The sequence below is a fragment of the Pseudomonas sp. ASL9 genome (assembly GCF_056680335.1).
On record NZ_CM155277.1, the window covers coordinates 1,384,122 to 1,499,464 of the forward strand.

Sequence of the window (115,343 nt, forward strand, 5' to 3'; positions counted from 1 at the left end):
CGTGCTTGAGCATTTAAACAGCGGCGCGCTAATTTCTCTGCTGGACGCTCATCAGCCCCCTAACACTGCGGTGTGGGCGCTCTACCCGCAACAACGACACCTGTCGCCCAAGGTACGCAAATTGGTCGAGCATCTGAAAGCGGGGTTGGCACTGCGCAAGGAATATTGCGAGTGAAGCGACTTCAGCGCCTGAACCCAGGGCATTGACGCAGCCATTCGAGGTCTTCTGGCCGGGTCACCTTGATGTTGTCTGAACGGCCCTCGATCAGTCGGGGAGACTGACCTGCCCATTCGATGGCAGAGGCCTCATCGGTGATGCTGACGTCCGATACCAGGCTGTCAGCCAAGGCCCGGTGCAGGGCGCCAAGGCGGAACATCTGCGGCGTATAGGCCTGCCAGATCAAGCTGCGATCAACCGTTTCAATCACGCGCCCGCTGCTGTCCGCACGCTTGAGTGTGTCGCGAGCCGGGACGGCCAGTAGACCGCCAACCGGGTCGTCAGCCAATTCGTGCAGCAGTTTATCCAGGTCACCACGCGATAGATTCGGACGAGCGGCATCGTGAACCAGCACCCAGTCCTCATCATGGGCGCCCTGCGCGTGGAGGTGCAGCAGCGCATTGAGTACGGAGTCTGCCCGCTCCTGCCCGCCCGCCACACGCTGAATCCGCGAATCAGCAGCACATGCCAGGGTCGGCCAGTAAGGATCATCCACAGCCAGACTGATCACCAGGCCCTTGAGTCGGGGGTGATCCAGAAAGCAATTGAGGCTGTGTTCGAGAATAGTGTGCCCGCCCAGTTGCAGGTACTGCTTGGGCCGGTTAGCTGCCATGCGAGCGCCAACGCCCGCAGCAGGAATCACTGCCCAGAAGGCAGGTAGAGCACGTGTCATTGGGCCAACTGATAAAGGGTTTCGCCGTCCTTGACCATGCCCAACTCGTGGCGCGCCCGTTCTTCAACGGTTTCCATGCCTTTTTTCAGCTCCAGGACTTCCGCATCGAGAATCCGGTTACGCTCCAGGAGCGTATCGTTTTCAGCATGCTGGTCTGCGATTTGCTGGGTCAGACTGGCCACTTGCGCCAGACTTCCGTTGCCCACCCATAGACGATACTGCAGGCCAGCCAGCAGCAGAAGCAAGATGAGGAACAACCAGTTAGGACTGCGCATTGAATATCAGGTACTCAGTGGAAAAAGACAGCGGTGCAGACACATTGAAAAGCGAGTGAGGGAATCAAGCCTGGCAGGACCAGGCTCAATCACTCATACGCTGGCAGAATCATCAGCTATACCGACTTTTCTGACAGCGCCCGTTGTCTTTTTACCATCTCCAGCTCAGCCGCGAAACTCACCGCGACCGTTGTATACAGCCTTGGCACCCAATTGCTCTTCGATACGCAGCAGTTGGTTGTACTTGGCGATGCGATCGGAACGGCTCAGAGAACCGGTTTTGATCTGACCGGCAGCGGTACCCACGGCCAGATCGGCAATGGTCGAGTCTTCGGTTTCGCCGGAGCGGTGCGAGATAATGACCGTGTAACCTGCCGCCTTGGCCATCTGGATGGCTTCGAGGGTCTCGGTCAGGGTACCGATCTGGTTGAACTTGATCAGGATCGAGTTGGCGATCTTTTTATCGATGCCTTCTTTGAGGATTTTAGTGTTAGTCACAAACAGGTCGTCGCCGACCAGTTGCACCTTGTCGCCGATCTTGTCGGTCAGCACTTTCCAGCCGGCCCAGTCAGACTCGTCCATGCCGTCTTCGACGGAGATGATCGGGTAACGCTGGGTCAGACCTGCCAGGTAGTCAGCGAAACCAGCCGAATCGAACACCTGGTTTTCGCCAGCCAGATTGTATTTGCCATCTTCGTAGAATTCGCTGGCCGCGCAGTCCAGTGCCAGCGTCACATCAGTGCCCAGCGTGTAACCGGCGTTGGCCACCGCTTCGGCGATAGCGCCCAGGGCGTCTTCGTTGGAAGCCAGGTCTGGTGCGAAACCACCTTCATCGCCAACAGAAGTGCTCAAGCCACGGGCTTTGAGCACTGCTTTGAGGTGATGAAAAATTTCGGTGCCCATGCGCAGCGCATCGGAGAAGGTCTTGGCGCCAACCGGCTGCACCATGAACTCCTGAATATCGATGTTGTTATCAGCATGCTCGCCACCGTTGATGATGTTCATCATTGGCACCGGCATCGAGTACACACCCGGCGTACCGTTGAGGTTGGCGATGTGCGCGTACAACGGCAGATCCTGATCCTGAGCAGCGGCTTTGGCGGCGGCCAGGGACACAGCGAGGATCGCGTTGGCGCCCAGGCTGGCTTTGTTTTCAGTGGCATCCAGGGCGATCATGGCGCGATCCAGCGCTTGCTGGTCTACTGGATCCTTGCCCAGCAAAAGGCTGCGGATCGGACCATTGATGTTGGCCACGGCCTTGAGAACACCCTTGCCCAGGTAACGGCTCTTGTCGCCATCACGCAGCTCAAGCGCTTCACGAGAGCCGGTAGAAGCACCGGACGGCGCGCAAGCACTGCCGATGATGCCGTTGTCGAGGAGCACATCGGCTTCCACGGTGGGATTGCCACGGGAGTCGAGAACTTCACGACCTTTGATGTCGACGATTTTTGCCATTGTTGTAAACACTCCAAGATTGACGAAAACGACGCAGCTGAGGGAATCAATTATCGCCGTCAGGCTTTGTGCAGCGGGCAGGTCTGACGACGATAAGCCTCTGACCCGAAGGCCAGAGAAATACCGAGCGGCACTGTACCGGAGAAAACGTTTTTACGCGGTCTCTACCGTAGGAAAACTTTTCACAAGTTCATCCAGTGCCTTGAGCTGAGCCAGGAATGGCTCAAGCTTGTCCAGACGCAAGGCGCAAGGACCATCGCATTTTGCGTTATCCGGATCCGGATGCGCTTCGAGGAACAACCCCGCCAGACTCTGGCTGAGGCCGGCCTTGGCCAGATCGAGGACCTGAGCCCGACGACCACCGGCAGAATCGGAACGACCGCCTGGCATTTGCAAGGCATGAGTCACATCGAAGAATACCGGATACTCGAACTGCTTCATGATGCCGAAGCCGAGCATGTCCACTACCAGGTTGTTGTAACCGAAGCTGGAACCACGCTCACACAGAATCAACTGATCATTTCCGGCCTCTTCGCATTTTGCCAGGATGTGTTTCATTTCCTGCGGGGCGAGAAACTGGGCCTTCTTGATGTTGATGACCGCACCGGTCTTGGCCATTGCCACGACCAGATCCGTCTGCCGCGAGAGAAACGCTGGCAGTTGGATGATGTCGCAGACTTCAGCCACAACCGCAGCTTGCTCAGGCTCGTGTACATCCGTGATCAGCGGCACGCCAAAGGTCTTTTTGATCTCTTCGAAAATCCGCATGCCCTCTTCCAGGCCAGGGCCACGGTAAGAGGTCACGGACGAGCGATTGGCTTTGTCGAAGCTGGCCTTGAACACGTAAGGGATACCGAGCTTTTCGGTAACCCGTACGTACTCTTCGCAGACCTGCATGGCCATGTCCCGCGATTCCAGCACGTTCATGCCGCCGAACAAGACGAAAGGCTTGTCGTTGGCAATCTCGATCGCGCCTACACGGATGATCTTTTGTGCCATAAGGTCAGGCCTTCTTCTGGTGTTGCGTCAAAGCCGCCTTGACGAAACCACTGAACAACGGATGACCGTCGCGCGGTGTCGAGGTGAACTCAGGGTGGAACTGGCAGGCGACGAACCATGGATGATCCGGCGCTTCAATCACCTCAACCAACGCACCATCCCCGGAACGACCGGTGACTTTCAGACCGGCTTCGATCAGGCTTGGCAGCAGCGTGTTGTTGACTTCATAACGATGGCGATGACGCTCGACGATCACGTCTTTGGCATAGCAATCATGCACCAGCGAACCCCGTTCCAATTGGCAATCCTGCGCACCAAGACGCATGGTGCCGCCCAGATCCGAGGTTTCGTTGCGGGTTTTGACGGCACCGGTGGCATCTTCCCACTCGGTGATCAAACCTACGACCGGATGGCCACTGGCACGATCGAACTCGGTGGAGTTGGCGTCTTTCCAGCCCAACACGTTACGCGCGAACTCGATGACCGCTACTTGCATGCCCAGGCAGATACCCAGATAAGGAATCTTGTTCTCGCGAGCGAATTTCACCGCTGTGATCTTGCCTTCGACGCCACGCAAGCCAAAGCCGCCCGGGACCAGAATCGCGTCGACGCCTTCGAGCAAGGCAGTGCCCTGGTTCTCGATGTCTTCGGAATCGATATAGCGCAGGTTGACCTTGGTGCGATTGGAAATACCGGCGTGGCTCATCGCCTCGATCAACGATTTGTAGGCATCGAGCAGTTCCATGTACTTGCCGACCATGGCGATGGTGACTTCATGCTCAGGGTTGAGCTTGGCGTCGACCACTTTTTCCCACTCGGACAAATCAGCACCGCCACATTCCAGGCCAAAGCGCTCGACAACGAAATCATCGAGCCCCTGAGCGTGGAGCATGCCCGGAATCTTGTAGATGGTATCGGCGTCTTCCAGCGAGATCACTGCGCGCTCTTCAACGTTGGTGAACAACGCGATCTTGCGCCGTGAAGAAATATCCACGTGATGATCGGAGCGACAGATCAATACGTCTGGCTGCAAACCGATGGAGCGCAGCTCTTTGACCGAATGCTGAGTCGGCTTGGTCTTGGTTTCGCCAGCAGTGGCGATATAAGGCACCAGCGTCAGGTGCATCAACATCGCGCGCTTGGCGCCGACCTCGATGCGTAACTGACGGATGGCCTCAAGAAATGGTTGCGATTCGATGTCACCGACGGTGCCACCAATCTCGACCATGGCGACGTCAGCATCGCCCGCGCCCTTGATGATCCGGCGTTTGATCTCGTCGGTGATGTGCGGAATCACCTGGATGGTCGCGCCCAGATAATCACCACGGCGCTCTTTGCGCAGGACGTGTTCGTACACACGTCCCGTGGTGAAGTTGTTGTTCTGGGTCATGGTGGTGCGGATGAACCGCTCATAGTGGCCCAGGTCCAGGTCGGTTTCGGCGCCGTCGTGAGTGACGAACACTTCACCGTGCTGGAATGGGCTCATGGTGCCCGGGTCCACGTTGATATAGGGGTCAAGCTTGAGCATGGTGACTTTAAGTCCCCGCGCCTCCAGGATGGCCGCCAGTGAAGCCGAAGCAATGCCTTTCCCCAATGAAGAAACAACACCGCCCGTGACGAAGATGTAGCGCGTCATGAAAAACCCTAGAAGTCTGCGTTAAAGCGGTCAGAGCCGCCGGGGAAAGCGAAGGAAGGCCGAAGCCCCCAATTACCAATTATTTTCACAGTGCACTCCTGAAAATTGCTGCGTTGAGACCGGCAGACTGAAAAAACCTGCCTGTTGCTCGCTACATTTTTGAGAATCGCCCAGCAAAAACTGCCTGGTAATCGGCAACTTCTGTCAATTCAGAAGAATCCACAGAAGCTGTATCAAGAAGGGAGCGTAGTCTACCGGAAACGGCCTTTCAGCTCAAACTTTGGTCGTTCGTCGGTGCGTGCCAGCGCAATCGCCAGTCGCCATGGGCTGTTCCGTCCAATTCTGGCAGGTTGGCAACCGCCAATAACTGCTCACCGCGGTACACCAGCGGCAATCGGCCACGGGCAAACACTGGCAGGCCACTCTCGTTGAGCAGGCGCTTGAGGTCACGATGCCCGCGTCCCGGCAGATGCATGACCTCACCTCCTTGGCGATAACGCACCTGTAGCTCGCCGGCCGGAGCATCACCGACAACGTCAAGCCAGCCATTGCCCGGCAAACTCAACGCTTGTTGGGGGTCTGCCCAGGTGATCGGGGCAACCGGCAGCTGCAACCAGGCACCCGACAACCACCAGATACAGCCCTCGGCACGGTGCAGTTCACCGTCGGCCAGACGCCAGATCGGCCGAGCCTCGCGGCCTGCGTCACGCAAACTGTCCCAACCGGCCCAATGTTCGCTGTCCGGCAGACGCGTCAAGGACGATAGCCAATGACGCAGCGCGTTGCGTTGGCGGGCAGGAGAAAGGTTTTTTAGGGGTGCGAGCGCCAACGACGGCAATCCCAGCCAGGAGAAGGATGCAAGCGAACCCGCCTGCGCCAGATCCTCCTCGGCCAGCTCGTCGAGCAACCCTTGCGCCTCAGACAGATGCGCGGCGGTTCGTGCCATGTTCGCGGAGGCTTGAGGCCAGCGCGCGGTCAGTGACGGCAGAATGAGCTCGCGCAGGTAATTTCGGGAAAACCGGCTGTCTTTATTGCTGGGGTCTTCCACCCAGCTCAACCCCTGCTCGCGGGCATAAGCCTCCAGCGTTGCGCGCGAGACGTCGAGCAAAGGCCGCACCAACACACCCTCTCCCAGCGAGCGCTGTCGAGGCATCGCCGCAAGACCACGGACACCCGCGCCGCGCAGCAGACGAAACAGCAGGGTCTCGGCCTGATCATCGCGATGTTGAGCCGTCAACAGTACCTCGTCTGGCGCCAGCACCCGACTGAACGCCCTATAACGCGCTTCACGGGCAGCACGCTCGACGCTGGCGCCAGGCATCACCTGCACCGCCACTACCTGCAGCGGCACTCCCAAGGCCCGACACACCTGAGCACAATGCCCGGGCCATGCGTCTGCCGCAGCCTGAAGGCCGTGATGGATGTGAATCGCAGATAAGGGCGGCAAGGCTTCGCGGGAGGCGAGATCAGACAGAAGGTGCAGCAGAACGGTGGAGTCCAGACCACCAGAGAACGCGATACGCCAGGCCGGGGCGTTGCGCCAGGGTTCCAGGACGTTGAGGAGCCGTGCATTCAAACTCATGAGTCAACCGCTTCGCAGGCAAGCCTGCTCTTATCAAACAACCTGTAAGTTATTGAAAAATAAAGTATAAATTTCACAAACTTTTCAGCCAAACACCGATCCTTTGTAGGCGCGTGGGGGACGCCCAGTCCTTGCCCGCGATCGGCCCGGGGTCGCGCCCGACCGAAGCAGTCGCAAAATGTGGATTCACTATCGCAGAAAGGTCCTTCGGACCTTATCGCGGGCAAGCGCGCTCCTACAGTTTGCTGCGCGACAGCGCAGCGTCGAAGACGCGGCGAAGCCTCCCACACTAGATTACATATCCTCTGTGGGAGCAGGCTTGCCTGCGAATAGCGCGCAGCGCTCCGCTTCAATCAGAGGCCGTAGCTCATCAGACGCTCGTAACGGCGCGCCAGCAACTCTTCGGTATCGAACTTCTTGAGCATTGCCAATTGACTGCTCAATTCCAGACGGATCGAGGCGGCAGCAGTTGCCGGGTCACGATGGGCGCCGCCCAAAGGTTCACCGATGACTTTATCGACAATACCCAAACCTTTGAGACGGTCAGCCGTAATGCCCATGGCTTCAGCGGCATCAGGTGCTTTTTCGGCAGTTTTCCACAGAATCGATGCGCAGCCTTCTGGAGAAATAACCGCGTAGGTCGAATATTGCAGCATGTTCAATTGATCGCAAACGCCGATGGCCAACGCACCACCGGAACCACCCTCGCCGATAACAGTGGCAATGATCGGGGTTTTCAAACGGGACATGACACGCAGGTTCCAGGCAATGGCTTCGCTCTGGTTGCGTTCTTCGGCGTCGATACCCGGGTAGGCGCCCGGGGTGTCGATAAAGGTCAGGATCGGCATTTTGAAGCGCTCGGCCATTTCCATCAGGCGGCAGGCTTTTCGATAGCCTTCAGGACGTGGCATGCCGAAGTTGCGGCGAACCTTTTCGCGCACTTCACGGCCTTTCTGGTGACCGATCACCATCACTGGCTGGTCGTCCAGACGCGCAATACCGCCGACAATGGCAGCGTCATCGGAAAAGTGCCGATCACCGTGCAATTCGTCGAACTCGGTGAAGATGTGCGAGATGTAATCCAGGGTATAGGGGCGACGCGGATGACGCGCCATGCGCGCAATCTGCCAACTGGTCAGGTTGCCGAAAATGCTTTCGGTGAGCGTATTGCTCTTTTCTTGCAGACGAGAGATTTCGTCGCCGATATTCAGCGAGTTGTCATTACCGACCAAGCGCAGCTCTTCGATTTTGGCTTGCAGGTCAGCGATCGGCTGTTCGAAATCAAGAAAATTCGGGTTCATAGGCATCCGTCTTGGGTCGACGGCCAAGAGGCCGGCCGGTTGATCCGTTAGCGCCTTACCTTACGGGAACAGGCGCATTCAGGTCGAGATTAAAAATTATGGTTGAGCGCACGCTGTATTAACAGGGTCTGCGCTATCAACGGTATTGCAGGAAGACGTTCTCACGCCCGAACTGGTCACGCAGCGCTTGAATCAAGCTGTCCGCCGGATCAATTCGCCAGGTCTCGCCAAACTGCAGCAAAGCCTTGGCATCCACCCCTGTGTAGTCCACGGTAATCGGACAGGCACCGCGATGGCGTTTGCACAAATCGCCCAACCACCGCAGGCGATCGCCCTTAAGCGCATCCGCATGCACCTTCAGGCGCAGGCTTTCAGCGAGATTGGTTCGGGCATCTTCCAGGCTCATCACCCGCTTGGCACGTAATCGTAACCCGCCGGAGAAGTCGTCATTGCTCACCTCCCCTTCGACCACCACCATCGCATCGGTCTGCAGCAGCGACTGCGCCGAATGAAAGGCTTCGGCAAACAGCGACGCTTCTATTCGTCCAGAGCGGTCATCAAGGGTGATAAAGCCCATCTTGTCGCCCTTTTTGTTCTTCATGACGCGCAGCGCAATGATCATACCGGCAACCGTCTGCGTGTCTCGCGCCGGCTTCAGGTCGATGATGCGCTGACGAGCGAAACGGCGAATTTCGCCTTCGTATTCGTCGATAGGATGCCCGGTAAGGTACAGGCCCAGGGTTTCTTTCTCACCACGTAACCGCTCTTTAAGGCTCAGCTCTTTGGCCTTGCGATGGTTGGCGTAGACATCGGCATCCTCTTCGACGAACAAGCCGCCAAACAGATCAGAGTGACCGCTGTCACGACTGCGAGCGGTCTGCTCTGCGGCCTGAATCGCTTCTTCCAGCGCAGCCAGCAGTACCGAGCGATTGCGGTCGATATTGGCTTGATAGGCTTTCGGCTCGATTTCGAAATACGGCCCCAAACGATCCAGCGCACCGCTGCGGATCAAGCCGTCGAGGGTCCGCTTGTTGATGCGCTTGAGGTCCACGCGCGCGCAGAAATCGAACAGGTCCTTGAACGGCCCGGCCAAACGCGACTCGGTAATGGCTTCTACCGGGCCTTCGCCGACACCTTTGATGGCACCGAGGCCATAAAGAATCCGGCCGTCTTCGCTTACGGTAAATTTGTATTCGGAGGTGTTCACGTCCGGCGCATCAAGGCGCAACTTCATGTTGCGCACTTCTTCGATCAAGGTCACAACCTTGTCGGTGTTGTGCATGTCCGCAGACAGTACCGCAGCCATGAAAGGCGCCGGGTAGTGGGTTTTCAGCCAGGCGGTCTGGTACGACACCAGGCCATAAGCAGCCGAGTGGGACTTGTTGAAGCCATAACCGGCGAATTTTTCCACCAGATCGAAAATATTACCGGCCAGCTCCGGCTCGATATTGTTGTTCGTACAGCCTTCGATGAAGCCGCCACGCTGCTTGGCCATTTCTTCGGGTTTTTTCTTACCCATGGCCCGACGCAGCATGTCCGCACCGCCGAGGGTGTAACCGGCCATGACCTGAGCAATCTGCATCACCTGTTCTTGATACAGGATGATGCCGTAGGTAGGTGCCAATACCGGCTTGAGTCCTTCGTACTGGTAATCAACGTGAGGATAGGACAGCTCGGCACGGCCATGCTTACGGTTGATGAAGTCGTCCACCATGCCCGATTGCAGCGGGCCTGGGCGGAACAATGCCACCAATGCGATCAAATCTTCCAGGCAGTCGGGCTTGAGCTTTTTGATCAGCTCTTTCATGCCGCGCGACTCAAGCTGGAACACGGCGGTGGTTTCGGCTTTTTGCAGCAGGGTATAAGTCGCCTTGTCGTCCAGCGGAATAAAGGCGATGTCCAGCGGTGCTTCATCAACCTTGGCGCGCTCACGGTTGATGGTCTTGAGCGCCCAATCGATGATGGTGAGTGTCCGCAGGCCGAGGAAGTCGAACTTCACCAGCCCTGCCGCCTCGACGTCATCCTTGTCGAACTGGGTCACCAGGCCATCGCCCGCTTCATCGCAATAAATGGGCGAGAAGTCGGTCAGCTTGGTCGGCGCGATCACCACGCCACCGGCGTGCTTGCCGACGTTACGCACGATGCCTTCGAGCTTGCGGGCCATCTCCCAGATTTCTGCCGCCTCCTCGTCGACCTTGAGGAAGTCGCGCAGGATTTCTTCCTGTTCGTAGGCTTTTTCCAACGTCATGCCGACTTCGAACGGAATCATTTTCGACAGTCGATCAGCCAGGCCATAGGACTTGCCCTGAACCCGGGCGACGTCCCGCACTACGGCCTTGGCCGCCATCGAACCAAAGGTAATGATCTGGCTGACCGCGTTACGACCATATTTCTCGGCCACGTACTCGATAACGCGGTCGCGGCCATCCATGCAGAAGTCGACGTCGAAGTCGGGCATCGAAACCCGTTCCGGGTTGAGGAACCGTTCGAATAGCAGGTCATATTCCAGCGGGTCGAGATCGGTGATCTTCTGCACATAAGCCACCAGCGAACCGGCACCCGACCCACGGCCGGGGCCCACCGGGACACCGTTACTTTTGGCCCACTGGATGAAGTCCATCACGATCAGGAAGTAACCGGGGAACCCCATCTGGATGATGATATCCAGCTCGAAATTCAGCCGATCGACATAGACCTGACGCTTGGCCTCGTAATCCTCAGTCGTATCCCTGGGCATCAGGACCGAGAGGCGGTCCTCCAGGCCATCGAAAGATACTTTGCGGAAATATTCATCGATGGTCAGGCCATCGGGAATCGGGAAGTTGGGCAAAAAGTGAGTACCCAGCTTCACATCGATATTGCAGCGCTTGGCAATTTCGACCGTGTTTTCCAGCGCCTCGGGCAGGTCGCTGAACAACTCGGCCATTTGCGCAGCGCTTTTCAGGTACTGCTGATTGCTGTAGTTGTGCGAACGGCGCGGGTCATCCAGCGCCCGGCCTTCGCCGATGCAAACCCGCGTTTCATGAGCCTCGTAGTCTTCCTGCTTGATAAAGCGTACATCGTTGGTCGCCACCAGCGGTGCGCCATGACGGTCAGCCAAGGCAACGGCAGCGTGCAGGTGCTCTTCGTCATTGGGGCGGTTGGTGCGCTGTACTTCCAGGTAGAAGCGGTCTGGAAATACGGCCATCCATTCACGCAGCAACTGATCCGCCTCGCCCGGATTACCTCCGAGCAGCGCCATGCCGATTTCGCCCTCTTTAGCCGCCGACAGCGCGATCAACCCTTCGCTGGCCTCGGCGACCCATTCCCGCTCGACGATCACCTGGCCATTGCGCTGGCCTTCGATGAAGCCACGGGAAATCAGCTCGGTCAGATTGCGATAGCCCTTGGCGTTCATCACCAACAGGCTGATCCGACTCAGCACAGCATCTTCGTCCTTGTTCGACAACCACAGGTCTGCACCACAAATAGGCTTGATACCCCCGCCCATGGCGGCCTTGTAGAACTTGACCAGCGAACACATGTTGTTCTGATCGGTCACGGCCACAGCCGGCATACCCATGCTCGCCAAGGTCTTGACCAACGGTTTGACCCGGACCAGACCATCGACCAGAGAGTATTCAGTGTGCAGGCGTAGATGAACGAAAGAAGCCGGCATGTTGATCCTATAGCGCGAAATACAAAAAACGAAGGCCCGGATTGTACCGGGCCTTGGTCAAAACATCAGCCCGGCGACACCATCGTGAGCCGACTTTGCACAAGCAACTCGCGGGCTTCATACGCCGCCCGCACCGGCGCGAACGAGCGCCGATGTATCGGAGTCGGCCCAAGGCGAGCCAGCGCTTCAAGATGAACAGGGGTCGGATAGCCTTTGTGACCACCGATGCCATAGCCCGGATAAATCAGCTCGAAAGCCGCCATTTCGCGGTCACGGCTGACTTTCGCCAGAATCGACGCAGCTGCGATTGCCGGAACTTTGCTATCACCTTGAATCACCGGTGCGCTGGGCACGGACAATTGCGGGCAGCGATTGCCGTCGATCAGCGCCAGCTTCGGGGTAATGCTCAGCCCCTCGACAGCGCGTTTCATGGCCAGCATGGTCGCGTGAAGAATATTCAGCTCATCGATTTCTTCCACTTCAGCCCGGGCGATGTACCAGCACAGGGCCTTTTCGCAGATTTCGTCGTAGAGTTTCTCGCGGCGAGCCGGGGTGAGCTTTTTTGAATCGTTGAGGCCGAGGATCGGGCGGCGTGGATCGAGGATGACAGCAGCAGTCACCACCGCGCCACACAGCGGGCCGCGACCGACTTCATCGACACCGGCAACCAAGTCTTCCACCAGATTGAAGTCCAAACCCATTTGCATTTATTGCGAACTCACTGTGAGGGCGACTGACCCAACAGGCCAAGCACCGCATCGGCGGCCTGATTGGAGGCGTCGCGGCGTAAGATCCGGTGAATGGCATCGAAGCCTGCAGTCTGCGCATCGCCGCCATCGAGCAGCGGCAATAGCGTTTGCGCGAGGGTCTCGGCGGTTGCTGCGTCCTGCAACAATTCCGGGACCAGCAAACGCTGGGCGAGCAGATTAGGCAAAGAAACGTAAGGGCTTTTCACCAGACGCTTGAGTATCCAGAAGGTAATCGGTGCCAAGCGATAGGCAACGACCATGGGTCGCTTGTACAGCAGCGCTTCAAGTGTCGCCGTGCCGGATGCGATCAACACCGCATCGCACGCCGCAAGCGCCAGGTGCGAGCGGCCGTCGAGTAGCAGCACCGGCAAGTCGCGCCCCTGCAGAAGGTGCTCGACCTGGGCGCGTCGTTCGGGGCTTGCGCACGGCAGAACAAATCGAATACCCGGACGTAAGGCCATCAGGCGTTCCGCTGCGTCGAAGAACAGGCCGCCGAGGCGCCCGACTTCACCACCCCGACTCCCGGGCATTAGCGCAACCAGCGGTCCGTCAGCCAAACCCAACTCCGCTCGCGCTGCGGCGCGGTCAGACTCAAGGGGGATAGTATCAGCCAAGGGATGACCGACAAACCGCACCGGCACGCCTTTCTCTTCATAGAAACGGGCCTCGAAGGGCAGAAGCGTCAGCATCAGATCGCAGCCTTCGCGAATCTTCAATACGCGCTTTTGCCGCCAGGCCCAGACCGACGGGCTGACGTAATGCACGGTCTTGATACCGGCACGCCGTAACTTGAGTTCGATATTGAGCGTGAAGTCTGGGGCATCGATACCGATGAAGACGTCCGGTTTTTCGCCGATCAACGTCTGAATAAGCTGCTTGCGCTTGGCCAACAGCTCTTTGAGTCGGCCCAGCACCTCGACCAGCCCCATGACCGCCAGGCGTTCCATCGGGAAGTAGGAGACCATGCCTTCGGCCTGCATCAGCGGACCACCGACACCGATAAACTCGACAGACGGATGACGAACCTTGATCGCGCGCATCAAACCCGCACCCAGGATATCGCCCGACGCTTCGCCTGCTACCAGCGCGATTCGCAGTGCCTTGTTCATTATCGAGTAATGCCGCGGGTCGACGTCTGAATCGACTCAAGGAACACTGCGACTTCAGGGAACAACGCCGCAGGCTCGGCGAGCTCGGCGATGGCCTGGTCGACAGTCAGCCCCTGGCGATAAACCACCTTATAGGCTCGGCGTAGCGCGTGAATGGTCTCTTCGCTGAACCCACGACGGCGCATGCCTTCGAAGTTCATGCTACGTGCTTCAGCCGGGTTACCGAACACAGTAACGAACGCAGGCACATCCTTGCCAATCGCGGTGCCCATGCCTGAAAAGCTGTGGGCGCCGATATGACAGAACTGATGCACCAGCGTAAAACCGGAGAGGATCGCCCAATCATCGACGTGTACATGCCCGGCCAACGCGGTGTTGTTGACCAGGATGCAGTGATTGCCGATGACGCTGTCGTGACCAATGTGTGCATAGGCCATGACCAGGTTGTGATCACCCAAGGTCGTTTCCGCACGATCCTGAATGGTCCCGCGATGGATAGTCACACCTTCGCGAATGACGTTGTGATCACCAATGACCAAACGCGTCTCTTCGCCTTTGTACTTGAGATCGGGCGTGTCCTCGCCTACCGATGAAAACTGGTAGATGCGGTTGTGCTTACCGATCTTCGTTGGGCCCCTGAGAATCACATGCGGCCCAACGACTGTACCCTCGCCGATTTCCACACCAGGTCCGACGATCGACCATGGGCCGACCTCAACATTGTCGGCCAGAATGGCCGTCGGATCGATGATTGCGCGAGGGTCAATCAAACTCATAGTTTACGTTCCGCGCAGATAATTTCTGCGGAACAAACCGGTTTGCCGTCGACCGAAGCCTGGCATTCAAATTTCCAGATCTGACGCTTGCAGCTAATGAATTTGGCTTCAAGAATCAGCTGATCGCCAGGCAGCACCGGCTGACGAAAGCGCAGTTTGTCGGAGCCTACGAAGTAATATAGCGTGCCTTCGGATGGCTTCACGTCCAGCATTTTAAAGCCCAGGATACCAGCGGCCTGGGCCATCGCTTCAATGATCAGAACGCCCGGCATGATTGGATGCTGAGGAAAGTGACCGTTGAAGAAAGGCTCATTGATGCTGACATTCTTATAGGCTCGAATGCTTTTGCTCTCGACATTCAGCTCCACCACACGATCCACCAACAGGAATGGGTAGCGGTGAGGCAGGTATTCGCGAATCTCGTTGATGTCCATCATTTCGTGGGGGAAGCCTGTAGTAAAGATTGGGAGTGCGCGACTGACGCGCAGCACTCCTGTAGCAAATCAAGGAGGCAGTCTATCGGCTGTGCACGCTTGATATAAAAAGGGTATCAGCCATCAGATGAATCATTACCGCCCGAGGTCACGGCCTCGACAATCTTTTCCAGTTGCTGCAGGCGCCGCGCCATGTCATCCAACTGACGAATACGCGCCGCGCTCTTGCGCCATTCCGCAGCAGGCTGCATCGCAGTCCCCGAAGAATAGGCCCCCCGCTCGGTAATCGAGCGGGTCACCATGGTCATACCTGTGACGAAAACACCATCGCACACTTCGATATGCCCAACCATGCCGACACCGCCAGCGATGGTGCAATGCTTGCCAATCTTGGTACTGCCCGAGATACCGACACACGCCGCCATAGCGGTGTGATCGCCGATCTGCACGTTGTGTGCGATCTGAATCTGGTTATCCAGCTTGACGCCGTTGCCGATCAATGTGTCGGCTAACGCGCCGCGATCGACAGCCGTATTGACGCCGATTTCCACATCGTCACCGACCAGAACACCGCCGATCTGCGCAATTTTCTGCCAGACGCCCTGTTCATTGGCGAAACCAAAACCTTCACCGCCGAGCACTGCTCCCGACTGAATCACCACACGCTTACCAATGCGTACATCGTGATAAAGCGTGACCCGCGGCGCCAACCAACCTCCTTCGCCAATTTCACAACGAGCACCGATAAAACAGTGAGCGCCCACGGTGACTCCGGCAGCGATACGAGCGCCGCTTTCGATAACGGCAAACGCACCCACGCTGGCAGCAGCATCGACCTGCGCATCAGCCGCAATCACTGCAGACGGATGCACCCCAGGCAATGCCTTGGGCTTGGGGTCGAAAAAATGGGAAATCTTTGCGTAGGCTAGATAAGGGTCAGGCACCAACAGCGCATCACCGGTAAAGTTCTCTGCATCTGCCGGCTTAAGCAGCACGGCAGCGGCATGACAATCAGCAAGAAATTTACGGTAGTGAGGATTGGCCAGGAAAGTTACCTGACCAGGACCGGCCTCTTGCAAAGTGGCCAGCCCGGTAATCTCTTTATCCGCCGCGCCACGTAATGTGGCGCCGAGGAACTCAGCCAGTTGGCCAAGTTTAATGGTCACGGCCATGATTACTTCAGCTGATTCATGCGCTCGATCACCTGGCGAGTGACGTCATACTGAGGCTTGACATCAATCACAGCGCCACGCTCGAACACCAAGTCAAACGCGCCTTTTTTGATCACTTCTTCTACTGCCTGATCAAGTTTCGGCTTGAGTTGCTTCAGCATTTCACGGTCAGCAACCGCTTTGGCCTCGTTCAGTTCCTTGGATTGGAACTGGAAATCGCGGGCCTTTTGCTTGAATTCAAGCTCAAGGCGCTCACGTTCAGGCTGCGCCATCTTATCGCCACCGCTAACCAGACGATCCTGAATACCCTTTGCACTGCTTTCAAGGGCTTTCAGCTTGGTCAATTGTGGGCCGAATTTCTTTTCAGCATCCACGGCATATTTCTTTGCCGCGTCTGATTCGAGCAGGGCCATTTGATAGTTCAGCACTGCAATTTTCATTTCAGCAAACGCTGGAGTCGCTATCAAGGCAGTGGCCAGGATAATCAGCTGAGTCAACTTACGCACGATGCACTCCTACAAAATCCGTTGTCGTTATCGATGATCAGAAGGTCTGACCGAGAGAGAATTGGAATATTTGTGTTTCTGCGTTCTCCGGCTTTTTGACCGGCATAGCCACGGCAAAACTCAACGGACCCAATGCAGTAACCCATGTCACGCCCACACCCACAGAGCTTGCCAATTGGTTGAGTTCCACACCGTTACATATAACTTTCTGGCCGGTTGTCGTGACAGTTGCAGGCCCACAATTGGTGTCGAATACATTACCTACGTCCCAGAATACAGAGGTCCGCAAAGAGCGCTGATCCTTGACGAATGGCAACGGGAACATAAGCTCTACGCCACCCTGAATCAGTACGTTACCACCGAACGGTAGTGGGCTCTGATCTGGATCTGCCGATGTGCCTGGGTTATGGCCATTACTCGGGGTACTTTGAGGGCCCAAGGTACTGTCCTTGAAGCCACGAACCGAGTTGAAACCACCCGCGTAGTAGTTCTCATAGAACGGCAAGCCAGAGGTCTTACCAAAACCATCGCCATAACCTAGCTCGGTGTGCAGACGCAGGGTGTAATTGTCGGTCAGCGGGTGGAAGTACTGGCCACGGTAATCAAGCTTGAAGAACGACAAATCACTGCCTGGCGTGGTGGTTTCAAATACCAGACTCTGGGAATGCCCACGCGTGGCCAGCACACCTTTGTTCAAGGTTGACTCGGACCAGCCGGCCGACGCCTTGAAGTTGAGGTATTTATCGCCTTCCCTATTAACGAAGTTGAAAATTTCGTCGACGGTGTACACGCCCGTCTTGATTTGATCCTGCTGCGCTGTCAGGCCGAAGGTAAGGCGCGAGGTTTCATTGATTGGGTAACCGACGCTCACGCCTGCACCCAAGCTGTCTACAGCATAGCTGGCTACAGAAACGTTAAGGTTTTTGTAGTCGGTGGTACGGTAGAACGCGTTGTAACCCAAGCTCACGCCATCTGCGGTCCAGTAGGGGTCGACATAACCGAAGTTGTAGCGAGTCTGGTATTCGCTTTTCGTCAGACCAATACTGACCTTGTTACCTGTACCCAGGAAGTTGTTCTGGCTGATCGAACCCCCGAGGATCAAACCCGCACTCTGGGCGAAACCTACGCTGGCGGTGATCGAACCGGACGCTTGTTCTTCAACGGCGTAGTTGACATCAACCTGATCGTCGGTGCCCGGCACCGCAGGCGTTTCGACGTTCACTTCTTTAAAGAAGCCAAGACGCTCAAGACGGGTTTTCGATTGGTCGATCAGGTAGGTCGACGCCCAGCCCCCTTCCATCTGACGCATTTCACGACGTAACACGTCATCTGCGGACTTGGTGTTACCACGGAAGTTGATGCGGTTGACGTAAGCACGCTTGCCCGGGTCCACCACAAAGGTGATATCAACCGTGTGATCTTCATTGTTCGGCGTCGGTACGCCGTTGACGTTGGCGAAGGTATAGCCTTCGTTACCCAGACGACGGGTGATCAGCTCAGACGTCGTGGTCATGACCTTGCGCGAGAATACCTGACCGGGCTTGACCAGTAACAAGGCTTTGACCTGATCTTCGGGCACTTTCAAATCGCCGCTCAGCTTGACCGACTTGACGCTGTATTTTTCGCCTTCATTCACGTTGACCGTGATGTAGACGCTTTTCTTGTCAGGCGTGATCGACACCTGAGTCGAAGCGATATCCATGTTGATATAGCCGCGATCAAGGTAGTAAGAACGCAGACGCTCCAGGTCGCCGGAGAGTTTTTCCCGAGCGTACTTGTCGTCGTTCTTGAAGAACGACAGCCAGTTGGTGGTCTTGAGCTCGAACAGACCGATCAGGTCCTCATCCGGGAAGACGCTGTTACCCACCACGTTGATGTGCTGGATAGCCGCGACCGTACCTTCATTGATATTGATCTTCAGGCCCACGCGGTTACGTGGTTGAGGCACGACTTCGGTGGCGACGTCAGCCGAATAGCGACCCTGCGCGACGTACTGACGTTGCAGCTCGTTGCGCACGCCTTCAAGGGTCGCACGCTGAAAGATCTCACCTTCAGCCAGACCTGATTGCTTGAGCCCCTTCATCAGGTCTTCGGTGGAAATCGCCTTGTTGCCATCGATTTCGATGCTCGAAACGGAAGGCCGCTCGACCACAGTGATGACCAGGACATTGCCATCGCGGCCTAGTTGGATATCTTGAAAGAACCCGGTTTTGAACAGCGCGCGAGTGGCATCCACCAGACGACGATCATCCGCAGACTCGCCGACATTCAACGGCAAGGCGCCAAAGACGCTGCCAGCGGATACCCGCTGGAGGCCATTGACACGGATATCGGAGATAGTGAAGGACTCGGCGTGAACTTCGGCGATCATCAGTACGGCGAGAACCGCAGTTAGCAGCAGACGTTTCATGAAGTCCTTTCTTATTCCAACTGGCAATAAACAAACTGCCGCAAAATGCGGCAGATTCGCAATTCAGCGAAGCTTTACAGTCGACCCAGATCGTTGACCAAGGCAAGCAACATCACCCCGACCACTAAGCTAATACCGATCTGAATCCCCCAACCTTGCACCCGATCCGAGAGCGGACGACCCCGCGCCCACTCGATCAGGTAAAACAACAAATGCCCCCCATCCAACACTGGAATGGGCAACAAATTGAGAACGCCCAGGCTAATACTCAGATAAGCGAGGAAATTCAGGAAATCACCTATCCCCGACTGGGCCGAAGCGCCCGCCACTTTAGCAATGGTTATCGGTCCGCTCAAGTTTTTTACAGAGAGCTCGCCGAACAACATTTTCTTGAGCGAATCAAGAGTCAGCACACTCATGGTCCAAGTGCGCCTCGCGCCCTCCCCCACAGCGGCCAGAGGTCCGAAGCTAACCTCTCTTAACATCTCAGGTGGCCAGTCGACACCTTTTACCCCTGCCCCCAGATAACCGGTCGCAGCTTTCCCCTCACCTCGCACCGCGAGCGTCAACGGCACATCAAGCTGCGCACCCTCACGCTCGATACGCAGAGAAACTTTTGCATCTGGCCGCAGACGGACCCAATCGACGACCTGTTGCCAATCGCTCAACGTTTGACCGTCGAGTGCTACAAGTCGATCACCTGCCTTCAAGCCAGCAGCTTGCGCGGGCCCCTTAGGATCGAGTTCGGCCAGCACCGGCGCCAAGGCCGGATGCCATGGGCGAATACCCAGCGAGCGGATCGGATCTGGCTCGTCAGCACCTTTGAGCCATTTATCCAACGCCAGCTCACGGGGAGAGTCGACCGTCGAGCCCTGATCACGTACGTTCAGAACGACGGTACCGCTCTCGCCCAGACGTCGCACCAGCTGCAGATTCACCGCAGCCCAGCCCGACGTCGGCTCGCCATCAACCGAGATAATTTCTTGCCCGGTGCTCAAGCCACCCTTGTCCGCGATACTGCCCGATTCGACCGTACCAATGACAGGACGCACCTGTTGACTGCCTAGCATTGCCAGGAACCAGAAAAATATGATGGCCAGCAAGAAGTTGGCAATCGGACCGGCGATGACAATTGCAATACGCTGATACACGGTTTTACGGTTGAAGGACTGATCAACCTGATCCGGTGGCACTTCACCCTCGCGCTCGTCGAGCATTTTCACGTAGCCACCCAACGGGATGGCTGCGATCACGTATTCAGTGCCCTGCCGATCGTGCCAGCGAAGCAGCGGCATGCCGAAACCCACCGAGAAACGCAAAACCTTGACGCCACAACGCCGGGCCACCCAGAAGTGGCCAAATTCGTGAAAGGTCACCAGCACACCCAATGCCACCAGGGTGCCGACAATCATATAGAGCGCGCTCATCAATCTCTCTCCGGGGACCTGCCTTGTACAGTGTGAAAGCGCCTTCTGCACCTCACACCACCACAATCGCCTGCGCCGTCTAATCTACTGCCATTACCGCCCGTGGCGACCGAGCCATTGCTCAGCCAGAACGCGCGCTTTTGAATCGATCTCGAATACTGCATCGAGTTCCTGCACTTCGACGACGGGTTCCAGATTCAAAACCTCATCAATGATACTCGCGATCTCTGGATAGCGTATGCGCCGATCAAGAAACGCTGCAACTGCCACCTCATTAGCGGCGTTGAGCAGCGCTGGCGCGCTATTTCCCGCCTCCGCAGCCTGACGCGCCAGACGCAAACACGGAAACCGCTCTTCGTCCGGTGCCTGGAAGTCCAGGCGCGCAATACTGAACAGGTCCAGCGGCGCGACACCCGAGTCAATCCGCTTTGGCCAGGCAAGCGCATGAGCGATCGGCGTACGCATGTCTGGATTACCCAGTTGGGCCAATACCGAACCGTCCACGTAATCAACCATGGAATGGATCACGCTCTGCGGATGAATGACCACTTCAATCTGATCGGGCCGAGCATCGAATAGCCAACACGCCTCGATCAATTCGAGTCCTTTATTCATCATGCTGGCCGAGTCTACAGAAATCTTGCGCCCCATCGACCAATTAGGATGTGCACACGCCTGTTCAGGGGAAACGCCCATCAAATCGGCCAACGGGGTTTCACGAAACGGGCCACCCGAAGCGGTCAATAGAATACGGCGCACGCCAACCGCACCCAGGCCACGGGCATAGTCATTGGGCAAGCACTGGAAGATTGCATTGTGTTCGCTGTCAATCGGCAACAGCACAGCACCGCTGCGCTGCACAGCCTGCATAAACAAGGCCCCGGACATGACCAAGGCTTCTTTATTGGCCAGCAACACCTTTTTGCCCGCCTCAACGGCTGCCAGGGTGGGACGCAGCCCAGCCGCGCCGACGATCGCCGCCAATACGGTATCGACCTGAGGATGAGCCGACACTTCGCACAACCCCCTCTCGCCCACCAACACACGGGTATCAAGGCCGGCAACCGCCAGGTCATCCTGCAGCCTGCGCGCAAGATCGATTTCGGGCACCACGGCAAAACGTGGCGAGTGACGCACGCACAGCGCCAGCAGCTCTTTCAAGCGACTGAACCCCGTCAGCGCGAAGACCTGATACAGCCCAGGGTGACGAGCGATGACGTCAAGGGTACTCAAACCGACGGAGCCCGTAGCACCCAAGACGGTTATTTGTTGAGGTTTACTCACAGGGCACCCCAATTGGCAGCCCACAACAGCACTGCAAAGACAGGGATGGCAGCAGTCAAACTGTCGATACGATCCAGCACCCCGCCATGTCCGGGCAGCAAATTACTGCTGTCTTTGATGCCAGACTCTCGTTTGAACATACTTTCAGTCAAATCACCGACAACCGAGATCAACACCACGATGGCGGCACCCAGCAAGCCGAGGAAGAGTTGCGAACCCGACCAGCCGCGGGCAACACCAACGACGACAGTGATCAGCAGGCTGGCGACCAGACCGCCGAACAGCCCTTCCCAGCTCTTGCCCGGGCTGACCTTGGGCGCGAGCTTGCGCTTACCAAACGCCTTGCCAGAGAAATAGGCCCCGATATCGGCGCCCCAGACCAGAACCATGACCGCAAGGATCAACCAGTTACCCAACTGCCATTGCTTGATCAGGACCAGCCCCTGCCACGCAGGCAACAGAACCAACAGACCAATCACCAGCTTGCAGGCAGTGCCTGTCCAATGTGCGCTGGTGTCTGCATAGGTCAGCACCAGGAAAGTCGCCAGCAACCACCACAGTACCGCTGCGCCCAGAACCCAGGGCGCCAGAGCCGGTTGCAGATACATCAGCAGCAGCAAGATCGCGACCACCACAGCATAGGCAACCCGCACCGACTGAGCAGCGAAACCTGCCAGACGCGCCCACTCCCAGGCACCCAGGGTCACCACCGCGCCAATGAACAGCGCGAAGCTTGCACCTGCGAGCAAAAAAAACCCGCACAAGGCAATAGGCATCAAGATCAGTGCAGTGATGATTCGTTGTTTCAGCATTAAGCCCGGGCTCCAGCTTCGACCTGTTCACTCGTTTTACCGAAGCGACGTTGGCGGGAAGCAAAATCTGCCAGCGCAGTGCGCATGGCGTCGTGTTTGAAGTCCGGCCAAAAAAGGTCGGAGAAGTACAATTCGGAATAGGCGAGCTGCCAAAGTAAAAAATTACTGATGCGATGTTCGCCGCCAGTACGAATGCACAGGTCCGGCAATGGCAGATCGCCAGTTGCGAGGCACGCCTGCAACAGCTCAGGCGTAATCTCCTCAGGACGCAAACGCCCGGCCTGAACCTCCCGCGCCAGATGCTGGGCAGCCTGGGCGATATCCCATTGCCCCCCATAATTGGCAGCGATCTGCAACACGAAACGATCACTGCCAGCAGTCCGCGCTTCAGCCTCGCGCATCGCAGCCTGCAGCTCGGGATGAAACCGCGAACGATCACCAATGATTCGCAAGCTGATGGCGTTATCGTTCATACGCCGGGTTTCACGGCGCAAAGCGGTGAAAAACAACTCCATCAAGGCGCCGACTTCCGCCGCCGGGCGCTGCCAGTTTTCACTGGAAAAAGCGAAAAGGGTCAACACTTCGACCTTCGCTTCGGCGCACACCTCAATAACCGCACGGACAGCATCCACGCCTGCTTTATGCCCGGCGACACCGGGCAAAAGGCGCTTTTTCGCCCAGCGATTATTACCATCCATGATGATTGCGACATGGCGCGGCACCGATGACGGTACCGCTTGCTTGGTCTTATCCATAAACGCCCAGGCCCTTTATACAGCCATCAGATCCGCTTCTTTTTGCTTCACAGCCGTTTCGATATCCGCCACGAACTTATCTGTCAGCTTCTGGATATCATCGGCAGCGCGACGCTCTTCATCTTCGCTGATTTCTTTCTCTTTGATCAGATCCTTGAACTGGCTCAACGCATCGCGACGGATGTTACGAACAGCCACTCGAGCATCTTCCGCTGCGTCACGAGCTTGCTTGGTGAAGCCCTTGCGAGTCTCTTCAGTCAAAGCAGGCATCGAGATAAGCAGCAGCTCGCCCAGGTTCGTTGGGTTGAACCCCAGCCCGGCACTCTGAATCGCCTTGTCGACAGCACCCAGCATGTTGCGCTCGAAAGCCACGACCTGCAGGGTCCGCGAGTCTTTGACGGTCACGTTCGCAACCTGATTCAAAGGTGTATCGGAACCATAATAAGGCACCATCACACCACCCAGAATGCTGGGGTGGGCCTGGCCAGTACGGATTCGGCTGAATGCGTGAGCCAGAGACTCCAGGGTTTTCTGCATACGCGTTTGGGCGTCTTTCTTGATTTCGTTGATCATTGTTCGCCTTCCTCGATCAGGGTTCCTTCAGCGCCGCCATGTACGATATTCAGCAGGGCGCCGGGCTTGTTCATGTTAAAGACGCGCAGCGGCATTTTATGATCGCGGCACAGACAGATAGCGGTCAGATCCATCACACCCAACTTGCGATCCAGGACTTCATCGTATGTCAGATGATCGAACTTCTCGGCATGCGGGTCTTTGAATGGGTCTGCGGTGTACACACCGTCGACCTTGGTCGCTTTGAGCACTACGTCGGCATTGATTTCGATGCCTCGCAAGCAAGCGGCAGAATCGGTGGTGAAGAACGGGTTGCCAGTGCCGGCGGCGAAAATCACCACATCCTTGGCATTGAGGTGACGCATGGCTTTGCGACGATCGTAATGATCGGTCACGCCCACCATGGAAATGGCCGACATCACGATAGCCGAAATGTTAGCCCGCTCCAGCGCATCACGCATGGCCAAGGCGTTCATGACAGTGGCCAGCATCCCCATATGATCGCCTGTCACCCGATCCATGCCAGCAGCACTCAAGGCCGCCCCACGAAACAGGTTGCCACCACCGATAACCAGACCGACCTGAACCCCGATACCGACCAACTGGCCGACTTCAAGGGCCATGCGATCCAGGACTTTGGGGTCAATGCCGAACTCTTCCGAGCCCATCAAGGCCTCGCCGCTAAGCTTGAGTAGAATGCGTTTATAGCGAGCCTGATAACCACTGCCCTGCTGAGCCATTGCGAATCTCTCCTGCGGCGTTTTAAAAAATTCTGTGCGGGCTGTTTTCAGCCTGCAATTACTCTAGCTGACGCTGCTACAGCATCAGGAGAATGCAGCCTTGCAAGCCACTTCCCCAAGGAAAACAAATTCCTTTTACCTATTTGACGAAGAGGCCGCTCGCGTAAGCGGGCAGCCTCTTCGGGGCGACAGGGTGAAAACTGTCTTATTGCTTGCTTGCGGCCACTTGTGCGGCAACTTCTTCTGCGAAGTTGTCGACTGGCTTCTCGATGCCTTCGCCTACCTGGAAGCGCGTGAAGGAAACGATTTCAGCGCCGGCTTTCTTGGCCAGTTCACCGACCTTGATTTCCGGGTTCTTGACGAACGCCTGCTCGACCAGACTTGCTTCAGCCAGGAACTTTTGAATGCGACCGGCAACCATTTTTTCAACGATTTCGGCTGGCTTGCCCTTGATTTTGTCTTCGTTGAGGCTCATGAACACGGCTTTTTCGCGCTCTACGGCTTCTGCGGAAACTTCCGAAGGCAGCAGGAACTCAGGGTTGCTGGCAGCAACGTGCATCGCGATGTCTTTGGCCAGGTCAGCGTCACCGCCTTTCAGGACAACGACAACACCGATCTTGTTACCGTGCAGGTAAGCGTTGACCACGTCACCTTCAACGCGGGCCAGACGACGGATGTTGACGTTTTCGCCAACTTTCGCGATCAGAGCTTCACGGGCCAATTCCTGAGCGGCGATCAGCGGAGCTGCGTCGGTCAGTTTTTCAGCAAAGGCTTTTTCAAGGCTGTTGTTCACGAATTCCTTGAAGTCGTCCTGCAGAGCCAGGAAGTCGGTCTGCGAGTTGACTTCAAGGATGACGGCACTTTTGCCATCTTCGGCAATCTTGACAGCAATGGCGCCTTCAGCAGCAATGTTGCCTGCTTTCTTGGCGGCTTTGATGGCACCCGAGGCGCGCATATCGTCGATTGCTTTTTCGATGTCGCCGTCAGCCTTGGTCAAGGCCTTTTTGCAATCCATCATGCCTTCGCCAGTGCGCTCACGCAGTTCTTTGACCAACGCTGCAGTAATTTCTGCCATTTCAAATTCCTCTTGGATAGGTCTTAAACCATTCCACCCGATCGAACGGGCGTTCAAATTCTTGAGAACCACTACTGGCTGCGGCACATGACTGCATGGCGGCGTCAATATATGGTTTTCGAGGGGGCAAAAAGGGGGCCAGGCCCCCTTTTTGCGTACTGAGTAAACGCTAGGCGTTTGCTACTCAGCCTTCAACGACTGCGGCTGCTGGAGCCTCTTCGACAAACACGTCGGTGCCGCCATTAGCGTTGTTGCGACCACGGATAACAGCGTCAGCCATCGAACCCATGTACAGCTGGATGGCGCGAATGGCGTCATCGTTGCCTGGGATGATGTAGTCAACGCCTTCCGGGCTGCTGTTGGTATCGACGACGCCGATAACCGGGATACCCAGTTTGTTGGCTTCGGTGATCGCGATGCGCTCGTGATCAACGTCGATAACGAACAGTGCGTCTGGCAGACCGCCCATGTCCTTGATACCACCCAGGCTACGATCCAGCTTTTCCAGATCGCGAGTACGCATCAGCGCCTCTTTCTTGGTCAGCTTGGTGAACGTGCCGTCTTCTGCCTGGATTTCAAGATCACGCAGACGCTTGATGGAAGCACGGATGGTTTTGAAGTTGGTCAGCATGCCGCCCAACCAGCGGTGATCGACGTAAGGCGAGCCGCAACGTGCAGCTTCTTCAGCGACGATTTTGCCAGCGGAACGCTTGGTGCCAACAAACAGAATCTTGTTTTTGCCCGAAGCCAGTTTCTCAACGAAAGCCAGAGCTTCGTTGAACATAGGCAAGGTTTTTTCAAGGTTGATAATGTGGATCTTGTTACGTGCGCCGAAAATGTATTTACCCATTTTCGGGTTCCAGTAACGGGTTTGGTGACCGAAGTGGACACCGGCCTTCAGCATATCGCGCATATTGACTTGGGACATGATAGTTCCTTGATAAGTCGGGTTAGGCCTCCACGTATCCCAATGACCAACCAACAGCTTCAAGCTGAGGGCACCCAGGTCATCGTGTCGACACGTGTGTGGGTTTGAGCTTCTGGGCATACCCAGGAAAGCGGCGCATTTTATACCACAAAAGACCAGATAACGAAACCAAAAATAGGAGCTAACGCAAATGCGCTCTCGCCCCTTGTACGCGCGCCCCGAGCCCCTTATATAAAGATGCGATGATCACCCGTAACCTAACGGTCTGTTAGAATCGCGTTTTCAGTGTTTAGCCGCGCTTCGCCGCGCCGAGAGAATCTTATGACTGTCACCATCAAAACCCCCGAGGATATCGAGAAGATGCGCATCGCCGGCCGTCTGGCTGCCGATGTACTGGAAATGATCGGTGCTTATGTCAAGCCGGGTGTGACCACGGACGAGCTGGACCGGATCTGCCATGACTTCATCGTCAATGAGCAAAAAGCGATTCCCGCCCCGCTGAACTACAAGGGCTTCCCCAAGTCGATCTGCACCTCGATCAATCACGTGGTGTGCCACGGCATTCCAAACGAGAAGCCGCTCAAGGATGGCGACGTACTGAACATCGACGTCACGGTGATCAAGGACGGCTTCCACGGCGACACCAGCAAGATGTTCCATGTTGGCAAAGTGCCAGAATGGGCTGAGCGGCTGTCGAAGATCACGCAAGAGTGCATGTACAAAGGCATCGAACTGGTTCGCCCAGGCGCGCGCCTTGGCGACATCGGCGAAGTGATCCAGAAACACGCCGAAAAGAATGGTTTTTCCGTGGTGCGCGAATACTGCGGCCACGGCATTGGCAAGGTCTTCCACGAAGAGCCGCAAGTGCTGCACTATGGCCGCGCCGGCACAGGTATGGAACTCAAGGAAGGCATGACCTTCACCATCGAACCCATGATCAACCAAGGCCGTGCCGAAACCCGTCTGCTGGGCGATGGCTGGACCGCGATCACCAAGGATCGCAAGCTGTCCGCACAATGGGAACACACGATTCTGGTCACCGCAGACGGGTATGAAATTTTTACCCTGCGCAGCGATGACACCATCGCCCGGACATCAGCAATGAGCGCGTCGGTATAAACCTCGTCGCTAAAGAAAGTCAGGCCCGATAGACAGAAGGAAAGTTGCTCGATGCCGCAGGTGGATCCAGAATTATTCGACCGCGGCCAGTTCCAGGCCGAACTGGCCTTGAAAGCGAGCCCCATTGCCGCCTTCAAGAAAGCCATTCGTCAGGCCCGCGAAGTGCTCGACGGACGCTTCCGTTCGGGTCGGGATATTCGGCGCCTGATCGAAGATCGTGCCTGGTTTGTCGATCACATCCTGCAGCAGGCCTGGGAACAGTTCGACTGGAGCGAAGAGGCTGACATCGCACTGTTGGCGGTTGGCGGCTATGGTCGCGGCGAGTTGCATCCCTATTCGGACATCGACCTGCTGATCCTCCTGGACAGCGCCGACCATGAGGTTTTTCGCGAGCCCATCGAGCGTTTCCTGACGCTGCTGTGGGATATTGGCCTGGAAGTCGGCCAGAGCGTGCGCTCGGTTGACGAGTGCGCCCAGGAAGCCCGAGCCGACCTGACCGTTATCACCAACTTGATGGAAAGTCGCACCATTGCCGGTCCAGAGCGTTTGCGCCAACGCATGCTAGACGTCACCAGCACCGACAAGATGTGGCCAAGCAAAGAATTTTTCCTGGCAAAACGCGCCGAGCAGAAAACGCGCCATCACAAGTACAACGACACCGAATACAACCTGGAACCCAACGTAAAAGGCTCCCCCGGTGGTTTGCGCGATATCCAGACCATTCTCTGGGTCGCCCGTCGCCAGTACGGAACCTTGAATCTGCACGCACTGGCGGGCGAGGGCTTTCTGCTGGAAAGCGAAAACAACCTGCTCGCCTCGTCCCAGGAGTTTCTGTGGAAAGTACGCTACGCCTTGCACATGCTCGCCGGACGCTCGGAAGATCGTTTGCTGTTCGACCATCAAAGCAGCATCGCCGGTCTACTGGGTTATAAAGACAGCGATGCAAAACTGGCCATCGAACGCTTCATGCAGAAGTATTACCGCGCAGTGATGAGGATCGCCGAACTCAGCGACCTGATCATCCAGCACTTTGAAGAAGTGATCCTTTCAGCGGATGAAAGCGGCAATGTCCAGCCGATCAACTCTCGCTTCCAGTTGCACGATGGCTACATTGAGGCGACTCACCACAACGTTTTCAAACGCACCCCCTTCGCGATGCTGGAAATTTTCGTGCTGATGGCTCAGCACCCGGAAATCAAAGGCGTTCGTGCCGACACCATTCGCCTGTTGCGCGAACATCGGCACCTGATCGACGACGATTTCCGTAACGACATTCGCAACACCAGCCTTTTTATCGAACTATTCAAGTGCGAGTTCGGCATCCATCGCAATCTTCGACGGATGAACCGTTATGGGATTCTGGGCCTGTACCTGCCCGAGTTCGGCCATATTGTCGGTCAGATGCAACACGACCTGTTCCACATCTATACGGTCGATGCGCACACCCTGAACCTGATCAAGCACCTGCGTAAGCTGCAATACACTCAGACTTCAGACAAGTTTCCGCTGGCCAGCAAGATTATGGGCAAGCTGCCCAAACCCGAACTGATCTATCTGGCGGGCCTGTATCACGACATTGGCAAAGGTCGCGGTGGCGATCACTCGGAACTGGGCGCCGTAGATGCCGAAGTCTTCTGCCAACGCCACCAACTGCCGACCTGGGATACCCGCCTGATCGTGTGGCTGGTGCAGAACCATTTGGTCATGTCGACCACCGCCCAGCGCAAGGACTTGTCCGACCCACAGGTCATCCATGATTTCGCCCAACTCGTTGAGGATGAAATCCATCTGGATTATCTCTATGTACTGACCGTGGCCGACATCAACGCGACCAATCCGACACTGTGGAACTCCTGGCGCGCCAGCCTGTTGCGCCAGCTGTACACCGAGACCAAACGCGCCCTGCGTCGCGGCCTGGAAAACCCGGTCGATCGCGAAGAGCAGATCCGTCGCACGCAAAGTGCTGCACTGGACATTCTCGTCCGCAGCGGCAACGACCCGGATGATGTCGAGCAACTCTGGGCACAACTTGGGGATGATTATTTCCTGCGCCACACTGCTGGCGATGTGGCCTGGCACAGCGACGCGATCCTGCAGCAGCCTGTCGATGGCGGCCCGCTGGTGCTGATCAAGGAAACCACTCAGCGCGAGTTCGAGGGAGGGACGCAAATCTTCATCTACGCCCCCGACCAACACGATTTCTTTGCCGTGACCGTGGCCGCCATGGATCAGCTCAACCTGAACATTCATGACGCCCGCGTCATCACCTCCAGCAGCCAGTTCACCCTCGACACCTATATTGTGCTCGACAACGATGGCGGCTCGATTGGCGATAACCCTGTGCGGATCAAGCAAATCCGTGAAGGCCTGGCCGAGGCCCTGCGCAACCCGGATGACTACCCAGCCATCATCCAGCGCCGGGTGCCGCGCCAGCTCAAGCATTTTGCTTTTGCACCACAAGTCACGATCCACACCGACGCCCAACGCCCCGTCACCATCCTGGAGCTGAGCGCACCCGATCGTCCCGGCTTGCTGGCGCGGATCGGCAAAATCTTCCTGGAGTTCGACCTGTCGTTGCAAAACGCGAAAATTGCCACGCTCGGCGAGCGAGTGGAGGACGTGTTCTTCATCACCGACGCACACAATCAGCCGCTGTCCGATCCGCAACTGTGCAGCCGGCTTCAAGACGCTATCGTCGAGCAATTGAGCGTCAACCATGAGCCCCACGGCGAGATGCGACTCAGTATCTGAAAGACGTCATCGCATGCTCACCCTTACGTTTCGACTCAACGGCGCCCGACCACTCCCGGGCGCCACGTTCATTGAGACCCATCACCCATGAATAACGCCCTGCAACAGCTCCAGCCCTACCCGTTCGAAAAACTCCGCGCCTTACTCGGCAGCGTGACGCCCAATGCCGACAAACGCCCTGTCGCACTGTCCATTGGCGAACCGAAACACCGCTCACCAGCCTTCGTCGCCGAAGCGCTGGCGGCCAATCTCGATCAGATGGCGGTCTATCCGTCCACGCTCGGCATCCCGGCACTGCGCGAAGCTATTACCGCCTGGTGTGAGCGCCGCTTTGGCGTGCCCTCCGGCTGGCTGGACCCAGCGCGTCACGTGCTGCCGGTCAACGGTACTCGCGAAGCCTTGTTCGCCTTCACCCAGACAGTGGTCAACCGCAGCGACGACGCACTGGTGGTCAGCCCTAACCCATTCTATCAAATCTATGAAGGCGCAGCCTTGCTCGCCGGCGCACAGCCGCATTATCTGCCGTGCCTGGCGGAAAATGGCTTTAACCCGGATTTCGACGCGGTGTCCGCAGACGTCTGGAAGCGCTGCCAGATCCTGTTCCTGTGTTCGCCCGGCAACCCGACTGGCGCACTGGTACCGATGGAAACCCTGAAAAAGCTGATCGCACTGGCTGACGAATACGATTTCGTGATCGCCGCCGACGAATGCTACAGCGAGCTGTACTTCGACGAGGAGACACCACCTCCAGGCCTGCTGAGTGCATGCGTGGCACTTGGCCGCAAAGACTTCAAACGTTGCGTCGTGTTCCACAGCCTGTCCAAACGCTCGAATCTGCCAGGACTGCGTTCAGGTTTCGTGGCCGGCGATGCCGACATACTTAAAGCCTTCTTGCTTTATCGCACCTACCACGGTTGCGCCATGCCGGTTCAAACCCAGCTGGCAAGTATCGCCGCATGGAATGACGAAGAGCATGTACGTGCCAACCGCACGCTGTATCGGGAGAAGTTTGACGCCGTACTGGAGATCCTCGCCCCAGTGCTCGACGTGCAGCGCCCCGACGGTGGTTTTTACCTGTGGCCCAATGTCGGGACCGATGACACTGCGTTCTGCCGTGACCTGTATGTCACCGAGCATGTCACCGTGGTACCAGGCTCTTATCTGTCCCGCGAAGTCGACGGTTTCAACCCAGGTGCCGGGCGGATACGCATGGCGCTGGTTGCACCATTGGCCGAATGTGTTGAAGCCGCCAAACGTATTCGGGATTTCATCACACGTTGATGAATTCGCGCCACAGCCAATCGCTGTGGCGCGCCGTATGCTGCCAGATGCCGAAAGCACCTTTGCAGTAGATATGTATAGACACTGCGGTGTTTTTTTGGAAAACAATGAAACCTCATCAACAAGGAGGTTTCATCATGAACGACATGCTGTGCGCCATGAGGCACTTGAAGGATCAGCAGGCCTCATACGAGACCGCTATCGCAGAAAACCCGACCAATGCGCAAGCATCTGCTCCCGGCAGCCGCAAGAAGCGCGCCGTCGGGCATTTTTCCAGGTTCTGGGCCAATGGCCGCACCCTGAAAATCGGCTTTACCGATAACGACCTGTCCGAACACCACAAACAAGCCATTATTGCCGCTATCAACCAGTGGCAACCCTTTGTAAACCTGACGTTCGAGTTTATCGATGGCCGGGAAGACACACCGGGCTATGGTAAAGGTGACATCCGAATCACGACTGACTCCAGCGCGAACTACACCCTGATCGGGACCGATGCCAAGGCCAACGACCCGTGGACTCCTACGATGGTGCTGGGTGTCAAACCATCGGACCCGAAGTTCCAATACACCGCCATGCACGAGTTTGGCCATGCACTGGGGGCCGAGCATGAACATCAGCACCCGGAAGCCGATATTCCCTGGGACGTGCCGAAGGTGTACGACCACTACGCGAAGGCCGGTCATTCAGCCGAAGACGTCGATGAATCGGTGCTCCACAAATTCGAATCGAACAAAACGACCTACACCGCTTACGACAAGCAGTCGATCATGCATTATCCGGTGCCCAACACCATTACGATCGGTGACTGGGAAGTGGGCCTCAATTCGATGATCAGCGATAAAGACAAAGCCTTCATGCGCAAGGCTTATCCAAAAAGATAAGTGGGTGGCTATTTAACCGGCCCCAGATTTGCCTCACTCAAGTCCAACTCGCCTAATATCTGACGCAACGCGTCATCGCCTATCCGGTGATGGCGGCGCAGGCTGTACAGCTCCAACCGCTGCGCACGCAACGCGTGTAGACGCAGGCGCCTTTCCAACTGATCCATTTGCCAGGCCAGCGCCTGCGCTTCGGAGGTGTCATTGAACACCTCGAGATGATGGCGGTATTCAGACATGATCCGCGCTTTGACTTCCATCGCCATTGCGGCTTGCGCTGCGTCGAGGGTGACACTCGTATCGGCCAGTTCTTCAGCTTCCAGGGCGTGAATCGCCGCTTCAGCGGTGCGCCTCCAGGCGTCTCGAACCTCACGCTTCATGGCGTGGTCCGGGCTTTTAGCGACGCCGCGCAGCAACAATGGCAAGGCGATGCAGGCCGCAATCAATGACAGCAGAATGACGCCCGCCGCGATAAAGATCAGCAGATCACGCTCAGGAAAATCTGCCCCGACACCGATCAGCAGCGGCACTGACATCACACCCGCCAGTGTCACAGCACCTCGCACGCCGCCTACAGTCAGCAACCATGAAGAACGCGCCGTCAGCTCAAGCGCTGACTCGCCGCGATCCCCCCAACGCCTCAAGCCGATCATCAGCCGCCAAATGCTCTGCACCCATACATACCGTAACGCCAACAGCACCAGAAAAATCGCCAGCACATCCAGACAACGCCACAACAGGGTTGGCCAGAGCGACACTTCATGGCTAGCGACGGCCTTGATGATGTCTGGAAACTGCAGGCCCAGCAGCAGGAAAATCAAGCCGTTGAAGGCAAATTCCAACAGCGCCCAGACGCTGCGATTGAGCAGCCGCGTACTGGTCTGTCTCGGCAACAGGTCAAGCCAGCTTTGCATCATCCCGGCCGCCACGGCCGACAGAATCCCCGAAGCACCTAAGCGTTCAGCCAGGACATAGGCGGCGAACGGCAGCAGCAACATGAACACTACGTGGGTCGCTGGGTCATCCCAGCCACGAGCGATCATCCAGCCACGCAAACGCCCCACCAGCCAGCTCAATGCCACACCGATAGCCAAACCACCACAGGCGACCAAGACAAATGTCAGGCTGGCATTGGCAAGCGAGAACACGCCCGTCACCGCCGCCGCCAACGCAAACTTGAAGGTCACCAGGCCAGAGGCATCATTCATCAAGGCCTCGCCCTGAAGCATATGCATTATCGGTGCGGGCAGCCGATCCTGGGCAATCGCCGACACCGCCACGGCATCGGTCGGCGACAGCACAGCCGCCAGGGCGAAAGCTACTGGTAAGGGGATGGTTGGTATCAGCCAATGGATAAAGAAACCGGCGCCCACCACCGTAAACAGGACCAGCCCGACCGCCAGGGTAAAAATCGGCCCGCGAAAACGCCACAACTCGCGCTTGGGCATGCGCCAGCCATCGGAGAACAACAGCGGAGGCAAGAACAGGAACAAAAACAGCTCAGGGTCGAGCGCAACATGCAGACCCAGTGTCGGCCACGCCAACAGTGCCCCGGCAGCAATCTGTAACAAAGGCAATGGCAATGGAATCAACCGCGCCACTAGCCGCGAGACACCCACCAGCATCAGCAAAATGAGGACGGTATAGGCTGTTTGCATAAAACGGAGTTCCTCGTCGTTCAACAACCGGCGAACGCATGCACACAAGCAACCGCACACCCTCGAAGCGCTATACTACCGCCTTAAACTGGCATCACACTGCGGCAAAAAAGTAGTAACCTTGACACTCCTTACTGGAAGAACAGGGTAACAATCGACGTCTGCATTCAGTTGAAAAGCAAACCGCTTAACGAGAACGATTATTTTTTAATGCTTTACACGCGCTACAATATTCGTCATTTTGCAGACAGTATTTGTTCAGGTTCGGCCGGTTATTATTGAGTCAGTCTGCCAGTAAGGTCCGAGCGCAAGTGTAGGAAATTCTTCGGAATTACCTTACCGCGCGCGTTACTTCGGTAAATTTTCGCCTTCCACTGTCCAGCTCTTGACTCGCGAAGTGAAGCCACACCCGAACCACCGCAAAACCGCCATCTACAGAGCGTACAGAATCGTGCGGAAGGTGAACGTAATTTTCACTATCGCTGAACTATGCTTAACAGGGATTTCATAATGGGGCGCCTTTACCGATTTGGTCAGTACGGCCCCACGTACTTTCAAAGTAAACAGTCTGGATGAACATTGCAGACGGCTCGCTGCTAAAGCCGTGGTGCTTTCCTGCGCTAGAGGATCGTATGACTCAAAGCTTCCTTCCCTTCTCCCGTCCGAGTATCGGTGACGAGGAAATTGCCGCCGTCGAGCAGGTTTTACGCTCCGGTTGGATCACCACCGGCCCGAAAAACCAGGAGCTTGAACAGCAATTTGCCGAGCACGTGGGCGCTCGTCACGCCGTGGCCCTTTCGTCTGCCACGGGCGCGATGCATGTCACGTTGCTCGCCTTGGGCATTGGCCCGGGCGATGAGGTGATTACCCCCTCGCAAACCTGGGTGTCCACCGCGAACATGATCTGTTTGCTCGGCGCGACCCCGGTATTCGTCGACGTGGACCGCGATACCCTGATGAGCGACCTGGCCGCCATTGAAGCCGCCATCACCCCGCGCACCAAAGCCATCATCCCGGTGCATTACGCCGGGGCCTCCTTTGATCTCGATCCCCTCTACGCGTTGGCTGAGCGTCACGGCATCCCGGTGATCGAAGATGCCGCGCACGCGGCGGGCACGCTTTACCGCGGACGCGCGATCGGCGCCCAAGGCACCGCGATTTTTTCGTTCCACGCGATCAAGAACATGACCTGCGCCGAAGGCGCGATGTTCGTCAGCGATGACGAGAACCTCGCCAACCGGGTCCGCATGCTCAAGTTTCACGGGCTGGGCGTAGACGCCTACGACCGCATGACCCATGGCCGCAAACCGCAGGCGATGGTCATTGAGCCCGGCTTCAAATACAACCTGGCCGACATGAACGCCGCCATCGCCCTGGTGCAGCTCAAGCGCCTCGGCGAGATCAATGCCAAGCGCGAGGTCCTGGCCCAGGCCTACCTCAAGCGTCTGGCAGGCTTGCCGATCCAGCCGCTTCTGCTGCCAAGCTATCCGCAGCAGCATGCCTGGCACCTGTTCATCCTGCGCATCGATGCCGAGCGCTGTGGCCTGGACCGCGAGGCCTTCATGAAAGGCTTGCAGGAGCAGAATATTGGCACGGGCATTCATTTTATCGCCACCCACCTGCACACCTATTACCGCAACCGCTTCCCGTCGGTCCAGTTGCCCAACACCGAATGGAACTCCGCGCGCCTGTGCTCGATCCCGCTGTTTCCCGACATGACCCTCGACGACGTCGAGCGCGTCGCGTGCGCCATTGAAACCACTCTGGAACGAAGCCTGTGAGACCTTATCCGATTAAGTGCGTTTCGATCGTCATCCCGGTCTACAACGAAGAGCAGAGCCTGCCCGAGTTGTTGCGCCGCACCGAAGCGGCCTGCGCCCAGTTGCACCATGAATTTGAAATCGTGCTCGTCGACGACGGCAGCCGCGACGACTCCGCGCAAATCCTCCAGGACGCCGCCGAGCGTGAAGGCAGCTCGATTGTCGCGGTGATCCTCAACCGGAACTACGGTCAGCATGCGGCCATCATGGCCGGCTTCGAGCAGTGCAAGGGCGATGTGGTCATCACCCTGGACGCCGACCTGCAAAACCCGCCGGAAGAAATTCCGCGCCTGGTCGCCCAGGCCGAGCTCGGCTACGACGTGGTCGGCACCGTGCGCAGCAACCGCCAGGATTCCGCCTGGCGCCGCTGGCCGTCACGCTTGATCAATCTGGCCGTGCAACGCTCCACCGGCGTGGCCATGAGTGACTATGGCTGCATGCTGCGGGCGTATCGACGCACGATCGTCGACGCCATGCTGGCCTGCCGCGAGCGCAGTACGTTCATCCCGATTCTGGCCAACAGCTTTGCCCGCCACACCACCGAAGTGCTCGTCCCGCACGCCGAGCGTGAACACGGCGATTCGAAATACAGCACCATGCGCCTGATCAACCTGATGTTCGATTTGATCACCTGCATGACCACCACGCCCTTGCGCCTGCTGAGCATCCTGGGCTTCAGCATGGCCATTCTCGGCGTGCTGTTCGCCGTATTGCTGATCGGTTTGCGCCTGATATTCGGCGCCATCTGGGCCGGCCAAGGCACCTTCGTATTGTTTGCCGTGCTGTTCGTGTTCACCGGTGGCCAGTTCATCGGCATGGGCCTGCTGGGCGAATACCTGGGCCGCATGTACAGCGATGTCCGCGCCCGCCCGCGTTTTTTCATCGAAAAAGTGCTGCGCAGCCCGCCCGCGACGTCCGCTGTAACTGGTAACAGCTCACACCCGTCTTCATCTTCCACTCAGGTCACGTTATGAATCCTAAAGCTGTCGTCTTTGCCTATCACGATATTGGCTGTGCTGGCATCGAAGCCTTGCTCACCGCAGGCTATGAAATCGCTGCCGTGTTTACCCATGCCGATGACCCGAAGGAAAACACCTTCTACGGTTCAGTCGCGCAATTGTGTGCACGCAAAGGCATTCCGGTGCACGCGCCGGAAGATGCCAACCACCCTCTGTGGATTGAGCGGATCAGCAAACTCAACGTTGACTACCTGTTCTCCTTTTACTATCGCCACCTGCTGGGTGAGCAACTGCTGGCCTGCGCGAACAAGGGCGCCTTCAACCTGCACGGCTCCCTGCTCCCGCACTATCGCGGCCGCGCCCCGGCCAACTGGGTCCTGGTGAACGGCGAGACCGAAACCGGCGTGACCCTGCACCGCATGGTCAAGCGCGCCGATGCCGGCGCGATCCTGGCCCAACAGCGCGTGGCCATCGAACGCGCCGACACCGCCCTGACCCTGCACGGCAAGCTGCGCGAGGCCGCTGTCAGCCTGTTGCGCGACGCGTTGCCGCTGCTGGCCCAAGGCAAGTTGAGCGAAACCGCCCAGGACGATACCCAGGCGTCTTACTTCGGTCGCCGCACCCCGGCTGACGGCCTGCTGGACTGGAAGCGCCCGGCCGAACAGTTGTTCAACCTGGTGCGCGCCGTAACCCAACCCTACCCGGGGGCGTTCTGCCCGGTGGGCGAACACAAACTGATCGTCTGGAGTGCCGACGTCGTTGCCGGCAATGAAGGCATCGCCCCAGGCCGGGTGATCAGTTCCGATCCCCTGCGCATCGCCTGTGGCGAAGATTCCTTGGTGATCACCGCCGGTCAGCGCGGCGATGCCGGGCTCTACCTCAGCGGCCCGCAACTGGCCCGCGAACTGGGTCTGGTCGAAGGCTCGCGCATGGTCGGCAGCGAGTCGGCACGTGCCGTGCGTCGCACCCGCGTCCTGATCCTGGGCGTCAACGGCTTTATCGGCAACCACCTGTCCGAGCGCCTGCTGCAAGACGACCGCTATGAAATCTATGGCATGGACATCGGTTCCGACGCCATCGACCGCCTGCGCAGCCACCCGAACTTCCATTTCGTCGAAGGCGACATCAGCATCCACTCCGAGTGGATCGAATACCACATCAAAAAATGTGATGTCGTGCTGCCGCTGGTGGCCATCGCCACGCCGATCGAATACACCCGCAACCCGCTGCGCGTCTTCGAACTCGACTTCGAAGAAAACCTGAAGACCGTGCGTTACTGCGTGAAATACGACAAGCGCGTGATCTTCCCGTCGACCTCCGAAGTGTACGGGATGTGCACCGACCCGAATTTCGACGAAGACACCTCGAACCTGATCGTCGGCCCGATCAACAAGCAACGCTGGATCTACTCGGTCTCCAAGCAATTGCTCGACCGGGTGATCTGGGCTTATGGCCAGAAAGGCCTGCGCTTCACCCTGTTCCGTCCGTTCAACTGGATGGGCCCACGCCTGGACCGTCTGGACTCGGCGCGGATCGGCAGCTCGCGAGCCATCACCCAACTGATCCTGCACCTGGTGGAAGGCACCCCGATTCGTCTGGTCGACGGCGGCGCACAAAAACGCTGCTTCACCGACGTGGCTGACGGCATCGAAGCCCTGGCACGCATCATCGAAAACCGTGATGACAAGTGCAACGGCCAGATCATCAACATCGGCAACCCGGACAACGAAGCCAGCATCCGTCAGTTGGGCGAAGAACTACTGCGTCAGTTCGAAGCTCACCCACTGCGCTCGAACTTCCCGCCGTTCGCCGGCTTCCGTGACGTCGAAAGCCAGTCTTTCTATGGCACCGGCTACCAGGACGTGACCCACCGCAAGCCAAGCATCGACAACGCTCGCCGTCTGATCGACTGGGCCCCTACCATCGAACTGAGCGAAACCATCGGCAAAACCCTGGACTTCTTCCTGCAAGAAGCGATGCTCGAAATCGCGGATAAGCGCTGATGCAGGCAGGATTGCGCATTGATGTGGACACCTATCGCGGCACCCGGGAGGGGGTGCCGCGGTTACTGGAAATGCTCGATGAGGCGCAGGTAAAAGCGACCTTTTTTTTCAGCGTGGGTCCGGACAATATGGGGCGCCATTTATGGCGTCTCTTCCGCCCTCAGTTTCTCTGGAAAATGCTGCGCTCACGGGCGGCCAGCCTGTATGGCTGGGACATTCTCGTGGCCGGCACTGCATGGCCGGGTAAACCCATCGGGCGTGATCTTGGCCATTTGATGCGTCAAACCCTGGATGCGGGTCATGAAGTCGGCCTGCATGCCTGGGATCATCATGGCTGGCAAGCCAATGCCGGGCGCTGGAGCGACGCTGAGTTGATCGAGCAGATTCGCCGGGGAGTGGACTGTCTCAGCGACATTACCGGCCAGGCCGTCGAATGTTCTGCTGCCGCCGGTTGGCGGGCTGATGAACGCGTTGTTCAAGCCAAGGAGTCATTTGATTTTCGCTACAACAGCGATTGTCGCGGGCACAGTCTGTTTCGGCCAAGGTTGGCCGATGGCAGTCTGGGCACACCCCAAATTCCGGTGGACTTACCCACCTTCGACGAGGTCGTCGGCCCTGATCTGAGTGCCAGCGATTTCAACACATTCATTCTCGACCGATTCAAACCGACCGGGCTGAATGTCTACACCATTCACGCAGAAGTAGAAGGGATTCTGATGGCTAACGACTTCCGTCAACTGCTGGCCCAGGCGCGCTTGCAAAACATCGTGTTCCAACCCCTTGGCAACTTGCTGCCAGGCCAGGTCTCAAGCCTGCCAGAAGGGCAATTGGTACGTGGCGCACTCGGCGGCCGCGAGGGTTGGCTGGGAGTACAGCACGCATGACCCGGCGCTGGGCGCTTCCCTTGCTGCTGCTTGCGTTTTGTCTGGCTTTTCTACTCCCGCTGACCTCTCACGGCCTGTGGATTCCGGACGAGAGCCGCTACGCACAAATCAGCCAAGAGATACTTCTCAGCGGCGATTGGATTTCACCTCATTTCATGGGGTTGCGTTACTTTGAAAAACCCATCGCCGGCTACTGGCTGATTGCAATCGGTCAGGCAGTATTTGGTGAGAATTTATTCGGCGTGCGCATTGCCTCTGTGCTCAGCACTGGGCTCAGCGTTGTGCTGACTTATCTGATTGCAAGGCGCTTATGGAGCGATCCACGCAAGAGCTTTGCCTGCGCCCTGCTCTACATGAGCTTCGGTTTGATCGCCAGCCAAGCGGGCTACGCCAATCTCGATCCGCAATTCACCCTATGGGTGAACCTGAGCATGGTTGCGCTCTGGTTCGCAGTCCACAGCACCGGTCGGGAACGGCTGACCAGTTGGGCGTTGCTGGGCTTGGCGTGCGGCATGGGTTTCATGACCAAAGGCTTCCTCGCCTGGCTACTGCCTGTCCTGATCGCACTGCCCTACATGCTCTGGCAAAAGCGCTTGCGCGAGCTGCTGATATACGGGCCGCTGGCTGTCGTCGTAGCGGTTGTGGTGTGCCTGCCCTGGGTACTGGCGGTACAAGCACGCGAACCGGACTTCTGGAGCTTTTTCTTCTGGCACGAGCACATCCGCCGCTTCACTGCGGACGACGCGCAGCACACTCAGCCGTGGTGGTTCTACCTGCCGATACTGGTCGTTTCCAGCCTGCCATGGGTGGCACTGCTGCCAACAACGCTCATAGAGGGATGGCGAGCCAGGCATCAGGCGAATACCGGCTTTTTATTGCTCTGGATGTTGCTGCCGCTGGCCTTTTTAAGCATGAGCAGAGGCAAGCTGCCCACCTACCTAATGCCGTGCCTGTTACCGCTGGCCCTGCTCATGGGTTACACGCTGATAGACCAGGTGGAGAAAGCCAAAAGCAGGATAATGCGTATCAATGGCCTGCTCAATGTGATGCTCGGCGTGATCGGTTTGCTCGCATTGGTCTATGTGCAGCTCAAACAACCGGTCTATGAAAACGAACCGCTGCATGTGTTCCTGGCGGCGATTGCCCTGACTGGTTGGATCGGTGCCAATGCCCTGCCAGCAATTAACCCCCGACTCTGGTGGGCCGCGCCCGCGCTCGGCATTTGGCTGCTAGTCGCTCTGCTGCCAGCGGCCCTGCCCAACAGCCTGGTCTTCAACAAAACGCCCGACCTGTTCATTGCCCGACATGCGCAGGAACTCAGCCAGACACGGCAGTTGCTCAGTAACGATCTCGGCGCTGCTTCTGCCCTGGCGTGGCGTGTGCAACGACCTGAAGTGGTGCTGTACAACACAATCGGCGAGGTCAAATACGGCCTATCCTACCCAGACGCCTCCGGTCGCACGGTCGGGCTTGAAGATGTCCAGCAATGGATGACTCAGGCTCGGCGCGAGGGCTCCGTGGGGGTAGTGATGCGGGTGAAAAGCGACGACGAAGTGCATGAGGTCGACTTACTGCCCAAGGACGGCAAGCGTTATGAAGAAGGTAATATCGTGATCCTGATCTTTGCGCAGTCGCAACCATGACCTTGTTTCTCTTGTTCGCGGCTTGCCTGCTGAGCTGTTTCGGCCAGATCGCGCAAAAGTTTGCCGTGGAGAGTTGGCGCGGGCAAAGCCCCGGCATTCTTCTCGCTGCGCGCTCTCTATGGCTATGGCTGGCGCTTGCCTGTCTCGGCTTCGGATTGTTGTTGTGGTTGCTGGTTCTGCAGCGGCTGGAAGTGGGCATTGCCTACCCGATGCTGAGTTTGAACTTCGTGCTGATTACCTTGGTGGCCCGGTTCTTGTTCCATGAGCACATCGATGGCCGGCATTGGCTAGGCGTTGCGTTGGTCATTGCGGGCGTTGTTCTGCTGGGACGGCAAACATGAGGCTGCAACGCGGTATCGCCCTTGCCATGGGCAGTGTGTTGTTGGTCAGCAGTGCACAACTCGGCATGCGCTGGAGCATGACACGCCTCCCCTCCCCCACCCAGTGGGTCGATGCGCTGGGCAATGGCACTATTGATCCACTGGCTGCGGGCATTGTCATTGCCTCGATCCTTGCCTATGCCCTTTCCATGCTTTGCTGGCTTCTCGCCTTGCGAGACCTGCCGCTGGGCCGCGCCTATTCCCTGCTCAGTATCAGTTACGCGCTGGTCTATCTGCTGGCGGCCAGCCTGCCGTTTTTCAACGAACACTTTAGCGTGTCAAAAACACTGGGGGTGACCCTGATCATCCTGGGCGTCATTACGATTAACTCGCAACGCAATTCAGTGACAAATTCTAGGAACTCCGTATGAAAATCAGCGTATTCGGTAGTGGTTATGTGGGCCTCGTACAAGCGACAGTTCTGGCTGAAGTCGGTCATGATGTCATCTGCATGGACATCGACGAGAACAAGGTCAAGCAACTTCAACAGGGCCATGTCAGCATCTTCGAGCCAGGCCTTGCAGCCCTTGTAAGGGAAAACCTGGAAAGCAAGCGCCTGCATTTCACCAGCGATGAAAAGCTGGCCATCGAACACGGTCAAGTGTTGTTCATCGCTGTCGGCACGCCTTCAAGCGATGACGGCTCAGCAGATCTCAGCGCTGTTTTCGCCGTCGGTGAAGCGGTTGCGCGTCATCGCGTGGAACCGCTGATCCTCGTCGAGAAGTCCACCGTGCCCGTGGGCACCGGCGACGCCCTGCGCATTCATACGGAAAAAGCATTGGCTGGCCGAGCATTGGAGTTCGATATCGTCTCCAACCCCGAATTCCTTAAAGAAGGCTCGGCCGTTACCGATTGCCGTAAACCAGACCGCATCGTGATCGGTTGCGAACGTGAAGAAGTGCGTGAGGTCATGCGCGATCTCTATGCACCGTTCAACCGCAACCACGACCGCATCATTTTCATGGATCTGCGCAGCGCCGAGCTGACCAAATACGCCGCCAACTGCATGCTGGCGACCAAGATCAGCTTCATCAACCAGATCGCCGAACTGGCCGAGCACCTCGGCGCCGATATCGAAGCCGTGCGTCTGGGGATCGGTGCAGACTCCCGCATTGGTTATCACTTCATCTACCCTGGCGCCGGCTATGGCGGGTCGTGCTTCCCTAAAGATATGCGTGCCTTGATTCACAGTGCTCAAGAGGCACGTTGCTCAAGCGATCTGCTGGAGGCCGTGGAAGCCATCAACCAACGGCAGAAAACCAAGCTGTTCGAGCGTGTAAACGCCTTCTTTAAAGGTGACCTGAAGGGCAAGACTTTCGCGATCTGGGGCCTGGCATTCAAACCCAATACCGACGACATGCGCGATGCCCCTAGTCGCGTATTGATGGAAGCATTGTGGGAAGCTGGCGCGGATGTACGTGCCTATGACCCCGAAGCCATGCAGGAAACACAACGTATCTATGGCGATCACCCTCGCTTGGCCCTGATGGGTACACCAGAGTCAGTACTGAGCGGCGCCGATGCCTTGATCATCTGCACTGAATGGCAACAGTTCAAGGCCCCAGACTTCAAACTTATCCAGGAGCGCCTCAAAACACCGGTCATTTTTGACGGACGCAACCTCTACGACACCGAGCGAATGGCACGCAAGGGTTTCCACTACTTCCCAATGGGACGTGGCGATTCTCGCAACCTGCCGATCCCCCAGCAACAATGGAACGCCGATAGCAACACGCCCGAGTGACCTGGCGATCAGAGCCTGCCTTTAGCGGGCTCTGATCCCATGCGCGACGGGAGTTTGTGAGCGCTTCTTTCGGGGCGCTCTGATGGTCTTATCTTTGCTTGGAGTTACACATTGGCATCGCTACCTTTGATAAGGCCCTCATCGGGCTCTTTGGTGACCCTGCGCCAGCAATCTCTCGGCTTGGGAATTCTCGCACTGCTGCTGTTCATTGCAGGAAACTACCAACAGGCCGCGATCGGTTTCGATTCACGCTTCGTACTATTTGCTGAAGAAATGTTGCGCCATGGCCCAGTTTTTTTCCCCACGACCTATGGCCAGCCTTACGCAGACTACTCTGCGACCTCTACATTTTTTATCTATCTGCTTTCGTTGCCTTTTGGGCGAGTAATCAGCCTGACGGCCTGGTTGCCTACCGCCATCGCTTCAGCGGTGATGGTGTCGCTGATCTACCGCCTGATCGCCCCGTACTCACGTCAGTGGGCGTTGCTGAGTATTGCCCTGCTCTTGCTGAGCAATAATTTTATTACTGAAACACGGGCGGTGTCGCTGGACCAGATGCTCGCGACAGTGGCCTTCGCAGTCTTCTATCTGGGCTACGCAACAGACCATTTCGAAGCGCCCAGGCGCATGGGCTGGATCCTCGCGTTACTGGTGCTGGGGTTCGCCATTCGCGGACCGATAGGGTTGGTGGTACCAACGGGAATGTTGTGTAGCTATTACGTGTTGAATGGCCAGTGGCGGCGTTTTTTCACGTTTGGGTTACTGGCACTGGCAATATTGGTGACGTGTATCGGGGTACTGTTGCTGCTTGCCAACATTAGTGGTGGCTCGGCATTTATGCATGAAGTCGTGCGCATGCAATTCAGTTCACGCATGGATGGCTCTGAAGGATCGAGCAGCCCGCTGTACTACTTCAGCAGTTCGGTTGGCAACTACGCACTGGCATACCCCCTGGCCATTCTGGTGCTGGCCGTAACAGTGCTGGTCGGGCGCAAGCACAAGACCCCGGCACTTCGGCTGTTGCAGTTTTGCACCGTCGCGGGGCTGATCATAATGATCGGGCTATCCATACCTCAGGCTAAAAAAGCACGCTACATGCTGCCGATGATACCGATGGCGGCGATTATCGCGGCCTATCCTTTTCAGGCAGTCGAGGGGCGTTTATTTGCCTGGTTACGTGGTTTGATGCTGGGGATTTGGTTGCTGCTGCCGGGTTTGTTGATCGCTGGATTGCTGGTGGCACGTCAGCGCTTTCCCGAACAGTTGACGTCGATAAGCGTGGTATTGACTGTACTGGTAGTGTTGCAGCTTGTCGCATTGGCCCTACTGTTCAAGCAGCAATGGCGGACTGTCGGCCTGGCATTCTGTGCAGTGCTGGCCGTGTGGTCGAGCTACATACTGGTCTTCGAACCCGTAGAGCGTCAGCTTTACGACACCCGTACCTTTACCCTGGCCGCACGTGACTTGATCCAGCGTGACCCTGCACCTGTGGTTCTGCATCGCTTGGGGAAAGACGCGAAGGCCATCAAGTTCATGGTCAACATTCCCGAGGACCTGAAGCCCATGTTCACCGAGTCGCCTGCCGAACTCGATGCTGTGCAGGGGCCCGCATGGCTGGTAATGGACCAGACGGATTACCAGACGTTGCACGGCACCCGATTGGCTGCGCTGCAGCCTCTGCTAAGTGGTCGGTTCGATAAGAATGACTACGTGCTGCTGCACCTGCCGTAGGCTTTATCGAATGCGCCGTAGCGCATTCGATAAACCCGCTTATTGCCCGACGAAATAATAGTCGCGCTGGCCGACAGTGATTTTTTCCACCACCTTCAAGGGTGCCGCAGGCTCGCTGCGGTTTTCCATGATTGCAACGTTGCCGGGCGCTGCGCGGAGAAACTGAGCCAGCTCATCCTCGGACCGCAAGGCCTCAAGCCTGCTCTGGCTGTAGAACACAGTGGCGCCAGCCAGCCGTTCGCTGGGGTTGAACAATACAACATGCTGCCCCTTGGCTTGCATCGCCTTGATCTGTGCAGTCAATGGCAGGAAGGACTCGTTGCGATCCGCACGTGGCGCCAGCCACAAGGCGGCGGCCAAGTAACCTAAAATCACTGCACCCAGCACCCCAAACACCAACGCGCGCCGATGGCGTAACAGCCTGCCTGCGAAGGGCGAAGACGGGGCACGTTCTTGCAACCCCTTAAACAGCACCGCAGCATACTCGGCGGCAAGCACTGCCGCTGCGGGAGTAAGTGACATCAGATAGACCATGCGCTTGCTGGAGGCAAGGGTCAGCAAGGCGAACTGTGCCAACAGCCATAGACTGAAGAACAAGAGGTAGCGATTACTCACCAAGGCTTTGCGGAAGTGCCAAAGCCCGAAATAGACCAGCAGGTTCCATGGCAGAAACGCTTGCGGCAGCTTGACCAAATAGTAATAAAACGGCTCAAAGTGGCCGGCGCTTTCAAACGAGCCACTGAAACGACCGACACTGTTGGCCCAGAGCACATCACCCAGCATCTGCAGGCCGCCGCGCTGATACAAAAAACCCAGCCATACCAACAGCGGTATCAGACCGAGCAGGGTAAACAGCGCTGGACGCAACCAGTTCGAAACAGTGAGTCGCTTTTCGAGCACGCTCTCGCCGACCAGATAAGCAAAGATCACTACACCCGGCAGCGCAAGACCTAACACCCCCTTGCTCAACGTAGAGATCATGATCCCCGACGCGAACAGTAACCAGGTGCGCAGCGCAAAATGCCTTTGCTCAGTCTGTTGACGGCTGGCATGAAAAAACGCCAGCAGTGCCAGCGTGACACCAAGGCTGAGCAGCGCATCCTCACCGACCTGCCTGGCATTACTCAAGTAACTGGCCGTGGTAGCCATCAAGATCGCGGCGGTCCAGGCGATTGTCGCTGGCCGTCCGAGCTTGCGCAACATGGCGTAAAGCAGCATCAGACTGAACAGACCCGCGAATGCTGAAGCCAGTCGCACCGCCAGCGGTGTCGCACCAAATAGGCGAATGGCACCGGCATCGAGCCACAGACTCAGCGGTGGCTTTTCCAGAAAAGGTTGTCCGTTGAGCTGGGGCACTACCCAGTCGCTATCGAGATGCATCTCCATAGCTATGCCCGCTACGCGGGGTTCAGCCGAGCCTTGCAATTGGTGGTTACCCAATGCAAAGAAAAACAACAGACACCCCAGCACAAATAAAATAAAAGTAGGTAAAGGAGTACGCATCAAGTCACCAAAGAGAAAGGTAAGGCCCCAAAAAAAAGCGGAGTTGTGTGCCACAATCGAGATGCCTGCAAGTGAATCAATTGCAGGTCCGACGCGAAGGGACGGGAGTTTATCCGATCGGATATTGAAATTTCGTTAAGATCGCCAACCGACCCCAAAAGAGACAGCCGGAGCGTCAAATACATGGACGTGGCATAATCACTCGCTGAATTTTTCGGACAAAAATGGGGAGTTTCGGGGATGGAAAATTCCTCCAGTAAAAACAAGGGCTTACGCCTTTTCGGGATCAAAGCCTGCGACACCATGAAAAAAGCTCGCACCTGGCTCGATGAAAAAAAACTGACCTATGATTTTCATGATTACAAAATGTTAGGCATCGACCGTGAGCACCTGACTCAGTGGTGCGACGAGCATGGCTGGCAGATCGTTTTAAACCGGGCAGGGACTACCTTTCGCAAACTCGACGACGGACAAAAAGCCGATCTCGATCAAGCCAAGGCGATAGAACTGATGCTCGTGCAACCGTCGATGATCAAGCGCCCAGTGTTTGATCTCGGTGATAGAACCCTGATTGGCTTCAAGCCCGATCTGTATGCGGCGGCATTCAAGTAAGCCAGAGCGCTGCTCAATCCGCCCTTTAATCAGTTAGAGAATTCAGTAAGAGGTATTTGCATGTCCACTACCCTGTTCAGCCTGGCGTTTGGTATCGGTACTCAAAACCGTCAAGGCGCATGGCTGGAAGTCTTCTATGCCCAACCCTTGATCAACCCGTCGGCAGAAATGATTGCAGCCATCGCACCCGCACTGGGTTACACCGGCGGCAACCAGGCCATCGCGTTCAATACCGATCAGGCTTCAAAGCTGGCTGACGCACTGAAATCCATCGACGCGGGCCAAGCGGCCTTGCTGACCCGTCTGGCAGAAAGTCATAAGCCGCTGGTCGCCACCTTGCTCGCCGAAGACGCAGCGCTGACCTCAACCCCTGAGGCCTACCTGAAACTGCACCTGTTGTCGCATCGTCTGGTCAAGCCACACGGCTTGAGCCTGGCGGGGATTTTCCCTCTTTTGCCTAACGTCGCCTGGACCAGCCAAGGCGCTGTGGACCTAAGCGAACTGGCTGAGCGCCAACTGGAATCGCGCCTGAAGGGCGAGTTCCTGGAAGTATTCTCCGTCGACAAGTTCCCGAAAATGACCGACTACGTGGTCCCGAGCGGTGTTCGCATCGCTGACAGCGCACGTGTACGTCTGGGCGCTTACATCGGCGAAGGCACCACGGTAATGCACGAAGGTTTCGTCAACTTCAACGGCGGCACTGAAGGCCCAGGCATGATCGAAGGTCGCGTCTCGGCTGGCGTGTTTGTCGGCAAGGGTTCGGACCTGGGCGGCGGTTGCTCGACCATGGGCACCTTGTCGGGCGGCGGCAACATCGTCATCAAGGTCGGCGAAGGCTGCCTGATCGGCGCCAACGCGGGTATCGGCATTCCATTAGGTGATCGCAATACGGTGGAATCCGGTCTGTACGTCACTGCCGGGACCAAAGTCGCGCTGCTCGACGAGAAAAATGCATTGGTGAAAGTGGTCAAGGCCCGCGACCTGGCCGGCCTTCCAGACTTGCTGTTCCGTCGTAACTCGCAAACCGGCGCTGTGGAATGCAAAACCCACCAGTCGGCCATCGAATTGAACGAAACGCTGCACGCTCACAACTGATTGATCCCGCGTCTGCTTTTAGCGCTGCATACGTAGCGTTAAAAGCGGGCTATTGAGCTGAATGACATGCCCCTGCCCTCCCCCTGGCGCGCTGATTTTCCAGCCGTCGCCGCACTGCAATGGCAAGGCCAGACTTATCTGGACAATGCCGCAACGACCCAAAAACCCCAGGCATTGCTCGACGCGCTTAACCATTACTACGTCAATGGCGCGGCCAATGTGCACCGGGCGCAACATCTGCCGGGCGCTAACGCGACTCAGGCGTTCGAGAACAGCCGCAGCAAGGTTGCCCACTGGCTGAACGCGGGCGAGTCTGCGCAGATCGTCTTCACCCATGGCGCAACTTCGGCCCTGAACCTGTTGGCGTATGGCCTGGAGCACGAGTGTGTTGCCGGTGACGAAATTGTCATCAGCGCCCTGGAGCATCACGCCAATCTGTTGCCTTGGCAGCAATTGGCGCACCGCCGCGATCTGAAACTGATCATTCTGCCGCTCGACGCCAACGGCCTGATAGATCTTGAGGCCGCCGCTACACTGATCGGCCCTCGTACCCGTTTGCTGGCTGTCAGCCAGTTATCCAACGTGCTGGGTGCCTGGCTGCCGCTGCCTGAATTACTGAGCATGGCCAAGTCCCACGGGGCACTGACGGTTGTGGACGGCGCCCAAGGCGTGGTCCATGGTCGACATGACGTGCAAGCGTTGGGCTGCGACTTCTATGTATTTTCCAGTCATAAACTGTACGGCCCCGAGGGTCTCGGCGTGTTGTATGGCCGCAATGAAGCGCTGACGCGGCTGCGTCATTGGCAGTTCGGTGGCGAGATGGTGCTGACGACCGACTACCATAACGCCAAGTTTCGCCCCGCGCCCTTGGGTTTTGAAGCAGGCACACCACCAATAGCCAGCGTGATTGGTCTCGGCGCAACCCTCGATTATCTGGCGAGCCTCGATCACGCGGCCGTGGTTGCGCATGAAGCGGCACTGCATCGGTTGTTGCTGGACGGTTTGAACAGGCGTGAAGGCATCCGCGTGTTGGGTGCTCCGCAATTGGCGCTGGTGAGCTTCGTCGTCGAAGGCGTGCATAACGCCGACCTGGCGCACTTGTTGACCGAGCAAGGCATCGCCGTTCGCGCCGGGCATCATTGCGCCATGCCGTTGTTCAAAAGCCTTGGTCTACCCGGCGCGATCCGGGTTTCCCTGGCGTTGTACAACGACTCCGACGATCTCGAACGTTTTTTCAGCGCACTGGATCAGGCCTTGGAGCTCCTACGATGAGCCTGCCTGTCGATGCACAAACAGCCCTTGAAACCTTCAACCAATCCCACAGTTGGGAACAGCGCGCACGCCTGCTGATGCAATGGGGCGAACGCCTGCCAGCGCTGAGTGAAGACGAAAAAAACGAGGAACATCGAGTGCATGGCTGTGAAAGCCAGGTCTGGTTACTCGGCAGCGTGACAGACGGCCACTGGCAGTTTCGCGCGGCCAGTGACGCGCGCTTGATTCGGGGTCTGGTAGCGTTACTGTTGGCGCGGGTCAACGGCTTATCGGCTGAAGACTTGCAACAGGTTGACCTGCCCGACTGGTTCAATCAGTTGGGCCTGAACCGACACCTCTCGCCGTCACGCAGTAATGGCTTGAACGCGGTGCTGCAACGGATGCGTCAACTGGCTTCTGGCAGCGCCTGAGCAGGCTTGAGCCTATCCGCCGGGCGTCTCACGCCCGCGACAATTTTGTCCACCGCCTTGGTCGCAGCGACCATACCGAAGGTCGCGGTCACCATCATGACCGCGCCGAATCCACCCGCGCAGTCCAGCTTGACCCCATCGCCGACGAAGCTTTTTTGCAGGCAAATGCTGCCGTCTGGCTTGGGATACCGCAGTTGTTCGGTGGAAAACACACAGGGCACGCTGTAGTGGCGGGTCACCGTGCGCGAGAACCCGTAGTCGCGGCGCAAGGTCGAGCGGACCTTGGAGGCCAGCGGATCGTTGAAGGTGCGGTTGAGGTCGCAGACCTGGATCAGCGTCGGGTCGATTTGCCCGCCAGCGCCACCGGTGGTGATGATCTGGATTTTGCGCCGCTTGCACCAGGAGATCAGCGCGGCCTTGGCGTTGACACTGTCGATGCAGTCGAGCACGCAGTCGATATCAGGGGTGATGTATTGAGCCATGGTCTCGCGGGTAACGAAGTCGGCCACTGCGTGTACTGTGCAATCCGGGTTGATGGCGCGCAGGCGCTCAGCCATTACCTCGACCTTGGCCCGACCAATGGTGCCTTCCAGCGCATGCAACTGACGGTTGCTGTTGCTGACGCAGACGTCATCCAGATCGAACAGGGAGATTTCACCGACACCGCAACGGGCAATCGCTTCCGCAGCCCACGAGCCCACGCCGCCGATACCGATGACCGCCACATGGGCCGCGCGCAACCGCTCCAGGCCCTCGATGCCATACAAACGGGCGACGCCAGCAAACCGCGGATCTTCTGTGCTCATGACCATTACCCCAAAAACCGGCGCGCATTATAGGACGCTATAGAGTTCAGAGTATCTTTATCCTGATAAACCGCTATTCGCAGGCAAGCCTGCTCCCACAGGGCCTGCGAAGAATCCAACCCGGTGCTTAAATTCGACCACAGGACATGTTGTTACAGAACTTAGTTGCATCGTTGTTGACCAATAGCCCATCGGCTGGTCTGTACAGCCATACAAAGGCCAGAGTAGGATGCGCGCCGACCGGCGTTCGTCGGCTAAATTACGTTCCACCCTTTTGGAACCAGAAGCATTTATGTCATCGCGTAAATTTGGACTCAATTTGGTGGTAGTCGTGGCGATCGCTGCGCTGTTCACCGGTTTCTGGGCGCTGATCAATCGTCCCGTTACAGCACCCGACTGGCCTGAACAGATCTCCGGCTTTTCTTACTCACCTTTCCGTTTGGGACAGAACCCACAGGAAGGCATCTACCCGTCCGACGATGAAATGCGTCAGGACCTGGAGTTGATAAGCAAGCAGACCGACAGTATTCGGACTTACTCTGTCGACGGTACGCTGGGAGACATCCCAAAGCTCGCGGAAGAGTTCGGCCTGCGGGTGACCCTGGGTATCTGGATCAGCCCCGACGAAGCGCGAAACGAGCGTGAGATTACCCGTGCCATCGAACTTGCCAACTCATCGCGCAGCGTCGTTCGCGTGGTAGTGGGCAACGAAGCACTGTTCCGTCGCGAAATCACGGTCAAGCAGCTCAGCGTGCTGCTGGACCGGGTGCGCGCGGCGGTGAAAGTGCCGGTGACGACCTCCGAGCAATGGCACATCTGGGAGAAATACCCGCAATTGGGCAAGCACGTTGACTTGGTCGCTGCGCACATCCTGCCTTATTGGGAATTCATTCCAGTCGACAAGGCCGGTCAGTTCGTACTCGATCGCGCCCGCGAACTGAAAAAAATGTTCCCGAAAAAACCGCTGCTGCTTTCGGAGGTTGGCTGGCCGAGCAATGGCCGCATGCGTGGCGGTGCTGATGCGACTCAGTCGGATCAAGCTATCTACCTGCGTACGCTGGTCAACAAGCTCAACCGTCAGGGCTACAACTACTTCGTGATCGAAGCCTTCGATCAGCCGTGGAAAGCGAGTGATGAAGGCTCGGTGGGCGCTTACTGGGGCGTTTATAACGCTGCGCGCCAACAGAAGTTCAACTTCGAAGGGCCGGTTGTCGCGATTCCGCAATGGCGAGTATTGGCCATTGGTTCTGTCGTGTTGGCGCTGCTGTCCCTGGCATTGTTGCTGATCGACGGCTCGGCGCTGCGCCAACGGGGCCGCACCTTCCTGACGTTTACCGCGTTCCTGTGTGGTTCGGTGCTGGTCTGGATCGGTTACGACTACAGTCAGCAATACAGCACCTGGTTCAGCCTGACCGTAGGCTTCTTGCTGGCACTCGGCGCCATGGGCGTGTTCATCGTATTGTTGACCGAAGCTCACGAACTGGCTGAAGCGGTCTGGACCCACAAGCGACGCCGCGAATTCCTGCCCGTGGATACCGACAACGCGTATCGACCGAAAGTCTCGGTACACGTGCCCTGCTACAACGAGCCACCCGAGATGGTCAAACAGACCCTCAATGCTCTGGCTGCTCTCGACTATCCAGACTTCGAAGTTCTGATCATCGATAACAACACCAAAGACCCGGCAGTCTGGGAACCGATCAAGGCCCATTGTGAAATGCTCGGCCCGCGCTTCAAGTTCTTCCACGTCTCGCCACTGGCCGGTTTCAAGGGTGGTGCACTGAACTACCTGATTCCGCACACGGCACCAGACGCTGAAGTGATTGCAGTGATCGACTCGGATTACTGCGTCGACCGCAACTGGCTCAAACACATGGTGCCGCACTTCGCCGACCCGAAAATCGCCGTGGTGCAGTCGCCGCAGGATTACCGCGACCAGAACGAAAGCACCTTCAAGAAGCTCTGCTACTCCGAATACAAAGGCTTCTTCTACATCGGTATGGTCACCCGCAACGACCGTGACGCGATCATTCAGCACGGCACCATGACCATGACCCGCCGTTCAGTGCTCGAAGAGCTGGGCTGGGCGGACTGGTGTATCTGTGAAGACGCCGAGCTGGGGCTGCGCGTATTCGAAAAAGGTTATTCCGCTGCCTATTCGCATAACAGCTACGGCAAGGGTTTGATGCCGGACACCTTTATCGACTTCAAAAAGCAGCGTTTCCGTTGGGCGTATGGCGCGATTCAAATTATCAAGCGCCACACGTCGAGCCTGCTGCGCGGTAAAGACACCGAGTTGACACGTGGGCAGCGCTATCACTTCCTCGCGGGCTGGCTGCCGTGGGTCGCCGATGGCATGAACATCTTCTTCACCGTCGGCGCATTGCTATGGTCGGCAGCGATGATCATCGTGCCAAACCGCGTCGATCCGCCGCTGTTGATTTTCGCGATCCCGCCATTGGCCCTGTTCGTGTTCAAGGTCGGCAAGATCATCTTCCTGTACCGTCGTGCAGTGGGGGTCAATCTCACGGATGCATTCTTTGCGGCGCTGGCCGGGCTCGCCTTGTCCCACACCATCGCCAAAGCAGTGCTCTATGGCTTCTTCACCACCAGCATCCCGTTCTTCCGTACACCGAAAAATGCAGCCAGTCATGGCCTCTTGGTGGCCATTTCGGAAGCCCGGGAAGAGGTGTTCATCATGTTGCTGCTGTGGGGCGCGGCCGTTGGTATCTGTCTGGTACAGGGCCTGCCGAGCGCCGATATGCGCTTCTGGGTGACCATGCTGCTGGTGCAATCGCTGCCGTACCTAGCGGCGTTGATCATGGCCTTCCTGTCATCGTTGCCAAAGCCAGCACCCCTGGTAGAACCCGCAACTGTTTGACCTGTTACTGCATAACGTTAAACGGCGGCCTTTGGGTCGCCGTTTTGCTTTAAGATAAGCGCCTTTTCCGCGCCTAGAACCTTGTTACCGGAGTCCTTACATGACGGCCCCAGCCGACCTTTCGCCCACTCTCCAACTTGCCTGCGACCTGATCCGTCGTCCATCGGTCACGCCGATCGACGCCGACTGTCAGGCGATGATGATGCAACGCCTGGGCGATGCCGGTTTTAAACTGGAGCCGATGCGTATCGAGGATGTGGACAACTTCTGGGCCACCCACGGCAACCACGAAGGCCCCGTGCTGTGCTTTGCCGGGCACACTGACGTGGTGCCAACTGGCCCGCTTCAAGCCTGGCAGAACGATCCGTTCGCCGCATTGATCGATGAACACGGCATGCTTTGCGGGCGTGGCGCAGCTGACATGAAAGGCAGCCTTGCCGCGATGCTGGTGGCCGCCGAGCGTTTTGTTGGCGATCACCCGAACCATAAAGGCTCGGTAGCGTTCCTGATCACCAGCGACGAAGAAGGTCCGGCACACCACGGCACCAAGGCGGTGATCGAGCGTCTGGCGGCGCGTAAAGAACGTCTGGACTGGTGCATTGTCGGCGAACCGTCGAGTACCACGCTGGTAGGCGACGTGGTGAAAAACGGTCGCCGTGGTTCATTGGGCGCCAAACTCACCGTGCGCGGGGTCCAGGGCCACGTGGCCTACCCGCACCTGGCGAAGAATCCAATCCATCTGGCCGCGCCCGCGTTGGCCGAACTGGCCGCCGAGCACTGGGATAATGGCAACGCCTTCTTCCCGCCGACCAGCTTTCAGATCTCCAACCTCAACTCAGGCACGGGCACGACCAACGTCATCCCCGGCGAGTTGTCAGCGATGTTCAACTTCCGCTTCTCCACCGAGTCCACCGTTGAAGCCCTGCAACAACGGGTCGCCACCCTCCTCGACAAACATGGCCTGGATTGGCATGTGGAATGGGCCTTGTCTGGCCTGCCGTTTCTCACCGAACCCGGCGCGCTCTTGGACGCGGTGTCTGCGAGCATCAAGGCCGTCACCGGTCGCGAAACCAAAGCATCGACCAGCGGCGGCACCTCAGACGGACGGTTTATCGCCACGATGGGGACGCAAGTCGTCGAACTGGGCCCGGTCAACGCCACGATCCATCAGGTCAATGAACGCGTCCTGGCCAGCGACCTCGATGTTCTGACCGAAATCTACTATCAGACTCTGGTCAAATTGCTCGCATGATGCTGACCTGCCCGATTTGCACAGCAGCCCTCAGCGCGGTTGATAACGGTGTGGTCTGCCCCGTTGGCCACCGCTTCGACCGTGCGCGCCAAGGCTATTTGAACCTGCTGCCGGTACAACACAAAAACAGCCGCGACCCTGGTGATAATCAGGCCATGGTCGAAGCCCGACGCGACTTTCTCAATGCAGGCCATTACGCGCCGGTCTCCAAGCGCCTGGCGGAACTGGCCGCCGAACGCTCGCCCGCCCGTTGGTTGGACATCGGTTGTGGCGAGGGTTACTACACCGCGCAAATCGCTGCGGCCCTGCCGAATGCTGATGGCTACGCGCTGGATATTTCCCGCGAAGCGGTCAAGCGCGCGTGCCGGCGTGACCCAGACATCACCTGGTTGATCGCCAGCATGGCCCGCGTGCCGCTGCCTGACGACAGCTGCCAATTCCTTGCCAGCGTGTTCAGCCCGCTGGACTGGCACGAAGCCAAACGCCTACTGAGCACCGGCGGCGGCTTGATGCGTGTCGGTCCCACCAGCGAACACCTGATGGAGCTGCGTGAGCGGCTCTATGACGAAGTGCGTGAATACGTCGATGACAAACACTTGATGCAGGTGCCCGCTGATATGCAGTTGCAGCACAGCGAGACCTTGCGTTTCACCCTGAGCCTGGTCGATGCTCAAGCCCGCGCCAATCTGCTGGCCATGACGCCCCACGGCTGGCGCGCCAGTGCCGAACGCCGGGCCAATGTCATTGAGCAGCCGGAGCCGTTCGAAGTGACGGTCTCCATGCGTTACGATTATTTCGTGCTTCAATAATCTACGAATCTACACACCCTGAATCGACGCTGCCTTGCCTGTGCGGGGCCGCCGAATGAATCCGCGAATGGATTTTCAATCAATCACGAGGCATCCATGCGCCAACCCGATATCGAGATTTACCTAAAAGACGCTGACGTCGACTACATGGCCATCGCCGCCTGGCTCAGCGCTGCGCTGGGCTCCTGCTCCGCGTGGGTCAAGAAAGGTCAGACGTACAAATGCACGGCCGGTGACGTTACCGTGACCTGGCTGCCCAAGGCTGTCGGCAAATGGAACAGCTTGTTTCTGGAAAGCGACAAGACCCCATGGGACGACGACATCGCCTGCGCCCGCGCCGCCTTCGCCGCGCTGAACGTTGAAGTTCGCTGCGCACCGGGCACATGGATCGAGGAAGAAAGCGACGACGCCGCCGACCGCTGGATTCGCATCAGCAGCGACGGCGAAGAAGAGATCGTCTGGCACACGACCTGAGCCTGACACCGCACAATGCAGGAGCTGGGGACGCCTGGTTCTTGCCCACGAAGGCCGCAACTCGGTGTACCTGACAGACCGAGTTGCCTGGTTCGCAGACAAGTCAGCTCCTTGTAAATCTGTGTACGGCCTGCTTATTTCATAGCCCCACGACGTCCTCTGCCTGCCAGCCTTTCTGGCCTTCGACCAGGCCGTATTCGACCTGCTGGCCCTCAGCCAGTGAACGGTGTCCTTCCCCACGGATGGCACGGTAATGCACGAACACGTCCGCGCCATCTCCACGCTGGATGAAGCCATAGCCCTTGGCATCGTTGAACCACTTCACACTGCCTGTTTCACGTGCTGACATTGGATCGTTGCCCCTGTTTTTTATTATTGAACGTCCGAGTATAGGGCAGCATTAAAAACGGCGAAATCCACATAAACGGCGTCGTTTTTTGCCGATCTTCAGCAGATGCGGCACACTGTCGCCCCCGAGCAGCTGCTCGTTTTCCCCTCATTCAGCAGAAGCCGTATGACCCGCTCCCCGTTCCGCCGTCTTGTGTTTGGCACCTTGCGCCGACTGTTGTACCTCTGGGTTCGCTCGGAAACCATCAACCAGTCGTCCTTCACCCTCAACCTCGACCGCAGCCGCCCGGTGTTCTATGCCCTGCAATCACCTTCATTAAGCGACCTTGCGGTGGTCGATACCGAGTGCCGTAAAGCCGGGTTGCCGCGACCGATTCTGCCGGTAGCCGTGGGAAACCTGCTGGAGCCCGCCGCATTCTTCTACCTGACACCCGAGCCCGACTGGCTGGGCCGCCAGGACAAACGCGGCGCGCCACCCACGCTGGAACGGCTGGTCAGCGCCATCAGTCAGAACGCCTCCGAAGATGCACAGATCATCCCGGTCAGCGTGTTCTGGGGCCAGTCGCCAGACAGCGAATCCAGTCCCTGGAAGCTGTTGTTCGCGGACAGTTGGGCGGTGACCGGGCGCTTGCGTCGATTGGTCAGCATTCTGATTCTGGGCCGCAAGACCCGCGTGCAGTTTTCCGCACCGATCCATCTGCGGGGACTGATCGAAGAAAACAAAGGCCACGAACGCACCCTGCGCATGACCCAACGCATCTTGCGGGTGCATTTTCGCAACTTGAAGGCCGCCGTCATCGGCCCCGACCTGTCGCACCGACGTACTCTGGTCAAGGGTCTGCTGGACGAGCCGCTGGTCAAGCAGGCCATTCTCGAAGAGGCTGAACGCGAGAGAATCCCCGAGAGCAAAGCCCAGGCGCTGGCCCTGCGTTACGGCAATGAAATCGCGTCGGACTACACCTACTCGGCGATTCGCTTTCTCGAAGTGGTGTTGAGCTGGTTCTGGAACAAGATTTACGACGGTATCAAGGTCAGCCATATCGAAGGCGTTCAAAATGTCGCCCAAGGTCACGAAGTGATCTATGTCCCGTGCCACCGCAGCCATATCGATTACCTGCTGCTGTCCTACCTGCTGTTTCGCAATGGCCTGACACCGCCCCACGTCGCCGCGGGTATCAACCTGAACATGCCGGTGATCGGCAGCCTGCTGCGCCGTGGTGGCGCGTTCTTCATGCGCCGCACGTTCAAAGGCAACCCGCTGTACAGCGCCGTATTCAATGAATACCTGCACACGCTGTTCACCAAGGGTTTCCCGGTCGAATACTTCGTTGAAGGTGGCCGCTCCCGCACCGGGCGCATGTTGCAACCCAAGACCGGCATGCTGGCAATCACCCTGCGCAGCTTTTTGCGCAACTCGCGGATGCCCATCGTGTTCGTGCCGGTGTACATCGGTTATGAGCGCGTACTCGAAGGTCGGACCTACCTGGGCGAACTGCGCGGCGCGACCAAAAAGAAAGAGTCGATCTTCGATATTTTCAAAGTCATTGGTGCACTCAAGCAGCGCTTCGGGCAGGTGTCAGTCAACTTCGGCGAGCCGATCAAACTGGCTGCGTTCCTCGACCATGAACAACCCAATTGGCGCGAGCAGGAGCTGGGCCCTCACTATCGCCCAGGCTGGCTGAACGAGACCACCCACCGCCTCGGCGAGCGCGTGGCTCAGGGCCTGAACGAAGCGGCGGCGATCAACCCGGTCAATCTGGTGGCGCTGGCCTTGCTGTCCACCAACAAGCTGGCGCTCGACGATCAAGCCATGGCGCGGATTCTCGACCTGTACCTGACCCTGCTGCGTCGGGTGCCTTACTCACCACACACCACGCTGCCTGAAGGTGATGGCAAGGCGCTGATCGAGTACGTGAAGGGCATGAACCTGCTGTCCGAGCAAAAGGACGCGTTAGGCAAAATCCTCTACCTGGATGAGCAGAACGCGGTCTTGATGACCTACTACCGCAACAACGTGTTGCACATTGTCGCCCTGCCCTCGCTGCTGGCGAGTTTCTTCCAGAGTTCGTCACGGATGACCCGTGAACAGATTCTGCGCTACGCCCGAGCGCTGTACCCCTACCTGCAATCGGAGCTGTTCATTCGCTGGCCGCTGGACGAGCTGGATGCCGTGATCGACCAGTGGCTTGAAGCCTTCGTCGAGCAAGGCCTGCTGCGCGTTGAAAATAACGTCTACCTGCGCCCGGCCCCGAGTTCACGTCACTTCGTCCTGCTGACCCTGTTGTCACGGGCCATCGCCCAGACGCTGCAACGCTTCTATATGGCGACCTCGCTATTGCTCAACAGTGGCCAGAACAGCATCAGCGCCGAAGAACTGGAAGATTTGTGTACGGTCATGGCTCAGCGATTGTCGATTTTGCATGGCCTCAATGCGCCGGAATTTTTCGACAAGAGCCTGTTCCGCCACTTTATCCAGACGTTGCTCGACCTCGGCGTACTGTGCAAAGACCCAGCGGGCAAGCTCAGCTACCACCCGCTGCTGGGTGAGCTGGCCGAGGGTGCAGCGAAGCGAGTATTGCCAGCCGAAATACGCTTGTCAATTCGCCAAGTGGCCCTGCATCGCGATGGAGAAACCCCTGATAGTTGAGAAAAAAACAAGATAGATATCATGAACTTGTGGGAAATATCCGGAATGATATGGCGATTGGTCTCTGGTTGATTTGGTGCTCCAAATCTCGGCTAGCATGGTTCTTGCGCCAACTCTCTGGCGCCTATCAATAGGGATGTTGTTATGACTAGCGAACCACGTTTGACCGTCCAGGGCGAAGTCTTCTACCTGCCAAAAATCATGTTGCCGACTGCCTGCACATTGACTGTCAGCCTGGAAGAGGTTTCCTTCGCGGATGCTGCCGCCAGGAACGTCGCGATCAGCAAAACCAAAATCACGCAGCAAGTGCCACTGGCGTTCGAGCTGAGTTACGTCCCGAATCAGCCAGCTGGCAGCTACTCAGTCAGTGCTCATATCGAATGTGAAGGCCGCCTGATCTGGGTTAGCGATACAACGAACATGGTTGAGCTAAACGAAGAAAACATCGTCGGCCTGCGAGTCCAGGTCGTTCAGGTCAACGCCTGATACAAGGTGATAACCGGCCAGTCAGGACTTGATTTGGAGGGGGTTGGTCGTTGTCATCAGCAGCAAAGATGTAACAGAGGCTGACCCAGCGGGCTAAATCCGTTAAGTTCTCCTTCGATGGCGTCAGGCTTCTTCTGGCGCCACCGATACGGAGATTCCAATGAAAAACCTAGCACTTATCCTTCTGACCAGTCTGCTCGGCGCGTGCAGTACCTCGCACCACTCCTCTCAAGCCAGCCTCGATGGGGAAGTTTTTTACCTGCAACGCATTGCCCTGCCTCCCGCCGCGACCTTGAATGTCAGCCTGCACGACGTGTCCAAAGCCGATGCACCGGTGGTCGTACTGGCCAGACAAAGCGGCCCGATCAAAGGCCAGGTGCCTTTGCCTTTCAATCTGGAATACGATCCAAAACAAGTAGAGGCTGGCCATCGCTATTCGGTCAGCGCGCGCATTGAGCTGGAGGGCAAACTCTTGTTCATCAGCACTGGGCAGTACCTCGTACAGTTAGGCGATCAGGATCAGAAACCACTGCGCATTCGCCTGGACTCTGTTCAATAATCCCCCGCGTAAGCCTGAAAACCCGGCTACCGTTTTCTCAATTCGATCCCATTGAAAAGGATGCTGCCATGCTCCGACCCTCCATTACTTTCACTGGCCTGTGCGCGGGTCTGTTGTTGTCGGCCAACGTGTTCGCCCTGTCCCTGAGCGATCTTTCCCAGTCGGACGCCACGGGCGGCCTCAAGGATGCGCTGACCCAAGGCGCGCAGATTGCCGTCAAGCAACTGGGCACCCCTGGCGGCTTCAGCAATAACAAGGATGTGCGCATCGAACTGCCAAGCAGTCTCGGTAAAATTGCGAAGAAGATGAAACAGTTCGGCATGGGCGCGCAGGTCGATCAACTGGAAGCCAGCATGAACCAGGCCGCTGAAGCCGCTGTACCGCAAGCCCAGGCGCTGCTGGTGGATGCCGTGAAGAAGATGAGCGTGGCGGATGCCAAGGGCATCCTCAGCGGCGGTAATGACTCGGCCACCCAATACCTGAGCAAGACCAGTCGCGAGCAGATCCGCGTCAAATTCCTGCCCATCGTCAAACAAGCCACCGACAAAGTCGGCGTCGCGCAAAAATACAACGCGTTCGCCGGCCAGGCCGCGAGCTTGGGGGTCGTCGACACCAAAGACGCCAACATCGAAGGTTATGTGACCGAGCAAGCCCTCAACGGCCTGTTTGAAATGATCGGCAAACAAGAAGCCGCCATCCGCCAAAACCCGGCAGCCGCAGCGACCAGTCTGGCGAAAAAAGTATTTGGCGCGCTGTAATCAACGCCAATGCCGGATATACACATCACAACCAATGCCAATACATTGTTTTTAAAGGATTAAAAATCAGTTTGATAGGAGGCCTCGCCGCGTCTTCGCCGCCGCGCTGTCGCGCAGCAAACGGGGTCCCTGTAGGAGCTGCCGAAGGCTGCGAAAGGCCGGGGTCGCGGGCGACCGGCACGACCTTCAGCGGTCTCAAGAAAGCGACCGGTTCCGTCGGACGCGACCCCGGGGTGATCGCAGCCTTCGGCAGCTCCTACGAATCTGCGTTTTGCTGAAAATATAATGACATTTATGCTTTATTTTTCAATAACTTAAAGGTTGTTTGATAGGAGCGCGCTTGCCCGCGATGGAGGTATGCCTGACACTCCGCTATCGCGAACAAGTTCGCTCCTACACAGGCTGTGTGAAAACCCTCGCCAGAAAATGAACTGCGCGCTCTCACGTGAATTCTGAAAAAGCTCGTCTGGTATACAGACCTAGAATTCACGTAGGGGCGCGATTCTTAGTACGTTTTTTAGCCAACCACTCGGTCTCCGAGGTTTTCACACAGCCTGTACAGATGGTTTGCGCCTGACGTAAATTCAGAGCATGACTCGATACTGTAGGAGCAACCGGGACGCGCAGTCTTGTTGGCGAATAACCAACGCGGAGCGCCTGATACACCGCTTCACCCCCCCACCTTCTTCACCCGGAACCACGCCGCATACAGGGCTGGCAGGAACAAGAGCGTCAGTGCAGTCGCCACGATCAAGCCGCCCATGATCGCGACCGCCATCGGGCCGAAGAATACGCTGCGTGACAGCGGGATCATCGCCAGCACTGCCGCCAGTGCCGTGAGGACGATGGGGCGGAAGCGGCGTACGGTGGCTTCGATGATCGCTTGCCATTGATCCAGCCCGGCAGCGATATCCTGTTCGATCTGGTCCACCAGAATCACCGAGTTGCGCATGATCATCCCTGACAAGGCGATAGTGCCGAGCATTGCGACAAAACCGAACGGTTGATTAAAGACGATCAGAAACAAGGTCACGCCAATCAAACCCAGCGGCGCGGTGAGAAAGACCATGGCGGTGCGCGAGAAACTGCGCAGTTGCAACATCAGCAAGGTCAGGACCACCACGATGAACAGCGGGACACCGGCCTTGACCGAATCCTGCCCCCGCGCCGAGTCTTCGACCGTGCCACCGACTTCCAGCAGGTAGCCATCCGGCAACTCGGCACGTACGCCCTCCAGTGTCGGCATGATTTGCTGAACCAGGGTTGCCGGTTGCTCTTTGCCATAAATATCGGCGCGAACAGTGACGTTCGGCAGACGGTTGCGGTGCCAGATGATGCCCTCCTCGAAGCCGTACTCCAGGGTCGCGACCTGGGATAGGGCGACGCTGGTGCCGTTACTGGTAGGAATCGCCAGGCTCGGAAGCGAGGCGAGGTCCGTGCGTTCATGAGGGGTCCCCCGCAACAGAATCTCGATCAGTTCGTCGTCTTCGCGGTATTGGCTGACGCTGGAACCGGTCAACGAGCTTTGCAGGAATCGCGACAGATCGGCAGTGCTCACGCCTAATGCGCGCGCCCGATCCTGATCAACGTTGAGGCTCACGACCTTGCTTGGCTCTTCCCAATCCAGATGGACGTTAACCACATGCGGATTTTCGCTTACCTTGGCCGCGACTTTACGCGCCAGGGCGCGGACCTCCTCGATGTGCTCACCGGTCACGCGGAACTGCACCGGATAGCCCACAGGCGGACCGTTCTCCAGACGCGTCACTCGGGAACGCAGGGTCGGAAACTGCTGGTTGAGGCTTTCGATCAACCAGGTGCGCAGGACCTCGCGGTCTTCGATGCTTTTTGCCAACACCACGAACTGCGCGAAGCTGGCGGCGGGCAACTGTTGATCCAGCGGCAGGTAGAAACGCGGTGAACCGGTACCGACATAGGCCACGTAGTTATCGATGCCTGGATGATCCTTGAGCATCTGTTCCAGCCGTTTGACCTGCTCGGCGGTATTGCTTAAGGAGGCACCTTCGGCCAGTTTCAAATCGACCATCAGTTCCAGTCGTCCGGAAGCCGGAAAAAACTGCTGCGGGACGAAACGGAACATCACCACTGACAGCACAAACAGGCCAACGGTGAGCACCAGCACCGTTTTACGCCGCCGTACACACCAGCCAACCATGTGCCGAACGCGTTGATAGAAGGGCGTGCCGTAAGGGTCCGCCGCGCCCGTGCCATGTTTGGCTGCGTGGATTTTCGCCAGGTCCGGCAGCAGCCGCTCCCCCAGATAGGGCACAAACACCACGGCGGCAACCCAGGACGCCAACAAGGCGATGGTCACTACCTGGAAGATCGAGCGGGTGTATTCCCCCGTGCTCGATTGCGCTGTGGCAATCGGCAAGAAGCCCGCAGCGGTAATCAATGTGCCGGTGAGCATCGGAAAAGCGGTGCTGGTCCAGGCGAAACTGGCGGCTTTGAGCCGGTCGTAACCCTGCTCCATCTTGATCGCCATCATCTCCACAGCAATGATCGCGTCATCCACCAACAAGCCCAACGCCAGCACCAGCGCGCCAAGGGAGATTTTGTGCAAGCCAATCCCCAGGTAATACATGCAGGTGAAGGTCATGGCCAACACCAGCGGAATTGCCAAGGCGACGACCATGCCGGTGCGCATGCCCAAGGAGAAGAAGCTCACCAGCAGTACAATGCCGAGCGCCTCGGCCAGCACCTGAACGAACTCACCGACCCCGGTTTTCACTGCCGCCGGCTGATCCGAGACTTTGCTCAGCTGCATGCCTGCGGGCAGGCTTTTCTGTACGCGGGCGAACTCAGCCTCCAGCGCATGACCCAGCACCAGAATATCGCCACCGTCCTTCATGGCCACGGCCAGACCAATGGCGTCTTCGCTCATGAAGCGCATGCGCGGCGCGGGAGGGTCGTTGAAGCCGCGAAAGACCTCGGCCACGTCGCTGATACGGAACGTGCGATCACCCACGCGAATCGGGAAATTCTTGATCTCGTCCACCGTCTGGAAACGGCCGGTTACCCGTAGCTGAATGCGCTCACTGGGGGTCTCGAAAAAACCCGCTGCCGACACCGCGTTCTGGTCTTCCAGGGCTTGCTGCACCGTTTCCAATCGCAGCCCAAGGGTCGCCAGCTTCACGTTCGAGAGCTCGATCCAGATCTTCTCGTCCTGCAAACCCAGCAGTTCGATCTTGCCGACGTCCTTGACCCGCTGCAGCTGTATCTGCACGCGGTCGGCGTAGTCCTTGAGCACGGCGTAGTCAAAACCCTTGCCCGTCAGCGCGTAGATATTGCCGAACGTAGTGCCAAATTCATCATTAAAAAACGGCCCCTGTATGCCCGGTGGCAAGGTGTGGCGAATATCACTGATTTTTTTCCGTACCTGATACCAAAGATCGGGAATCTGCGCCGAGTGCATGGCGTCACGCGCCATGAACGTCACTTGGGATTCACCTGAGCGTGAGAACGAGACGATGCGCTCGTACTCACCGGTTTCCATCAGCTTCTTCTCAATGCGGTCGGTGACCTGAAGCGCGACTTCCTCGGCACTGGCGCCGGGCCAGTTGGTGCGGATGACCATCGCCTTGAAGGTAAATGGCGGGTCTTCACTCTGGCCAAGCTTGGTGTAGGAAACCGCACCAACAATCGCCAGCAGTAGCATCAGAAACAGGACAATCTGGCGGTTGCGCAGTGCCCATTCGGAGAGATTGAAACGCATCCGTGCTTACTCCTTCACCGCCAGTTTCACTTCGCGATTACTGCGATCCACCGGGCGTATCTGCTCGCCCTCGTGCAGCACATGCACACCGGCGGCCACAACCCAGTCCGTGGCCTTGAGGCCTTCGAGAATGGGCACGCTGTCCTGACCGTAGGCACCGATTCGCGCGGGAATACGCTTGAGGATGTTATTGGCGTCGACCCGCCAAACGTAATTGACCCCGTTCTCGGCAGTCAACGCTGACAGCGGCACCGACAGGGCCACCGTTTGTTCGGTCTGGATGAACACGCGTGCGCTCTGACCCAGCTCGGCGGGCACTTTGCCCTCGGCAAAGGCGATGCGAGCGGCAAAGGTCCGTGAGCGTGGATCGGCAGCAGGCGATAACTCACGGATGCGACCTGAGAAACGTTGACCCGGTTGCGTCCACAACTCGACAGCGACCGCCTGACCGGTCTTGAAACGCCCGAAATTCTGTTCCGGCAAGCTGATCAAGACTTCGCGCTCGCCGTCGGCGGCCAGATTAAACACGGTCTGCCCCGCCGCCACGACTTGCCCGACTTCCACCAGACGCCTGGCGATCACGCCGTCTTGCGGAGCGCGCAACACCGCATAGCCGGCCTGATTATCGGCAACACTGAATTCGGCCTTGATCTGTTTGAGGCGCGCCTCGCCGGAACGGAACAGGTTTTCGGCGTTGTCGAACTGGGACCGGCTAACCAGTTGCCGATCCATCAACGTCTTGTAGCGATCACGTTCGGAACGGACCATTTGCAGATTGGCTTCGGCGGCGGCCACTTGGGCGCGGGTTGCTTCCAGTTGCAGGCGCACATCTTGCGGGTCCAACTCGGCCAGCGGCTGATTGGCCCTGACCCGTTCGCCCTCGTCCACCAGACGTTTGCTCACCTTACCTGCGATACGGAATGCCAGTTCCGGCTCGAACCGTGCGCGAACTTCACCGGGAAAACTGTCCATTGACTGCGATGAAGGCTGCGGCTGAACCACCATGGCCGGACGCACGGTGGGCTGGATAGGCTCTTCATGACCACAGGCAGCCAGTAAAATCACTAGACTGATCGGTAGAATAAAGGACAAGGCATCGCGACACATGGTGATGGACCTTTGGCAAAGGATGCTTTAATTATTGTACTGAAGCGCATAGTAAGAAATACCAAACTCACCAGTCCACTATTAAAACGAAGATGCCTGATAATTCATTACCCCGCCCCTCATTAAGTGCTTCGGGCCCCGGCCGCCCCAAAGACCTGGTCAAACGCCAAGCGATCCTCAATGCCGCGAAAAACCTGTTCGTGCGCAACGGTTATGCCAGCACCAGTATGGACGCCGTGGCCGCAGAAGCCGGTGTGTCGAAACTCACGGTCTACAGCCATTTCACCGACAAAGAAACGTTGTTTTCCGCCGCAGTGGTGGCGCGCTGTGAGGAGCAACTGCCTGAGCTGTTTTTCGAAATCCCCCACGGCATGCCTTTAGAGGCATTGCTGTTAAAGATTGGCCGGGGGTTTTATGCGTTGATCAACAGTCCCGACTCATTGGCGTTGCATCGGCTAATGGTCGCGCTCGGCAGTCAAGACCCGAAGCTGTCGCAGATTTTTTTCGAGGCGGGGCCTCAGCGAATTCTGCTGGAGATGGAACGCTTTCTGACCCAGATAGATAAGGCCGGCAGCCTGAGCATCGACAAACCACACCTCGCTGCCGAGCATTTTCTGTGTCTGCTCAAGGGCGCCTGCAATTTTCGCCTGCTGATCGGCTGCGGGGAGCTGCCGGATGAACAGGAGGCCGAAGCCCATGTTCAGGAAGTGGTGAGTCTGTTTATGCGGGCTTATCGGCCTTGATACGGCCATTCGCAGCCTTCGGCCACACAGGCTGCACAGGATCTGCCGAAGGTTGCAAAGGCTATATCAGCCCTTCAGTGCCTTCTTCGGGTAGATGTCGTAACGGCTGGATTTACCATCCAGTGCATAACTCGGTTTCGGCCCGTCGATGCAAGGGGCCTTGCGGGGTCGTTTGACCACGACGCGGTGAGTGGCGAGCGCCAGCGCGGCTTCCAGCAATGCCGGCGCGTCCATGTCATCGCCCACCAATGGGCGGAACAGGCGCATTTCTTTTTTCACCAACGCGGTTTTTTCCCGATGCGGGAACATCGGATCGAGGTAGATCACTTGCGGTGGCTCGCCTTCCCAGGCGCGGATCAAGTCGATGGCGTTGCCGGTCAGCAAGCGCATCTGGGCGATGATCTGCCCGACCTCGCGATCCCGCAGGCCCCGAGCCAGTCCGTCCTCAAGCAAGGCGGCAATGATGGGCTGACGCTCGATCAGGCTCATGTCGCACCCCAGACTCGCCAACACGAACGCGTCCTTACCCAATCCCGCCGTCGCATCCAGTACCCGGGGGCGCACGCCCGGCTGAATACCGACCGCTTTGGCGATCATCTGCCCACTGCCGCCACCGAACAAGCGTCGGTGGGCAACAGCGCCTTCGACAAAGTCCACCCGTACCGGACCCGAGGAGTCGGCACCCAATTGCTGTAACTGCAAACCGTCGTCCGTCACTTGCAGGGCGAAGTCTGCTTCGGCGTCCTCTAACGGCAGGCCAAGACGCTGTGCCCAGGCCAACGCCTGCGTCTGTCCGTTGTTTGTCAGGGCTTCGACCCGAATGCGGCTGCCCGTGTGTTGCTCACTCATGTGCCCATACGCTCAACTAATTTGTTAATGATCGGCAACATTGGCCGATAACAGGAATATCCGGCATTTTGCCAGAGCCGGACGGTCAACTGAGCGCTATGTCTGATATTCAACCCTCACCGATAGGCTATTTGTCGTACGCAGGCGACTATAGCCTCAGCAACTCCCGAACCTTGAGCGGCGTGACCCAGCTCTGGCAGGATGCGTTTGCCCGTGCGATGGCCGAGCAAGTCGGTGACGGCACGGGTGTTTCGACTGAGCTCAGCGCAGTTACCCCAAGCGCCAGCGGCGAACCGCTGGGTGGCACCAACACCCTGGGGCAGATTGTCGGTCAGCGTGACTGCGCGGTTGCCGACGTGCCGCGTACCCCACCTGAACATTTGCACCTGCCCATTGCCGAATTCGAACTCGACCTGCTGGACAAACCGGCCGAACCGTTCACTGTCGCAGACATGATCGCGCAACAGCGGCAGCTGAATTTCGAAAGCGGCTGGGTCCGCCCACTGGTGCTCAACCCTCCCCAGGCGGATACAAACCCTGGCCCCGGCCCGCAGCCGCGTCCGCTGCACTTGCCCATCGCCGAGCTCGAATGGGACCTGGCAGTCAAGCCTGCCCTGCCCCTCGAACCCGCCACTGTCGTCGCTCAGCAACGGCAACTGGATTACGAAAACGGCTGGGCTCGGCCTATCATTCTGCAAAACCTGCGCATGGCTGCATAAGCACCACACCCAGCGTTATGCCCTGAACAGCGTGTTCAATTGAGCGAACGGCAGCGCCTGTTCGCTATAGGTGAAGGTGCCTTGCTGGCTGATCTCTTGAGCTGCGCGATAAAAACCGCCCAAGGCCGCCCTTGCCAGAGAGGAGCCGACGCTGATCCGCTTGACCCCGCAAGCGCTCAAGTCAGCGACCGAGAGCGTCACACCGCTCAGCCCCATTACTACGTTGACCGGCCTCGGTGCTACGGCGCGCACCACAGCGATGACTTCTTCGCGCGTACGCAGCCCCGGCGCGAATAACACGTCCGCGCCCGCCTCGGCGTAGGCTTCGATGCGGCGCAAGGTGTCAGCGAAGTCCAGACGGCCGTGTAGCAGGTTCTCGGCGCGGGCGGTCAGCATGAAGGGGAAAGGTAAGCTGCGCGCTGCGGCAACAGCAGCCTTGACCCGCTCCACCGACAATTCGAAGGCGTAGATCGGGTTGTCCGCGTGGCCGCTGGCATCTTCAATCGAGCCGCCAACGATACCTAATGCAGCGGCTTTCAGAATCGTATCTGCGCAGCCTTCGGGGCTGTGAGCAAAGCAGTTTTCCAGGTCCGCGGCCACTGGCAATGCCGTGGCGTTGACGATTGCAGCGACATTATCCAATGTTTCCTGGCGGCTGATCGCACCTTCTGCGTCGGCACGCCCCAGTGCGAAGGCAAGGCCGGCGCTGGTTGTGGCTAAGGCCTCGAAACCCAGAGAGGCGAGTAATTTGGCCGAGCCTGCGTCCCACGGATTAGGGATGACAAAAGCCCCCTCTCGTTCATGCAGGGACTTGAAAGCCTGAGCGCGTAGTAACTGCGAATCCATTTGCACACTCCTTGGAGACTGACGGTTGATCGTTGGAGCTATCGACCTTACAGCAAGCCCAGTTGCTGCGCGACAGGCGCCCTTTCCAGTACCGCCAGCGGCGCCAACCCCGGCAGGCGAACCATCAGTTGTTGGTGAAAGCGTCTAGCAAGGTCGGGCGCCTGGAGGTTGTCGGGCGTGTGCAGGAACACATAAGGCGTGCGCCCCTCCTCAATCCAGCCCGCTACTTTCTCCACCCATGGCACAAGAAACGGGTCGTTGGCCTGGAGCAATGGATGGCCAATAAAGCGCACCTGAGGAAATTGCGTCAGGGCGGCAGGGCGTGGAGGGACTTTGGGCTTTTTCGATTGCGCATGCAGCACGGCGGGATCGGTCGACACACAGCTGAATAGCGCCCGAGGATCGAGGCAGATACGCTCCACACCCCGGTCCAGCAGCATTCGATTGAGCATCCGCTCTTCATCACCCTTGGCAAAAAACGCTGGGTGGCGGACTTCAACTGCCAACGGCCGCTCAAGGGCATCGATAAAGCTCGTCAGCTCGGCCAAACGCACGGGCCCGAAGCTGGCGGGCAGCTGCAACCACATTGGTGCGACCCTTTGCCCCAATGGCGCGAGCAACTGGATGAAGTCTTCAGCAGCGTGCAGTTGTTGGCGAAGGTCGCCACCGTGACTGATATCGCGATGAAATTTGGCGGTAAAGCGAAAGTGTTCAGGCAGGCTCTGCGCCCAGCGCTGGACAATGACCGGAGAGGGCCGTGCATAAAATGTGGTGTTTCCTTCAACGGCGTTGAACACCTGCGCGTACAGACTCAGGAATTCGTTGGGCCGGGCAGTTTCGGGGTATAAAGACTCACGCCAGGCATTTTCACTCCAGGACGGGCAACCGAGGTAATACGGGAGGTCGGGAGAATTCAAACGTGAAGATCGAGGCCCAACACTTCCAGATCCCACTCGACAAAACTGGCCGTGCTGAGATAACTGGCCAGCGCATAGGCGACGCGATTGCTGACGGAACGAGGGAATATCATGTCCTGCTGGCGGGCCGGGACGTTGGCCGTGGCTGAAGCTTGAGACCCTTGCGCGTGAGAGGCAATGGCAGGCATTTGGGACGGGACTTCGATCTCGCTGTCCACTTCTTCGAAGGAACCCTCAACTGTCGCCGGGCCTTTGCGAGGCTTGCGCTTTATGGGGTAGGAGCGTGATGAGGATCCGTCTATGCGCATTGATGCGTACTCGGCGTCTTATAGTGGCAATTTAGCTGCACGGACGATACTTGGCAAATGCCCGAACAGTTACTAGACCACATAATGTGTCTAAAGGTTCTAAAACGCCGATGGAATGTCGCTTTTGCAGCAGGCACAGACGGTATAGGGGGTCAGAGTGGCCGGGCTTTGGGGGTCGCTACTTTGTCACGCAGGTAAACCGGTTGCGCGTCGTCAGCAACAATCGCTTCACCACGCTGCCAGGCGAAGGTGGCCAGCGTCAGCAAATCCTGCGCATGAGGCAGCATACCCGCGTCCTGCCCTGCCAGCTTGACGGCGATCCGATCAGCGTAGCCCCAGCCGGTACCAGCGCCAAACCAGTCGCCCGTGGCATCGACAGGCAAACTGGCGTGTTCCGGTGGCAGCACGGCTTCGGCACCGATCAGACGCATTTCACCGGCGGTTTCGCGGTAGCAACCCCAATAGACTTCATCCATGCGCGCATCGATGGCGGCAGCGACCTGTCGGGCACCGTGTTCACGAAAAGCACGTTGCGCCAGCACCGCCAGGTTCGACACCGGCAATACGGGGCGCTCCAGTGCAAAGGCCAGCCCCTGAACCACACCAATCGCGATCCGCACGCCAGTAAACGCGCCGGGGCCACGGCCGAAGGCAATGGCGTCGATAGCGGACAACGCAATCCCCGCCTCGGCCAGCAAGTCCTTGATCATCGGCAGCAGGCGCTGGGCATGCAGACGCGGAATCACCTCGTAGTGACTCAGTACCTTGCCATCGTGCAGCAGGGCGACAGAGCAGGCTTCAGTGGCGGTATCCAGGGCCAGCAAGGTGGTCATCGGCATTTCCGTGAGGGTGAAAAAAGTGCCGCATTATAAACAACAACGGCCCGCAAGCGGGCCGTTGTTCATCATTGAAAGCCGAATCAGCTCAATGCAGCCAGCACCTTGGCGGTGATGTCTTCAACTGAACCAACACCCTCGATATGGCTGCACTTGGGCTTGCCGTTCGCGGTGCTTAGATTCTGGTAGAAGGCTACCAGCGGCTTGGTCTGAGCGTGGTAGACCTCGAGACGATGACGCACAGTAGCTTCGACGTCGTCCTTGCGCTGAGTCAGGGGTTCGCCAGTAACGTCGTCCACACCTTCAACCTTTGGCGGGTTGTAGATCACGTGGTAGACGCGACCGGAGCCATCATGCACACGACGACCGGAAATGCGCTTGACGATTTCTTCGTCGTCGACCGCGATTTCGACCACATTGTCGATTTCAACACCAGCTTCTACCAAGGCCTCGGCCTGAGGAATAGTGCGCGGGAAGCCGTCGAACAGGACGCCATTGGCACAATCAGGCTGAGCAAGGCGGTCTTTGATCAGGCCGATGATCAAGTCATCGGAGACCAGGCCACCGCTGTCCATGACGCTCTTGGCTTTCAAGCCTAATTCGGTACCGGCCTTGACCGCTGCGCGCAGCATGTCGCCAGTGGAAATTTGCGGGATACCGAATTTTTCGGTAATAAATTGTGCCTGAGTACCTTTACCGGCACCGGGAGCTCCCAGCAGAATCACGCGCATCGATGTGCTCCTCAATTTTTATATAGATATCGTCAGACTCGCCTCATGGGGCCAATCTCAAAAAAAGATTCAGCCGAAGATTGGCTAAAGGCTGATCAAGATACACAGCAGGCTATCCCCACACAAGCTACCAAAAGTCGCAGCAACTCGTACCGAACCGGCATCCAAAAGTACACCATCCTAAAGGTGCGACTGGGTGCAACCCTATAAGAATGCGTCGTCAATAGTCACTATGTTGCCACGTTATGACAGGCGCCGCCCACTTGGGGCAGCGCCCGACACCCTCAACCCGTGTTGCGTAATCCTGCAGCGATGCCCGCCACAGACACCAGTAGCGCTTGTTCCAGGGGGCTCTCCAAAGTCGCCTCACGTTTGCGCGAGCGAGCCAGAAGTTCGGCTTGAAGCAAATGCAGCGGGTCCAGGTACGTATTGCGCAGACTGATGAACTCCAGCGTCTCCGGGCTATGGGCCAGCAGTTGAGACTGGCCCGTCAGCCCCAGAACCACAGTGCATGCCTGCGACAATAAGTCGCGTAAATGCGCACCCAAATGTTGCAGACGAGGCTCCACCAACCGCTCGTCATACATTCGGGCAATATCGCTGTCGGCCTTGGCCAGGACCATCTCCAGCATATCGATGCGGGTACGGAAAAACGGCCACTGCTCACGCATCTGCGCCAACAGGTCGCTCTCGCCGCGCTCCAGCGCCTTGCCCAGCGCCGCTTCCCAGCCAAGCCAGGCGGGCAGCATCAGACGCGTCTGGGTCCAGGCGAAGATCCATGGGATCGCACGCAGACTTTCCACGCCACCTGCGCGACGCTTGGCTGGACGGCTGCCCAACGGCAAACGACCCAACTCCTGCTCCGGCGTTGCCTGGCGGAAATACTCAACAAACTCCGGATTCTCGCGCACCACCGCGCGGTAAGCGCTGACACCATCAGCCGACAAGTGATCCATCATCTGCCGCCACGCCGGTTCCGGCATGGGCGGTGGTTGCAAGGTCGCTTCGAGCACCGCAGCCAGGTACAGATTGAGATTTTGCTCGGCGATGTCCGGCAAACCAAACTTGAAGCGAATCATCTCGCCCTGCTCGGTGGTACGGAAACGCCCAGCCACCGATCCCGGCGGCTGCGACAGAATCGCCGCATGCGCAGGACCGCCACCGCGCCCGACAGTACCGCCGCGACCATGGAACAACAGCAATTCAACTTGCTGCTCGCGACAGATTTCCACCAGTTTTTCCTGCGCCCGGTACTGCGCCCAGGCTGCCGCCGTGGTGCCAGCATCTTTGGCCGAGTCGGAATACCCGATCATCACTTCCTGCGGGCCCTGCAGGCGCGAGCGATAACCCGGCAGACTGAGCAACTGCTCGATCGCCGGGCCGGCGTTATCCAGGTCGGCCAGGGTTTCGAACAAGGGCGCCACGCGCATTGGCCGTTGCAGCCCAGCCTCTTTGAGCAGCAGTTGAACCGCCAACACGTCGGAGGCCGAGCCCGCCATCGAGATCACGTAAGAGCCCAACGACGCGGCGGGTGCCGCCGCCACTTCCCGGCAGGTGGCAAGGACTTCGGCGGTATCGGCTGCCGGTTTGAAGTGACTCGGCAACAAAGGCCGGCGATTGTTCAGCTCACGCAGGAGGAAAGCGATGCGGGTTTCTTCATCCCATTCCTCATAACGACCCAAGCCCAGATAATCGGTGATTTCGGTCATTGCCGCGCTGTGGCGGCTGGCGTCCTGGCGTACATCCAGACGTACCAGAAACAGACCAAACGTGACTGCGCGCCGCAGGCTGTCCAGCAATGGACCGTCCGCGATCACGCCCATGCCGCATTCATGCAGCGACTGAAAACACAGTTGCAGCGGCCCCAGCAGGTCACGGTTGTTTTGCAAAACGCTATCGGGCGCCGGTTGCGTGACCGCCAACGAAGACTGCGCCCAATTGCGGGTCGCTCGGAGGCGGTCACGCAGTTGTTTGAGCACCGTTCGGTAGGGTTCGGCGCTGTCACCCGCCGCTGCACGCAACTCGGCGCTGGCCTGTTGCATGGAGAGCTCGGAGGCCAGTTGTTCGATATCACGCAGGTAAAGGTCAGCGGCCATCCAACGCGCTAACAACAAAACCTCACGGGTGACCGCAGCGGTGACATTCGGGTTGCCATCCCGGTCCCCGCCCATCCATGAGGCAAAGCGGATCGGCGCAGCCTCTAGCGGCAAGTGCAACCCGGTCGCGGCATGCAAGGCGTGATCAGCCTTGCGCAGGTAGCTGGGGATCGCGTGCCACAACGAATGCTCAATCACGGCAAAGCCCCATTTCGCCTCATCGATTGGCGTCGGGCGTGTGCGGCGGATTTCTTCGGTGTACCAGGCTTCGGCGATCAGTCGTTGCAAGCGCACAGTAATTTGTTCGCGCTCAGCGGCATTCAAATCGCGATGGTCCAGCGCAGCCAGCTGTGCGGCGATGGCGTCGTACTTTTGAATCAGGGTGCGCCGCGCCACTTCGGTGGGGTGAGCGGTCAACACCAGTTCGATTTCCAGCTTGCCCAACTGTCGGGCCAAGGCCTCGGGGCTGTGGCCAGCGCTTTTCAGACGCTCAAGCAATTCAGGCAATACACGGGACTCAAAGGGCTTGGGCCTGGGATCTTCGCGACGGCGGATGAGCTGGTACTGCTCAGCGATATTGGCCAGGTTCAAAAACTGGTTGAACGCCCGAGCCACCGGCAGAAGCTCGTCTTCACTCAGTTCGTCCAGACTTGAACTCAACTGCTCGGTGCCCGCCGCCGAATCACGGCGCCCCGCTTTGGCAGCCTTGCGAATGCGCTCGATCTTGTCGAGAAATTCGGCCCCATGTTGCTCACGAATGGTATTGCCCAACAGCTCACCCAGCAGGTGAACGTCCTCACGCAAACGTACATCGATATCGGTCATAAGCCCTTTTCTCCAGCGTTTCTGGACCGGTGCCCGCTCAGCCATAAAAGAAACCCGACTGAACAAGCGCGCAAAAATCTGATCTACCAAGAGTGCACAGCGCGGCAAGTTCTGACAAGCACGCAACCGTTTGCCGTTGCTCTGTAGCTTACATTCTACGGAGATGGGGCTAATCTCAACGATAAGCCCCACAACGGCTTGCTACCCCGATTGCACTCGCCATGAGCGGGCTAATAACCCTGAGGTCCATATGAAAATCCGTGAACTCGCCAAACACTGGGAACAGAATGCCAAGGGACGCCTGACCAAAACCGGCTATGCGATTCATTTGGACGTCGAATCGGCCGCACGCCTGGCCGCCATTTCCGAGATGTACCCCAAACGTCTTCCCGAAGAACTGCTAGGCGAACTGATTGGTGCTGCACTCGAGGAGCTCGAAACCAGCTTCCCGTATGTCAAAGGCAACCATGTCGTGGCCACCGATGAAGAGGGCGATCCACTCTACGAAGATATCGGCCCAACCCCACGTTTCCTCGCCCTGTCGCGGCGTTATCTGCATGATCTGACCGAACAGGCTGACACGCAAAAACACTGATTACAACGTCGCTCCCGGTCTTTCCTGATCCCGTATGCCCGGCTGCTTTTTGCAGCAGGCATGCGCGTGCACGCCCCAAAAACCACACGCCAGAGCCTCCGCAGAATGGATCCAAAACAGTCAGCCATTTGAAAACCTGACTGAACTATTCAAAAAACCGACAGGTCACAGCCTATAGCCATTACAGGAAAAGCCCTGATAGTCGCTGGCGTAGACCCTGTTGTCTCACCCGCGCCAGGTACATGACTGCCATGGAAAACCAAGCCTTCTGAGGAGTTACCCAATGGAGTTGAACACCATGAAGATCAGTACTGCCAAAACCTCGTTTAGCACACTGCGCGGATTGAAACTTGCTGCGTTGGCCCTTGGTAGCAGCCTGGTACTGGCCGGCTGTGCTGGCCGTCCACCGACCGAGCAGTACGCGGTGACTCAATCGGCCGTGAACAGCGCCGTAAGCGCTGGCGGCACCGAGTTTGCCGCCGTTGAAATGAAGTCGGCGCAGGACAAACTCAAGCAAGCTGAAATGGCCATGCACGACAAAAAATATGACGAAGCCAAACGTCTGGCCGAACAGGCTGAATGGGACGCCCGCGTAGCCGAACGCACGGCTCAGGCGGCTAAAGCCGAGCGAGCGGTGAAGGATGCCCGTCAAGGCGTTGATGAAATACGTGAGGACAGCGTGCGTACCTCGCAATAAGCGCGGCCTCGCCCAATCCCTAGTGCATTCGTAATCGCGTGCTTCGCAATTGATTTAAAGGACGAAAATATTATGCGTAAACAATTGATGATCCCTGCCCTACTCGCGCTGAGCGTTGGCCTGGCAGCCTGTTCTTCACAGCCTAATGTGAATCTTGAACAAGCACGGACCAACTTCTCGGGCCTGCAAGCCAATCCGCAAGCCAACAAAGTGGCTGCGCTGGAAACTAAAGACGCCAGCGATTGGCTGGACAAAGCCAACAAGGCCTACCAGAGCAAGGAAGACCAGAAGATGGTCGATCAACTGGCTTACCTGACCAATCAGCGCATCGAAGTGGCCAAGCAAACGATTAACCTGCGCACGGCTGAAGCCGAGCTCAAAGACGCTGCCGGTCAACGTGCGCAGGCTCGCCTGGATGCGCGTGACGCACAGATCAAGCAACTGCAAGCCAGCCTGAACGCGAAACAGACCGAACGCGGAACCTTGGTGACATTCGGCGACGTGCTATTCGATCTGAACAAGGCTGATTTGAAACCAGGCGGTCTGGTCAACGTCAACAAGCTTGCCCAGTTCCTCCAGGAAAGCCCGGATCGCAAAGTGATTATCGAAGGCTACACCGACAGCAGCGGTTCGGCCTCGTACAACCAGTCGTTGTCCGAGCGCCGTGCCAATTCAGTACGGATGGCACTGGTGAAGATGGGGGTGGGTCCTGAGCGCATCGTGGCCCAGGGTTATGGCAAGGAGTACCCGGTCGCCGATAACACCAGCAACTCGGGCCGTGCCCAGAATCGTCGCGTAGAAGTCACCATCTCCAACGATAACCAGCCTGTAGCGCCGCGTTCTTCGATGCAATAATCGACTGCCACACCCAAAAAAACCCCGTCTGCGTTCATTCAGCAAGCGGGGCTTTTGGTGATTTAGGCCAGATACTGAGGTAAACCTCGATCTGTACGGGCCGTTTTGGACGGTAGCGTTACGGCTGCAATTGCTGCGGCGTCTCTTCGCCGGCGCAACGCACGGCTTGTTTCTTGTCGTTGACCAGCACACCGCTGAGGTCTTTCTGCTCGGTATTGAACAGCACCAGAACGCCGTCGATGCACTGCGCCACTTCGACGGCAGGTTCAAGAGCAATCTTGTATTCCTCACCGGCAGGCGCCATGAGCATCGTAAACTGGTTGAGCAACAGCGCGTCCTCAGGCTTGGCGAAATGCAGGTAGCCGTAGTACCAGAGGATGCCGACGGTGCCGAGGATGCTGCAGATACCGGTGATAATCAGGGGGATTGCGTTACGTTCTTCGCTCATTGCGGACTCTCTGAATGTTCAACTTCTGAATGCTGTTGTGCCGGCTGCGCAGCCGGGACACTAGGGTAATTCGGCACTTCGGCCAAACGTCGCAGGCCATTGAAATGCTGTGGATCCTCAAGGTAGCGCAGCATCACCTGACGCCAGGTAGGGTCGGAGAATGTCTGCACATGCCCGCCACGCGTCAATTGCAGCACTCGCGGAGGGGGCGCAGCTTGATACAGACTGATGCCGTTGGAAAGAGGCACCAGCGAATCATCCAGGCTCTGGAAAATCAGCATCGGCGTTCCGGCCAGATTTGGCAGGCCCTTGATCGCGCTGTCCGCGTCCGGAATCAGCCACGACAGCGGCGTCTGCAACGGCCAGGTCAACCACGACGTACTGAGGGTATACCGGGCGACATCGCGGTAGCTGGCCGGCGTTCCGTCAAGTACCAACGCCTTGATCCGGGCGCGCTGTTGCGGATGCTCGGCCAGATAATGCACCGCTATCGCACCACCGAGACTTTGCCCGAGAACCACCATGGGCTTGCCCTGGACCTCGGGTGCTTTATCGAGCCAGGCGAACGCAGCGTCGACATCCTGATAGATCGCCGGCAGGCTAGGCTCGCCTTGCGACAGGCCATAACCGCGGTAGTCCAGCAACAGCACCTGATAACCCTGCTCCGGCAACCACCAACTGCCACCCAGATGCCAGGCCAGGTTGCCGCCATTGCCATGCAAGTGCAGCACCGTGCCCTTGACCGGGACCCCAGCCTTGGCCAGCAACCACCAGCCATGCAATTGGGTGCCATCGGCAGCCGTCAGGGTCACATCACGATAGGCCAGATGAGCTTTCTCGGGGGTGAACGGCAGGCCTGGCTCCGGGTAAAACAGCAGCGAGCTGCAACCGGTGAGGATCAACATCAGGGCCAGCGCGCCGAAAATCTTCAAAGATGCTTTCCCTTCCAATCAGCGGTGAATTCTTCGCAGGCAAGCCTGCTCCCACAGAGGATTACTTGATCCTGTGCAGACTGTGTGGAAACCCCTGCTCCATTTTTTAACGCCCGGGCAGATCAAAAGGGCTTTCACACAGCCTGCACAGAAGATTGCGTGATTCTGTGGGAGCAGGCTTGCCTGCGAACTGGGCCTACAAGATATTCGAATAATCCGCTTCGATCCGGTCCAGGCTCAAATGGTTGAGGAAGTTGGAAAAGCACATCCATGCGGACAGCGCATTCATGTCACGGAACTGTTCGGGCAGGTATTTCGGTGGCACCACCAGCCCTTCATCGACCAACTGACGCAAGGTGCGCATGTCTTCCAGGGTAGTTTTGCCACAGAACAACAACGGTATCTGCTCAAGCTTGCCTTTGCGCACGGCCAACTGAATGTAGTTGTAAACCATGATAAAGCCCTTGAGGTAGGACAAGTCTTTAGTGAATGGCAGACCATCGGGCACCGAACCACGGAATACGCGACTCGCGTTGCCGTAGCTTTCGGACATTCCGAAGCCTTGCTCACGATAGAACTCGAAAACCTGCAAGAAATCAGCGCCCTCTTCGGCCATGTGGATGGCGCGAGTACGATTGGTCAGCTTGCGCAAGCGGCTTGGATACGAGGCAAACGCGATCACTTCCATTAGAATCGCCAGGCCTTCCTGGGTCACGGTGGACGACGGCGGCCCCTTGGACAGGAAGGTGCAGATCGGCTGATTCTGGCCATTGAGGGTCGTGCCGACATGCACCAGCCCTTCGTGCACCTCCAGCGCCCGCACGTCGCGCTCGTTGAACATCGCATCCGTGCGAATCTTGATGTAGTCGGCACCTGCCGCCGCGTCGGCGACGATGCCGTCGGACTCGAACACACGGATGGTCTCTTCCGCTTCACCAAATACCTTGTTCAACCGGGTTTGCAGCATATTCACCGCATCTTTGGCGGTGAGCATTTTCGGCTCGTCCTTGAGGTCCCCGCGCCCGGCGATGTTGTTCAGGTAATCGGAAAGCATCAGGCCCAGGTCGGCCAGGGTCGGGTCGCCCGCATGGAAGGCATCGGACGCAGCGCCATAAAGCTCTTGGGAGATCAGGCCAAAATCCGCCGTCCCCCGCGCTTCAAGCATACGGATGACCATCCGGTACTCCTTGCACATGCGCCGCATGATCTGCCCGACCGGGTTGAACTGGCCCAACTGGCGGGTAATGTCACGCTCGATGTTCTGGAATTCCAGCTTCACTGCGTTGGAGTCGAAAGTCAGCGGCCGACTCTCGTAGTAAGCGCGGTCCACAACGGGCATCTTCTTGCCCTTGGCGTCGAGGAAGCCATGGCGAATACTCTCGTCCCACTTCACCGCATCGAGGACACGAATCGGTGTCTGAGCCACGACAATGCGGTCCGACAAGGCTCGAATAGTCTGCTGGTAATCGTCCACCCTGAACTCCTTGATTGGTTAGCCGTGTCGCCCTACTTGGGCAAGCGCTGATACCGCGCCACCTCGAGAAAAACATCGGAGTTGGCCGGATCATCTAGATAGGCAAACACCTGATCGAGAGGACTGGTGATAAGCACACCGTTACCCTTCTCGGTTTCCAGCGTCTCGCCAGCCAGGGTTTTCTGCTCGATCAACTGATCGATCCGATCGACATCAAGGTTGTAGACAACCAGTTCGTGACTTTCGGTCAACTCAAAGCCAGCCATGACAAAATTATCCCCGTATTTGTGCGGCAAGCTCGCCGACAGATACCAGCGACTGCCATGCCGAGACACGGTAAACGGGTACTCGTCGCGGTGTTTTCGGTCACCCTTGCGGTAGCTGACAGCCTTGTACTGGTGGGCAGCCGTGCGCGTGACTTCAAGCTCGAGCGCTTCACCCCAGGCATTTTTGCTGGTCCATGTGCCGAGCATGGCTTTGGGTGCCGCGTCGTTGGCGGGAATCGGATCCTTGAACGTCACCAGACAGCCGCTCAGTAATACGAACGACAAGGCGACGACCGCACGCCATGCTTTCATTGGGCTCTCCTGAAAATACGCATATTCACTCGCAAACGGGTGTCGTGGTCCCCAACACCAGGTGCAGGTGGCGGGTTAGGATACCGAGCATTTCTTCGTCTGCGTGGGGCTGCGGGCCGTCGAGCAGGCCTTGATATTCCATCCGGCTGATAATCCCCGTCAACACTTGAGCATCCTGTTGCGGCTGTGAAGAACCCATTACCTGAAAAAACTGACAGGTACCTTGCAGCAAGATCTGCTGATGCGCACTCACCAATCGTGCCAGCCGTGGGTTGAGCAAGGCCTCATGATGGAAGGCATGTTCGGCAATCAGTTGCTCACGGCGCGTCATCAATTGGCGACGCACGTACTCCATGGTCATATGCGCGATTTCATCGGCCAGCCGGGCTCGGGCGCCGGGGCTACCATCGCTGCGAGCGACCATTTCGCGCAGGATCACTTCGGTGTTTTCCCACAGCTTGGCCATGTAAGCCGCGCTGCGTTCGACGTATTGGGCGAAGGCATCGGTGAGCAAGTCATCAATGTCTTTGAAGTAATAGGTGGTGGCTGACAGCGGCACACTGGCTTCGGTGGCCACCGCACGATGGCGCACGGCCCGTACGCCATCACGGACGACGATGCGCATGACCGCGTCAAGGATATCCTGCCGACGCTGTTCACTGCCCTGTCGGCTGGCTTTGCGGCCTTGATACTGAACACTCTGCGCTACCGCTGTGGCAACGCCAGCAGCACCCTTTTGAGCGATCACACGGTTCACGACAGGTTTTCCTTTTGAATGGTTGTTGTCTCGACTGGCCTCTTCGCAGGCGAGCCTGCTCCCACAGGATTGTTTAGTCTGTGGAGGCACATGCGGTTTGCCTGACAGGTATAAAAAAGCCGCCCTTGCGAGGCGGCTTCTTCACATTTTTACGCTTGTGGGCGCATGTGCGGGAACAGGATCACGTCGCGAATCGACGGTGCATCGGTGAGCAGCATCACCAGCCGGTCGATGCCGATACCTTCACCGGCCGTTGGCGGCATGCCGTATTCCAGTGCACGCACGAAGTCAGCATCGTAATGCATGGCCTCATCGTCACCTGAGTCCTTGTCGCGAACCTGAGCCTGGAAGCGCTCGGCCTGGTCTTCCGCATCGTTCAACTCGGAGTAGGCGTTGGCAATTTCGCGGCCACCGATGAACAGCTCGAAGCGGTCGGTAACGTTCGGGTTGTTGTTGTTGCGACGTGCCAATGGCGACACTTCGAACGGGTATTCGGTGATGAAGGTCGGCTGCTCCAGTTGGTGTTCGACCAGTTCTTCGAAAATCATGGTCTGCAACTTGCCCAGACCTTCGAAGCCTTTAACGGCAGCACCGGCTTTCTTGGCGATAGCACGCGCCTTGTCGATGTCTTCAAGATCGGCCGCAGTGATGTCCGGGTTGTACTTGAGGATCGACGCGAACACGGAAATGCGCTGGAACGGTTCGCCGAAATGGAACACTTTGCCTTGATAAGGCACGTCGGTGCTGTTCAGAACCAGCTGTGCCAGCTCGCGGAACAACTCCTCGGTGAGGTCCATGTTGTCTTCGTAATCAGCGTAGGCCTGATAGAACTCAAGCATGGTGAACTCAGGGTTGTGCCGAGTCGAAACGCCTTCGTTGCGGAAGTTGCGGTTGATCTCGAACACACGCTCGAAACCGCCTACCACCAGACGCTTGAGGAACAGCTCTGGCGCGATGCGCAGGAACATGTCCAGGTCGAGTGCATTGTGGTGCGTCTCGAAAGGCTTGGCTGCGGCACCACCAGGGATGGTCTGCAACATCGGCGTTTCCACTTCAAGGAAATCGCGTTGCATGAAGAAGGCGCGAATGTGCGCGATGACTTGCGAGCGAACACGGAACGTGTGGCGTACTTCTTCGTTGACGATCAGGTCGACGTAGCGCTGACGATAGCGGGTTTCTGTATCGGTCAGGCCATGGTGCTTATCCGGCAGCGGGCGCAGGGACTTGGTCAGCAGGCGCACGGTGGTCATTTCAACGTACAGGTCGCCCTTGCCGGAACGCGCCAGGGTGCCTTCGGCAGCGATGATGTCACCGAGGTCCCAGGTTTTGACCGCAGCCAGGGTTTCTTCGGTCAGTGTCTTGCGGTTGACGTAGACCTGGATACGACCGGTCATGTCCTGGATCACCATGAACGAGCCACGGTTGAGCATGAGGCGACCCGCGACCTTGACCGGAATCGCTGCAGCCAACAGCTCTTCCTTGGTCTTGTCGACATACTGCTTCTGCAAATCATTGCAGTAGCTGTCGCGGCGGAAGTCGTTGGGGAAGGCCTGGCCCTTGGCGCGCTCGGCAGCAAGTTTTTCCTTGCGCAGAGCGATCAGGCTGTTTTCTTCCTGTTGCAGGTCTTGCGGGTCGAGTTGTTGGTCGCTCATGTCTTTAAATTTTCCATCGCAGGTTCGTTGCCCTCGCCATCAGGACGAGGGACTTGAATCGGGGCTGCTTTATCAGGGCTTGGGATTACAGCCCTTGTTTGAGGCTGGCCACAAGGTACTCATCGATATCGCCGTCGAGCACGTTGACGCAGTCGCTTCGCTCGATATTGGTGCGCAAATCCTTGATACGCGACTGGTCGAGCACATACGAGCGAATCTGATGACCCCAGCCGATATCCGACTTGGTGTCTTCCAGGGCCTGCGAAGCAGCGTTGCGCTTCTGCACTTCCTGCTCGTACAAGCGTGCCCGCAACATTTTCATCGCGGTGTCTTTGTTCGCGTGCTGGGAACGTTCGTTCTGGCAGCAGACCACGGTGTTGGACGGTATGTGCGTAATCCGTACCGCCGAGTCGGTGGTGTTAACGTGCTGACCACCGGCACCGGAGGAGCGGTAGGTGTCGATTCGCAGGTCCGACGGGTTGATGTCGATTTCGATGTTGTCATCGATTTCCGGCGACACGAACACGGCCGAGAACGAGGTGTGACGACGGTTGCCAGAGTCGAATGGGCTTTTACGCACCAGACGGTGCACGCCGATTTCGGTGCGCAGCCAGCCAAAGGCGTATTCACCCTTGATGTGGATAGTCGCGCCCTTGATCCCGGCGACTTCGCCAGCGGACAGTTCCATGATAGTGGCGTCGAAACCGCGTTTATCCGCCCAGCGCAGGTACATGCGCAGCAGGATGTTGGCCCAGTCCTGAGCCTCCGTACCGCCGGAGCCGGCCTGGATATCCAGATAAGCGTTGTTGGCGTCCATCTCGCCGCTGAACATCCGGCGGAATTCCAGCTTCTCCAGCGACTCGCGCAGGCGCTCGACTTCGGCGGACACGTCATCCACAGCGGCTTGATCTTCTTCTTCGGCGGACATCAACAACAGGTCTTTGGCGTCGACCAGGCCTGAGGACATTTCGTCCAGCGTGTCGACGATCTGTGCCAGCAAGGAACGCTCGCGGCCCAGGTTCTGTGCATACTCGGGGTTGTTCCAGACAGCAGGATCTTCAAGCTCGCGATTGACTTCAGTCAGACGCTCATGCTTTTGATCGTAGTCAAAGATACCCCCGAATGGTTTCAGAACGCTCGGACAGGTCCTTGATGCTGTTTAGGATCGGGTTGATTTCCATGGTGGGCAGCACTCGTAGGCGAACTTTTGAAAGCCGACGAGTATAACTCACCGCAGACAGCTAAGGCAGTCCGTTAGGCAGGCCTTACGGGAGTTTCTGCGCTACACCCTCCCCTCACTACCTCATTGCGCCCGTTGTTCCGTTCGAGTTCAAGCCTCTTTTGGGTGCCGAGAATCAGGTGCCGGCTGGTTCCTGTTGTGGTCAGGGACATGGGTAGCTTCATGCGCTGCGCTGCGCTTCCCTTCCTTCTCGACACGGTAAACCTCGGCAAAAATCTCCGTGATGGTGCGTTGCGGGTTGCGTTTGTGCAGCGTTTTTACCTGAGCGCTCATGCGCAATAGCTCGACGCTGGGTTTGGCCCATTGGTCTTTGCGCAGTGGTTCGGACCATGTGCGCATAGATTCAGGCAAGGCTTGGCGGGCCATGCGTTTGACTCGACCGACCTCCCATTCGGTCAGGCGATGGGGCAAGGTCCAGAAGGTCATGATGTGGAACAGGTACCAGAAAAAGCCGTAAATCCAGCCGCGCTCCTTGTCATTAATTTGCTGATGCAGGCGAGCGCGGGCGTTGCGGAAGGTGTGCAGGCCTTCGTGAGGTGGATCGCCGAGGCCTTGCAGGTCCAGCGGGTCGGTGATGTCTTTGAGGCTGTGGACTTCGTATTCCATGTAGGCCCGGATGGCTTCCCAATGGCTGATGGCGAGCGGTAAGCCGCCGCAAACGAATTCGACTGTAAAACGTTCGTCGCTGGGCTCATGGTAAAAGCCCAACCCCATGCTGTATTGACGCTGCACGCCATATTGATTGGCGCCTTGAGCCTGAATCACCCAGGCCGTCAAGGACTCCCAACGCACGATCAACGCCTCGGTTTCGGCGCGGGGAACGAAGCACACTTCGCGGCGTTGGCGGTTGAAGCGGGTGGGAATGATGTCCTCGTATTTGTTGTGAACGTAGAACCAGATGAGGATAGCCACGGCAAAAACAAAAAGGCCCAACCAAATAGCACCCTTGTAACTTGCAAGGAAAATACCCGTGACGGCACCCGTTACATCATCCAGACCATATCCAAAAATCACTCCCAATACACCGCCAACAAATGGCACTAGTAAAGCAATCAAGACGAAGCAATTGAGCGGCAAACCGAGGGTGACTTGCCAAGAAAAAACCTGTGGCGAACCTAACCCTAAGTCCATATAGACATCATTCAGTTCACCGACATAAGGGCAATAAGGCGGTAATTGTGTGGGCAATGGCAATGGGGCTAGGTAAGTAACGCGTCCACTGGGAAACGGGTCTACATCACCCGCCTGTTTGGGCTGTTGAAGTTGCGGCTCCGGCAGGATTATTTCAGGAGTCTTACTCATGAGCCCCGTCCAGCGTCAGCGGGTCGATCATCAGCAATTCGGCCTCTCGGTACGGTGGTTAAAAGGGCGCCACAGGAAAGATCCCCTCGCCTTTGGGGTCCAGCCGCAGGTGATAGCGCTGGCTATGCGCCTCACCTTCGGAATCATAGGTTTGTACAGCAACTGCCAGGATCAAGGCCGCCCGAACCACGGTCGAGGGCCGTTCGCGCTCATCCGGGTAGTCCAGCCCAAGAATCAGCGGCGCGGACTGGACCACGCGCAGGCTACTGACCACATCATCACTGACGATTGCCCACTGATCTCGATCGAAACCGCGCTCCCATTGGGCTCTGATGACGCGGTAGGCGCCGAGACTCAACTGGTGAGAGGGCTTGCCCATCAGTGGCTCTTGCAGGTTGGCGAGGCTCAGACCGGGCAGGATCAAATGGATCCTGCCCGGTTTGGCCTGGAGTAGCATGTCTTGCCACCAATCGCCGTGGAACTTGCGACCGACCTGAACCTGCGGCGCCTGCAACAGGCCCGTCAGTTTCCGCTGGTAATCGCCAAGGCTTAACGCTTTGCGCTTGTCATCATCCAGGCTCCATGGGGTGCTTTCCAACCACTGATCATGGGGAGAAGTGTTGTAGCGGTTATAGAGCCAGGTGCCGCCCAGTTCCAGCAGAGTAAACATCGCACCGGCCAGGTTGACGCGAAAGAATACCGAGGAAAACCGTGCTCCGGATGCGGCCCACGCAGCAGCTCGCGCCGCACGATCCGGCGCTAACAAAACTTTGTAGGCTGAATACAACACATTTCCCAAATCATAGGAATGACTGGCAAGCTGTCCGCCCGCACCCACCATGGCCAGCGTTGCGCTGTTTTGAAGTTCATGGTTTCCGCTAAGCACGGCCTGCTGCCAATTGGTGTGGTGTGCATTGAGGCTAGCGATTGAGGTAATAATCCCGGCCGCAGAACCCAATCCCCCTAACCCAATATGTAGCTTTCCCAACTGCACATGCACACTGTTCAACGCGTGTTGGTTAAATACCTGCATTAGAGTGGCAGCCCGTGCAGTCAATGCCGTGTCAGTGATGCCTCGAACGACAGTAAAGCCAGCAGCGGCGGTTGCCGCCCCTGCATTAGCGAACGCAGTCCACTCTTGCCTATGCCGCGGGGTTGATAATGTCTCTTTGAACACCACCACCAAATTCACCACCTGCGCCACAAACACCAATAACCCAACCCCATCCCCCAACACATTTAACTTCGGCGCGGCACTCATCCCCTGACGCACATTCCCCATCAATCGTCCGATTTCCTGTTGTTGTGCAGGCGGGAACAATAACGTCACCCCCGCCCTGCCCTGCTTGGCGCCAAAGAGCCTGAGGGATTCATCGGGCAGTTCGGCGATAGGGCTGATGGCGTGAGCCAAGCGCGCCTCAAGCGAGCTCAGTACCCAGCGAACCCGGTGTATTTCCACCTGCAGCTCTTGCGCACGCGGCTCTTTGTGGCTCCAGTGACGCATGATTTCGTTTCGCTCACGATCAAGCTCCTTGAGGTATCGACGTTGTTCAAGAACCTCCTTGAGGTCCCGTTGCAAGGCGCCTTGTTCGTCCGGTGTGGCAAAGGTAAAGGTCACGCCTTCGGTCTTCGCCGCCTCGATGATCCGTGCTGACAATGCCTTGGGCAGGTTTCGGAACAGCTCGTCCATGTTCGGCATCTGCTCGCGCTGCATGGCCCGGCTGAATTCGGTTTGCATGCGCTCCATGCCGAGGCGCAGGGCGGGGGCCAAGGTGTCTCGAGCACCTTCGGCCACCACACGGACGTTGTGAGGCAGCTCATCGAGGGCCGGGATTTTTCCCTGTCCGATGTCGCGAGACACACTGATCCAGTGCGGCAGGTTATTGAGCAGCGCATAACCCGCGTTGAACAGCGCTGCGTACTGGGTTGCCAGCTGGGTTTGCTCACTCAACGTCAAGGTGTGGAACAGCGGCAGGCTGAACTGTGGCTTGTCCTCCAGCCAATCAAGGATAGTCTGGCTGGCGGTGTCGCTGCGGCAGATGTCTTTCAAGCAGGCATATTCGGCGCTGAAGGCCGCCATCTGCTGTTCGGCCTGGTGTGCGTCGAAATACCAGGCGGCGCGATGGAAACGGTCGGCGGTGATCAGGGCCACGCGGTCGGCGGTGATCAAGTCGAGCAGCGCATTCCAGCGCATCAATCCTGCCCGATGCTCGGCCAGCGCCTGGTCCATGGCGGCGCGATCAATCAGCTCGTCGACGCCGCGCTGCCCCATTTTGGCACCGCTGAGGATGTCCTCAATGCGTTGGTTCTGTTGTTTACCCACCTTGAGCAGCGCGTTGAGGTGACGCTCCACAAAATCGTCAGGTGCCGAGCGCATATGTTGGCGCGTGTAATAGCGCCAGTCGGCGTCCTGAATGATCCCTTCTCGGGCGGGCCCATTGCCGACTGCGCCCCAAAAACCGACCGCCTGACGAAACTCCTCCAGCGCCTGCTGGCGCAGCACCGCCAGATCCTCGGGTGGTTCGCCCTGGCGCCTGGAAACGGCCTGACCGCTCTTGTTCAAGTGATCGAGCAATGCCCGACCGGTGTGGCTGCGCTGGGGTTGCGGCAGGTTTTCCAGCGCTTCGAGCATGGCTTTGATGGCCGGGTCGTCGCTGGCTTCGGCCAGACCGGTCAAATTGCTTTCATTGAGCAGCGTCAGCGATTCGATGTAACAAGCCAGCAGGTAGTCGCGCTCGTTGGCGCCTTTTTGTTGACCGCCGTTGGCCCAGGCGTCGATCCAGCCAACCACGACGTCTTGATAGTTGGCCAGATCCGTCAGTACGCCGATATCGTCCTGAACCAACAGGCACAGCGTGTCGTGTTGATACTGCGGCAGGACGCGTGTCAGCAACTCACCCACGTGCGCCTCACGGAAGCGCTTGGGGCGTTCCCACAGATACGGGGCACGCTCTTGTTCAGGCACGGTTGCATCAGGCCGTGGCACGTCATCTTCGGCCAATTCAGCCAACCAGCGCTCCGTCTGTTGCAGGGTGAGCAAGTCCTTGCCACCCGTTTCACAGTTCACGTTAGCCAGCGGAATGGACTGCATGAAATGCGCACGCTCCTCAGCACTTTTCAGCATCCGGTTACACTTGGCGGCGGTCCACTGCACCTCGGCGTAAGCCACCTGCAAGGTGCTGCTTCTGGCGAACACCAGCGTGGGCTGCGTACTTTGCTCGCCACGCTGGTCGGTGGCGACCTCGGTGCCTTGCCAGAGCAGCGCGCTGACCACGCCATCAGCTGTCTTGTATTCGTGAAGATGGCCGGTGCCGCTGTCGATGATATAGAGCCAGCCATCTCGCAACAGACGCACCCCCAGCGGCTGGCTTTTGAGGGTATAGGGCAGCTTCAATTCGCCAGCCGGGTCAGCGTGTTCCACCAGGCCATAGCGCAAGGGCAGCAGTTGCACCTTGGGTTGACGCAGCGGGCACATGCCGTAACCGAGGATGTCACTTTTGGATTCGGCGGCAGCGGCCAGGTTTGGGTCTTTGCGGCGGGAGGTGGTCATGGGCGCTCCTTGTCGGCCGAGTGGGCCAAGGCCCAGGTAGGCGCCAGCGAAAGGGAATGCGCAGTTTGAATGAATAGATGAGAGCAGCCTGTCGGAGCCAGGCAGTACTTATGGTGGGATTTTTCCGAATATTGACAGGGGGGCTCTGACGGAAAACCCCACAGTCAACAACACATAACAACAGGCATGAAAAAACACCTGACATGCTGAGATTGGCGCTCTTTCGCCTGACATTGCACGGGCGGCTAGACGCGGCCGCTAATTCAGCGACTTTTGAGTGTAATGATTATTTAACTCAGGACTCCGCGATGGAGCCCATAGCACGCCCATTAACTCACCCCCACCACCACCTGATTGCGTCCGTTGTGCTTGGCGGAATACAAACCTTTGTCGGCTTCCATGATCAATTGGCGACTGCTGGAACCCGGTTGCGGAGTCAAGGTGGCCAGGCCGATGCTGATGGTCAGGCGAGCACCCGGCGCGGGGGCAATGTGTGCAATGTTGAGGCCAGCCACGGTCTGGCGCAGCTTCTCCGCCAGTAGCCGTGCGCCGCCCGGCGAGGTATTGGGCAACACCAGGGCGAACTCTTCACCGCCGTAACGCGCGGGCAGGTCGGAAGAACGACTGCTACTCTCGCGAATCGCGGTGGCGACCTGGCGCAGCGCTTCGTCACCTTCCAGATGGCCGAAGTTATCGTTGTAGGCCTTGAAGTAGTCCACGTCGATCATCAACAACGAGATCTGGCTTTGTTCACGCAGTGCCCGACGCCATTCCAGTTCCAGGTATTCGTCGAAGTGCCGACGATTGGACAGGCCAGTCAAGCCGTCAGAGTTCATCAAGCGCTGCAACACCAGATTGGTGTCGAGCAACTGCTGCTGGCTGACGCGCAACGCCCGGTAGGCTTCGTCACGCTGCAACAGGGTCATGTACGAGCGTGAGTGGTAACGAATACGCGCCACCAACTCGATAGTGTCCGGCAGCTTGACCAAATAGTCGTTGGCCCCGGCCGCGAAGGCCGCACTTTTGATCAGCGGCTCCTCCTTGGTCGAGAGCACGATGATCGGAATATCGCGGGTCAGCGGGTTATTGCGGTATTCGCGAACCAGGGTCAGACCGTCGAGGCCCGGCATCACCAGATCCTGCAAAATCACCGTCGGCTTGATCAGAATGGCCTGGGCAATCGCCTGATGCGGATCAGCGCAAAAGTGAAAATCGATATTGTCTTCGTTGGCCAGACCACGGCGCACCGCTTCACCAATCATCGCCTGATCGTCGACCAGCAGCACCATCGCTGAGTTTTCGTCGGTTTTCTTGAAACCGTCCATTTGCAAATCATACATACCGGGGTTCCTGCTCTCTGGCTGGACGTGAACTCACCTGAAAAGTCATTGGGCGAACACCTCCATCAGTCTGGGCGCAATCTTGTCCAGCGGCCGAATTTCGACGGCAGCATCAATGGCAGCGGCGGCCTTGGGCATGCCGTACACCGCGCTGCTGTGCTGATCCTGTGCGATGGTCAGAAACCCTTGCTGACGCATTAATTTAAGCCCTTGGGCACCATCGCGCCCCATCCCCGTCAGCAACACACCCACCGCGTCTCCACTCCAATAGCTGGCCACACTCTCGAAAAAGACGTCGATCGAGGGCCGATAAATTTCGTTTACGGGCTCGGCGGTGTACGCCAGAGTACCGTTTTTCAACAAGCGAATATGGTGATTGGTCCCCGCCAGTAAGACCGTACCCCTTTGTGGAGGCTCGCCGTCGCGTGCCAGGCGCACAGGTAAACCTGAGGCGCTGGTCAGCCATTCAGCCATACCTGCGGCGAAAACCTGATCCACATGCTGTACCAGCACGATAGCGGCAGGAAACGACGCGGGCAGGCCTTTGAGGAGTGTTTCCAACGCTGCCGGGCCACCCGCGGACGAGCCGATGGCCACAAGGCCCTGACGTTGTACGCTCTGACGCAACGGCGTGGCGACCGTGCGTACGCGGCTGTCGCGCTGACCGATCAACCAGTCAATATTGAGGATCTTGCGCAATAACGGGGCCGCTGCATCCTTAGGATTTCCTGAGCCCAACGCAGGCGTATCGACCACATCCAGCGCGCCATACCCCATGGCTTCGAACACCCGATGGACATTCTGCTGCCGGTCCACGGTAACGATGACGATGGCGCAGGGTGTAGCCGCCATGATCTGTCGAGTCGCTTCGACGCCGTCCATGACCGGCATGATCAGGTCCATCAGGATCAGGTCCGGCGTCAGTTGCGCACAGCGCTCGACAGCCTCGGCGCCGTTGGCCGCGACCCAGACCACCTGATGCGCGGGTTCAAAGGCAATGGCCCGGCGCAGAGCCTCCACGGCCAGGGGCATATCGTTGACGATGGCGATCTTCATCCTTGCGCACCTCCTATCAACTCCATCACGGCATCGAGCAACGCATCGTCATGGAAGCTGGCTTTAGCCAAGTAATAATCCGCGCCAGCATCCAGACCACGACGGCGGTCTTCCTCACGGTCCTTGTATGACACCACCATCACTGGCAGCGACTGCAGACGGCTGTCACGACGCACCAGGGTGACCAGTTCGATACCGTCCATGCGCGGCATATCGATATCGGTGATCAGCAAGTCGAAGTCTTCGGCACGCAAGGCATTCCAGCCGTCCATTCCATCCACCGCAACGGCGACTTCGTAGCCGCGATTGACCAGCAACTTGCGTTGCAGCTCCCGCACCGTCAATGAGTCATCGACCACCAAGACCCGCTTGCGCGCTACGGCGTCGGCTTGCCGAATACCCCCGTCAATGCGTTCCAGACGTCCGGTATTGAGAAGTTTTTCCACCGACCGCAGCATATCTTCCACATCGATGATCAATACCGCCGAACCGTCGTCGAGCAAGGCGCCAGCCGAAATATCCTGGACTTTGCCCAGGCGTGGGTCGAGAGGCAACACCACCAGGGTGCGCTCACCGATAAAGCGCTCGACCGCCACCCCATACACCGCTTCACGCTCACGAATCACCACAACCTTGAGCACGTCGCCGACAGCCTGGTTTTGCGGGCGCTGGAGCAACTGACTGGCCGCTACCAGGCCGACATGGCGCTCTTCGTGCCAAAAATGCTGACGACCTTCAAGCTGCACGATTTCGTCGGCTCGCAAGTCACGCATGCGCTCGATATGCGCCAAGGGGAACGCGTAGGCCTCGCCTCCGACGTCGACCACCAGGCTGCGTACCACCGACAGGGTCAGTGGTACTTCAAGGTGAAAACGACTGCCCTGCCCTGTGCCCTGTTCGACGTCGATCGCCCCGCGAAGTTGACGGACCATATGCTGCACCGCGTCCAGGCCGACGCCGCGCCCGGACACTTCGGTGACCTTGTCACGCAGACTGAATCCTGGCAGAAACAAAAAGCTCAGCAGCTCGTCTTCACTCAATTGCTCAGCGGTCTCGGCTGGCGACAACTGGCGTTTGACGATGCTATGACGCAAACGGTCGAGATCCACACCCGCGCCGTCGTCGCTGATTTCCACCACCAACAGGCCGGCCTGATGGGACGCCCTGAGCCGGATCAGCCCTTCGGCAGGCTTGCCTGCCAGCAGCCGCTGCTCTGGAGGTTCGATGCCATGATCCACTGCGTTGCGTAGCAAATGGGTCAACGGCGCTTCGAGCTTTTCCAGCACATCGCGATCGACCTGGGTTTTTTCGCCTTCGATTTCCAGGCGCACACGCTTGCCCAACTCACGCCCCAGATCGCGGACCATGCGCTCCTGACCGACCAGTACGTCGGCGAAGGGGCGCATCCGGCAGGCCAATGCGGTGTCGTACAACAACTGCGCACGCTGACTGGCGTGCCAACCGAACTCGTCCAGTGCCGTGGTCTGCTGGATCAGCATCGCCTGGGCTTCCGACAGCAACCCCCGTGCCTGCTCGAGCGTCTCGAGGATCTCGACGCTTGCACCGGACTCCTTGAGGTTCACTTCCAGGCTGTCGAGGGTGCGACCGCTGTTACTTTGCAGACGTTTGAGCCGCTGCATCGTCGCCAGATACGGCTTGATCCGCTGAGTTTCGACCAGCGACTTACTCGACAAGTCGAGTAGGCTGTTCAGGCGCTCGGCAGTCACCCGCAATACGCGCTCGCCGCCTTCGGTGATCCGCTGATTTCGACGTGGTGCATCAAGCGTTACAGAGGTAGAAACAGGCTCAAGACCGGTCTCTGGCTCCGGTGCGTCAAGACGTAATGCTTCGGCCAATAAATCGGCAGTTGTCATTTCTGGCATAGACAGAAGTGATTCAAGAGACGTCTGCGTAGAGGGCGCCAGCACCGAACGGCCGGTGGCTGCGACCGGCGTCAGCAGCAGGTTCATTTGCACCACGTACGCGTCGATATCCGCCGGGCTGACGCCCGCGCTATCAGGGGTGGCGATACGCATCAGCAAATCGGTGCCGAGCAGCAAGGCATCAATATGCTCGGCCCGCAGGTGCAAGCGGGATTCCTGAGCACTGACCAGACAATCTTCCATCACATGGGCCACGCTGACCCCGGCATCGATACCGACAATCCGCGCCGCGCCCTTGAGCGAGTGGGCGGCGCGCATGCAGGCTTCCAGGTGATCGGCTTGCGTGGGGTTGCGCTCCAGCGCCAACAGACCGGCACTGAGCACCTGGGTTTGCGCTTCGGCTTCCAGGGCAAACAACTCAAATAGCGAAGCATCGCGCATCTGTTCTGGCGTCATGTGAGGCTCCGGGTCACCGCTGACAGCAGTTGATCTTCATCAAGCAGACGCAAACTGCGCGCCTTCCACCGCATGACACCGCGGGTGAACCTGGCATTGGTGTGATGACCCGAGCTGGACGCCGAATCCAGCGCGAGTTCGTCCATGGCATGAATCCCGTCGACCTCGTCCACCGGTACCACGACCGGGCCACCGTGTGCGGCAACGATCAGCATGCGCGGCATGATCCGTGCCGATTGAGGCGCGGCGGGTGCGCTGTCCAGGCCCAGCAACTCGACCAGCGACAGGCAGGCCACCAGCGCACCACGCACGTTGGCGACGCCAAGCAACGCTCGCGAGCGCTGATGGGGCAGAGAGTGAATGGCCTGCAGCGGCGCCACTTCGACCAGGCAGCGGGTGGGCAACCCGAGCCATTCTTCACCCAGGCGAAATACCAGGATCGAGCGGGTTTTGACCTCGCTATACGCCTCGCTGGTACGGCCCTGTACCCGATGCTCCTGGGCCAGGGAATAGCGATCCAGCAGACGCATGGCCGCTGCGGAATACACCGAGCAGTTGCGGCAATGAATATGTTCGGCAAGCAACGGGCAAGAGCGCTCGCCGTGGATACCGATACGGTTCCAGCAATCGTCGATTGCGTGGGCATCCAGCTGGGTCACGCTCAGTTCACTCAGCGAGCCACTCATCGATTACTTCCTTCTTTGCTCAGACCACGGGCAGCCCGCTCCTGCAAACGTCGGGCACCGGCGGTATCGCCTTGAGAAGCAAGCAGGGCCGCCAACTGCGCCAACGCCTCGGGATGCTGCGGCTGCAGATACAACGCCTTGCGATAAAAAACCTGCGCTTCACCTGCCTGGCCATCGAGATCGCTGAGCAATCCCAGCCAATAAAACACCTGAGCCACAGGCTCATACACGTTAAGGTAGCGCTCGCAGGCGGCACGGGCTTCGGCGCTTTTGCCCTCATTGGCGAGACTGGCGATGTTTGCCAGCAGGCCAGTGGCGTCATTATTGAGACCCACGACAACCGTGGAGATCGCTCTGGCGTTGGTATTGGACAACGGGGCTGGCGCAAACGGTCGGGGTTTTGCCCGCAGCGGAAAATCAGCCAGCGGCCGCGCAAAGGTCGGGGACGCAAAGTTTGCCAGCGACGGGGTTATAAAGACCGCTGGCAACACGTCGGCGGGGGCCGTGTGTCGGCTAAAGGCAAACGACTGCGCGATGCCAATCGAGCGCATGCCCAAACGCGCCAGCAGACTGCCTTCGGCCGGGCCGATAAACAGCACGCCCTCTTCGCGAGTCATGCACTTGAGCACTTCGAAAACACGCTGCTGGGTCGCCAGATCGAAATAGATCAACAGGTTGCGGCAGAACACGAAGTCATAGGCGGGTGTCGCCGCCAACAGCATCGGATCGAGCAGGTTACCCACCTGAAAGTTGACCTGATTTTGCACCCGTTCATTGAGTAAATAGCCATCGGCCTCGGCGCTGAAATGCCTGTCGCGAAAGGCTATTTGCTCGCCGCGAAACGAGTTCTTGCCGTAAATCGCCCGCTTTGCCCGTTCGATGGACAAGGGGCTGATATCGATGGCATCGACCTGAAACTGCTGCGGGGCAATGCCGGCGTCGAACAAGGCCATGGCAATGGAGTACGGTTCTTCGCCTGTAGAACAGGGCAGGCTGAGAATACGCAGCGGCCGCGAGCCCATGAGTTCAGCCAGTCGCGTCAGCGCCAGCTTGCCCAGGGTCACGAACGATTCCGGGTAACGAAAAAACCAGGTCTCGGGAACAATCACCGCTTCGATCAGCGCTTGCAGCTCACTGGCCGACGTCTGCAACAACTGCCAATAACCGTCGCTGTCCTGCGCGCCAGATGCAGTGCCGCGCTGGCGCACGGCGCGCTCGATGATTGCTTCACCGACCGAGGCAACGTCCAGACCAATACGATCCTTGAGGAAGGCGAAGAAACGCGCATCGCTACTCATGGCGCATCCTCGGACAGCTCGACACTCAAGGGGTGTGCAGGATAAAGCAGCTTACGCACCGGAGCGCTAAGCAAGTCTTGCACCCGAATCCATTGGAGCAAACCCTGTTCGTCCTCGCGCACAGGGCCAAGGTAAGGTGACAGTCGATTGTCCAGACCGTATTCCTTGAACTCGCCGGGCGGGCAACGCAGGGTGTCAGTGGCCTGCTCCAGGATCAGGCCGAGCAGTTGGCTGGTCCCGTCAGCCTCCGGGCGATAGTGAACCAGCACCAAACGGGTGCTGGTCCGGGCCTGTGCGGGATGGCCAAAGGTAAGCGCGCTGATATCAATCACCGGCACCACCACGCCCCGATGCACGAACACACCGACCACCCAATTTGGCGTCTGAGCGATGGGCTTGAGCTGCAGGCGCGGCAGTACTTCGGCTATTTCGACCGCCTCCAGGGCAAACCGCTGGTCACCGATGCGAAACAACAAAAACAGCTTGTTCTGCGGCAACGCCGGAGTGCCGCGCTTGGCTGAATACTCGGTCATCGCTCAGTCTCAGACTTTGAAACGCGAGACGCCACTGCGCAAACCCACCGCCACCTGACTCAACTCATCAATGGCGAAGCTGGCCTGGCGCAACGAGTCCACAGTCTGGCTGCTGGCATCACCCAGTTGCACCAGCGCCTGATTGATCTGCTCGGCACCGGTGGCCTGCGCCTGCATGCCTTCATTGACCATCAGTACGCGCGGCGCCAGGGCCTGCACCTGATGGATGATCTGAGAAAGTTGTTCGCCGACCTGGGTCACTTCGGACATGCCACGACGGACTTCTTCGGAGAACTTGTCCATACCCATCACGCCTGCGGACACCGCCGACTGAATCTCACGAACCATCTGTTCGATGTCGTACGTCGCCACGGCAGTCTGATCGGCCAAGCGCCGTACTTCGGTCGCTACCACGGCAAAACCGCGCCCGTATTCACCGGCTTTTTCCGCTTCGATGGCCGCGTTGAGCGACAAGAGGTTGGTCTGGTCGGCCACTTTGACGATGGTCACCACCACCTGATTAATGTTCCCGGCCTTCTCATTGAGGATCGCCAGCTTGGCGTTGACCAGATCGGCCGCCCCCATCACCTGATGCATGGTCTCTTCCATACGCGCCAGGCCTTGCTGGCCGGAGCCAGCAAGGATCGAGGCCTGATCTGCCGCAGAGGTGACCTCTATCATGGTGCGCACCAAATCACGGGACGTGGCCGCGATCTCCCGGGAGGTCGCGCCGATTTCCGTGGTGGTGGCTGCGGTTTCGGTGGCAGTGGCCTGCTGTTGTTTGGAGGTGGCAGCAATTTCGGTCACTGAGGTGGTGACTTGTACTGATGAGCGCTGGGCCTGTGAAACCAGGCCGGTCAGCTCGACCATCATATCGTTGAAGCCGGTTTCGACTGCGCCAAACTCGTCCTTGCGGTCCAGGTTCAGGCGCTTGCTCAGGTCACCGGTGCGCATGATGTCGAGAATCTGCACGATGCGCTGCATGGGCGCCATGATCGCGCGCATCAACAGCAAACCGCAGCTCCCGGCAGCAATCACTGCGATCAACAGAGAAATACCCATGCTGGCTTTCGCACCCGCCACCGCAGAGACAATTGAAGCGGTCGCCTGGTCGGCTACTTTCTTGTTCTCGCGGATCAATGTATTGATCAGATCGCGACCGTCACTCCAGGCAGGAAACAGTTGCAGGCTGGAGACGCTGCGAGCCTTGGCGAAATCATTGGCTTGAAAAAGGGTGAGCACTTCAGCAAGTGTTTTCTGATAAACCTTATGTTGTTTTTTGAAGGCATCGAAGCGGGCTTGATCGTCCGGGGTAAAAATTGTTTTCTCATAATTACCCAACTCGTGCTCCAGGGCAGCTTCGTCACCCTTGAACTGCTCCAGCTCAGCCGCTGTGAGCGGCCGACCTTCGCCTTCGCCGAGCAACTGCAAGGTGGTCACGTAACTAATACCCCACGCGTTGCGGACCATGGTGCTGTAATAAAGGCCCGGCAGCGCATCGGTGCGGACCTGTTCCTCGCTGGACTGAATTGAAAGCAGCCGTGAATACGACACGACAACCATCAACAACATAATGGCGATGATCACAGCGAAACTCGCCAGAATCCGTTGACGCAACGTCCAATTCTTCACAGTCAGCCCTCAGGAGTTCAACATCGGCAGCACCTGCCGAGTTCAAGAAGTGGACCGACAGACGGCCCAAAGCGGCCTGAGTATAGCCCAGCCCCCCTACACCTAATACGGATGTTTCCGACACTTTCAGCTGTTCGCTGACGCCGATCAGAAGAAGCTGAACGCCTATTGCCATCAAATGAGTTACTGCAGCAGCTGCAAGCCTCCAAATGCATGCCATAGCCCGTTTGGTTGCGTAGCGCGCAGGTCCGCGCCCCTCGCTCAGCTATCGATTAAAAAGATATACACTCTGAAAAATCTAAAAAACCAATCAAGATCACGCCACCAGGACCGCCACAACCATGATGACGCTGCGCCAAATACGTCACTTCATCGCTGTCGCGGAAACCGGCTCGATCTCGGCCGCCGCGCAGGCGGTGTATATCTCCCAGTCCACGTTGACCTTGGCGATCCAGCAACTGGAACAGGAAATTGGCGTCAGCCTGTTCAATCGCCACGCCAAGGGCATGAGCCTGACTCACCAGGGCCACCAGTTCCTGCGTCAGGCGCACTTGATTCTGGCCACGGTAGATCACGCCAAACGCAGCCTGCAACAAAGCACCGATCAGGTGGCAGGCCAGTTGATTGTGGGGGTGACCAGCCTGGTGGCGGGCTATTATCTGGCAGATTTATTGACCCGATTTCAACGCGCTTATCCCAATGTCGACATCCGCGTAATGGAAGACGAGCGCCCGTATATCGAGCATTTGCTGGTCAGCGGCGAGATTGATGTCGGGGTGTTGATTCTGTCCAACCTCGAAGATCGCCACGCCCTGCAAACCGAAGTGCTGACCCATTCGCCGCACCGGGTCTGGCTGCCGGCGCAGCACCCACTGCTGGACCACGACAGCATCAACCTGGCAGACGTTGCTCGCGAGCCGCTCATTCAGCTCAATGTCGATGAAATGGACATGAATGCCCAGCGCATGTGGTCGCAAGCAGGTCTGCAACCGCGTATCACCTTGCGCACAGCCTCAACTGAAGCAGTGCGAAGCCTGGTGGCAGCCGGACTGGGGGTTTCGATCCAGCCGGACATGACCTATCGACCTTGGTCGCTCGAAGGCGACATCATCGAAGCGCGCCCCCTCGCCGACCTCAGCCAGACCCTGGACGTAGGCCTGGCATGGCGCCGAGGCAAGGCAAGGCCGGCCCTGGTCGACCCCTTTCTGACCGTCGCCCGCGAACAACCTCATACGGGACGCAGGCTATCTATTTAATCGAACGCAGCTTTCAGTATTTAGTATTTGTCGACCTCTCGCCCGCACACTAGTCTCTGTGGCTATAGATAGAAGGCCGGGCGCTCCAAGGAGCAAGCCCATGGACCCCATGTCCACACAAAAAAGAGAGCATCAAACATGCCCGGCGCGCACCCGACTCCACTGTTCACGGCACTGTTGATTGATGGTGAGCTGGTCGCAGGCCAAGGCTTCGTCGAGCCGATCATCAATCCGGCCACCGGCGAAGTACTGACTCATATTGCCGAAGCCAGCATTGAACAAGTCGAGTCCGCGATCCTTGCCGCCCACCGCGCCTTCGCCGGTTGGTCGCGAACCACGCCGCAACAACGCTCGAACATTCTGTTGTCGATCGCCAACGCCATTGAAAAACAAGCAGACCAGCTCGCCCGCCTGGAATCACTGAACTGCGGCAAGCCACTGCACTTGGCGCGCCAGGACGACTTGAGCGCGACGGTCGACGTGTTCCGTTTTTTTGCTGGCGCCGTGCGCTGTCAGACCGGCCAACTCTCCGGCGAATACCTGCCCGGCTACACCAGCATGGTCCGACGTGATCCGATTGGCGTGGTAGCGTCCATCGCGCCGTGGAACTACCCGATCATGATGGCCGCCTGGAAAATCGCCCCGGCACTGGCAGCCGGTAACACGCTGGTGTTCAAGCCTTCGGAACACACACCCCTGTCGATCCTGGCGCTGGCCCCGACGTTGGCCGAGCTATTACCGCGCGGAGTGATCAACATCATCTGCGGCGGCGGTGAAGGGGTCGGCAGCCATTTGGTCAGCCACCCGAAAGTACGCATGGTGTCATTGACCGGCGATATCGTCACCGGGCAGAAAATCCTCCAGGCCGCAGCCAAAACCCTCAAACGCACGCACCTGGAACTGGGCGGCAAAGCCCCGGTGATTGTCTGCAACGACGCCGACATTCAGGCGGTGGTTGAGGGCGTGCGCACCTACGGCTACTACAACGCGGGGCAGGACTGCACCGCCGCGTGCCGCATCTATGCGCAGACCGGGATTCATGATCGGCTGGTGGCCGAACTCGGCGCGGCGGTCAGCAGCCTGCGCTTTGCCGGCAAACGTGACGCCGACAATGAAATCGGCCCGCTGATCAGCACCCGCCAGCGTGATCGCGTCGCCAGCTTCGTCGAACGTGCGCTGGGCCAGCCGCACATCGAGCGCATCACCGGCGCAGCGGTGCATTCCGGGGCAGGGTTCTACTATCAGCCTACCCTGCTCGCCGGCTGCAAACAGACCGACGAGATCGTCCAGCGCGAAGTGTTCGGTCCGGTCGTCACCGTGACTCGCTTCGATCAGCTTGAACAAGCGGTGGACTGGGCCAACGACTCGGAATACGGCCTGGCGTCGTCGATCTGGACGCAAAATCTGGACAAGGCCATGCAAGTGGCCGCGCGTTTGCAGTACGGATGCACCTGGATCAACAGTCATTTCATGCTGGTCAGCGAAATGCCCCACGGCGGCCTCAAGCGCTCGGGTTACGGCAAGGATTTGTCCAGCGACTCGTTGCAGGACTACAGCGTGGTGCGCCACATCATGGCGCGTCATGGGCAAGACTTGAGCTGAGCGCGGCTCAAGGTGAATGACGCACTACTCTAAGAATCAGCCTGAAAAAGGCACCGTTACACCGTTCAAAACTGCCCCGACCATAATTAAAAAAGAGGGAATCCCATGTCAGTGCTCAAGACCGCATTACTCAGCGCTGTAGTCACCGGTATGTTCACCAGTTGCGGTGTATCCGCGGCAGAGATGCTCAAAACCGTCGGCGACGGCGAGGGCCAACTCGATATTGTGGCGTGGCCGGGCTACATCGAGCGGGGTGAAAGCGACAAGGCGTACGACTGGGTAACCGGCTTTGAGCAAGAGACGGGCTGTAAGGTCAGCGTCAAGACTGCCGCCACCTCCGATGAGATGGTCAGCTTGATGGCCAAGGGTGGTTATGATCTGGTCACGGCGTCCGGCGATGCTTCGCTGCGACTGATCGTCGGCAAGCGGGTCCAGCCCATCAACACCGCGCTGATTCCCAACTGGAAGAACATCGACCCGCGCCTGGCGAACGGCCCTTGGTACGTGGTCAACAAGCAAACCTACGGCACGCCTTATCAGTGGGGCCCGAACGTGCTGATGTACAACACCAATGTGTTCAAGGTCGCGCCCGTCAGCTGGGGCGTGGTGTTCGAAGCGCAGAACCTGCCAGACGGCAAACCCAACAAAGGCCGTGTCCAGGCTTATGACGGCCCGATTTATATCGCGGATGCCGCGCTGTACTTGAAGTCGACCCAGCCTGAACTGGGGATCAAGAACCCTTACGAACTCAATGAAACCCAGTACAAGGCGGTACTCGACCTGCTGCGTAAACAGCAGCCGTTGATCCACCGTTATTGGCACGACGCCACCGTCCAGATGAGTGACGTCAAGAACGAAGGCGTCGCGGCCTCCAGTTCATGGGGCTACATGGTCAATGGCCTCAAGGCTGACAAACAGCCGGTGGCCTCGACCATTCCAAAAGAAGGCGCTACCGGCTGGGCTGATACCACCATGCTCCACGCCGACGCCAAGCACCCGAACTGTGCCTACAAGTGGATGGATTGGTCACTGCAACCCAAGGTCCAGGGCGACGTAGCCGCCTGGTTCGGCTCACTGCCAGCGGTACCGGCGGCCTGCAAAGGCAGTGAACTGCTCGGCCCAGAAGGGTGCGCCACCAATGGCTTCGACCAGTTCGACAAGATCGCATTCTGGAAAACCCCGCAGGCTGAAGGCGGCAAGTTCGTACCGTACAGCCGCTGGACCCAGGACTACATCGCGATCATGGGCGGGCGCTAGTCTCCCATAGTTCCGTGGGAGCGAATTCATTCGCGAAGGCAGTGTGTCAGGCGCCAATGATGTCGGATGCGCCGCCCCCTTCGCGGATAAATCCGCTCCCACAGTAGATCTGCGCAGTTAACTAACAGATGTCCAGGCAAGGACCGCTGCGACGGTCTTCGCCTTTTCGGAGCAACACACCATGACGCTTGCAGTCCAGTTCACCCATGTTTCCCGTCAGTTCGGCGAAGTAAAAGCCGTTGACCGGGTTTCCATTGATATCCAGGACGGCGAGTTCTTTTCCATGCTGGGCCCGTCGGGCTCGGGCAAAACTACCTGCCTGCGCTTGATTGCCGGTTTCGAGCAGCCGAGCGCAGGTTCGATCCGCATTCATGGCGAAGAGGCGGCAGGCCTGCCGCCCTATCAGCGTGATGTGAATACGGTGTTTCAGGACTATGCGCTGTTCCCGCACATGAACGTGCGGGACAACGTTGCCTACGGCCTGAAGGTTAAGGGCGTCGGCAAAACCGAACGCCTCAACCGTGCCGAGGAAGCCTTGACCATGGTCGCGCTCAATGGCTACGGCGACCGTAAACCGGTGCAACTCTCCGGCGGCCAGCGTCAACGTGTGGCCCTGGCGCGCGCCTTGGTCAATCGGCCCCGCGTGCTACTGCTCGATGAGCCCCTGGGCGCCCTCGATTTGAAGCTGCGTGAGCAGATGCAAGGCGAGCTGAAGAAGCTCCAGCGCCAACTCGGTATCACCTTTATTTTCGTCACCCACGACCAGACCGAAGCCCTGTCCATGTCCGACCGCGTGGCGGTGTTCAACAAGGGGCGTATCGAGCAGGTCGATACCCCGCGCAATCTGTACATGAAACCGGCCACCACCTTTGTCGCCGAATTCGTCGGCACCTCCAACGTGTTGCACGGCGAGCTGGCCCTGCAATTGAGCGGCATCGCTCAGCCGTTTTCGATTCGCCCGGAACACATCCGCTTTGCGGAAGGCCAGGTGGGCAGTCATGAGATCCAGGTCAGCGGCCTGCTGCACGACATTCAGTACCAAGGCAGCGCCACTCGCTACGAACTCACCCTCGATAACGGCCAGACCCTGAACGTCAGCCAGGCCAACAACCAATGGCTGGACACCAGCGCGCACTACCAGACCGGTCAGCGAATCACCGCGCGCTGGGCCCGTGAGGCGATGATTACGCTGCATGAACCGGCCGTGAGCGAGGGTCTGTAACCATGAGCCAGGCCATCACCCACCCGGCAACGCAGCCCGGACAATCGCCTTTGCGGCGTTTCTCCAATCTGCTCTATCGCCGACCCAATCTCTACCTTGCGCTGCTGCTGATCCCGCCGCTGCTGTGGTTCGGCGCGGTCTATTTCGGTTCGCTGCTGACCCTGTTGTGGCAGGGCTTCTACACCTTCGACGACTTCACCATGGCGGTCACGCCTGAGCTGACCCTGGCCAACTTTGCGGCGCTGTTCAACCCGGCGAACTTCGACATCATCAAGCGCACCTTGGGCATGGCAGTCGCCGTGTCGATTGCCAGCGGCGTCGTTGCGTTCCCTATCGCGTATTACATGGCGCGGTACACCACGGGCAAAACCAAGGCATTTTTCTACATCGCCGTGATGATGCCGATGTGGGCCAGCTACATCGTCAAGGCCTACGCCTGGACCCTGTTGCTGGCCAAAGGCGGCGTGGCGCAGTGGTTCGTTCAGCACCTGGGGCTGGAGCCGGTGTTGCAGTTCATCCTGGGCATTCCCGGCGTCGGTGGCAGCACCTTGTCGACCTCGCACCTGGGGCGCTTCATGGTCTTCGTCTACATCTGGCTGCCGTTCATGATCCTGCCGATTCAGGCGTCGCTGGAGCGTTTGCCACCTTCGTTATTGCAAGCCTCGGCCGACCTTGGCGCCAAGCCACGGCAGACCTTCATGAACGTGACCCTGCCGCTGTCGGTGCCGGGAATTGCTGCCGGTTCTATTTTCACCTTCTCCCTGACCTTGGGCGATTTCATCGTGCCGCAACTGATCGGCCCACCCGGCTACTTCATCGGCAGCATGGTCTACGCCCAACAAGGCGCTATCGGCAACATGCCAATGGCCGCGGCCTTCACCCTGGTGCCGATCGTGCTGATCGCTGTTTATCTGTCCATTGTTAAACGTCTAGGGGCCTTCGATGCGCTTTAAACCTTCGACGCAGGGGGAAAAAGCCTCCCTTGGCCTGAAGCTGGCCGCATGGGGCGGACTGGTGTTCCTGCACTTCCCGATTTTCATCATCTTCATGTACGCCTTCAACACCGAAGACGCCGCCTTCAGCTTCCCGCCCCGGGGTTTCACTCTGAAGTGGTTCAGCGTGGCGTTCTCGCGCCCTGATGTGCTGGAGTCGATCAAGCTCTCGCTGGAGATCGCCTGCATTGCCACATTGATCGCCATGGTCCTCGGCACGCTGGCATCCGCCGCCCTGTACCGACGGGATTTTTTCGGCAAGGACGGCATTTCGCTGATGCTGATTCTGCCCATCGCCCTGCCAGGGATCATCACCGGTATCGCCCTGCTCTCGGCCTTCAAGACCCTGGGCATCGAACCGGGGATGTTCACCATCATCGTCGGCCACGCGACCTTCTGTGTGGTGATCGTTTACAACAACGTCATCGCCCGCTTGCGCCGCACGTCCCACAGCTTGATCGAAGCGTCGATGGACCTGGGCGCCGACGGCTGGCAGACCTTCCGCTACATCATCATGCCCAACCTCGGTTCGGCATTGTTGGCCGGCGGGATGCTGGCGTTCGCCCTGTCATTCGACGAAATCATCGTGACCACTTTTACCGCCGGCCACGAACGCACGTTGCCGATCTGGCTGCTCAACCAACTCAGTCGCCCACGCGACGTACCGGTCACCAACGTGGTCGCCATGCTGGTGATGCTGGTGACCATGCTGCCGATCCTCGGCGCCTATTACCTGACACGCGGCGGCGAGAGCGTGGCCGGCAGTGGCGGTAAATGAACAACACCAACAATCCCATGTAGGAGCTGCCGAAGGCTGCGATAAGGCCGGAACGGCCTTCAGAGGCTTAAAAAGCACGCCTGATTCGCAGGCAAGCCTGCTCCCACAGAACCCGTAATCGCCTGAATAGGACTCAACCATGCAAACCAAACTGTTGATCAATGGCCACCTGGTCGTCGGCGAAGGCCCCAGCCAGCCTGTCTTCAACCCAGCCTTGGGTCGGGTGTTGGTCGAAATCAACGAAGCCAGTGAAGCCCAGGTCGACGCTGCGGTGCGTGCCGCCGATGCTGCCTTTGAAAGCTGGTCACAGACCTCGCCCAAAGATCGCTCGCTGCTGTTGCTCAAACTGGCCGACGCCATTGAGGCCCACGGCGAAGAGCTGGCCAAGCTGGAGTCGGACAACTGCGGCAAGCCCTACAGCGCCGCGCTGAACGATGAAATTCCGGCGATTGCCGATGTGTTCCGTTTCTTCGCTGGCGCCAGCCGTTGCATGAGTGGTGCAGCGGCCGGTGAATACCTGCCGGGCCACACCTCGATGATCCGTCGTGATCCTATCGGCGTTGTGGCGTCGATTGCGCCGTGGAATTACCCGCTGATGATGGTCGCCTGGAAAATCGCCCCGGCGCTGGCCGCTGGCAATACCGTGGTGCTCAAACCCTCCGAGCAGACGCCGCTTACCGCGTTGCGTCTGGTGGAACTGGCGGCCGATATCTTCCCGGCTGGCGTGCTCAATCTGGTGTTCGGTCGAGGGCAAACCGTCGGCAATCCGTTGGTAACCCATCCAAAAGTGCGCATGGTCTCGCTGACCGGCTCTATCGCCACGGGCTCGCACATCATTTCCAGCACCGCCGACAGCGTCAAACGCATGCACATGGAACTGGGCGGCAAGGCACCGGTGATTATTTTCGATGACGCTGATATCGACGCTGCGGTCCAGGGCATTCGCACGTTCGGCTTCTACAACGCGGGTCAGGATTGCACCGCCGCGTGCCGAATCTACGCGCAGAAAGGCATCTACGAAAAATTCGTCACCCGGCTTGGCGAGGCGGTCAGCACCCTCAAGTACGGCTTGCAGGACGACCCGAAAACCGAACTGGGCCCGCTGATTACCGCGCAGCATCGCGACCGCGTGGTGGGCTTCGTCGAACGCGCCCTCGCTCAATCGCACATTCGCTTGATCACCGGTGGCAAGGTGGTTGAAGGCAACGGCTTCTTCTTCGAACCCACGGTAATTGCCGATGCACACCAGGACGACGAAATCGTCCGTCGCGAAGTGTTCGGCCCGGTGGTCTCTGTGACGCAGTTCGACAACGAAGCGCAGGTTCTGGGCTGGGCCAACGACTCCGACTACGGCTTGGCCTCGTCGGTCTGGACACAAGACGTCGGACGCGCCCACCGGATGGCTGCGCGTTTGCAATATGGTTGCACCTGGATCAACACCCACTTCATGCTGGTCAGCGAAATGCCCCATGGCGGGCAGAAGCTTTCCGGGTATGGCAAGGACATGTCCATGTACGGCCTGGAGGACTACACCACCGTGCGCCATGTGATGTTCAAGCACTGAGAGCGCTTCGCGCTCTATCGCAGCCTTCGGCAGCTCCTACATGGATCGCGTTTCAACTGTAGGAGCTGCCGGAGGCTGCGATAAGGCCGGAACGGCCTTCGGCGATGTCTGATTCACCCGTTTCACCCGCAATCCAGATCAAAACAATAACGACCTAATCGGGTTGCGCATCTTTGCGCAGCGACGGTTTCGACTATCCAAAATCTGCCGATTCCCTGGAGAAACACATGAGCGCAATACCCCCCTCTTTGGCCGCGGACAGCGATGCCGAACAACTTCGCAAGTTGGGATACACCTCCAACTTCAACCGTACGATGAGCCTGTGGGAAAACTTCGCCCTCGGCTTCACCTACCTGTCGCCCGTAGTGGGCGTCTACACCCTGTTCGGCCTGTGCCTGGCAGCAGGCGGCCCACCGATGTTCTGGGCTTACCTGTTAGTGGGCATGGGTCAATTGTTGGTGTGCCTGATCTTCGGTGAAGTGGTGTCGCAGTTTCCGATTTCAGGCGGCGTTTACCCATGGGCCCGTCGTTTGGTGGGCAAGCGCTGGGCGTGGATGGTTGGCTGGATCTATGCAATCGCCTTGTGCGTGACCATCGCTGCCGTCGCCGTGGGTGCCGGGCCGTATCTGGCCGCCATGCTCGGTTTCGAGCCCAGCGCCAACACCAACATCGTTATTGCACTGGTGCTGACGCTGTTCGCCACCCTGGTCAATCTCAGCGGCACCAAAGTCCTCGCACGCATCGCGATGTTCGGCTTTCTCTGCGAACTGATCGGCGCAGTCATCGTGGGCGTTTATCTGCTGATTTTCGAACGTCATCAGCCGATCAGCGTGCTGTTCAACACCTTTGATATTCGTATCGACGGCTCATACCTGCCGGCATTCCTCACGGCTTCATTGGCAGGGATGTTTCTGTATTACGGCTTCGAGGCCTGCGGCGATGTTGCCGAAGAAACCCCAAACCCGAGCAAGATGATCCCGCGCGCCATGCGCATGACCATTTACATCGGCGGTATCGCTGCGATGTTTGCCTGCCTGGCACTGATCCTTTCAGTACCGGACATGAGCGCGGTAATCAACGGCACCGATAAGGATCCGGTCACCACCATCCTCAATAACGCCTTCGGCGTTAACGGTTCGAAAGCGGTGATGGCCGTGGTGATGGTGTCCTTCATCTCCTGCGTGATCAGCTTGCAAGCCGCCGCCAGCCGCTTGCTATACGCCTATGCCCGGGATGAAATGATCATCGGCAGCGATGCTCTGAAACGCCTGTCACCCAATACCCAAGTGCCGGTTGCAGCGCTGTTCGTTGCCGGCGTATTGCCCGCATTGATCATCTGCCTGGGCTTTGTGTTGCAGGATGCGGTCGCCACCATCGTCAGCTTCGCCGCCATCGGTATCTACCTGGCGTTCCAGATGATCGTCATGGCCGCCCTCTTCGCCCGCGCTCGCGGCTGGACGCCAAGCGGACAATTCAGCCTCGGCAAATGGGGCCTGCCCGTCAACCTTGGCGCGTTGATCTACGGCGTGCTGGCCATCATCAACATGGCCTGGCCTCGTACCCCCGATGCGGCCTGGTACATCAACTACGCCATGGTCCTGACCACCGCCATTGTCATCGGCCTCGGCCTGATCTACATGTGGCTCGGCAAACCGTACGACCACGGTACGGCGCCGGCTGGGGATGCGTGGAAAGTCGGGAAGTAAAAGCCTTTGATCTGATAATGCCCACGTTTTGCGTGGGCATTTCGTATGGGCGTCTTCGAATAAATTCGCACTGAGGAAGGAGTGCTCGACGTCACTCCCGCAAATCAGACTCATGGATCGGTTGATCTCGGTGGGTGGCGCGTTGATATTGCGCGGGCCAAATGGCTTTGCGTCCGCCCAGGTCATCGTCAGCGTGCAGGGGCCAGTACGGATCACGCAGGAGTTCGCGGGCCAGCAGGATCAAGTCAGCTTGCCCGGTACGAAGAATGTGTTCGGCTTGCGCCGGTTCTGTGATCATGCCGACTGTGCCGGTAGCAATGCCGGATTCTTTGCGCACTCGCTCGGCGAAGCGAGTCTGATAACCGGGTCCGACCGGAATTTCCGCATTGGCAGACGTGCCGCCCGACGACACGTCGATCAAGTCCACGCCGATGTCCCTCAAGCGCCGCGCCAGCTCAACAGTTTCGTCTGGGTTCCAGCCGTCTTCGACCCAGTCGGTGGCCGATACCCGTACAAACAAGGGCAGTTCTTCGGGCCAGATGGCGCGTACGGCGTTGGTGACTTGCAGGGTCAGACGAATGCGATTCTCAAACGTGCCGCCATATTGATCGCGACGCTGATTGCTCAACGGTGACAGGAATTGGTGCAACAGATAGCCGTGAGCCGCATGAATCTCGACCACTTTGAAACCGGCCGTCAGCGCGCGCTTCGCTGCGTCGACGAACGCCTGAATCACGTCCTGGATCTGGCGCTCATCCAGTTGTGTCGGCGCCGTGTGTTTGGGGTCGAATGCGATAGGCGAAGGCCCGACAGGCGTCCAGCCACCCTCACTTAACGGCACGCTGCCCTGCTTGCCCAACCAGGGCCGCCAAGTGCTGGCCTTCCGACCGGCATGCGCCAGCTGGATACCGGCAACCGCACCTTGAGCAGTGATGAAGCGGGTGATGCGTTGCAACGGCTCTATTTGTTCGTCGTTCCACAACCCCAAATCTTCGGCCGTGATTCGCCCGTCTTTGGTAACGGCGGTGGCTTCGGTGAATACCAGCCCGGCACCGCCGACCGCACGGCTACCAAGATGAACAAGATGCCAGTCGTTGGCCAGGCCATCGACACAGGAGTACTGACACATCGGTGACACCGCGATGCGATTGAGCAGGGTCAGTTGACGCAGGGTAAAGGGTTCAAGCAGCAGGCTCATGGGCACCTCTCACGTTGAAAAACGGGTTCCAGATTCTGTGTGGCACGTTTTTGTATGCCAGTGCCTAGAGCCTAGTCGACAACTCAAGAGAGACGAGGGTTCCCGCAGTAAATCAACGCGCTGCGATATGCGCCACCATCAACTGCACAGTTTCGTTGCCCCGAAACTCATTCAAATCGAGTTTGTAAGCCAGCTCCACCCAACGAATATTTGGGTTCGGCCAAATCTCACGGTCAACGCTGAAGGCGATGCCATCGAGTTTCAGCGTGCCGCACTCGCTTTTCAGCACCATCTTCAAATGACGCTCGCCGACGATGCGCTGCTCTACCAACTGAAACACACCGTGGAACAACGGCTCAGGGAAATGCTGACCCCAAGGCCCCGCGTTACGCAGCGCACGGGCCAGTTCCAGATGAAACTCTTCCACCGCCAGCGTGCCATCGGACAGCAGGCGCCCGGTCAGGTCGTCTTCACACAGTTGGCGACGCACTTCCGCGTCAAACGCTTCGGCGAACGCCGGGAAGTTCGCTTCAGGCAACGACAGGCCGGCGGCCATCGCATGCCCACCAAACTTGCTGATCAATTCCGGATGCTTGGCAGCCACGGCGTCCAGCGCATCGCGGATATGAAAACCGGGCACTGAACGCGCCGAACCTTTGAGTACGCCTTCCCCGGCGCTGGCGAAGGCGATGGCCGGGCGGTGATAACGCTCTTTCAGGCGTGAAGCGAGAATCCCGATCACCCCCTGGTGCCAGTCCGCCTCGAACAGACACAAGCCGAATGGCATTGATTCCAGCGGCAAGTCCTTGAGTTGCGCCAGCGCTTCGCGCTGCATGCCCTGCTCGATGGATTTGCGGTCCTGGTTCAACTCGTCGAGTTGCACCGCCATTTCACGGGCCAGGGTTTCGTCTTCACAGAGCAGGCATTCGATGCCCAGGCTCATGTCATCCAGACGACCGGCAGCATTCAAACGCGGCCCGATGATGAACCCGAGGTCGGTCGAGGTAATGCGCGCAGGTTCACGGCGCGCGACGTCGAGAATCGCCATGAGCCCCGGCCGTGCGCGACCTGCACGGATGCGCAGCAGTCCTTGATGGACCAGGATGCGATTGTTGGCGTCCAGCGGCACCACGTCGGCGACGCTGCCCAGTGCAACCAGATCGAGCAGTTCGCCGAGGTTCGGTTGCGCCCGTTGATTAGCCTCGAACCAACCGGTATCACGCAACCGTGCGCGCAATGCCATCAACACATAGAAAATCACCCCGACACCCGCCAGCGCTTTGCTGGGGAATTCGCAACCGGGCTGATTCGGGTTGACGATGGCATCGGCTGCCGGCAGTTCATGGCCGGGCAAGTGGTGGTCGGTGACCAACACCTGCAAACCTGCCGCCTTGGCTGCCGCCACACCCTCGACGCTGGAAATACCGTTGTCCACGGTAATCAGCAATTGCGGCGTACGCTGCAAGGCGACGGCGACAATTTCCGGGGTCAGGCCGTAGCCATACTCAAAACGGTTCGGCACCAGATAATCGACATGCGCCGCACCCAGCAGCCTAAGGCCCAGCACACCGACAGTACTGGCGGTCGCGCCATCGGCATCGAAGTCGCCAACGATCAGGATGCGCTGACGCTCGTTCAACGCCGTCACCAACAGGTCCACCGCCGCATCGATCCCTTTGAGCTGCTGATAAGGAATCAGACGAGCCAGACTTTTGTCCAGCTCGACCTCGGACAGCACGCCGCGCGCGGCATACAGACGCGTCAGCAAAGGCGGCAGGTCGCCGAGAAACGGCAAGGTATCAGGCAACAGGCGAGGTTCGATGCGCATTCGGTTTCCGCTGGATTTCTTTAATTGGCGAGCTGGCTGAGCAATCAGTGACGAGGCGTATCAACCACGCTCACCGGTGAGCCACTGCAACTGAACTTCGTGCTGACCACGGTCGTCGGTCACGAAAATCGTCCCTTCGCTGATCATCACGTCCCACTTGATAACGCGTGGCATGTCCTTGGCCAGGACTTCCAGAATGTCTTGCGGCACGGCGGCGATGTTGACGTTCTTCAGGTTTTTCGCGACCGGGATGACTTTGGTTTCCCAGACACGCAAGCTGCCGTAAGCCAACAGGCTGGTGCGCTCGGTACGGCGCGAGCACCAGGTTATGCGATCAGCGTCCGGCTGGCCCACTTCGATCCAGTGCAACACGCGACCATCCAGGCTCTTTTCCCAGAGTGCTGGCTCGTCCACGTCCGACAAGCCACGGCCAAACGCCAGGTGCTCGCTGTACCAGAAGGCATAAGCCAGCAAACGCACCGTCATGCGCTCTTCGGTTTCGGAGGGGTGCCGAGCGATCGTCTGTTTGACACTTTCATAGACGCTACGGTCGAGGTCGGTGAGATTGAGTTCGAATTTGTAGGTCGTGGACGGCTGGGCCATGAACGGGCTTCTAGATGCGGAGAAAGGCGCCAAGTCTAACCGATGCTGACCCATTGAACGACTGAACCGGCCTGATCTGCCCGGCGGTCGGGACAAATAAGCGCCTGAGGCCAGACCCAGGTGCAACTGAAGCAGAATCTGTCGGCAGAATCGAATAGGCTAAGGCGACTCGCTGCCCACAGGATGTCCCATGCCGCTCACTGCCAAACCCCTTGCTGGTCTCAAAGTCATTGAACTGGGGACGTTGATCGCCGGCCCTTTCGCGTCGCGGATCTGTGCCGAGTTCGGTGCCGAGGTGATCAAAATCGAGTCGCCAGACGGCGGCGATCCGCTGCGCAAGTGGCGCAAGCTGTACGAGGGAACCTCGCTGTGGTGGTTTGTTCAGTCGCGCAATAAAAAGTCGCTGACGCTCAACCTCAAGCATCCCGAGGGTTTGGCCATCCTTAAGCAGTTGCTGGGCGAGGCCGACATTCTCATTGAGAACTTTCGCCCCGGCGTGCTGGAGAAACTGGGTCTGGGATGGGAAACCCTGCACGCGCTGAACCCGAAACTGGTGATGGTGCGCCTGTCCGGCTTCGGCCAGACCGGGCCAATGAAGGATCAGCCAGGGTTCGGTGCGGTGGGGGAATCCATGGGTGGGTTGCGCTACATCACCGGCTTTGAGGACCGCCCGCCCGTGCGCACCGGGATTTCCATCGGTGACTCAATTGCCGCACTGTGGGGTGTGATTGGCGCGTTGATGGCGTTGCGTCACCGCGAAGTCAACGGCGGCCAGGGCCAAGTGGTGGATGTGGCATTGTACGAGGCGATTTTCGCGATGATGGAAAGTATGGTCCCGGAGTTCGACGTGTTCGGGTTCATCCGCGAGCGCACCGGCAACATCATGCCCGGTATTACGCCCTCTTCGATTCACACCAGCGCCGACGGCAAGCACATACAGATCGGCGCCAATGGCGACGCGATTTTCAAACGGTTCATGCAGGTCATCGGTCGCGAAGACCTGGCCAACGACCCCGTGCTGGCCAGCAATGACGGGCGTGACAGCCGCCGTGATGAGCTGTACGGCGTGATTGATCGCTGGGTCGGTTCGCTGCCGCTGGAAACACTGCTGAGCATGCTGACCGAAGCCCAGGTACCTGCCAGTCGCATTTACTCAGCCGAAGACATGTTCAGCGACCCGCAGTTTCTCGCCCGGGAGATGTTTCTCCAGGCCAAGTTACCCGATGGAAAATCGTTCAAAATGCCCGGTATCGTCCCCAAACTCTCGGAAACTCCAGGGTCAGCGGACTGGGTCGGGCCCGAGCTGGGGGCTCATAATTCGGAACTACTAAACACGCTGGGTTATGACACTGAACAGATCATTCGTCTGCGCGCACAGGGTGTTATCTGAATGGCGCTATAATTCAGCCACTTTTCAGGGATGAAATCAGAGAATGATCTATCGACCCTTACGGCCCACAACGTCTTTTCTGCAGCTCATGCTGGTCCTGGTTTCGCTCATTGGCGTGCCGCGTACCAGCATGGCAAAAGACACGCTGATCTGGTTAGTGCGCGATCTGCCGCCCTTGACGATCATTTCAGGTCCGCAAAAGGGGCGGGGTGCAATTGATCGACTGATGCCGTTGTTAATCGCCCGAATGCCCGAGTACGAACACCAGTTGCTGCAGGTCAATCGCGCCCGAGGCATGCAAATGCTTAATGAGCCCTCCTTTACCTGCGACCCGACATTGCTTTGGACTGAGGAGCGAGCGAAAACCATTATTTTCTCGATCCCTACCTATGGGGTGATCAGCAACGGCATCGTCATTCGTCGTGAAGACGCGAGTCGCTTCACCCCCTTCATCGAGGCGGGTCAGGTCGACCTGGTGGCGATGCTGGCGAGTCATACGATCAAGCTTGGGCTGGTAGCCGAACGCAGTTACGGCCTGGTCATCGATAAAATGGTGCAAAACGCCTCAGCCCCTGACGTAAGCGAGCATTACGGCAACGATGCCATCGGCAGCCTGTTACAGATGGAGCGCTTGGGTCGTTTGCAGGCCTTGATCAGCTACTGGCCAGAAGCCCGCTACCAGGCATTGCATCAAGGCATCGACCCTGAAGAGCTGACGTTTTACCCGGTCAAGGGCACCGCCAAATACCAGTTCGCCCATATCGGTTGTTCGGATACCGAGCAGGGCCGAGAAGCCATGAAGATTATCAACCGCGAAATGCGCGTGTTACGCGAGAGCAGACTCATCGACTTTTATGCCGAGTGGCTGGACCCGCAGTCCCGCGTGGAATACCTGAAGGATGCCAAGACGTTTTTCGAAACCCCTTTAGCCTGTGCAACGACAGACGCTTGCCAAACTGCAGACAAAAGAAACCCCGAGCAGCGGGGTAACTAACTCGGGGTCAAACCGTGGTCCCTCAGGACCAGTACGGCAGGTAACAATTACCGGAGCACAGTGCTTGAACCTGCCGTACTAAATAAGAGACCTCAATGCGACCAAGGTTCCCTGATCAGTCAAATAAAAGCCCGATCCGGTGTAAACGCCCGTGCTTGAGCGACATGGCGCATGGCCGCGATCACACAGGGTTCGATGCGCCCCTCGGCCACTAACAGGTCTCGATGAAAGCCATCGACCACATCGGTCAGTTGGCGCTTGTCGCAAAGCTGCGCTACACACAGCGTGCGCTCGATCACAATCGCACCGGCTGAATTTTTCAGAGTCACCAGACGCTCACCCTGAGAACCTACCGGGCCAAGGGTTGCCAGGTAAGGCGTCAGAGCGTCGCTTAGCAGTAAGCTGATATTTTCCATCTGGATCACCACTCAACAGTTTGAATGCAAAGGTGCTTATCAATGACCATCGGCTCGAGGAAAAAGTTCTTGCGCCGTGGGCTGGGTAATTGCCTGCAACCAGGAACCTTGAGCATGCCTGCTGAACATGACAGATAAAAAACAACCGGACATAGGTCCTCGCCATGGAGAAGCCAGCCTGCAATACGCTATCAATGTGCACCAAGCGCTGCCGATAACCTTCAAGACAGGTCAGCAGACCTTGCCCACGCCAACGGGAGCCAAATCTTGAGCACGTCCCCTGATCGAACACTGCGTATCATCCTCGCGGACGATCACCCTATTTTCCTGATTGGGCTGCGGGTCGTGCTTGAGCAGGACAGCAATGCGCAGGTCGTGGCTGAGGCTGGCAGCCCGGTCGAGCTCAATGAAGCGCTGAAGATCCATGCGTGTGATGTACTGGTGACAGACTTCATGATGCCGGCCGATCAGCAGAACGACGGGCTGCGGTTGCTGGAACGGATTCGCCGCGACCATCCGCAACTGCCCATTGTGGTGGTCACCATGCT

General features: G+C 58.1%; 98 protein-coding genes (2 of these 98 cut by a window edge). 42 read left to right on the forward strand and 56 right to left on the reverse strand.

Features of this window, described 5'->3' with window-relative positions; translation table 11 throughout:
* On the forward strand, positions 1-175 hold the final stretch of the coding sequence (locus AC1ME2_RS06495; RefSeq protein WP_480439965.1) for a LysR substrate-binding domain-containing protein. The gene continues 722 nt to the left of window position 1, outside the view; only the last 175 of its 897 coding nucleotides appear in the window; the start codon falls outside the window, past its left edge; the stop codon is at positions 173-175.
* A 7-nt stretch (positions 176-182) separates the two neighbouring features.
* On the opposite strand, the gene ispD is transcribed toward AC1ME2_RS06495, so the two are convergent.
* The 23 genes from ispD to rpsB all read right to left on the reverse strand — a co-directional run bounded on the left by ispD (position 183) and on the right by rpsB (position 26,546).
* Positions 183-890: a 2-C-methyl-D-erythritol 4-phosphate cytidylyltransferase gene (ispD, locus tag AC1ME2_RS06500; protein ID WP_480439966.1), complete on the reverse strand. Its 708-nt coding sequence runs from the start codon at positions 888-890 to the stop codon at positions 183-185.
* Complete coding sequence (ftsB, locus tag AC1ME2_RS06505) at positions 887-1,165, reverse strand: cell division protein FtsB (RefSeq protein ID WP_480439967.1); 279 nt, start codon at positions 1,163-1,165, stop codon at positions 887-889. Before ftsB ends, ispD begins: the two co-directional genes overlap by 4 nt.
* A 165-nt stretch (positions 1,166-1,330) precedes the next feature.
* Positions 1,331-2,620, reverse strand: a complete 1,290-nt coding sequence (gene eno, locus AC1ME2_RS06510) for a phosphopyruvate hydratase (protein ID WP_480439968.1) — start codon at positions 2,618-2,620, stop codon at positions 1,331-1,333.
* Between the two features lie 153 nt (positions 2,621-2,773).
* Positions 2,774-3,619, reverse strand: a complete 846-nt coding sequence (kdsA, locus tag AC1ME2_RS06515; RefSeq protein WP_322180465.1) for a 3-deoxy-8-phosphooctulonate synthase — start codon at positions 3,617-3,619, stop codon at positions 2,774-2,776.
* A 4-nt stretch (positions 3,620-3,623) separates the two neighbouring features.
* Complete coding sequence (locus tag AC1ME2_RS06520) at positions 3,624-5,255, reverse strand: CTP synthase (RefSeq protein WP_480439969.1); 1,632 nt, start codon at positions 5,253-5,255, stop codon at positions 3,624-3,626.
* A gap of 268 nt (positions 5,256-5,523) precedes the next feature.
* Positions 5,524-6,837, reverse strand: a complete 1,314-nt coding sequence (gene tilS, locus AC1ME2_RS06525; protein WP_480439970.1) for a tRNA lysidine(34) synthetase TilS — start codon at positions 6,835-6,837, stop codon at positions 5,524-5,526.
* Positions 6,838-7,190: 353 nt separating this feature from the next.
* Positions 7,191-8,138, reverse strand: a complete 948-nt coding sequence (accA, locus tag AC1ME2_RS06530; protein WP_480439971.1) for an acetyl-CoA carboxylase carboxyl transferase subunit alpha — start codon at positions 8,136-8,138, stop codon at positions 7,191-7,193.
* Positions 8,139-8,274: 136 nt separating this feature from the next.
* A complete protein-coding gene (dnaE, locus tag AC1ME2_RS06535) occupies positions 8,275-11,796 on the reverse strand; it encodes a DNA polymerase III subunit alpha (RefSeq protein ID WP_480439972.1) in 3,522 nt (1,173 codons plus the stop codon).
* A gap of 65 nt (positions 11,797-11,861) precedes the next feature.
* Complete coding sequence (gene rnhB, locus AC1ME2_RS06540) at positions 11,862-12,503, reverse strand: ribonuclease HII (protein ID WP_480439973.1); 642 nt, start codon at positions 12,501-12,503, stop codon at positions 11,862-11,864.
* Between the two features lie 11 nt (positions 12,504-12,514).
* Complete coding sequence (gene lpxB, locus AC1ME2_RS06545) at positions 12,515-13,654, reverse strand: lipid-A-disaccharide synthase (protein ID WP_480439974.1); 1,140 nt, start codon at positions 13,652-13,654, stop codon at positions 12,515-12,517.
* On the reverse strand, positions 13,654-14,430 hold the full coding sequence (gene lpxA, locus AC1ME2_RS06550) for an acyl-ACP--UDP-N-acetylglucosamine O-acyltransferase (RefSeq protein WP_480439975.1): 777 nt from the start codon (positions 14,428-14,430) through the stop codon (positions 13,654-13,656). Before lpxA ends, lpxB begins: the two co-directional genes overlap by 1 nt.
* On the reverse strand, positions 14,427-14,867 hold the full coding sequence (fabZ, locus tag AC1ME2_RS06555) for a 3-hydroxyacyl-ACP dehydratase FabZ (RefSeq protein ID WP_480439976.1): 441 nt from the start codon (positions 14,865-14,867) through the stop codon (positions 14,427-14,429). The genes lpxA and fabZ overlap by 4 nt, the downstream gene beginning before the upstream one ends.
* 113 nt (positions 14,868-14,980) lie before the next feature.
* Positions 14,981-16,036, reverse strand: a complete 1,056-nt coding sequence (lpxD, locus tag AC1ME2_RS06560) for a UDP-3-O-(3-hydroxymyristoyl)glucosamine N-acyltransferase (protein WP_480439977.1) — start codon at positions 16,034-16,036, stop codon at positions 14,981-14,983.
* 2 nt (positions 16,037-16,038) lie between these two features.
* Positions 16,039-16,542: an OmpH/Skp family outer membrane protein gene (locus AC1ME2_RS06565; RefSeq protein WP_480439978.1), complete on the reverse strand. Its 504-nt coding sequence runs from the start codon at positions 16,540-16,542 to the stop codon at positions 16,039-16,041.
* Positions 16,543-16,579: 37 nt separating this feature from the next.
* A complete protein-coding gene (gene bamA / locus AC1ME2_RS06570) occupies positions 16,580-18,952 on the reverse strand; it encodes an outer membrane protein assembly factor BamA (RefSeq protein ID WP_480439979.1) in 2,373 nt (790 codons plus the stop codon).
* A gap of 74 nt (positions 18,953-19,026) precedes the next feature.
* Positions 19,027-20,379, reverse strand: coding sequence for a sigma E protease regulator RseP (gene rseP, locus AC1ME2_RS06575; protein ID WP_480439980.1), 1,353 nt, complete (start codon positions 20,377-20,379; stop codon positions 19,027-19,029).
* A gap of 93 nt (positions 20,380-20,472) precedes the next feature.
* On the reverse strand, positions 20,473-21,663 hold the full coding sequence (gene ispC, locus AC1ME2_RS06580; protein WP_480439981.1) for a 1-deoxy-D-xylulose-5-phosphate reductoisomerase: 1,191 nt from the start codon (positions 21,661-21,663) through the stop codon (positions 20,473-20,475).
* Positions 21,660-22,475: a phosphatidate cytidylyltransferase gene (locus tag AC1ME2_RS06585; RefSeq protein WP_480439982.1), complete on the reverse strand. Its 816-nt coding sequence runs from the start codon at positions 22,473-22,475 to the stop codon at positions 21,660-21,662. Before AC1ME2_RS06585 ends, ispC begins: the two co-directional genes overlap by 4 nt.
* Positions 22,475-23,230 (reverse strand): polyprenyl diphosphate synthase, encoded by a 756-nt coding sequence (uppS, locus tag AC1ME2_RS06590; RefSeq protein ID WP_480439983.1) that lies wholly within the window; start codon positions 23,228-23,230, stop codon positions 22,475-22,477. Before uppS ends, AC1ME2_RS06585 begins: the two co-directional genes overlap by 1 nt.
* A gap of 15 nt (positions 23,231-23,245) precedes the next feature.
* The gene (gene frr / locus AC1ME2_RS06595; RefSeq protein ID WP_322180492.1) at positions 23,246-23,803 is read right to left on the reverse strand and encodes a ribosome recycling factor; all 558 of its coding nucleotides are present in this window, start codon (positions 23,801-23,803) and stop codon (positions 23,246-23,248) included.
* A complete protein-coding gene (gene pyrH / locus AC1ME2_RS06600) occupies positions 23,800-24,543 on the reverse strand; it encodes a UMP kinase (protein ID WP_480439984.1) in 744 nt (247 codons plus the stop codon). Before pyrH ends, frr begins: the two co-directional genes overlap by 4 nt.
* Positions 24,544-24,748: 205 nt before the next feature.
* The gene (gene tsf, locus AC1ME2_RS06605; RefSeq protein WP_480439985.1) at positions 24,749-25,618 is read right to left on the reverse strand and encodes a translation elongation factor Ts; all 870 of its coding nucleotides are present in this window, start codon (positions 25,616-25,618) and stop codon (positions 24,749-24,751) included.
* A 184-nt stretch (positions 25,619-25,802) separates the two neighbouring features.
* Positions 25,803-26,546 (reverse strand): 30S ribosomal protein S2, encoded by a 744-nt coding sequence (gene rpsB, locus AC1ME2_RS06610; RefSeq protein ID WP_322201686.1) that lies wholly within the window; start codon positions 26,544-26,546, stop codon positions 25,803-25,805.
* 321 nt (positions 26,547-26,867) lie between these two features.
* On the opposite strand from rpsB, the gene map reads away from it, so the two are divergent.
* From map to AC1ME2_RS06630, 4 genes are all read left to right on the forward strand, one after another.
* A complete protein-coding gene (map, locus tag AC1ME2_RS06615; RefSeq protein ID WP_480439986.1) occupies positions 26,868-27,665 on the forward strand; it encodes a type I methionyl aminopeptidase in 798 nt (265 codons plus the stop codon).
* A gap of 51 nt (positions 27,666-27,716) precedes the next feature.
* Entirely contained in the window at positions 27,717-30,416 is a 2,700-nt protein-coding gene (locus tag AC1ME2_RS06620) for a [protein-PII] uridylyltransferase (RefSeq protein WP_480439987.1), read from the forward strand.
* 87 nt (positions 30,417-30,503) lie between these two features.
* A complete protein-coding gene (gene dapC / locus AC1ME2_RS06625) occupies positions 30,504-31,697 on the forward strand; it encodes a succinyldiaminopimelate transaminase (RefSeq protein ID WP_480439988.1) in 1,194 nt (397 codons plus the stop codon).
* Positions 31,698-31,834: 137 nt separating this feature from the next.
* Positions 31,835-32,581, forward strand: a complete 747-nt coding sequence (locus AC1ME2_RS06630; protein ID WP_480439989.1) for a M12 family metallopeptidase — start codon at positions 31,835-31,837, stop codon at positions 32,579-32,581.
* Between the two features lie 8 nt (positions 32,582-32,589).
* Here the strand turns inward: AC1ME2_RS06630 and AC1ME2_RS06635 are convergent, their stop codons facing one another.
* Entirely contained in the window at positions 32,590-34,236 is a 1,647-nt protein-coding gene (locus AC1ME2_RS06635; protein ID WP_480439990.1) for a Na+/H+ antiporter, read from the reverse strand.
* 632 nt (positions 34,237-34,868) lie between these two features.
* Here AC1ME2_RS06635 and arnB point away from each other — a divergent pair.
* The 9 genes from arnB (at position 34,869) to AC1ME2_RS06680 (ending at position 45,400) form a co-directional block, all read left to right on the forward strand.
* Positions 34,869-36,017: a UDP-4-amino-4-deoxy-L-arabinose aminotransferase gene (gene arnB, locus AC1ME2_RS06640; RefSeq protein ID WP_480439991.1), complete on the forward strand. Its 1,149-nt coding sequence runs from the start codon at positions 34,869-34,871 to the stop codon at positions 36,015-36,017.
* Positions 36,014-37,030: an undecaprenyl-phosphate 4-deoxy-4-formamido-L-arabinose transferase gene (arnC, locus tag AC1ME2_RS06645; RefSeq protein WP_480439853.1), complete on the forward strand. Its 1,017-nt coding sequence runs from the start codon at positions 36,014-36,016 to the stop codon at positions 37,028-37,030. The genes arnB and arnC overlap by 4 nt, the downstream gene beginning before the upstream one ends.
* Positions 37,027-39,018, forward strand: a complete 1,992-nt coding sequence (gene arnA / locus AC1ME2_RS06650) for a bifunctional UDP-4-amino-4-deoxy-L-arabinose formyltransferase/UDP-glucuronic acid oxidase ArnA (protein ID WP_480439854.1) — start codon at positions 37,027-37,029, stop codon at positions 39,016-39,018. Before arnC ends, arnA begins: the two co-directional genes overlap by 4 nt.
* Entirely contained in the window at positions 39,018-39,902 is an 885-nt protein-coding gene (gene arnD / locus AC1ME2_RS06655) for a 4-deoxy-4-formamido-L-arabinose-phosphoundecaprenol deformylase (RefSeq protein WP_480439992.1), read from the forward strand. Before arnA ends, arnD begins: the two co-directional genes overlap by 1 nt.
* Positions 39,899-41,545: a lipid IV(A) 4-amino-4-deoxy-L-arabinosyltransferase gene (arnT, locus tag AC1ME2_RS06660; protein ID WP_480439993.1), complete on the forward strand. Its 1,647-nt coding sequence runs from the start codon at positions 39,899-39,901 to the stop codon at positions 41,543-41,545. Before arnD ends, arnT begins: the two co-directional genes overlap by 4 nt.
* Positions 41,542-41,886 carry a 4-amino-4-deoxy-L-arabinose-phosphoundecaprenol flippase subunit ArnE gene (gene arnE / locus AC1ME2_RS06665; RefSeq protein ID WP_480439994.1) on the forward strand — a complete coding sequence of 115 codons (345 nt, stop codon included), beginning with the start codon at positions 41,542-41,544 and terminating at the stop codon, positions 41,884-41,886. The genes arnT and arnE overlap by 4 nt, the downstream gene beginning before the upstream one ends.
* Positions 41,883-42,296 (forward strand): 4-amino-4-deoxy-L-arabinose-phosphoundecaprenol flippase subunit ArnF, encoded by a 414-nt coding sequence (gene arnF, locus AC1ME2_RS06670; RefSeq protein WP_480439995.1) that lies wholly within the window; start codon positions 41,883-41,885, stop codon positions 42,294-42,296. Before arnE ends, arnF begins: the two co-directional genes overlap by 4 nt.
* Positions 42,293-43,669 (forward strand): UDP-glucose dehydrogenase family protein, encoded by a 1,377-nt coding sequence (locus AC1ME2_RS06675; RefSeq protein WP_480439996.1) that lies wholly within the window; start codon positions 42,293-42,295, stop codon positions 43,667-43,669. Before arnF ends, AC1ME2_RS06675 begins: the two co-directional genes overlap by 4 nt.
* Before the next feature lie 153 nt (positions 43,670-43,822).
* Positions 43,823-45,400 (forward strand): ArnT family glycosyltransferase, encoded by a 1,578-nt coding sequence (locus AC1ME2_RS06680; RefSeq protein WP_480439997.1) that lies wholly within the window; start codon positions 43,823-43,825, stop codon positions 45,398-45,400.
* 39 nt (positions 45,401-45,439) lie between these two features.
* Here AC1ME2_RS06680 and AC1ME2_RS06685 read toward each other — a convergent pair whose 3' ends face one another.
* The gene (locus tag AC1ME2_RS06685) at positions 45,440-46,903 is read right to left on the reverse strand and encodes an ArnT family glycosyltransferase (protein WP_480439998.1); all 1,464 of its coding nucleotides are present in this window, start codon (positions 46,901-46,903) and stop codon (positions 45,440-45,442) included.
* Positions 46,904-47,143: 240 nt separating this feature from the next.
* On the opposite strand from AC1ME2_RS06685, the gene AC1ME2_RS06690 reads away from it, so the two are divergent.
* The 4 genes from AC1ME2_RS06690 to AC1ME2_RS06705 all read left to right on the forward strand — a co-directional run bounded on the left by AC1ME2_RS06690 (position 47,144) and on the right by AC1ME2_RS06705 (position 50,292).
* Complete coding sequence (locus AC1ME2_RS06690) at positions 47,144-47,515, forward strand: ArsC family reductase (protein WP_480439999.1); 372 nt, start codon at positions 47,144-47,146, stop codon at positions 47,513-47,515.
* Positions 47,516-47,575: 60 nt separating this feature from the next.
* Positions 47,576-48,610, forward strand: coding sequence for a 2,3,4,5-tetrahydropyridine-2,6-dicarboxylate N-succinyltransferase (dapD, locus tag AC1ME2_RS06695; protein ID WP_480440000.1), 1,035 nt, complete (start codon positions 47,576-47,578; stop codon positions 48,608-48,610).
* A 66-nt stretch (positions 48,611-48,676) separates the two neighbouring features.
* The gene (locus tag AC1ME2_RS06700; protein WP_480440001.1) at positions 48,677-49,882 is read left to right on the forward strand and encodes an aminotransferase class V-fold PLP-dependent enzyme; all 1,206 of its coding nucleotides are present in this window, start codon (positions 48,677-48,679) and stop codon (positions 49,880-49,882) included.
* Positions 49,879-50,292, forward strand: a complete 414-nt coding sequence (locus tag AC1ME2_RS06705; protein ID WP_480440002.1) for a SufE family protein — start codon at positions 49,879-49,881, stop codon at positions 50,290-50,292. Before AC1ME2_RS06700 ends, AC1ME2_RS06705 begins: the two co-directional genes overlap by 4 nt.
* Here the strand turns inward: AC1ME2_RS06705 and tcdA are convergent.
* Positions 50,268-51,104 (reverse strand): tRNA cyclic N6-threonylcarbamoyladenosine(37) synthase TcdA, encoded by an 837-nt coding sequence (tcdA, locus tag AC1ME2_RS06710; RefSeq protein WP_480440003.1) that lies wholly within the window; start codon positions 51,102-51,104, stop codon positions 50,268-50,270. The two genes, AC1ME2_RS06705 and tcdA, sit on opposite strands and share 25 nt — an antisense overlap.
* A gap of 286 nt (positions 51,105-51,390) precedes the next feature.
* Between tcdA and AC1ME2_RS06715 the strand changes: the two genes are divergently transcribed.
* The 4 genes from AC1ME2_RS06715 to AC1ME2_RS06730 all read left to right on the forward strand — a co-directional run bounded on the left by AC1ME2_RS06715 (position 51,391) and on the right by AC1ME2_RS06730 (position 56,514).
* Positions 51,391-53,979, forward strand: coding sequence for a glycosyltransferase (locus tag AC1ME2_RS06715; RefSeq protein ID WP_480440004.1), 2,589 nt, complete (start codon positions 51,391-51,393; stop codon positions 53,977-53,979).
* 100 nt (positions 53,980-54,079) lie between these two features.
* Positions 54,080-55,231, forward strand: a complete 1,152-nt coding sequence (gene dapE, locus AC1ME2_RS06720) for a succinyl-diaminopimelate desuccinylase (protein WP_480440005.1) — start codon at positions 54,080-54,082, stop codon at positions 55,229-55,231.
* Positions 55,231-56,040, forward strand: coding sequence for a putative RNA methyltransferase (locus tag AC1ME2_RS06725; protein WP_480442030.1), 810 nt, complete (start codon positions 55,231-55,233; stop codon positions 56,038-56,040). The genes dapE and AC1ME2_RS06725 overlap by 1 nt, the downstream gene beginning before the upstream one ends.
* Positions 56,041-56,136: 96 nt before the next feature.
* A complete protein-coding gene (locus tag AC1ME2_RS06730) occupies positions 56,137-56,514 on the forward strand; it encodes a hypothetical protein (protein WP_480440006.1) in 378 nt (125 codons plus the stop codon).
* A 139-nt stretch (positions 56,515-56,653) separates the two neighbouring features.
* On the opposite strand, the gene AC1ME2_RS06735 is transcribed toward AC1ME2_RS06730, so the two are convergent.
* Entirely contained in the window at positions 56,654-56,863 is a 210-nt protein-coding gene (locus AC1ME2_RS06735; protein ID WP_219061210.1) for a cold-shock protein, read from the reverse strand.
* Between the two features lie 165 nt (positions 56,864-57,028).
* Between AC1ME2_RS06735 and plsB the strand changes: the two genes are divergently transcribed.
* The 4 genes from plsB to AC1ME2_RS06755 all read left to right on the forward strand — a co-directional run bounded on the left by plsB (position 57,029) and on the right by AC1ME2_RS06755 (position 61,312).
* A complete protein-coding gene (plsB, locus tag AC1ME2_RS06740) occupies positions 57,029-59,509 on the forward strand; it encodes a glycerol-3-phosphate 1-O-acyltransferase PlsB (RefSeq protein WP_480440007.1) in 2,481 nt (826 codons plus the stop codon).
* A gap of 144 nt (positions 59,510-59,653) precedes the next feature.
* Positions 59,654-59,995: a YbaY family lipoprotein gene (locus tag AC1ME2_RS06745; protein ID WP_480440008.1), complete on the forward strand. Its 342-nt coding sequence runs from the start codon at positions 59,654-59,656 to the stop codon at positions 59,993-59,995.
* A gap of 160 nt (positions 59,996-60,155) precedes the next feature.
* Complete coding sequence (locus tag AC1ME2_RS06750) at positions 60,156-60,554, forward strand: YbaY family lipoprotein (RefSeq protein ID WP_480440009.1); 399 nt, start codon at positions 60,156-60,158, stop codon at positions 60,552-60,554.
* Positions 60,555-60,622: 68 nt separating this feature from the next.
* The gene (locus AC1ME2_RS06755; protein ID WP_480440010.1) at positions 60,623-61,312 is read left to right on the forward strand and encodes a DUF4197 domain-containing protein; all 690 of its coding nucleotides are present in this window, start codon (positions 60,623-60,625) and stop codon (positions 61,310-61,312) included.
* A gap of 670 nt (positions 61,313-61,982) precedes the next feature.
* Here the strand turns inward: AC1ME2_RS06755 and AC1ME2_RS06760 are convergent.
* Both AC1ME2_RS06760 and AC1ME2_RS06765 read right to left on the reverse strand, forming a co-directional pair.
* Entirely contained in the window at positions 61,983-65,048 is a 3,066-nt protein-coding gene (locus AC1ME2_RS06760; RefSeq protein WP_480440011.1) for an efflux RND transporter permease subunit, read from the reverse strand.
* 6 nt (positions 65,049-65,054) lie between these two features.
* Positions 65,055-66,155 carry an efflux RND transporter periplasmic adaptor subunit gene (locus AC1ME2_RS06765; RefSeq protein ID WP_480440012.1) on the reverse strand — a complete coding sequence of 367 codons (1,101 nt, stop codon included), beginning with the start codon at positions 66,153-66,155 and terminating at the stop codon, positions 65,055-65,057.
* Between the two features lie 92 nt (positions 66,156-66,247).
* Here AC1ME2_RS06765 and AC1ME2_RS06770 point away from each other — a divergent pair, with 92 nt between their 5' ends.
* The gene (locus AC1ME2_RS06770; RefSeq protein WP_480440013.1) at positions 66,248-66,898 is read left to right on the forward strand and encodes a TetR/AcrR family transcriptional regulator; all 651 of its coding nucleotides are present in this window, start codon (positions 66,248-66,250) and stop codon (positions 66,896-66,898) included.
* 66 nt (positions 66,899-66,964) lie between these two features.
* Here AC1ME2_RS06770 and AC1ME2_RS06775 read toward each other — a convergent pair whose 3' ends face one another.
* On the reverse strand, positions 66,965-67,747 hold the full coding sequence (locus AC1ME2_RS06775; protein WP_480440014.1) for a class I SAM-dependent methyltransferase: 783 nt from the start codon (positions 67,745-67,747) through the stop codon (positions 66,965-66,967).
* Between the two features lie 98 nt (positions 67,748-67,845).
* On the opposite strand from AC1ME2_RS06775, the gene AC1ME2_RS06780 reads away from it, so the two are divergent.
* Positions 67,846-68,466, forward strand: coding sequence for an energy transducer TonB (locus tag AC1ME2_RS06780; RefSeq protein WP_480440015.1), 621 nt, complete (start codon positions 67,846-67,848; stop codon positions 68,464-68,466).
* 15 nt (positions 68,467-68,481) lie between these two features.
* Here AC1ME2_RS06780 and AC1ME2_RS06785 read toward each other — a convergent pair whose 3' ends face one another.
* The 6 genes from AC1ME2_RS06785 to ppc form a co-directional block, all read right to left on the reverse strand.
* Positions 68,482-69,312, reverse strand: coding sequence for an isocitrate lyase/PEP mutase family protein (locus AC1ME2_RS06785; protein WP_480440016.1), 831 nt, complete (start codon positions 69,310-69,312; stop codon positions 68,482-68,484).
* Between the two features lie 47 nt (positions 69,313-69,359).
* Entirely contained in the window at positions 69,360-70,229 is an 870-nt protein-coding gene (locus AC1ME2_RS06790) for a DUF72 domain-containing protein (RefSeq protein ID WP_480440017.1), read from the reverse strand.
* Positions 70,226-70,537 (reverse strand): hypothetical protein, encoded by a 312-nt coding sequence (locus AC1ME2_RS06795; RefSeq protein WP_480440018.1) that lies wholly within the window; start codon positions 70,535-70,537, stop codon positions 70,226-70,228. The genes AC1ME2_RS06790 and AC1ME2_RS06795 overlap by 4 nt, the downstream gene beginning before the upstream one ends.
* 152 nt (positions 70,538-70,689) lie before the next feature.
* Entirely contained in the window at positions 70,690-71,370 is a 681-nt protein-coding gene (gene tsaB, locus AC1ME2_RS06800) for a tRNA (adenosine(37)-N6)-threonylcarbamoyltransferase complex dimerization subunit type 1 TsaB (protein ID WP_480440019.1), read from the reverse strand.
* Between the two features lie 86 nt (positions 71,371-71,456).
* The gene (gene adk, locus AC1ME2_RS06805; protein ID WP_480440020.1) at positions 71,457-72,104 is read right to left on the reverse strand and encodes an adenylate kinase; all 648 of its coding nucleotides are present in this window, start codon (positions 72,102-72,104) and stop codon (positions 71,457-71,459) included.
* A 284-nt stretch (positions 72,105-72,388) separates the two neighbouring features.
* Positions 72,389-75,025 (reverse strand): phosphoenolpyruvate carboxylase, encoded by a 2,637-nt coding sequence (gene ppc / locus AC1ME2_RS06810; RefSeq protein ID WP_480440021.1) that lies wholly within the window; start codon positions 75,023-75,025, stop codon positions 72,389-72,391.
* 250 nt (positions 75,026-75,275) lie between these two features.
* On the opposite strand from ppc, the gene AC1ME2_RS06815 reads away from it, so the two are divergent.
* From AC1ME2_RS06815 to lptF, 3 genes are all read left to right on the forward strand, one after another.
* The gene (locus AC1ME2_RS06815; protein WP_480440022.1) at positions 75,276-75,620 is read left to right on the forward strand and encodes a pilin assembly protein; all 345 of its coding nucleotides are present in this window, start codon (positions 75,276-75,278) and stop codon (positions 75,618-75,620) included.
* Between the two features lie 298 nt (positions 75,621-75,918).
* Entirely contained in the window at positions 75,919-76,317 is a 399-nt protein-coding gene (locus AC1ME2_RS06820; RefSeq protein WP_480440023.1) for a DUF4398 domain-containing protein, read from the forward strand.
* 72 nt (positions 76,318-76,389) lie between these two features.
* On the forward strand, positions 76,390-77,172 hold the full coding sequence (gene lptF, locus AC1ME2_RS06825; protein WP_480440024.1) for a lipotoxin F family OmpA-related lipoprotein LptF: 783 nt from the start codon (positions 76,390-76,392) through the stop codon (positions 77,170-77,172).
* A gap of 118 nt (positions 77,173-77,290) precedes the next feature.
* On the opposite strand, the gene AC1ME2_RS06830 is transcribed toward lptF, so the two are convergent.
* From AC1ME2_RS06830 to AC1ME2_RS06905, 16 genes are all read right to left on the reverse strand, one after another.
* Positions 77,291-77,620: a PA3694 family proteiin gene (locus tag AC1ME2_RS06830; RefSeq protein ID WP_480440025.1), complete on the reverse strand. Its 330-nt coding sequence runs from the start codon at positions 77,618-77,620 to the stop codon at positions 77,291-77,293.
* Positions 77,617-78,525, reverse strand: a complete 909-nt coding sequence (locus tag AC1ME2_RS06835) for an alpha/beta hydrolase (protein ID WP_480442031.1) — start codon at positions 78,523-78,525, stop codon at positions 77,617-77,619. The genes AC1ME2_RS06830 and AC1ME2_RS06835 overlap by 4 nt, the downstream gene beginning before the upstream one ends.
* 223 nt (positions 78,526-78,748) lie before the next feature.
* Positions 78,749-80,026, reverse strand: coding sequence for a flavohemoglobin expression-modulating QEGLA motif protein (locus tag AC1ME2_RS06840; protein WP_480440026.1), 1,278 nt, complete (start codon positions 80,024-80,026; stop codon positions 78,749-78,751).
* Positions 80,027-80,058: 32 nt separating this feature from the next.
* A complete protein-coding gene (locus AC1ME2_RS06845; RefSeq protein WP_480440027.1) occupies positions 80,059-80,604 on the reverse strand; it encodes a hypothetical protein in 546 nt (181 codons plus the stop codon).
* Between the two features lie 25 nt (positions 80,605-80,629).
* Positions 80,630-81,361, reverse strand: coding sequence for a TetR/AcrR family transcriptional regulator (locus AC1ME2_RS06850; protein ID WP_480440028.1), 732 nt, complete (start codon positions 81,359-81,361; stop codon positions 80,630-80,632).
* Positions 81,362-81,510: 149 nt separating this feature from the next.
* Positions 81,511-83,013, reverse strand: a complete 1,503-nt coding sequence (lysS, locus tag AC1ME2_RS06855) for a lysine--tRNA ligase (protein WP_480440029.1) — start codon at positions 83,011-83,013, stop codon at positions 81,511-81,513.
* Positions 83,014-83,098: 85 nt separating this feature from the next.
* Positions 83,099-84,194, reverse strand: a protein-coding gene (prfB, locus tag AC1ME2_RS06860; RefSeq protein WP_480440030.1) for a peptide chain release factor 2 whose coding sequence is annotated in 2 segments (ribosomal slippage) — positions 83,099-84,121 and positions 84,123-84,194 — 1,095 coding nt in all. Because the reading frame shifts where the segments join, the coding sequence is not laid out codon by codon here.
* A 149-nt stretch (positions 84,195-84,343) separates the two neighbouring features.
* The gene (locus AC1ME2_RS06865) at positions 84,344-85,555 is read right to left on the reverse strand and encodes a hypothetical protein (protein ID WP_480440031.1); all 1,212 of its coding nucleotides are present in this window, start codon (positions 85,553-85,555) and stop codon (positions 84,344-84,346) included.
* A 58-nt stretch (positions 85,556-85,613) separates the two neighbouring features.
* A complete protein-coding gene (locus AC1ME2_RS06870; protein ID WP_480440032.1) occupies positions 85,614-89,105 on the reverse strand; it encodes a toxin VasX in 3,492 nt (1,163 codons plus the stop codon).
* Positions 89,106-89,434: 329 nt separating this feature from the next.
* Positions 89,435-90,445 (reverse strand): diguanylate cyclase, encoded by a 1,011-nt coding sequence (locus tag AC1ME2_RS06875; protein ID WP_480440033.1) that lies wholly within the window; start codon positions 90,443-90,445, stop codon positions 89,435-89,437.
* A 45-nt stretch (positions 90,446-90,490) separates the two neighbouring features.
* Positions 90,491-91,501: a chemotaxis-specific protein-glutamate methyltransferase CheB gene (gene cheB / locus AC1ME2_RS06880; RefSeq protein ID WP_480440034.1), complete on the reverse strand. Its 1,011-nt coding sequence runs from the start codon at positions 91,499-91,501 to the stop codon at positions 90,491-90,493.
* The gene (locus AC1ME2_RS06885) at positions 91,498-93,840 is read right to left on the reverse strand and encodes a response regulator (RefSeq protein ID WP_480440035.1); all 2,343 of its coding nucleotides are present in this window, start codon (positions 93,838-93,840) and stop codon (positions 91,498-91,500) included. Before AC1ME2_RS06885 ends, cheB begins: the two co-directional genes overlap by 4 nt.
* The gene (locus tag AC1ME2_RS06890) at positions 93,837-94,526 is read right to left on the reverse strand and encodes a chemotaxis protein CheW (RefSeq protein WP_480440036.1); all 690 of its coding nucleotides are present in this window, start codon (positions 94,524-94,526) and stop codon (positions 93,837-93,839) included. The genes AC1ME2_RS06885 and AC1ME2_RS06890 overlap by 4 nt, the downstream gene beginning before the upstream one ends.
* On the reverse strand, positions 94,523-95,824 hold the full coding sequence (locus AC1ME2_RS06895; RefSeq protein WP_480440037.1) for a CheR family methyltransferase: 1,302 nt from the start codon (positions 95,822-95,824) through the stop codon (positions 94,523-94,525). The genes AC1ME2_RS06890 and AC1ME2_RS06895 overlap by 4 nt, the downstream gene beginning before the upstream one ends.
* Positions 95,821-96,357, reverse strand: a complete 537-nt coding sequence (locus tag AC1ME2_RS06900) for a chemotaxis protein CheW (RefSeq protein ID WP_480440038.1) — start codon at positions 96,355-96,357, stop codon at positions 95,821-95,823. Before AC1ME2_RS06900 ends, AC1ME2_RS06895 begins: the two co-directional genes overlap by 4 nt.
* Positions 96,358-96,366: 9 nt before the next feature.
* A complete protein-coding gene (locus AC1ME2_RS06905) occupies positions 96,367-97,989 on the reverse strand; it encodes a methyl-accepting chemotaxis protein (RefSeq protein ID WP_480440039.1) in 1,623 nt (540 codons plus the stop codon).
* Positions 97,990-98,330: 341 nt separating this feature from the next.
* Here AC1ME2_RS06905 and AC1ME2_RS06910 point away from each other — a divergent pair, with 341 nt between their 5' ends.
* The 8 genes from AC1ME2_RS06910 to AC1ME2_RS06945 all read left to right on the forward strand — a co-directional run bounded on the left by AC1ME2_RS06910 (position 98,331) and on the right by AC1ME2_RS06945 (position 108,366).
* Positions 98,331-99,245: a LysR family transcriptional regulator gene (locus tag AC1ME2_RS06910; RefSeq protein ID WP_480440040.1), complete on the forward strand. Its 915-nt coding sequence runs from the start codon at positions 98,331-98,333 to the stop codon at positions 99,243-99,245.
* A gap of 138 nt (positions 99,246-99,383) precedes the next feature.
* The gene (locus tag AC1ME2_RS06915) at positions 99,384-100,847 is read left to right on the forward strand and encodes a gamma-aminobutyraldehyde dehydrogenase (RefSeq protein WP_480440041.1); all 1,464 of its coding nucleotides are present in this window, start codon (positions 99,384-99,386) and stop codon (positions 100,845-100,847) included.
* A 105-nt stretch (positions 100,848-100,952) separates the two neighbouring features.
* A complete protein-coding gene (gene ydcS, locus AC1ME2_RS06920; RefSeq protein ID WP_480440042.1) occupies positions 100,953-102,104 on the forward strand; it encodes a putative ABC transporter substrate-binding protein YdcS in 1,152 nt (383 codons plus the stop codon).
* A 181-nt stretch (positions 102,105-102,285) separates the two neighbouring features.
* Positions 102,286-103,326 (forward strand): ABC transporter ATP-binding protein, encoded by a 1,041-nt coding sequence (locus AC1ME2_RS06925; protein WP_480440043.1) that lies wholly within the window; start codon positions 102,286-102,288, stop codon positions 103,324-103,326.
* 2 nt (positions 103,327-103,328) lie between these two features.
* Complete coding sequence (locus AC1ME2_RS06930; RefSeq protein ID WP_480440044.1) at positions 103,329-104,279, forward strand: ABC transporter permease; 951 nt, start codon at positions 103,329-103,331, stop codon at positions 104,277-104,279.
* A complete protein-coding gene (locus AC1ME2_RS06935; protein ID WP_480440045.1) occupies positions 104,269-105,096 on the forward strand; it encodes an ABC transporter permease in 828 nt (275 codons plus the stop codon). The genes AC1ME2_RS06930 and AC1ME2_RS06935 overlap by 11 nt, the downstream gene beginning before the upstream one ends.
* A gap of 139 nt (positions 105,097-105,235) precedes the next feature.
* Positions 105,236-106,660, forward strand: coding sequence for a gamma-aminobutyraldehyde dehydrogenase (locus AC1ME2_RS06940; RefSeq protein WP_480440046.1), 1,425 nt, complete (start codon positions 105,236-105,238; stop codon positions 106,658-106,660).
* Between the two features lie 227 nt (positions 106,661-106,887).
* On the forward strand, positions 106,888-108,366 hold the full coding sequence (locus tag AC1ME2_RS06945) for an APC family permease (RefSeq protein ID WP_480440047.1): 1,479 nt from the start codon (positions 106,888-106,890) through the stop codon (positions 108,364-108,366).
* 91 nt (positions 108,367-108,457) lie between these two features.
* On the opposite strand, the gene AC1ME2_RS06950 is transcribed toward AC1ME2_RS06945, so the two are convergent.
* The 3 genes from AC1ME2_RS06950 to AC1ME2_RS06960 all read right to left on the reverse strand — a co-directional run bounded on the left by AC1ME2_RS06950 (position 108,458) and on the right by AC1ME2_RS06960 (position 111,995).
* A complete protein-coding gene (locus AC1ME2_RS06950; RefSeq protein ID WP_480440048.1) occupies positions 108,458-109,564 on the reverse strand; it encodes an NADH:flavin oxidoreductase/NADH oxidase in 1,107 nt (368 codons plus the stop codon).
* Between the two features lie 112 nt (positions 109,565-109,676).
* Positions 109,677-111,392, reverse strand: a complete 1,716-nt coding sequence (recJ, locus tag AC1ME2_RS06955; protein WP_480440049.1) for a single-stranded-DNA-specific exonuclease RecJ — start codon at positions 111,390-111,392, stop codon at positions 109,677-109,679.
* 60 nt (positions 111,393-111,452) lie between these two features.
* Positions 111,453-111,995: a YaeQ family protein gene (locus tag AC1ME2_RS06960; protein WP_322178166.1), complete on the reverse strand. Its 543-nt coding sequence runs from the start codon at positions 111,993-111,995 to the stop codon at positions 111,453-111,455.
* A 190-nt stretch (positions 111,996-112,185) separates the two neighbouring features.
* Here AC1ME2_RS06960 and AC1ME2_RS06965 point away from each other — a divergent pair, with 190 nt between their 5' ends.
* The gene (locus AC1ME2_RS06965) at positions 112,186-113,385 is read left to right on the forward strand and encodes a CaiB/BaiF CoA transferase family protein (RefSeq protein ID WP_480440050.1); all 1,200 of its coding nucleotides are present in this window, start codon (positions 112,186-112,188) and stop codon (positions 113,383-113,385) included.
* Positions 113,386-113,476: 91 nt separating this feature from the next.
* A complete protein-coding gene (locus AC1ME2_RS06970; protein WP_480442033.1) occupies positions 113,477-114,379 on the forward strand; it encodes a TIGR02285 family protein in 903 nt (300 codons plus the stop codon).
* A 119-nt stretch (positions 114,380-114,498) separates the two neighbouring features.
* Here AC1ME2_RS06970 and AC1ME2_RS06975 read toward each other — a convergent pair whose 3' ends face one another.
* Positions 114,499-114,795 (reverse strand): DUF3509 domain-containing protein, encoded by a 297-nt coding sequence (locus tag AC1ME2_RS06975; RefSeq protein ID WP_480440051.1) that lies wholly within the window; start codon positions 114,793-114,795, stop codon positions 114,499-114,501.
* A gap of 267 nt (positions 114,796-115,062) precedes the next feature.
* On the opposite strand from AC1ME2_RS06975, the gene AC1ME2_RS06980 reads away from it, so the two are divergent.
* Positions 115,063-115,343: the start of a response regulator gene (locus AC1ME2_RS06980; RefSeq protein ID WP_480440052.1), read on the forward strand. 382 nt of this gene lie beyond the right edge of the window; the window shows 281 of its 663 coding nt (coding positions 1-281); its start codon is at positions 115,063-115,065; its stop codon lies beyond the right edge, outside the window.

Coding starts and splice junctions, on each gene's coding strand:
- rseP (WP_480439980.1), bottom strand. CDS start 20,379: ATGAGCGCGCTCTATATGATTGTCGGCACCCTGGTGGCATTGGGTGTG.
- AC1ME2_RS06700 (WP_480440001.1), top strand. CDS start 48,677: ATGCCCCTGCCCTCCCCCTGGCGCGCTGATTTTCCAGCCGTCGCCGCA.
- AC1ME2_RS06895 (WP_480440037.1), bottom strand. CDS start 95,824: ATGAGTAGCGATGCGCGTTTCTTCGCCTTCCTCAAGGATCGTATTGGT.
- AC1ME2_RS06890 (WP_480440036.1), bottom strand. CDS start 94,526: ATGAGTGGCTCGCTGAGTGAACTGAGCGTGACCCAGCTGGATGCCCAC.
- AC1ME2_RS06770 (WP_480440013.1), top strand. CDS start 66,248: ATGCCTGATAATTCATTACCCCGCCCCTCATTAAGTGCTTCGGGCCCC.
- AC1ME2_RS06755 (WP_480440010.1), top strand. CDS start 60,623: ATGCTCCGACCCTCCATTACTTTCACTGGCCTGTGCGCGGGTCTGTTG.
- ftsB (WP_480439967.1), bottom strand. CDS start 1,165: ATGCGCAGTCCTAACTGGTTGTTCCTCATCTTGCTTCTGCTGCTGGCT.
- tsf (WP_480439985.1), bottom strand. CDS start 25,618: ATGGCAGAAATTACTGCAGCGTTGGTCAAAGAACTGCGTGAGCGCACT.
- AC1ME2_RS06715 (WP_480440004.1), top strand. CDS start 51,391: ATGTCATCGCGTAAATTTGGACTCAATTTGGTGGTAGTCGTGGCGATC.
- AC1ME2_RS06630 (WP_480439989.1), top strand. CDS start 31,835: ATGAACGACATGCTGTGCGCCATGAGGCACTTGAAGGATCAGCAGGCC.
- AC1ME2_RS06745 (WP_480440008.1), top strand. CDS start 59,654: ATGACTAGCGAACCACGTTTGACCGTCCAGGGCGAAGTCTTCTACCTG.
- AC1ME2_RS06915 (WP_480440041.1), top strand. CDS start 99,384: ATGCCCGGCGCGCACCCGACTCCACTGTTCACGGCACTGTTGATTGAT.
- ppc (WP_480440021.1), bottom strand. CDS start 75,025: ATGACCGATATCGATGTACGTTTGCGTGAGGACGTTCACCTGCTGGGT.
- dnaE (WP_480439972.1), bottom strand. CDS start 11,796: ATGCCGGCTTCTTTCGTTCATCTACGCCTGCACACTGAATACTCTCTG.
- AC1ME2_RS06900 (WP_480440038.1), bottom strand. CDS start 96,357: ATGACCGAGTATTCAGCCAAGCGCGGCACTCCGGCGTTGCCGCAGAAC.
- AC1ME2_RS06940 (WP_480440046.1), top strand. CDS start 105,236: ATGCAAACCAAACTGTTGATCAATGGCCACCTGGTCGTCGGCGAAGGC.
- map (WP_480439986.1), top strand. CDS start 26,868: ATGACTGTCACCATCAAAACCCCCGAGGATATCGAGAAGATGCGCATC.
- fabZ (WP_480439976.1), bottom strand. CDS start 14,867: ATGATGGACATCAACGAGATTCGCGAATACCTGCCTCACCGCTACCCA.
- adk (WP_480440020.1), bottom strand. CDS start 72,104: ATGCGCGTGATTCTGCTGGGAGCTCCCGGTGCCGGTAAAGGTACTCAG.
- bamA (WP_480439979.1), bottom strand. CDS start 18,952: ATGAAACGTCTGCTGCTAACTGCGGTTCTCGCCGTACTGATGATCGCC.
- tilS (WP_480439970.1), bottom strand. CDS start 6,837: ATGAGTTTGAATGCACGGCTCCTCAACGTCCTGGAACCCTGGCGCAAC.
- ispD (WP_480439966.1), bottom strand. CDS start 890: ATGACACGTGCTCTACCTGCCTTCTGGGCAGTGATTCCTGCTGCGGGC.
- AC1ME2_RS06795 (WP_480440018.1), bottom strand. CDS start 70,537: ATGCGCATAGACGGATCCTCATCACGCTCCTACCCCATAAAGCGCAAG.
- ydcS (WP_480440042.1), top strand. CDS start 100,953: ATGTCAGTGCTCAAGACCGCATTACTCAGCGCTGTAGTCACCGGTATG.
- AC1ME2_RS06975 (WP_480440051.1), bottom strand. CDS start 114,795: ATGGAAAATATCAGCTTACTGCTAAGCGACGCTCTGACGCCTTACCTG.
- tsaB (WP_480440019.1), bottom strand. CDS start 71,370: ATGACCACCTTGCTGGCCCTGGATACCGCCACTGAAGCCTGCTCTGTC.
- lptF (WP_480440024.1), top strand. CDS start 76,390: ATGCGTAAACAATTGATGATCCCTGCCCTACTCGCGCTGAGCGTTGGC.
- recJ (WP_480440049.1), bottom strand. CDS start 111,392: ATGCGCATCGAACCTCGCCTGTTGCCTGATACCTTGCCGTTTCTCGGC.
- AC1ME2_RS06690 (WP_480439999.1), top strand. CDS start 47,144: ATGGAAAATTCCTCCAGTAAAAACAAGGGCTTACGCCTTTTCGGGATC.
- AC1ME2_RS06635 (WP_480439990.1), bottom strand. CDS start 34,236: ATGCAAACAGCCTATACCGTCCTCATTTTGCTGATGCTGGTGGGTGTC.
- AC1ME2_RS06785 (WP_480440016.1), bottom strand. CDS start 69,312: ATGGATTCGCAGTTACTACGCGCTCAGGCTTTCAAGTCCCTGCATGAA.
- AC1ME2_RS06865 (WP_480440031.1), bottom strand. CDS start 85,555: ATGAGTAAGACTCCTGAAATAATCCTGCCGGAGCCGCAACTTCAACAG.
- AC1ME2_RS06675 (WP_480439996.1), top strand. CDS start 42,293: ATGAAAATCAGCGTATTCGGTAGTGGTTATGTGGGCCTCGTACAAGCG.
- AC1ME2_RS06750 (WP_480440009.1), top strand. CDS start 60,156: ATGAAAAACCTAGCACTTATCCTTCTGACCAGTCTGCTCGGCGCGTGC.
- AC1ME2_RS06945 (WP_480440047.1), top strand. CDS start 106,888: ATGAGCGCAATACCCCCCTCTTTGGCCGCGGACAGCGATGCCGAACAA.
- AC1ME2_RS06725 (WP_480442030.1), top strand. CDS start 55,231: ATGCTGACCTGCCCGATTTGCACAGCAGCCCTCAGCGCGGTTGATAAC.
- arnD (WP_480439992.1), top strand. CDS start 39,018: ATGCAGGCAGGATTGCGCATTGATGTGGACACCTATCGCGGCACCCGG.
- AC1ME2_RS06910 (WP_480440040.1), top strand. CDS start 98,331: ATGATGACGCTGCGCCAAATACGTCACTTCATCGCTGTCGCGGAAACC.
- eno (WP_480439968.1), bottom strand. CDS start 2,620: ATGGCAAAAATCGTCGACATCAAAGGTCGTGAAGTTCTCGACTCCCGT.
- accA (WP_480439971.1), bottom strand. CDS start 8,138: ATGAACCCGAATTTTCTTGATTTCGAACAGCCGATCGCTGACCTGCAA.
- AC1ME2_RS06845 (WP_480440027.1), bottom strand. CDS start 80,604: ATGAAAGCATGGCGTGCGGTCGTCGCCTTGTCGTTCGTATTACTGAGC.
- AC1ME2_RS06925 (WP_480440043.1), top strand. CDS start 102,286: ATGACGCTTGCAGTCCAGTTCACCCATGTTTCCCGTCAGTTCGGCGAA.
- AC1ME2_RS06870 (WP_480440032.1), bottom strand. CDS start 89,105: ATGACCACCTCCCGCCGCAAAGACCCAAACCTGGCCGCTGCCGCCGAA.
- arnT (WP_480439993.1), top strand. CDS start 39,899: ATGACCCGGCGCTGGGCGCTTCCCTTGCTGCTGCTTGCGTTTTGTCTG.
- AC1ME2_RS06775 (WP_480440014.1), bottom strand. CDS start 67,747: ATGAGTGAGCAACACACGGGCAGCCGCATTCGGGTCGAAGCCCTGACA.
- AC1ME2_RS06760 (WP_480440011.1), bottom strand. CDS start 65,048: ATGCGTTTCAATCTCTCCGAATGGGCACTGCGCAACCGCCAGATTGTC.
- AC1ME2_RS06965 (WP_480440050.1), top strand. CDS start 112,186: ATGCCGCTCACTGCCAAACCCCTTGCTGGTCTCAAAGTCATTGAACTG.
- AC1ME2_RS06830 (WP_480440025.1), bottom strand. CDS start 77,620: ATGAGCGAAGAACGTAACGCAATCCCCCTGATTATCACCGGTATCTGC.
- AC1ME2_RS06935 (WP_480440045.1), top strand. CDS start 104,269: ATGCGCTTTAAACCTTCGACGCAGGGGGAAAAAGCCTCCCTTGGCCTG.
- AC1ME2_RS06585 (WP_480439982.1), bottom strand. CDS start 22,475: ATGCTGAAACAACGAATCATCACTGCACTGATCTTGATGCCTATTGCC.
- arnF (WP_480439995.1), top strand. CDS start 41,883: ATGAGGCTGCAACGCGGTATCGCCCTTGCCATGGGCAGTGTGTTGTTG.
- AC1ME2_RS06730 (WP_480440006.1), top strand. CDS start 56,137: ATGCGCCAACCCGATATCGAGATTTACCTAAAAGACGCTGACGTCGAC.
- lpxB (WP_480439974.1), bottom strand. CDS start 13,654: ATGAACAAGGCACTGCGAATCGCGCTGGTAGCAGGCGAAGCGTCGGGC.
- AC1ME2_RS06705 (WP_480440002.1), top strand. CDS start 49,879: ATGAGCCTGCCTGTCGATGCACAAACAGCCCTTGAAACCTTCAACCAA.
- AC1ME2_RS06780 (WP_480440015.1), top strand. CDS start 67,846: ATGTCTGATATTCAACCCTCACCGATAGGCTATTTGTCGTACGCAGGC.
- AC1ME2_RS06685 (WP_480439998.1), bottom strand. CDS start 46,903: ATGCGTACTCCTTTACCTACTTTTATTTTATTTGTGCTGGGGTGTCTG.
- rnhB (WP_480439973.1), bottom strand. CDS start 12,503: ATGCAAATGGGTTTGGACTTCAATCTGGTGGAAGACTTGGTTGCCGGT.
- dapD (WP_480440000.1), top strand. CDS start 47,576: ATGTCCACTACCCTGTTCAGCCTGGCGTTTGGTATCGGTACTCAAAAC.
- lpxD (WP_480439977.1), bottom strand. CDS start 16,036: ATGGCCGTGACCATTAAACTTGGCCAACTGGCTGAGTTCCTCGGCGCC.
- AC1ME2_RS06835 (WP_480442031.1), bottom strand. CDS start 78,525: ATGTTGATCCTCACCGGTTGCAGCTCGCTGCTGTTTTACCCGGAGCCA.
- dapC (WP_480439988.1), top strand. CDS start 30,504: ATGAATAACGCCCTGCAACAGCTCCAGCCCTACCCGTTCGAAAAACTC.
- arnE (WP_480439994.1), top strand. CDS start 41,542: ATGACCTTGTTTCTCTTGTTCGCGGCTTGCCTGCTGAGCTGTTTCGGC.
- AC1ME2_RS06875 (WP_480440033.1), bottom strand. CDS start 90,445: ATGTATGATTTGCAAATGGACGGTTTCAAGAAAACCGACGAAAACTCA.
- rpsB (WP_322201686.1), bottom strand. CDS start 26,546: ATGTCCCAAGTCAATATGCGCGATATGCTGAAGGCCGGTGTCCACTTC.
- AC1ME2_RS06950 (WP_480440048.1), bottom strand. CDS start 109,564: ATGAGCCTGCTGCTTGAACCCTTTACCCTGCGTCAACTGACCCTGCTC.
- AC1ME2_RS06960 (WP_322178166.1), bottom strand. CDS start 111,995: ATGGCCCAGCCGTCCACGACCTACAAATTCGAACTCAATCTCACCGAC.
- arnA (WP_480439854.1), top strand. CDS start 37,027: ATGAATCCTAAAGCTGTCGTCTTTGCCTATCACGATATTGGCTGTGCT.
- AC1ME2_RS06930 (WP_480440044.1), top strand. CDS start 103,329: ATGAGCCAGGCCATCACCCACCCGGCAACGCAGCCCGGACAATCGCCT.
- uppS (WP_480439983.1), bottom strand. CDS start 23,230: ATGGATAAGACCAAGCAAGCGGTACCGTCATCGGTGCCGCGCCATGTC.
- frr (WP_322180492.1), bottom strand. CDS start 23,803: ATGATCAACGAAATCAAGAAAGACGCCCAAACGCGTATGCAGAAAACC.
- AC1ME2_RS06815 (WP_480440022.1), top strand. CDS start 75,276: ATGAAAATCCGTGAACTCGCCAAACACTGGGAACAGAATGCCAAGGGA.
- kdsA (WP_322180465.1), bottom strand. CDS start 3,619: ATGGCACAAAAGATCATCCGTGTAGGCGCGATCGAGATTGCCAACGAC.
- tcdA (WP_480440003.1), bottom strand. CDS start 51,104: ATGGTCATGAGCACAGAAGATCCGCGGTTTGCTGGCGTCGCCCGTTTG.
- dapE (WP_480440005.1), top strand. CDS start 54,080: ATGACGGCCCCAGCCGACCTTTCGCCCACTCTCCAACTTGCCTGCGAC.
- AC1ME2_RS06620 (WP_480439987.1), top strand. CDS start 27,717: ATGCCGCAGGTGGATCCAGAATTATTCGACCGCGGCCAGTTCCAGGCC.
- AC1ME2_RS06820 (WP_480440023.1), top strand. CDS start 75,919: ATGAAGATCAGTACTGCCAAAACCTCGTTTAGCACACTGCGCGGATTG.
- AC1ME2_RS06735 (WP_219061210.1), bottom strand. CDS start 56,863: ATGTCAGCACGTGAAACAGGCAGTGTGAAGTGGTTCAACGATGCCAAG.
- AC1ME2_RS06520 (WP_480439969.1), bottom strand. CDS start 5,255: ATGACGCGCTACATCTTCGTCACGGGCGGTGTTGTTTCTTCATTGGGG.
- plsB (WP_480440007.1), top strand. CDS start 57,029: ATGACCCGCTCCCCGTTCCGCCGTCTTGTGTTTGGCACCTTGCGCCGA.
- AC1ME2_RS06765 (WP_480440012.1), bottom strand. CDS start 66,155: ATGTGTCGCGATGCCTTGTCCTTTATTCTACCGATCAGTCTAGTGATT.
- arnB (WP_480439991.1), top strand. CDS start 34,869: ATGACTCAAAGCTTCCTTCCCTTCTCCCGTCCGAGTATCGGTGACGAG.
- pyrH (WP_480439984.1), bottom strand. CDS start 24,543: ATGGCTCAGCAGGGCAGTGGTTATCAGGCTCGCTATAAACGCATTCTA.
- lpxA (WP_480439975.1), bottom strand. CDS start 14,430: ATGAGTTTGATTGACCCTCGCGCAATCATCGATCCGACGGCCATTCTG.
- AC1ME2_RS06885 (WP_480440035.1), bottom strand. CDS start 93,840: ATGACGCCAGAACAGATGCGCGATGCTTCGCTATTTGAGTTGTTTGCC.
- lysS (WP_480440029.1), bottom strand. CDS start 83,013: ATGAGCGACCAACAACTCGACCCGCAAGACCTGCAACAGGAAGAAAAC.
- cheB (WP_480440034.1), bottom strand. CDS start 91,501: ATGAAGATCGCCATCGTCAACGATATGCCCCTGGCCGTGGAGGCTCTG.